Source organism: Enterovibrio baiacu (genome assembly GCF_004120195.1).
Lineage (GTDB): Bacteria > Pseudomonadota > Gammaproteobacteria > Enterobacterales > Vibrionaceae > Enterovibrio > Enterovibrio baiacui.
The window spans coordinates 1-115,343 of record NZ_SCHN01000015.1 but is presented as its reverse complement, the minus strand read 5'-3'; the positions used below and the strand labels follow the sequence as shown (position 1 = coordinate 115,343).

The window sequence follows — 115,343 nt, the reverse complement described above, 5'->3', positions numbered from 1 at the left end:
ATATTGCCTGAAATGGGCTCACCATTGATGAGTACGCGGGCGAAGTCGTAATCAGGTTCCACGTCATAATGCGCATCGAAGGAGAGTGAGATGGCTTCTGCGGTGGGCAGCGCCACTTCTACTGACATGCTGCTGTGCAAATCGTCTCCTTTGCCAGAGTAATACTGGTACTCTCCCGCATAAGGCAGAATTTCTACGACTTCTTTGTTTGGTAGGTTGATGCGCACATGGTTCGTGCCGTCGTTGTTTTCGACGGTTTCAGCAAGTCGTACTGTTTGCGTTTGACCCGCTAAATCATTCAAGGAATAGGTGACAGCCTCTAGCCAGTTCCCACCCATTTGGGCATATAGAAACTCTTTCGCCCACGCACTGAACGCAACAGGTTCCGAGCCTGGGATTTTCCCTGCCCACGATCCAGAAGACATTATCGACCAAGACGACACAGGCTCACCCTCGCCCGAATATTGAGTATCATATTCATCAGGCAAGCCCAAATCATGCGCATATTCATGCGCGGCAACACCCGCTGCGGCGTCAATCGGCTGCATGGTGTAATCGTAAGCGGCGTATTTTCCGTTCCAATGGGATAAACCGCTTTCGGTGCCTTCTAGCTCATAAACGGCAGGGAGATTCCAACGGTGCGACCAAATGGCATCTTGTCCGATCGCACCTCCCCCTGCCTCCTCGCCAACAGACGAATGAAAGATCATTAAGTGGTCGATAACACCGTCAGGTTCAAAAAAGTCACCATCATTATCAACGTCATACCGGTCTTCGTTATCATAGTCAGCAAGGTTAATCGTGCCATCTTGAACCAGCGCATCGAGCGCTTCTTTTACCAACGCTCTGGCGTTGGCATCTTTTGCACCGGAATCAGTGTGTGCGCCGTAATATGCCGCTGGATGCTGCGCGCGATACCAGCCCCCCACCGCCCCCGCAACGCTGTAGCTGCCACCGGATTCTTGCTCGTAGTACTGACGCATTGTGATCAAAGATTCACCGTTTGGCCCTGTGTATTCATCACCAAACAAGAGATCCTGATAATGCGAAGCAGGATAGCTGTCATAGAACATGTCGGTATGTTGCGGCGCGAGCTGATTGTTATCGACAGGCAGATCGGGAAAATCTATCAGAATGGCCAACACGCGGTCGGTACGCGTAGTCGGAGCGGAACGTAGAAATGAAAACCGCTTTGTCGTTTCAGCTGGCGCTTCTAGCTGTGCTTTTCTTTTCAGAATGTGTTGACGATTTTCTAATTTCTTCTTGGCAAACACGCCATCATCTAAAGGCTGAGTACCGCCCAAATAGGCGTCGAGGGCTTTCTGAATCTCCTCTGGTGATGCGTTGTCCGCCAGCACACCCGTTCGCTTTAAGTAGGCGATCACTTTTTCTTCATTGATGATAGAGAGGTCAAACGGCGTATGTGCACTTACCGATGACATGGATGCACTGACTACCACAACAAGTGCGAGGTGTTTGACGGTGTTCATATGCCAGAATGTCCTCTTTTTCGAACGAGTTGTCATGAACAGATCACAGCAACTGCTGCCTGTTCACCTTGCCAACATAGGCATTTCGCTGTTTCAGCAGCAAACATCCAACCTCAATGAAAAGTATTGAAACGATGACACGGTGCCTTAGGCGCTTTTCATTGAGACGTCACATTCACAGTCGGAGGCTTGTGTTTTCTAAGATCAAACTCGTGAGATGGGCTTAGATAGTCTTGGAGAATATGTTGCTTTTCCTGGTCACTCATTTCAGGGGTGATGAGCCCGATGCCTTCTAAATACGTCAGCACCTTTTCTTCATTGGCGGAAGAGAGAATAACCGCTGATTCTTGCTCTTCTTTACTGGATGGATGGTCAGATGTGGTTTCTTGCGTCTCTGCATTCGCCGTCAATTGCGCATTAGAAATATTAAACAGTACTGAGCAGTAACACACACCCACCAGCGCGCATCGAAATAGGAAAGAAGCTGAAAACCAGCAGGAGCGAGCTGACATAGTGACCATATGGATTACTTAACAGGATATATGGAAATATAGTCACAACGCACTGTCAGGGTTGTAGGTCAAAAATGAGAACTGGGATCTTTTACCAAAATATATGCACAGGTAAAACGACCGTGACTGCATGATGAGAATCCCCGCCCTTGCTGACATACCTCGTTTTGGCACACGCTGTTTTTAACCTTCAAAGGCAAAAAAGCCAGCACGAAGCTGGCTTTTACATTGATATGGCGTGCATTCAAACACGCAATAGCACCACGAAGAGGCAAAGAGTAAAAAGCGTTTTACGAAGACACTTTCACCAATGCGTCTGCAAGGTAGTCAATGCGCGATTCAGTCAGACCCGCGACATTAATACGGCTATCACCCACCGCATAGATACCAAACTCATCACGCAGTTTGCCAATTTGCTCAGGCGACAAACCCAGCATAGAGAACATGCCTTGGTGCTGCTTGATGAAATCAAAACGGTTGTCACCACAACGCTCAGCCAGAGACGTACACAGCGTTTCACGTAGAGACACAATACGACCGCGCATCGCGTCGAGTTCTGAGCGCCACTGTTGTGTGAGTGCGTCGCTGGTGAGGATCGTTTCTACAATAGCTGCACCATGATCAGGTGGCATGGTGTATGTTGCACGCGCCAATTGAAGCACGCGCCCTTTCGCGTTCATGGCTTCCTGCGCATTCTTACCAATCACAATGGCGGCACCTGTCCGTTCACGGTACAAACCGAAGTTCTTAGAGCAAGAGGTGGCGATCAGCATTTCTTCCACGGAATCGGCCAGCAAACGCAAACCTTGCGCATCTTCTTCTAATCCCGCACCAAAACCTTGGTACGCGATATCAACGAATGGCGTGAAACCGTTCTTCTGAGCAAGTTCATTGATCGCCTGCCAATGCTCAGGACGAATGTCTGCGCCTGTTGGGTTGTGGCAACAACCATGAAGAAGAACCACATCATCAGAGCCGGCTTTAGACAGCGCATCGAGCATGGCATCCGCATCAACCTGCTTGGTCGCAGCATTAAAGTATGGATAAAACTTCACCGTCAGACCTGCCGCTTCCATGACAGGTTTGTGATTGACGTAACTCGGATCGCTGATCCAAACCGTGGTAACAGGTTTCGCAAGGAACATCAGATCAGCCAGCATGCGCAATGCACCGCTCGCGCCGGGTGTTTGCAATGTCGCGCAGCGCTGATAACCGTCAGTGTCTTTGAGCAACAAATCGGTCATTGCCTGATTGAAGGCTTCGTTGCCAGCAAGACCAACATAACTCTTCGTTGTCTGCTCATTGGCAAGTTGCTGCTGAGCCACCTTCACCGCTTGCATGATCGGGGTATTGCCTTGGCTATCCTTGTATACGCCAATCCCAAGATCCATTTTGTCCGTACGCGTATCTTGTCGGTAAGCAATGGAGAGTGACAAAATCGGATCTTGTTGCGCCGGAGTGAGCAGATCTAGCATGGGTAACTTCCTTATTTAACGGCTATTTAAAACGTGATGCGTCTACATTACTAGAACATGCGCGAAGCGCAAATCAAAAAAGCGCAAAGGTAATCATTACCGTTGCGCTCGCTTTACACGTTTACAGACGTGTTGACATTTTAATCGACAGGTGAGGTTTTACCGCGTCGCGTTAGGTTTGGGTTGAACGAATTTTCGGCTAACATCGACAAGTGCCGTCCCCTTCAAATAGGTACGCCCGAGAAGAACGGGAAAGTTGAGATGATGTCTGTCACGCAAGGTGAACTCCGTCTTCTCTGTCACGTCCCCAATGGTGATTGGTAATGCGACAACGTAGCGACGATCATACCCTTCCGCGCTCGATTGAATGATGCGCACAGTGCGGACAACGCGAGATTCCAGCACATCACTTTCTTTGTTGTCATGCGCCAAGCGAAATTTAACCCATTTCTTCCCATCGCGTTCGAAGGGTTTGATGTCGACGGCGCTGATTGACGAGGTTGTTGCGCCCGTATCTACACGCGCTTTGGCAACCACGCCAATGGTGTCAACTTTCACCCATTCTTTTTCTCCGAGCAACAATTTGCCGTCAGATGCATGTTCATAAACCGGAGAGTCGGTCGCGGCGTGCGAAACAGAAAAGGGGCTAGCGAAAGCCAAGGCAAGCAAAGAGAAGAAGGCAAACTTGCACAGCGCCATTCTGCTTCGTTGCAGGTTATGTCGTTTCATTCGGTGTCCTTAGTGCGAAGACAATGCTGAATCGAGTGAATGTTCAACAGTATATAATATCAAACTCGATGACTAAGGTCTGTTGACCTTATTCGGCTGGCATAAAAAATGCCGCTGAGTGAGCGGCATTAAGCTTATGATATGTATCAATAAGAATTGTTAGACGAGTGTCAAACGATGAATCACTTGGTTAGCACTGCCACGCCAAGGTAACGACGGACTCGCCAATTCTTTTTCATATTTGCCGTCTATCATCACGTCAACGAGATCAATCACAGCCTGCTGTTCTTGCGTTAAATTCGCAAGCTCATACCCAGACCATAACCAGATGTCTTTGCCTTCACATTCAGCACGCACACGCTTCACCAACGCAAGTACCGCTGGCACATTGGCAGGATGAAGGGGATCGCCGCCACTGAGCGACAATCCTCTGCGTTTGATACGTGTATCATTCAAGTCAGCAATCACACGATCTTCCATTTGCTTATCAAATACCTGCCCTGAATTCAGCGACCAAGTAGATTGGTTATAGCAGCCTCGACATTGGTGCTCACACCCTGCAACAAACAAGGTACAACGCGTTCCTTCGCCGTTGACGACGTCAACCGGATAATATTGATGGAAGTTCATGACTCAGCCTTACATGTGTTTAACGCGACGTTTTACTTCTTCTTGCTTGCCGTCGTTAAACGGACGTGCATCTGGGCTACCAAGGTAACCACAAACACGGCGTGTTACAGATACTTTGGTTGAGTCGTGGTTGCCACAACTCGGGCAGACAAAACCTTTGCTCGAACATTCAAACTCACCCATGAAGCCACATTCGTAACATTCATCAATCGGTGTGTTAGTGCCGTAGTAAGGCACACGCTCGTAGCTGTAATCCCACACGTTTTCGAGTGCTTCAACGTTGTGCTGAATATTCGGGTATTCACCGTAACAAATGAAACCACCGTTCGCGATTGGCGGATAAGGCATTTCAAAGTCGATCTTGTCGTACGGGTTAACGCTTTTCTCTACATCGAGGTGGAAGCTGTTGGTGTAGTAACCTTTGTCCGTGACACCATCAACCAAACCAAATTCTTTTGTGTCGATTTTGCAGAAACGGCTGCACAAGTTTTCACTCGGCGTGCTGTAAAGGCTGAACCCATAGCCGGTTTCGTCTTTCCAGCGATCTGTCGCGGCTTTCATGTGCTGAATAATGGCAATGGCTTTCTCGCGCAATTCTGGTGAATCGTACACATGCTGCTCAGTGCCATACAGCGCGTTCATGGTTTCATGCAGGCCGATGTAGCCCATTGAAATCGAAGAACGGCCATTTTTGAAAATCTCGCTGATGTTGTCATCCGCATTCAAGCGAACGCCACACGCGCCTTCCATATAAAGGATCGGTGCAACACGCGCCTTCACACCATCTAAGCGAGCAATGCGTGAATCCAAACCTTCACGCGCAACCGCCATCACTTCATCCAGCAGTTTGTAGAAGGTTTTCTCACAGCCATTTGCACGAATAGCAATGCGCGGCAAGTTCAGGCTGATCACACCAAGGTTGTTACGTCCCTCGTGGATCAGCTCGCCATTTTCCTCATACGCTGACAAGAAGCTACGGCAACCCATTGGGGTTTTGAATGACCCCGTTACTTCCACCACGCGATCGTAATTCAAGATGTCTGGATACATGCGCTTAGACGCACATTCCAATGCCAATTTCTTGATGTCGTAGTTCGGCTCACCGTCTTTCAGGTTCAAGCCCGCTTTTACGCTGAAGACCAATTTCGGGAATACTGCGGTCTTGCGATTTTTGCCCAATCCCGCGATGCGATTTTTCAGAATCGAAGACTGGATCATGCGCGCTGCCCATGATTCTCCCAAACCAAAACCAAATGTAACAAACGGCGTTTGTCCGTTTGCGGTATGCAGGGTGTTTACTTCATATTCGAGCGATTGGAACGCGTCGTAACACTCTTTCTCAGTGCGTGATTCTGCATAGCTTTCTGCATCAGCAATGTTCCACTCACGCGCAACAGCAAGGTGTTTTTCGTAACTGATTTCTACATACGGTGCGAGGGTTTCGTCGATGCGGTTGATCGTTGTGCCGCCATAAATGTGGCTCGCCACTTGTGCGATGATTTGTGCGGTAACCGCCGTTGCCGTTGAAATTGATTTAGGTTGATCAATTTCCGCATTACCCATCTTGAACCCTTTGGTCAACATGCCTTCAAGGTCGATCAGCATGCAGTTAAACATTGGGAAGAACGGGGCATAGTCCAAATCGTGATAGTGGATATCGCCTTGCTCGTGCGCGCGAACAACCGATTTTGGTAACATGTATTGGGTGGCGTAGTGTTTCGCCACGATACCCGCCAACAAATCACGCTGTGTTGGGATAACTTTGCTGTCTTTGTTCGCGTTTTCATTGAGGATGTCTGAGTTAGTCTGCTCAACCAAACCACGGATTTCATGGTTTAGGCGACTTTTGCGCTCGCGAATGCTGTCACGATCATGACGGTATTCAATGTATGCACGCGCGACCGCTTTATGTGGACCTGCCATCAAATGGTTTTCGACTGCATCTTGGATCTGATGGATATCAACTTCGTCTACACGCATAAATTGCGCCAGAACGCCGTCTGCAACAGCCGCTGCATAGGCGCGATCCATGTCTTCGATATTATGTGCAGCACTAATGACCGCATCTTCAATGCGTTGACGTTGGAATGGCACACGACATCCATCACGTTTGATGACAACAGGTTTCACAAAAAACTCCTCAACGAATAGTCCTAATACACCCTGTAACTGAAAAGAGAAAACGGCAATGCCCGCCTGATTAAGGAAAGGCGCGGCATTTACGTACCTAAATCACTCAGTCACTGAGGTTGTCATGCGATACACACAAAATGCCGGCAATTAACAGCATTTTTTCTGCTATTTTTGCGGGAACATGGTGCTTATCACGTTAGTGTCCAACCCGTCAACAAATACCAAATATGGGCAAGTTGATAGTGACAGCTACAATATGTGGTGCATTAGACGATCACGTAGGGACAAATACATTGATTTAGATCATAGCCAAATAGGATGCGTTTTTTATCTATTCGATTAGTGCGGATAAGCTTCAATATTTGAGAAAAGCCTGTAAAAAAGTACAACGTACAGCGCAAAAATGTCAGATTGAAAAAACATCGTATACTGTATGCACTACTATCGCCCCATGACCCCAAGTAACCTAAAGACGCCGGATACAGAATCAAGCGCTAGGTTCGACGAGGTTGTTCAGGGTCAAAGCAATTGAGAAGCTGTGGTTTGCTCTCATCGGAATGAAGAAGATAATAAATAGAGAAACACGACTTTTATGCGTTTTAGTCACACCGAAAGAAGCTGTTTAAGCAACGGCATCTTCCCGTCTGCTATTGCCTGTTCTTGGCAAGCTATAAACGCACCTAAATCGCGATACATGGTCGTACTCGCTTTCGCCCTGTTATCACTCTTTTTCATGCGCCCTGCCCACGCCTCACTCTCTATCGCCACATGGAATATGGAATGGCTTTCCGACAAGAACGACATGATTCAAAGTAAGCGCACTAAAGACGATTACTTGATGTTGAAAACCGTGTCTTCCGTGATAAATGCCGATCTCATTGCGTTCCAAGAAGTTGATTCTGTCGACGTGCTGGCGAAAGTACTGGATATCAACGAGTACAATATCTATTTCTCGGACAGAAAAGCGCGATTTAAGCGCAGCCGCGGCAGTGGTCAATTCACAGGTTGGGCCGTCAGAAAAGGCATCTCTGTGATTGATCACCCGGACTACAAGCCGCTTGGTCTTCCTACCTTCCTTTCTGACGGTGATTTACGCTACGGCGCATACATAGAAGTAGAACGTGAAGGCGAACCGCCACTGCATTTGCTCTCCATTCACCTAAAATCAGGCTGCTTTGAAACCCCCGTCCGCCGTAACAACAGCTGTAAGAAACTCGATCGTCAAATCGAAGCCCTTTCCGTTTGGATTAACACACGCACAAAGTTGAACGAAGAGTTTGTGATTGCGGGTGATTTTAACCACTACTTAAATGAGAAAAACGAATGGGTGTGGAAGGCGCTCATCAAAGAAGTGGGCGAAGAGAACGTCGTAAATCTGACACAGAATACGCAAAGCAAGTGTAAAGCCCGTAAATATAACTATCGGACCAAGCGTTGGGAGCATGTTGTTTATAGAAAACTGATCGACCACATCATTGCCAGCCCAGGGGCTATTACGGTAGAAAACCCGCCTAAAACGAAGCAGTATCAGTACTCCTACCATGCTGTCGCGACCTACAGACTCTCGGATCATTGCCCGATCCTTGTAGAAATGTGAGTTACCCCAAACATTTCAGTGCTGTTCCATAAAAGTCACTTTTTTTACCGCAAAATAAAACGATTCTGACTCACCACTGACATATAGAAAATTTGGTATGGCAAAATTTTGCCAATACTAAGAATGATGGACCATCCAAATGCGTTTTTTTACTTTGCCCCTGCTTGCCGCCACCCTTGTCGCCTCTACTTCTGCGATGGCGAAACCCGAACTTGCTCCTGCTGCGTTACTGGATTACGGACACTATGAAAAAGTCGAAGAACTGACGGTTTATGGTGATATCCAACAAGACATCATTCAACTCGCCGAAAACAACACGGCGGACTCCGATGCTGACTTGTTTGTGATCGACGATATTAATGAAGATATTGAAAAAAATGTGCTGATTGTGTCGCTCTCTCTGTATGTCGACTTAAACAGCGGCATTGTGAAGCGCTAAATCTCAGCGTTAACGCGGCACTCAAACACATGAATTTCTAGACCGGTGAAATGTGCGCACGTTTCATCGGTTTTTTATTGCCCCTTTCTTCGCACTGAACTTCTCCCTCATCGCTCCCTGGCATAACGCTGACCTCTTCAATTTTTTTCCAACATCATTTTCTTCCAACGTCTCAATGATGTCGTTTGCTGTTTTGTTAACCTAAAATTTTCAACCGTTTCTGGTAAACTGCTCCCACGTAAAGGACAACAATAATAAAACCATGATTACTGGTACTTTGAGCAAAATGAAAAGCGCACTTGAAGACACTGTGCGCTACACCCTTCTCGTCGGCGAAAATCAGGTTGAGTTAACACCCCTTATCGGTAAATCACTCACCCTGACGCACACAGGCAATATCTATTGCGATGCTTGCGGCAACAAAACCAATAAGAGTTTTAGCCAAGGGCATTGTTTCACCTGCATGAGGAAACTTGCGCGGTGCGACATGTGCATTATGAAGCCTGAAACCTGTCACTTCGCAGAAGGCACATGCCGAGAGCCAGAATGGGGTGAGCAGTTCTGTATGACAGACCACATCGTTTATCTGTCTAACACCTCTGGGCTAAAAGTCGGCATCACCCGCGCGAGCCAAATACCGACACGCTGGATCGATCAGGGTGCGACGCAAGCACTTCCTATTATTAAGGTGAAGAATCGCCATCTGTCAGGATTGGTAGAAATCGCCCTTGCAGAGTTTGTGGCAGACAAAACCAATTGGCGCGCCCTACTCAAAGGCGACAACGAACCGTTGGATTTGAAAGCGGAAGCGAGACGCTTGCTCCCATTGATCGATGCCAAGCTGTATAGCCTTCGCATTCAATATGGTTTCGATGCCATTGAGCCAATCTTCCATGACATCGTGAATATTAGTTACCCTGTCACTCAGTATCCAACCAAAATCGTCTCCCACAATTTTGATAAAGAACCCGTGGTATCTGGCGTACTTGAAGGTATCAAAGGGCAATACCTGATCTTTGATACTGGCGTCATTAACGTTCGTAAATTCACGAGCTATGAAGTGAATGTCGAATATTGAGTAAATGTCGAATGACGTTCGCTTAGGCTGAAAATAGACAAAGCCACCGAGTTCGGTGGCTTTTTTATTGGGGCTGAAGTCTTTCTAAATATCTCGATAGTAAGCTTGATGACATTCAACATGGTTCAACATCGCTTAATCGCTCTTTACCAATACCTTCATACTGACACCGTCATTATTTGACGGACAAGGTAACTCGCTTACCACCCCAACCATGCACGCTGTCTCTTGCTTCGATATACACTTCATCAATCCCACGAGGGATAACAACCCCGGAGAGACTGCGCGTGAAGGGTTGCTCGTTAACATGGGGATGCGCCAATTCACGCGTGCCAAGCACGGTGCCGTCGGCGGTGACAATGCGCCATGCATCGGCGTAATGATCCCAGCCTTCATCAGCATGTTTTACCGTTGCAGAAACACGGTAGCTATCACCCGACGGCGAAAGCGTTGCATCAATAACATCCGCTTTTCCTGCCAGTAAAAATGGCGACCAACTTAGCAATAAAGCCGCTGCGCATGTTTTGAATATGGTCATTTTCTCTCCTTGAACCCACGAAAATACGTAAACGCTAGATGGATAGTTGTATTTCTACATACTCACGGGTTCAAGAAACAAGGATTGCATCAGCCTTTAATCGCAATGCCTGTGGCATCACTCACTGCTTGCATGTTCTCTTTTGAACCCAGCGAAAGACTCCAATTCACCGTGCCGCCATTGGCGATCAACATACATGGCGCACCCAATAGGCTGATGTCATCCGTATGCGCCTGCAGCGTCATTTGGTTCTCTTGGAGCTTTACCATAATCTCGTGCATGGTCGCCACGACCTTTCCACCAGGGATTGAAATAACCACGCTTATTTCCCTTTGTGTTGCAGAACAGCCATGGTCAAGCGACTTGTGCACACAAGGCGACCACGTTCATCACTGATTTCGATTTGCCAAACCTGCGTCGTTGCACCCAAGTGAGTCGGCGTCGCGATACCCGTGACGAAACCCGAACGCATTGCACGAATATGGTTCGCATTGATATCTAGACCGACACAGTACTTATTTTCTTCCACGCACATATTGGCTGCGAGCGAACCCAGCGTTTCCGCAAGCACCACAGAAGCACCACCATGCAACATTCCCAGAGGTTGATGTGTACGTGAATCGACAGGCATGGTGCCCGTTAAGCTGTTGTCGTCAAAATGGGTGTATTGAATACCAAGGTGCTCAACCAAGGTGTTTTTAGACGTAGCGTTAAGACCGTCGAGAGAAATGGCTTTTTTCCAAATAGACAAATCGAGCTCCTGATAGATTTATTTGCATCATTATCGTTGGCATTATCCGCCGTTCTCAAGGATACGGCTATGGTTTGTAGGTATTTGAGACGTTAAAAACAGAAAAAACTCAGTCGTAATAAAACGTAAAATGAAATCTGTTCGACCTGCTTTCTGCGGCTCATGCCGCTTGCCCCGATAAGCAGAGTGATTAGAATGTACCCAAGGCGAAACAAGGGAATGGAAAGATGAAATTCAAGGCGTTAAAAACAACGGTAGCCACCGCATTGCTTGCATTAATCGTGAGCTGCTCCACGTCTCCGACGGGGAGAAACCAGTTCATTCTCGTCTCGGGCGCTGAAATGGCGCAGCTGGGTGCGTCTTCGTTCTCCGAGCTGAAATCTAACGAGAAAATCAGCAAAGACGCGAAAACAAACCAATATGTGCAGTGTGTTACCGATGCCATTTTGAAAGTCACTCCGCCGCAACCGGATTTTGAAAAGTGGGAAGTGGTCGTTTTTGATAGCCCGCAAGTAAACGCATTCGCACTTCCGGGCGGCAAGATTGGCGTTTACACAGGGTTGCTAAAAGTCGCAAGGACACAAGATCAATTGGCGTCTGTAATTGGGCACGAAATTGGCCATGTCATGGCTAACCACGGCAGTGAGCGTGTTTCTAGTTCGATGGCAGCGAATGGCGCACTGCAAATTACCAGCATTGCGCTAGGAGCAAGCGGTACGGCGAATTCAGACTTGATCATGCAAGGGCTTGGCCTTGGCGTTAATGTCGGGGTTCTGCTGCCGTTTAGCCGAGCGCACGAGTCTGAATCTGATTTGATCGGCGTGCAGTTAATGAATGAAGCCGGGTTCGATCCAAACCAAAGCGTTCAGCTTTGGAGAAACATGGCCACCGCATCGAAAGGCTCACCACCAGAGATTCTTTCTACGCACCCTTCCCATGACACCCGTATTGATGACCTTCAAGCTGCCATTGACGCATTACCCGCCACGAACCGAAAAGCCCCAAACTGTGGCCGCCCGAATGTTTAAGTTCTAACATCGTGCCTCAGGCAAATAGAAAGCAAAAAGCCGATCTTATTGAGATCGGCTTTTTGCTTTTATTTGGTCACCAAACACGCAATATAGAAGACGCGTGTTAGCCACGCTTAATCGTGCGCCAACGCTTCGCCAGTCACATCCGCCACTGAGATAAACATGTGTTGTACTTCGCCCCGCAGGTTAACCATTGGGTTCAGCGTGACATTCTGGTACATGAACTTCGCTCGTCCTGTAATTGGACGCACATTGCGGCAGCGAAACAGGTAAGGACGCTGCTTCCACAGCACAAAGCTGCGGCATTTCAGCTCAAAGACAGGCCTGCATTTTGCGCGGAACCACGCTTCAGAAATTTCAGGAAATACGTCAAACAGCGATTTCCCCTGCACTTTGTTGGGGTGCTTTCCTGTGTGATGAACCATGAACCCGTTCCACATGTGTACCGTGAAATCGCGGTCTACAACGATCAACCCCATGTCGATATTTTGCACCATATCGACCATCCAGTTGAACTGTTCAAATTCTGGCGAGTCAATCATGGTTAATCCTCATCGTCCATCAAGTAAGCCAATTTCGCGTCAAGCAATGGCAAGGATTCGTCCACCAGCAACAACAACAAATCACACTTAATGTTGGTGTCATCGATGGCGTAACTCACTTCTATTGTCACTGTGCGCTTCCATGTGCCACGCATGTTATCGACCAAGCTGTCGACATCCATGTGTTGGCCAAGAATGACAGGATAGCTTTGTGCAAACACCAGCCCTGCTTGTTCGCCAATGCCGGCTAGGAATGCACTAATAAGCACATTGCTGACATCCACGAGCACTTCGAGATCGTTGTCGATGGAACCGTCGTCGGGGTAATCCAAAATCCCGAGCAGATCCTTCATTGAAGAATCAGAGATCAACATCAGTGCTTCGCCTGCTAGCCCTTCGCCGCTGAAGCCTTGACAGATGCCCGACATATTGTCGTTTGCCGCAAGGTGGCGAATGGTCATGTCGAGCTCACTCACCTCAAACACGTTCACTTGCGGTAACGGCATATGAACGAATACGTCAAAATAGCGTGCAAGCGAATCGGCAGCACGCCCCATCGCCACATTCACCACTTCCATGTACATTTCACGGCGTCCCACTTTCACACTCGCGGGCGCAGATTTAGCTTGAACAGGCGCTGCAGGTTGCGGAACAGATTGAACCCTTTCGGCGTCTTTATACGGTTCGAGCATCTCAATCAATTCAGCTTGAGAAACGGGCTTTTTAACAAAGGCTTGCGCACCTAGCGCTAACACACGCTGTTGCGCTTTTGGCTGAATATCTCCTGACACCACAAAAACAGGCACATTAATGTTTTGGTCACGCATGGCTTCCAAGGTTTGGAATCCGTCCATTTCTGGCATCGTGAGATCAAGGAACATCAAATCAAAAGGTTGGGATTGCAGTGCTTCGATAGCAATTTTGCCATTCTCAGCAAAGGTAACATCAGCATTCAGGTGTTCAGGAAGAGAACGCGCAAGTTGCTTTCGCGCTAATGCAGAGTCATCAGTGATCAATATTCGGGTCGTCAACGTGTTTACTCCCACTATCCGATTATTGTCGATGCTGAATGCATCTTATGAAAATTCAGAAACAAACCTGCGAAATATAACGCATTTATCATGCATCTGTCTTACAAGTACGCCGCTTATTCATAAGCATAGTGCGAGTTGCGCGGTTTATCGCCAAGCCAAATGCATTTACTTGAATATGCGCAAATCATATCCAAGTTTTCAGCTCGAAATCACCCGCTTAGCGCCCGCTTTTTCGGTCTCTTCTTCCGAAGACTCTTTACTCACTAAGGGTAAATTGCCAAACGCAGAAAGTTGGCGATTTACACTGTCCAGTTGACTGCTGATCACATCGAATTCTTCGATCATGTCATCAGCCGCTTTCTTCATTTTGGCGTAGGTATCGCAGTCATCTTGTGAAACGCGATTCCACGAATTGCCTTTCTTAAATTCATCACACGCTTTCTGACTTGCTTCTGCCTTGTGGCTCGCTTTCAGAATGTTCTCATTCAATTCACTCACGGCTTTCGTCAAACGAAATCGTTCAGCATACAGACGATCCGTGTTTTGAAGACGTGTGCGCAGGGCTTCCAGCGCTTTTTCACTTTCCAGCAGCTTTTTCGTTTGCTCGCTATTTTGAGATTGAGACTGACGGCTTTTCATCGCAATCTTGTGTTCGAGCTCTGCCAATTCTTTGTCTTTTTCCTGCAGCTGAACAACCAGCTTTTCAACGTTGCTTTGTGTTTTCTCGTGTTGAGATGCGCTCACAGACAACGCTAGATCTTTCGCCTCAATGCCTTTCGACAGTGTGGTGTGATCATTACTCAACGCGGCATATTGTTTTTCTAATTCAACCACCTGATCAAACCACACAGCACTAGCAAGCAACCCACCAGCGGCAGCACCGAGCAATAGTAGCGCTGCGTTCTTTGTTTTGACGCTCGTCATTCATATTCATCCCATAAAAAAGCTGCCGCAATGATACCTCATGCGGCAGCCTTAAATGTTAGCTTATCGAAAAAAAACGTTATTTTTCGGCGTCTTGCTTAAGATCTGTTGGCCTTAGATATTTGCCAACGTCACGTCACCTTTAGGTACACAACAACACGTCAACACCAAGCCTTCTTCTTTTTCACCTGGATAGAGCGCGGGCATATCAGGCTGGTCGACATCGCCATCCAACAAGCGCATCTTGCAACAACCACACACACCCGCACGACAACTGTATTCCAGCGGAATACCCGCTTCTTCAGCTTGAACCAAAATAGGACGCTGATTATCACCACGAATGAATTCGCCTTCGATGGTAATGTTCACCTCCGCTGCGACATCCTCGTTTGCGCCAGCAGGCGCACCAAAGAACTCTTGGTGACGTTGTGGCTCAGGCACACCCAAGACATCAAGCAGGTTCATGGCAGATTCCATAAAGCCTTGCGGGCCACACACAAACACTTCTCGCTGCGCCAGTTTCGGCACAAGCGCCAAGTGGGTTTGATCCAATCTGCCCGTCATGCCAGACCATTGCTCTGAAGGTTGGCTGAGCAAGGTCATCACCGTGAGCCCTTTATGCTGCTCCGCGAGGGTATTGAGTTCGTCAGCAAAAGGAATGTCAGCTTCAGTGCTGCATTGATGCAAGAACACAACGTCTTCGATTTCATTCGTATCCGCAAGCGCTCTTAGCATGGACATCATGGGCGTCACGCCACTGCCGCCAGAAAGAAGCAGTAACGCACTGCGTTTATCAGCGTCTTCGCTGAGGTGGAATTGCCCATCAGGCTGTTGAGCAACGATACGACTGCCCGAGATGACATTATCATGCAGCCAATTCGATACTAAGCCATCCTCTACACGCTTAACCGAAATGGATAAGCGCTCAGGACGCGTTGGTGACGATGACAACGTGTAACGGCGCTGGATGCGTTTGCCGTCGATATCGAGCTCGATAGGTAGATGTTGTCCTGCTTTGTATGTTGGCAGCAAACCTTCTGTACGCTCAAACCAAAAGGTTTGGAAATCGCGAGAAACGGCTTCTGTTTCCGTGCACACAAGTTCTAATTTGGGCGTGGTAAGGTCTTCGTACTCTTCGACGTCACGGTACGCCAACACCTCGATGTCGTCACCCGCTTGGATCATGCCTTCATTCAAAGCAATCAAGTTCATGCCGAAGTTAACATTGCCGTCTCTGTCAGTACGAAACTTCGACAATGTGGTGATCGGTTCGCCATTAGCTCGGAAACGGCCGTTATCGAGATCCAAGGTCGTGAACACGCAGCGGCTGCACGGACAATCCACACTGAACTCCACCGTGCCTATGCGAATTTTCGCCCAACGATCTTCTTCAAAAGCGTCACAGCCCGCAGCAACCAAGTTGGTACGGAACTGATCCATAGAATGAAGATCAGGCGAGCGCGCATTCAACGCTGCCAACGATGCTTCTGAAATGAGCAACAGTGGGAAACCATCTGCAAAGCTCACGTTCACATTGGCTTTTTTACCAAAACGTGGCGACGATGTTTCGCCCGTGAACAACAATTGCATCTGCCCACTCAGCAAATGGCTAAACCACGCGTTAGCTGTGGCGGTTGTCGCATAACCTGCAAACTCATCTTTGAAAACGTTGGTGTTAACTTCAGTCAGAGAAAATTGCGCGTATTTGAGGACTAACGGCGACATGGTGGGATGTGTGAGCGTGATGCCGTTGGCTTGGAGCGATGCCGTGACTTGCGAAAGAATGGGATGTGTTCTGCCAGTAATAAATTTGCCCGTGCTGTCAGCCACCATAAAGCGTCTATCGAAGCTCAACCCTACTTTTTCAACCCAAGCATTGCTGAGCGATGTGCCAGCAATGGATTTTACGGGATAGACATTAATTTGATTAATTTTAACGCTCACACTTGCCCCTCTTATTGTTCTGTTTTTAGTCCTTGAACATCAATACTCAGCAATCTAATCCCGCTGCAACCAGCACGCATCGTTAGTTTGTTTAGGTATTAACGCTAATTAGAACATAAGAGAGGAAATGATCGGTCAAAAAAGTGGTCAAAATACGTGATGCATAACCCAAAGACTATTGAAGTGTTCCCGATTCTAACAGGCAATATCACCCTTGGTTTTGCTGACAATTTTCGCCAATCTATCGGGGTCGCTTACCAGTGTTGGCATCTTCAAATACAGATGGTGCAAACAGGTGAGGCACAAAGAAATACACAACATGGTTTTCTCACGAATTTCTTCCGCATCCCACCAAGCATCGCCTTGTAGTATTTGATTCCAATCATCAGCCAATTCATGCGCAAGCTGCGCGGCTTCATCGGCATCACCTGACACTAAGGCCTCAACCGCTTTTGGCACGTCGTCGGCATTGCTGCCTGCACCAAAAATATTGCGTAGCGCGACCATGGCATCAAGCAATCCATCAAGACGTGAAGGCTGGCGAGCGGCACTAAAAAGACGGCTAAACGCCAAGCGGATCCCTGTCGAATCGGTGTCTTCAAGCAACAGGCTCCAGTTTTCAACGTCGTCCAATACGCGCGTTGTGATTTGAACCGGCTCGTCCGCTTCTTTCACGGTATCGACATTTTCCTTCGCTCCTTCCAGAGAGAAAGGATCTACATGCCACACCCATTCAGGCGCAACAAACGGCGGTGAATCGTTCAGAAAACACATGGCCAAACACAAGGTGATATTGAGTTCGGTCGAGACCTTCTCATTATCCGCTTCAAGCACATCATCTGGCCAATCATCATCTTCAAGCAGATCACCGCTGTTAATGGCGTAGGCATAACCAGATTCGAGCATGAAGCCACTGTCTTTGCGCTTCGCCATCAGACTTGGCAAATGCAGCGTGTATTCGGCGATCGACGGTGTATAGCGGCGGATTGTCCCCCACTTGGTATCGAGTTCATCCAAATCCACCAGCGCCGCATTTCTGAATCCAACGAATAGCGGGATTTGTGCCACCTCGCCGTCGGCAACACTGCGGGCAATCTCTAGCATTTCAAGCACGGTTTCGACAAAAATGCTGTCTGACATGGGCCCACGAATGCGCATCAAATCATAGCTGTTGATCAAAATGGCAGACGGCAGCGAGGAAAGCGTGATCACACCACGCTTCCCTTTGGAATCGACATAGTGCCCCAGCGTTTCACTCGGTTCATTGCTGATGGTTTCAAACACGCGCTCGAAAGAGAGATCTTCAAGGATGTGACGATACAGTGCTTTGTGACCCGGTAACTGAGCAATCGCAGCACTCAGATAACCCGATGCACGATAGAAAAGGTGCGGTTTTGTTCCCGCTTTGACAAGAAACAACGGGTACAGCTCAGTGGCCACGGCCGCCAAGCTCTTAGCCAGTGGATCATTGATGCTGACGCTCGGCTGAAAGCCATCATTCTGGTTTCGCCAAACAGAAAATATGTGTTTGCCGTTCTGCAACACATGTGGAATTCGATGAAAGAAGGATTGCTCAATATCACCCTGTGACAAAGCAACGGCACGCATTTGGCGGCACAATTGAATGTAGGAAACAAAGGTATCTTGCTGCTTTGCAGACAAGCGATATTGATTCTGCAGAACCTGACGCGCTTCAGATTCGGTCACGTTCAAAATGTACGCAACGACGCGATGCCCCATGGCTTTGACGAAATTCGGGATGGGTTCTTTCACTAGCATGACACCCCCAGCGTCAAACAAATCGGAAAAGGAAAACGTGGTGTCGAAGAGCGATTAAGGATGGCTATCTATCGACACGGTATGTATCGGCAGCACGTTCAAAAAATATAGCAGTTTCCTTTATGAGAATTTGTAATCCGCACTGACTTTCTTTTCCACTTCGCGTTAAGCACATGAGTTACATTAGAAAGTTACGCCTCTGTATTCGATAAACTTTTTAATGCCTTCCATACTTTTTCACCCGAGGGATGCAGCCTCGCCTGATAGCGGTACGCAAAGTAAGCAACATTGCGGATCAAGTAGGGTTCGCCAATCACCACCAAGGCCCCTTCTTCTATTTCTTTTTGCACAGAAAAATCAGGTAACCACGCGACACCATTTCCCAACAATGCTTGCGCTTTAAGCATGTCGACCATAGACGACAGGAAAACAGGCTCGACGATCACTTCGTGTCGCACTGATTCTGTTTGTCGCCCCATGTAAGACGTTGGGCTGTAGGCCAGCCAAGGCGTTGGAGGCACATCCTCGTCATTGGAGAGCACAGATCGTCGCGTGAGGGAAAAGCGCGGTGTTCCATCGTCATGCTTACTGCAAACAGGAAGCAGTTCAGCTACGCCAACCGGGATATGTTCGAAGGGAGGAAGCTTCATGTGTTCATTATCAAAAGCGAACAAGATGTCGCACTCGCCCTCTTTGAGCGCATCAACGGCTTCATCAACATTCATGGCTTCCACACTCAGCATAGGCATGTCAGCTTGGTTCGATAGCTGGGTTTGAATTGCCAGCGTCAGATTCAGCGCTAAAGAATGGGCAGACGCCAAGCGCACGATCCGTCCGTCCGAATTATTCAGCGCCGAAATTTGACCAACGCTCTCCGCAATCTGGTTCATCAAGGTTCGCGCTGTTACGCGGAAGACGCGCCCACTTTCGGTCAAGGCAATCGGCGTCTGACCGCGATCAACAAGCTCCGCGCCCACGCTGCGTTCCAACATGCGAATGCGACGACTGAACGCGGGTTGAGTGACATTTCGACGCACTGCAGCCGCAGAAAAGTTTCGCGTTTCCGCCAACTCGAGAAAATCTTCCAGCCATTTTGTCTCTAGGTTCATTGCCACTTGTCCTTGTATATACCCAAACAACCTGAAGATGCTCGATGTCAGAGTGTTCAATTCAAGGCAAATTATTGTAGGAATAGTCGTTCTATTTCACAGGAATTTAACGATGAAGTGGACGCTCTGAGGCCCTCCGAGCGCTTCGAACAACGTCAGTATATCGATAAAGTTGCATTTCATCAGGGTACAAACTTGGGAATGATCACGTTATTGGTCACTTTCCATACCGATTATGCATCACCGTATCGAAAACGGCATTTATCACCAAGCCAATTGAACCCTATAGTGAGTACATCACGTTGAATTATGGACATTCACATCGTTGATCGTGACCCCACTGCGCCATCGCGCATTGCCACATCGACGACGTTAAAGATTGAGGTAGAAAGGAGACCTATGAACATTCCAGCCCCCTACATGCTTATGCTTGGCGACAACAAGGATCCATTGGCCATTAAAACGGCGCGCGGCATTCACTACTGGCGTCCTGAGAAATGCATCGGCCAAATGCGCCTCAATGAAGATGTGCCGTCACTTGGCCTGCCTGACATGGACATCGACACAGCCATAGCGCATGGCGCGAAAACCTTTGTACTCGGCACAGCCAATGCAGGTGGCGTACTGGCAGAAAGCTGGATCCCTTTGATTGTCTCGGCCATTGAAAAAGGCATGCATGTGGCGTCGGGTTTGCACCAGCGCTTAACCGATGTCCCTGCGATTGTCGATGCGGCACAAAAAGCCGGTGTTGAACTGTTCGATTTACGTCATTCAAAACAGAAGCTCGATGTTGGCTCCGGTGTTAAGCGCTCAGGAAAGCGCCTGTTGACCATCGGCACCGATTGCTCTGTCGGCAAAATGTTTACCACCCTTGCGCTTGAAAAAGCCATGAAAGCCCGCGATCTGTCTACCTCGTTCTGCGCAACAGGCCAAACCGGTATTTTGATTGAAGGCAGCGGTATCGCCGTTGACGCTGTGATTTCTGATTTCATTGCTGGTGCTGTGGAATCCATTTCTCCGGATTGTGCCCCTGAACATTGGCAGTTGATTGAAGGGCAAGGTTCGTTGCTAAACCCCGCATTCTCTGGCGTAACCATGGGCTTGTTACATGGCGCACAGCCGGATGCGTTGGTGCTTTGTCATGAAGTTAACCGAGAGCACATCCGCCACATGCCCCATGTGCCTATGCCGAAAATGGAAGACATAATGTCGCTAGCAATGCGTTTGGGCCCTTTGACCAATCCAAACCTTCGCTTTGTGGGCATCGCCATCAATACATCATCACTGAGCGAAGAAGACGCGATCAGCTACCTTAAAGAAGTGACAGAAGAATTTAATCTGCCCGCGACAGATCCGGTGAGATTCGGCGTGGAAAACATTGTTGATAACCTCATCAGCGTGTTTGAGGAAAATGCATGAACATTACTGCAAATGTTGTCGCCTACCAGTTAAAGCGCGCCTTTACGATTTCACGTGGTTCACGAACGGAAGCGGAAGTGTTGCAAATCACGGTCGAAAAAGATGGCAAGACAGGCATTGGGGAATGTTCGCCAACAGGTCGATACGGTGAAAACTTTGACAGCGTGATTGCGCAAATCGAATCACTGCAAGGTACTGATTTTGACCGTACGACGTTAATGCACCTTTTGCCACCCGGTGCGGCGCGCAATGCGCTAGATTGTGCCTTGTGGCAACTTGAGCAACCCACTTTTCCGGCCAACTTCGATTTGCCAGATACCATCACCACTGCGATGACCGTCTCTATTGCATCGCCAGAAGAGATGGCCGAAGAAACACGCCAGTACATTGCGCAAGGTGCAACGCTGATCAAAGTGAAACTGAATGCGGATCTTGTTGTTGAACGCCTTCAAGCGGTGCGTGCCGAAGCACCAGGTGCCATTCTCATTGTCGATGCCAATGAAGCATGGGGACCATTAGACATCCCACAAACCATTAAGCAGATAGCGCCATTGAACATCGCGATGATTGAACAACCGCTTCCAGCTGGACAGGATGACGTACTCACAGAAATCAGCAGCCCCATCCCCCTTTGCGCGGATGAAAGCTGCCATACTGCGGACGACGTGGTCAATCTTGTTGGCAAATACCAGATGGTAAACATCAAGCTCGATAAAACAGGCGGATTAACCAGCGCGTTTGAATTAGAGCGTGTCGCGAGAGAGCATGGCATGCAGGTAATGGTCGGTTGCATGCTAGGAAGTTCCATCGCAATGCGCGCGGGGCTTCCTATCGCCTCTCACGCAGTGCTGGTTGATTTAGATGGTGCCGCATTAATCAAAGACGATGTCGAAAATGGCTTAACGTATGAAAGTGGACAAATCGTCTTACGATAGTTGACGTTGGAATGTGCGAAAAAGAGTGAAATGAGCGTGATTCATTACACTCTTTTTTTTGATGCTTATCGTGTGCTCACAATTCTCTGCGAAATTGAGACAAATTGTTAACAGCCATCTTGACCCCCCATCCAGTGACCACTATTCTAGCGTACATGTGTACGCTGGAATTTTGATATTTAAAATGGAATCAAATCAAAAAGAAAAACCGCCAATCATTTGGCTGAACCTTTCGGTGTTTGTTGTCACATTCGCAGTCGCCGCAATTGGCACGCCTCTATGGGCTTGGTATCACGGATTCGATTGGGCGCAAATCGCCATGTTGCTCGTCGGGTTCACGTTTAGCGGTATGTCTATTACCGCGGGTTATCACCGTCTCTGGTCTCACAAAACTTACGAAGCGCACCCTGCTCTCAAATTTATCTTCGCGCTTGGCGGGGCTTACGCGCTTCAAAACAGCATCCTTCATTGGTCTTCAGACCACCGCGTTCATCACCGTCATGTTGATGATAACGAGGTCGATCCTTATTCAGCAGGCCGTGGCTTTTGGTACTCACACATTGGTTGGATGCTGCGTGAATACCAACAGCACCGTTACTCAGATTACTCAAACTGCCGCGATTTACAGAAAGACAAAATCGTGATGTGGCAGCATAAATACTACCTACCGCTCGTGTTTATCATGAACTTTGGTGTGCCCATTGCCTTTGGCCTTATCCACGGTGATTTATGGGGTGCCATCATCCTGATTGGTTTTACACGCCTCGTGCTAAACCATCACTGCACCTTCTTTATCAATTCGCTGGCGCACATTTGGGGAACACGTCCGTACACAGAAAAGAACTCTGCGCGTGACAACGGATTCCTGGCATTTTTGACCTTTGGTGAGGGCTACCATAACTTCCACCATATTTTTGAAAATGACTACCGCAACGGCATTTACTGGTGGCAGTTCGATCCCACCAAATGGTTGATCAAAGCGGGCAGCTGGTTAGGTCTCACGAAGAAACTTCGCATTACCCCGCCCGACCGCATTGAAAAGGCTCGCGCCACCATGCTGCTAAAAAACATTCAAGCGCGTTTGAGTGTGAGCCCGAATGGCTCATACCGCGTGCAGATCATCGAACAAGAATATGAAGCGCTCGTTGCTCGCATGAGTGACTATTACGAAGCGAAAAAGCGTTTGATTGATATGAAGAAGAAAAATCTTTTGAAGAAATATGAAGCGGCAATCTTGGTTCAACAACTTCAAATTCTAAAATCTGAATTCCATCAGCAAAAACGCAACTGGCAAACCCTCACGGCAAGCTACGCGTAAACTGATTCCACGAAACCAAAAAGGCAGCCCTCGCTGCCTTTTTTCGTTTAAAGCCCAGATGTCATCTCCAGTAAGTATTAGGCGTTAGGTATTTCGCCCTTCAGGGAAAATGGGTAAATCATCGGTGATGTCTTGCCACTGGGCTTTATACTGGGTAAAGATGTGCGCATCCGGTTTCAATGCAATGTCGCTATCCAGCGTGCCAAGTGAAAACTCAACCAAGCTACCGTCACTGTTTGAAGCCTCAAACAATAAACTGGAGCCGCAATCCTCACAAAACGTTCGCTTGGTGCCGTTTTCAGCTTGATAGACCTTTAACTTCTCTTCACCTGACGTGAACCGGAAATTCTCAGCTTTTGCCTCGCCTAAGGTAGCAAATGCAGCACCATGAAATTTTCGGCACATCGTGCAATGGCAATGTCCCATCGCTGGCTCTATCACTGCCACTTCATACCTAATCTGTCCGCACAGGCATTGTCCTTTATAGGGGAATGCTCTCTCTCCCATGTTAATTCTCCTTTTCCTGCATTAAGGCTGTACACTCAATAAACACGTTCAGCTGCAGCACAGACAGAACCTCATCCTGTACACCACCATACAAAACAACCAGGGCAGTTGAAACCATCACTCGACAGTAGATTTTATGTGATGACCGATAGTGGCCAGCTTCACGGTTCACAGTTCACAGTAAGAAGGCATTTGAGACAAAGCGTCCACATAACGCCACAGCAGGAACAGCGCCTTATTTTGCGACCCTATCGACATTTTTTAGGGGCAGGCATAGAATCAACGACTTCTTGTGAGTGAGGCAGAAATGATGGCCAAAAAACCGACTCGCATGGACGCCATGAAACTCATCATTGAGCAGGTAAAACAGGAATTACCCTTGTATGAATCTGATACGTTTGTCTGCGGCCCAGACAATTCTTGTATCGGATGCCCCAAAAAGCTTCTGGAACTCGTAGACAGCGAATTGTCTTACTGGGAATCCGCAATGGATCGTGGTGTCGATCCTAACTTCGATGAGATTCGACGCTTCGGCAAACTCTGCACAAATGTGCGCCGTGGATTGGTGAGAAACAACATTCTTCCCGCGTAATCATCCCTGCTGCAAGTGCGGTGTCGACAGTCCATCAACATTGAGTTGGTGGGCTTCTAGTGGCTCCCCCCAATAGAGAAATACATCACTCACACCCGCATCATGCGCCATGGTTTTGAAGGCTTTCTGCTCAACCGACGTTAAGCCGCCTTCTACGCATTCCATGGGGTGCAAGATCACCTGAATCCGACTGGTAAAGAAGTTTCGCTGAATCAAGCTGGTCATTGCGCAGCGCAGTAAAATTGCGCCCGTGTCGATATCAGCAATCAAGCTACGAGGATGATCAAAAGGGTTTTTGATAAGGTGTCTTTCATCCAACGTTTTTACATCATCACCAAACCCAGCAAAGCGTTTTCGCCAAGGTTTGTCAGCGTGCCAAGCAACCAGTGGTGATTCATCAAACGTATTCCCCGTTTTTCCATCAAGAATACGCAGTCTGTCATTCCAAATTTGTACGTAGAGCGTACTTCCATAGGCATAGCTAAAGCGAGTAAGCATGGTTAACCTTTTCGAGCCAATGTCATAATTATTATGGTTTGAATTATTCCGACACCGACGAATTGGCGCAAAAGAAAAGCCCATAAATATGCCGTAATGCACATTTTATTAGGCATTCAATGCAATATTTGTGGTCTCGACTTACAAACCGAGTAAAGGCTCATGTTTACGTGATTGATAGGTCAGCGCGGCGGCAATACAAATGCGAAGCGGTTCAATAGGAATGGGGGAATGAAGAGGGATGCGTAACTCTCGATTACCTTGATATTCAAAGGCATCAGGCAAGACTTCTTTGAACGTTTCGATCAGTAAGGTTTTGCAGTTAAAGAACATACACAGCGATTCGGGTGAGCATGCTTTCCAATCGACTCGAATAGCGGTTCCCCCTTTCACTGAGTAACTTGCTTCCTCCCACTTCACGCTTTCTTCAACGCACTTGCCTAATGATTCAGCCACGTCAAAAATCAACGCTTCTAACGCAGAAAAGTGGGCTTTGGCATCCTCTGGATATGTCGCTATCTTGCTTTGAATTTCTGGCAACATCCGAGTGTTCTCCACGTCAGCGTGAATGCCCCAATTGGGTATTTGGGGCAAGAAAGTCTATGCGATGAAGGAAAGCAGAATATCTTCGAGTTCATCCCACGGTAATGGGTTTTTATCAATCACTTCAACACGTGATTCAACACCGTCAAGACTCACAGGATTGACCGTGACCATTTGGTTAACGACGTTAAAGGCAAACATCCCATCGTCTGTTTTCATGACCGCTTTAACGCGTTCAGCGTTTAAGTTCGCAAACAATCCATACAAAGCATCAAACGGGAAAACGGTCGTCGGTTCAAAGATCCAACCACAACTGACATACCCTTGCCCTTTGTTTTCTTTGCGTCGGAATGTCTCTCCCGGCTCAAGCTCAAAAGCAGGCATTTCATCATCGTCATGCGAGTGATGGTGACCAAATTGCGCATCACGGTTAACACGCGGCAGCATCAACCAAGCAGGATCAAGTTGGCCTTGTTCCACGTACCCTAATGCCAGTTTTGGAATCTCAGACGCACGTACGTAGTCATCAAATGCTGCGCGATCTTGCTCGGTGCACATGTCGATTTTGTTCGCGACTACCACATCGGCCAAGGCGATCTGATCTTGGAAGTTCTGGTTTGTCGTGTACTTCTCATCAGCAAAGTTACGCGGATCGACCAAGGTAATCGTCGCATTCAGCGCAATGTAGTTTTCGTAATGCTCAGAAAGCAATTTACCGATGATGTCTTTTGGATGACCGAGCCCTGTAGGTTCAATCAATAGGCGGTCAGGGTTTTGCGCCAACAACGCATTAATGCCGATAGCCATAGGTAAGCCAGCCACACAGCACATGCAGCCGCCCGGCACTTCTTTGACCAAGGCGCCTTGTTCACTGAGAAACGCGCCATCAACGCCAACTTCTCCAAACTCATTCACCAATACAGCCCAGTTTTCATCTGCAGGTTTTTGTTTGAGGAGGTTTAAAATCGCGGTGGTTTTCCCAACACCCAGAAAGCCCGTGATGATGTTGGTAGGGACTTGTTTCGTCAGTTTTTCAGCCATTGTCTATTTCCATGTACCGAGTACGCGTCTGAGCGCGCTATCAAAAATGCGGGATGGCAGAAGTGTATCAGGCTGTTGATGGGATAAAAGCGATTTTTGTGGTCTGATTCTTTGTGAAAGGCACAGAACTCGCGAATGTTTTCATTCGCCATCTGTTTACGCACATAACGACGCACTATCACCCATGGCATGTAAATGCTGTAACTCAATTAAATATACCTGTGATTTTTGGTTGTAAAACCATCAAAAAAGCATCGATTGTTTAATCCTATATCACTAAAAGGTAAAGAATATTGGTGCTCGTTTACCGACCTGATACTCTGAAAGTGTTAGGGCTAGAAAAAGAGCCAATTCTGGATACCCAAGCACTGCGAAGGTACTTGGGTATATAAAGGAGGAAGGAATGTTAAATCCGAACACTGCCAAAGCGGTGATTGATCATGCGCTGTTCCTTGGTGCAGATTTTGCGGAGCTCTTTGTAGAGCGTCACCATTCAGGCAGCGTAGAAGTGCTGTCCGGCGACGTCGACAAAGTGAACTCTGGTATTGATTTTGGGATTGGCATCCGCCTGTTTTTTGGTCATAAAGTGCTTTATGGCTACACCAACAGTCAGGATGAAGAAAAACTAAAGCGCGTCACTACCCTGCTCTGCGCGAAAGATAAACGCGACCAAATCGCCAATGCGGGTGCAATAAACCTGATCATGAATGCAGATCGTCACCCAGCGACGATGCCTTTTTCCGTCGATAACCGCGTCGAGGAGAAAATCGCCTTTTTGAAGCGTGTCGATGCAAAAGCGCGCTCAGAAAGCGACAAGATTTCTCAAGTGATTGGACGCATTGCACAACGTGAACAACACATTGAAATTTTCAACTCAACAGGCTTACACATTCAAGACACTCGTCATTACACGCGAATTGCCTCGTCTGTGGTTGCCACCCTGGGGTCTGAGCAATCAACAGGCTACGAAGCACCGGGCATGTTGTCTGGGTGGGAGTTTAACGCTAGCGTCGACCCTGAAGCTCTTGGCGAAATGGCGGCAAAACAAGCACTGATTAAACTCGGCGCGAGCGCGTGTCCATCGGGTGAAATGCCCGTTGTTATCGGTAATGGCTTCGGTGGCGTTATCTTCCATGAAGCCTGTGGCCACTTGCTTGAAACCACATCTGTGGCGAAAAAAGCCTCGGTCTTCCACGACAAAATGGGGGAGATGATCGCCAACCCTGTTGTGAACGCAGTAGACAATGGCCTTCTGACCAACGAATGGGGTTCCATCAACATTGATGATGAAGGCATGGAAACCCAACATACACAGCTGATTAAAGACGGCAAGCTGACGGGCTTTATGGTTGACCACATGGGCGGTTTAAAAACCGGCTATGAGCGCACTGGCTCAGGTCGTCGTGAATCCTACAAATATGCGCCAACCTCACGCATGCGTAACACTTACATCGAAGCTGGCGACGCCGAGTTTGATGACATGATCTCTGGCATTGAACGCGGTATCTACGCGAAGAAAATGGGCGGCGGTTCTGTGCAACCAGGAACAGGCGAATTCAACTTCGCAGTGCAAGAAGCCTATTTGATTGAAGAGGGCAAAGTCACCAAACCACTGAAATCTGCAACGCTTATCAGCACCGGTCCTAAAGTGCTGAAAGAAATCAGCATGGTCGGCAAAGACTTTGCGTTGGCTGCAGGCATGTGTGGTTCAGTCAGTGGTTCTGTGCCGACAACAGTGGGTCAACCCGCACTGAAGGTCGATAACATTCTTGTGGGAGGTGGCAGCTAATGAGTGAACTGAACAACCTAGAAAATGCCCTAGAGCAAGTCCTTGAGCTTGCCACCAAGCAAGGCGCTACAGCAGATGTCATTGCTTCGAGTAGCGAAAGTTTCAGCTTGAAATCAGACCAAGGTGAATTATCTGAATACAAGGTAACAGCCAGCCAAGTGATTGGCGTGCGCGTGATTAAAGACGAGCACGTTGCGATTAGCTACTCGGAGTCTCTAGAGCCAGAAAGCCTTTCGCAAATGGTGAACCAAGCGCTGACGAATGCGAGTTACACCAAGAAAGATGCGTTTCAAAAAATCCGCGCTGAAGGGTTAACTCTGCGTACTGAGCAACCTGAGATTTACCAGCAAGACAACGCCACGCCAGAGCAGAAAATTGAACTGGCCTTGTCGCTTGAAAGCCAGATCCGTGAAAAGCCGTTGGCGAAATCTGCACCTTACAATGGCTACAGCGAAAGCAGTTCCATTCTGTTGTTAGGGAATACACTTGGCACCCGCTGTTCACACCAAGAACGCACCTTGAGTTGTTACACTGCCGCACTGCTTGATCACAACGAAAAGCAAGCCATGCACGTCGCGGCATCGGTCGCACGTACCTTCGATGGTCTAGAAGCCGATCGCGTGATCCGAGATGCCTACAACATGGCAGAAGCCTTGTTGGAAGGTGAACCTATCGCGACAGGCCAGTACTCGGTGATCTTTGAACAAAATGCATTGAATGAAGTGCTTGGCGCGTTTGGCAGCTGCTTCTCTGGTGAATCGGCTAAACGCGGCATTAACCCTTGGCGTGAAAAAGTGGGTGAGCAAGTCGCCAGCCCACTGCTTACGTTCAAAGACGTTGCCTATATGCCGGGTGGTCACGCCATTAAAGCGTGGGATGGTGAAGGTTTTGCCACGGGTGATACGTCTTTGATTGAAGATGGCAAGCTCGTTGGCTTACTCCATAACTCGGCTACAGCGGCACACTTTGGCGTCGCACCGACTGCGAATGCTGGGCGTTCGGCAAAAGGCACGCTCAGCGTTACCTCGCGCCATGATGTGATTGGTGCAGGAAAAAGCAGCGAAGCGGAAGTCACTGCGGGTGAATACCTCGAGCTTGTCGAGCTTCAGGGCGTGCATTCTGGTGCTGACGCGATCAGCGGTGAGTTCTCATTTGGTGCGAGCGGTTTCTTGTGTCGTGATGGTAAGCGCCTCAAACCTGTTCGCGGCATTACCGTTGCAGGTAATTTCTATACCATGATCAAAGAAATCGACGCGGTTGGAAACACAGTTGTTCCGAACTATGACGGCCATTTCTTCTCGCCATTAATTCGCTTTGCGCGACTGAACATTGCTGGCAAATAGACGGCATTCAGCACATAAACAAAAAAGAGCCTTCGGGCTCTTTTATTATGTCAACGATACTCACCAGCAATGGCGCTAGAGCAGCATGTCTTCTTCGATGGGAATGAAGCGATCAACACTGTTCACCAGAGAATTCGCCGTCAGCATTGGCACGCCAAAAACGACAGATTCTTTGCCATAACCTGTCTTCACCTTTTCCATCAACAAGTCGAAATCACCGTCGCCAGAAAGAAGCACAACCATGTCAACGTAAGGTGCTGCATCAAGTACATCGATCGCGATGCCAACATCCCAGTCGCCTTTTGTACTGCCGTCGCTGCGTTGTATGTAAGGCTTCAGCTTCACATCAAATCCAATATGACGCAGTGCATCTTGGAACTTGATTTGCTGATCATCATCGCGACGGATCGCATAAGCAGTCGCTGAAACGACCTCGCCCATGCCTTCCAGCTTTTTCCACAAACCTCGGTAGTTGAATTGACGACCATACGCCTGCCGAGTGGTGTAATACACGTTTTGTACATCGGCAAAAACAGCGATTTTCTTCAAAAGATTCCCCTACCTAACATCAATAAATACGCGCGGAGCATACCACATTCATACACGGTGAAACTAACGCTACACACTCACTATTTTCAATCTCAAAATACGGCGAGAACAAGGTTCCAAAGCGACGCAATCAAGAGTACCAAGAAGGTCAGCACCATCCCCACTTTTCGAAAGTGAAGCACTTCTTTTGGTTGGCTTACGCCGTACGCATGCGCGCAGCGCCCAATAACCAACGCCAGACCAAGCACATGCAAGATCAAAGAAGCGCCGCCCGCCAATTGCAGTTCCAACATCAGAAGCAGTAACAGAATAAGGGGCACATATTCAGCGAAGTTAGCGTGAACACGCATGGCGCGAGATAGCGCTTTGTCGCCCCCGTCACCAATCCCCACCTTTAAGGCGCGACGCACGCCAATGGTGCGAAATGAGAGATAAAGAAACAGCAATGCCAATAGTGCAGCGTAAATCGGTGTAATCATTGTTTTCCTTTCTAGGGTCTATCTTCCTTGATGACGACCCTTCACTGACATTGTCAGTGAAGGGCGGAATGCATCATTAGCGATTGATTAACGCGTTAAATGCTTCTTTTAACGGATCGCTTTTTAATACGCGGCCATGTCCTAATCCTTCGGTAGCGACGAGCGAAACATGGTCAAAACGATTGGCTTCTTCAGACACTGCAAACGGCGCGAAGCGATCCCCTTTATCGTGGACAATCACCACAGGCGCTCCACGGTGTTGTAGCTTGGTAAACGGGTCAATCTCATCCACGGTGAAATTGTACTGACGACCAACATCGTCAATGACTTCACGAAACAACTTCATGGAATAGCCCGATGCTTCAACAGTGCCGAACAGGTTTTCCCAATATTTCAGTACCGGAGCAACCAAAATAATCGGTTTATGTTGCAAGCATGGGTGTTCGCTTTCCAGTAAGGTTGCACCGCCCATCGAGTGCGCAATGACGCCTTCAATCTGTGCTTGTCGGTTTAAGATGCCATCCAATGCAAAAAGGAACGCCGGAATGCTGCCTTCTTTCCCTTCACTTTTACCGTGAGCAGGATGATCATACGCCAGCGCGGTATACCCCGCCGCCGCGATGTGTTCCATCAAAGGAAAAAACTGATTCGCAGAGCCAGACCAGCCATGTGTGAGAACCCAAGTCGGCCCTGAGCCCAGTTGATAAGACATCATTTTACCTTCTTGGGTATCGATAGCTTCAACCACCATGCCTTCTGGCGTTGGGTTGATGTCTTTCATTTTTGCCGGAGTGAGAAACAAGCGACGTGCCGTTTTGAGCGCATGTTTAGGGGCTACGCTATGATGAAACCGCGTTGCAACGCTTAATGCACTGCGGCGAAAGCTAAACCCTTTTTTCTGTCCAAAGTAGATTTTGCTACTCATTGTCTACTCCCTTTTTATCGAACGACCGTGCTATTTCTAAATAAACATAAACGGCTTTTATAAGACGTTTCCGTATTAGTGCGCGCTTTCAGTCAGTTCACTGCCATCAACTTTCGGTATATCGAATCCGAACAAAGAGATCGTCTATGCCCTTCCAAAACTTGAGTGCGCCTTGCGTTTCAAGCGATAAGGTGCGAAACAGATGGCTGCTCAAATACAAACCGTACATCTCGTAAACGGTCTGCCAGCAATCCAGATCTGCGCGAAACTCTTTCGCCTCTATGCCTTTTTCAAACTGAATGTTGAGGTAATCTAACCAACGTTTGGTGATGACTTCTAACATCATTTGCATTGGGTCATCGTCAGCGTGGCCGTCACGCCATGCGTCCAGAAACATACAGCTTCCTTGAAACGAACTGTTCCAGGTCAGCCAATTATCCAGCATATGACGCAGCTTAGCTTCGTAGCTGTTATGTGATGCTTCGCGACACGGAGCAATCACACGCTCAGCAAAGCGTTCACCTGCATAAGAAACCACGGCCGCTTGTAAATTGGTGCGAGAGTTAAAATGCGCAAACAAACCACTCTTTGACATGCCAACGCGCTTTGCAAGTTCGCCAATTGTCAAACTTTCAAGCCCTTCAAGGCTTGCCATCTCAAAGCCAGCCATTAGAATTTGCTCTCGCGTTTGTTTTTTCTTGTTCATCATTTCAACTGCCCATACGACTGAATTAAGTTATAGCACGATCGTACTATTTTTCTCACTGCATAATTATGTGGTCGGAGGTGTATGTTACCCATTTCGGCAAGAATTCCCGTCAAATATCACTAATGAGAACGTGACTCTTTTTCAATACAGCGTATGTATTCTCATGAATTTCGTGAGCTATTTAGTACGCGATTCGTAAACTCAATTTAGTGCAAATGCACCGATTCACACTTAGTCACCAATCACTTAGAAAACACAGCGCATATAAAAAGAAAAACGCCAAGCATTGCTGGCACATAAGGATCGAAACCGCTCGAGGGGGAAAAATTGGACTTCACATTCACATTGGCACCATCAAAGGATGATGTATCAACCATCTATCAAGGATTAGTAGGTTTTAATCGGGAGCACTTTCCTACGCCGAACGAAAACAGTTTTGGCCTATTTATTTACGATGAAGAGCATCGAATCGTGGGCGGCTTAACGGGCCAACAATTTTTCACCTCTATGCACATTCGCTACCTGTGGTTAGATGAGAGCATGAGACGACAGGGCTTTGGCCGCCAACTCATCGAACGCGTTGAAGAAGAAGCAAAACAAAGAGACATTCTGAATCTGTTTATCGACACCTATTCTTTCCAAGCCCCCACCTTTTATGAAAACCTTGGGTTTCGACAAACGGGCAGATACAACGATTACCCCATGCGCGGCATTGATAAAATTTTCTATCAAAAGCGTTTGAAACCTCAAAGGCCGCGCTGAATAACCCCTCGCCCGCCAACATGCTTTACAAAGAAGTGGTAGAGCTTGCGAAGTTTAAAATCTCCCAACATGTCCAAAAACAGCAGATCGATGTCTTTTTTAGGCACGGGCACGGAATCTAAATATTGATAAAGCGCGTCATGAACCAAAGAAGCGTAAAAGCAGAAGGGCTTCATGGTGCGATAATCAATATGCCCATCTGGCGTTCCAATGATCACAAGATTGAGCACACTCCATTTGGGTGTGCATCCATCCCAAGCATATCCCGTTTCGTTCGCTTTGACGGTGATAGTGCCGTCTATAGAGATCGCCAGCCACTGAGAATCAAAAGGTTGGTCGAGCTTCCAACCTGACGCGTATTCAAAGTCTTTATCAATCTTAAACACATACGGAAAATTTCCCGTTCTTACGATGTCTCTTGGTTCTGGCCAGTTTGTCATTCAATACCCTGCCAATGTGAGTTTACCTCTATACCCAAACGACCTGATGGCCTCTGAAATCGAGCATCTTCAGGTTGTTTGGGTATAACTGTATGTTTTGCCGTGGCCGCGTTATGTCTTCACGGTGAGAATTCTCTTTTGTCGTTAAACGCCACGCACATAATGGACAGTTAAGCGGCCCATTGTTGCTCAACAAGAAAGAATGTATTCGCTGAGGGAGTGAAATTTCGCGTGGTTGATTCAGTCAATATTCAGGTAAAGCTCAATGTGTTAGCACTCGCTGAATCACGCCTGAACACAGCTCAACTATCGCTTTTCGCAACCAACCTCCGTTGTTATGGTGATTTCGTTCTCAATAATAATGAAACGTTGGAGATAACAATGAAAAAAACACTAACCGCAGTTTTAGTGATGCTTGCTTCCTCATCTGCTTTTGCACAGGCACCGACAACAGAGTTGAGTGTGACCACAGTACGTGGCGGCGCTTTCGTTCAAGTAACACAAGATGGTGAGCCAATTTCTGGCTATGACGTATCCACTTCCATCAACGCATTGGGCTCGAAAGCCACCGACGAGAATGGCTTTGTGTATTTCTCTTTGTCACCACAACAGACCCAGCGCATTGATTTCTTCGTGATTGATGAAGACGGCCATAAGATCGAAAAAACGCGCACCATCGAACGCTCGTAATCACAGCAATAGCATGAGGAATCGCGAACGAGCGGCCTCGTGAAGACAACAAAAAACGCAGCCTCTTTGGCTGCGTTTTTGTTAATCACCTAAGCAATGTTTAACGGCGAAAAAAGACAATTACTCATCCTCACCCAAACATTGCGTTGGCACATCAGGCTTTGCATACGCCAGTCGCCCTAATCGCTGCGTCACGTGATAAGCATCTAGCCCTGATATCGCAACAGTATTGAGCTTTTCAATATCAATGTATCCGTCTTCCATCACGGCGTCGTCTTCAACAAAAATATCCGTGACTTCGCCAATGACCATGACGGTGTCATTCACTGCTAAGGTAGTAATCTCAACCACCTTCAATGCATAGGACAGCGCACTTTCTTTAACAAATGGCGCAGCGATGTTCTCGCGAAAATGTTCGCTCAATCCAGTGACATCAAACTCCGAGATGTCCGCATCATAGCGCGCAGACGTTTGATGAGCCTGTTTCCAAAAAGAGGACGAGACTTGGTTGAGCGTGTAAACACCCGTGGCCTCAATGTTTTCTAGCGTGTCACGCGTGACAGAGTGCGGGCGGATGATCATGCCCACCAGCGGCGGATTCGCGCCGAGGTGGAACACTGAACTCACGATCGCTAAATTCGTTATCCCTTGGGCTTGCGCATTCGCACTGATGGTGCCAACAAGATTCGCACTTTTAAAGCCAGATAAACTGTTAATCAGCCGAGCTTTGTAGCGACTTTCTAATGCGCTTAAACGATTTTCATTGAAATGCATGGTGACGGATTCTCTAAGAGTAATGATGCGTATGCTGTACGAGTAATACCCTGAAAAACCGGGATTCGATCACTCTATTGACCCCAAACGTGCCATCACACCACATAATTCGACAGCGAAAAGCGCTTTCCATTTTTAGAGCAAAAAAAAGGGATGCGCATTGCATCCCGAAAATCGACTGAAACACGAGAACACTGACACTTAAACAACGTGAAGAAATACCAAATCAGCACTTCTCCGCTTAATGTGTGACTACAGGTCTTCTAGAAAGCTTGGGAATGAGTTGATGGCATACTCAACCTGCCATGCGAGAAGATCCAAGGTGTCATCCGTCCAATCGATGTAAAACAGAGAACGGAACGCATCGATGTCGTTATCTACACTCACGAGATCGGCGGTATTAACGCGGAAAATGGGTTGCGACAAGAATCTAAGTTCTTCTTTTAGCGGCGTCGTGAAATGGCGTGAAAGTCCTGTATCAAGGAAGAAAAGCGGGGTAAAACGTTTTGCGGAAAGGTAGTACACATCACCATAGAGTTTCGAATCCACACCCAAGGTATCTGCGTCTTGTTGGTAATCAAGGTCTGACACCATCTCGCCTTCAAGGTTGAAGTTATCAATATTCAGCGCGTTGCTGTACCAGACACTGTCATCTTGCCCTGATGTGCGAATCGCGGCTTTCACTTCTTCGAGCACCGCATCACCGAGGCCTGCAGCGTCAAACACGGTTGCGTGTTCGCCAGTAAGAATTGCCGCTGCAGTTGCAAGTCCACCACCGAGACTGTGGCCAGTGAAATGGATATCGTATTGGTCGTATTTGTTCACTAACCAACCTGCATCTTCAATCGCTCGACGGTACTGATCAGGAACTTGTCCTTCCACCATAATGCCGTTGTTCACCCAATCAGTGGTACCAAGCTCACTGCCTCTGAAGGCGATAATTGCGTCACTGCCCTTAGTGTAAACAACAGCATGGTAGCCAATGGATGAATCGTGGATGGTTTCTGTTGCTGTCCAGCCGCTCGGCGCACCAAACGCTTTGTAAACGTATTCGGAAAAATCGAGATAATGGAGCGCTTCCCCTGCTTGGTTCACGGAAGGCGGTTGATGGGTTTTGTAAAGGGTGCCAGCGGGACTTGGCGTCACCGTCATATTCGGGTTAAATACCGACTGAACGTACGAACCAATATTTCCTAACTCTTCTGCCGTCGTTGCCATCACATTCGTGGTCGCAAGACTCATCGAAAGTACAAGACCACAAGCCAATAATTTACTCATTATTTTCCCCTTCCTCATTTTCCCTGCCTGTATAGTGATACGATATGTATCGTTATTTACACTATGTACTGTATTAGCCCAGCGAGAAGAAAGCGTGACTCAGGGATGAGAATTACGTATATAACCTTAATAAAATAAAGGCCTTTTGTTTAACTGGCGTTGCTTTAACGTTTTATTTCAATCAATTATAAGCAACATCTCATTTATAAATTGCGCCAAATCTGAAAAACGCAATTCCTTCAGAATGTGATGCGATGTGATGTGATGTGATGTGAAAATAATTCTCTAATAAAGAGACTTATCAATGACAAAATCTGATAACGTCGCCAAAAGGGGAAAAATCAAACACAGGGAGTACCAAATGAACAAGGTGGTCGCGTTTTTTAAACGTACCTTTGTCGACAGTGTCGGCGTTTCAATGACCCTCTACAAAGTCATGATCCCAACCATTATCGTCGTGAAGATATTCCAAGAATTCGGCGGTGTTATTTGGTTCTCTTCACTCATATCGCCACTCATGGATGCCGTCGGTTTACCGAGTGAAATGGGCATCGTTTGGGCGACGGCGATGTTGATTAATATTTATTCCAGCTTGGTGGTACTGATCAACCTTGATGTCCCGATGACCGTTGCGCAAGCCTCCATTTTAAGCACCCTTATTTTGCTTGCGCATTCCATGCCGATTGAGACAGGACTCGCGAAAAAATCGGGTATCTCAATTTGGTGGACATTGTTGGTTCGCGTGGGCGGTGCTTACCTTTTAGGGTGGATACTCCACCAAATCTACATGGCGACAGACGCGCTTCAACAGCAAGCCCACATGATTTGGCAGCCAGGCGTGACGGAAGATTCTTCCTTGCTAAGTTGGGCGCTTAACCAAGTTCAAAACTTAGTGTTGGTTTTCGTTATCATCAATGTCCTGATCTTCACCCTGAATATTCTCAAAGTGATTGGCTTGGAAAAGTTGATTGGTAAGGCGCTGAGTCCTTTTCTTCGCTTACTGGGTATCAGCAGAGAAGCGACAAACCTGACGTTGATAGGCATAACATTGGGCTTGTCCTATGGCGGAGGGCTATTGATCAGCGAAGCGCAGAAAGGCCACATTGCGCCACGCGATATTTTCACCGCTATAACCTTACTCGGCCTGCTCCACAGCTTGATCGAAGACACCTTGTTAATGCTGGTGATTGGCGCAGATTTCAACACTATTTTCTGGGGAAGGCTGCTGTTTGCGCTGGTGCTTGTTGGCATTATCTCGCGCGCGGCAAGGCTGCTTGATGGCGGCAGTTATGAGAAATACTTCTATCGTTCTGTTGCAAACTAGTTTTTCACAATCACACAGTGAAGCAGAAAAAAAACCGCCTTATGGGCGGTTTTTTTGGCGCTCGGCATCAGAACATGCCCCACGCTAACGAATCTCCATGCCTTCCCTGCCCACTTCAAGCCAATCTGGCGTGCCATGCCTCATAAACCACGCATCGAGCTCGTGGCCTATGTGTGTGGCAATCATTTCTTTAGGCTGAAGCTTTTTATAGATCTCATTCGCAGTTGATAAACCACCGTGATTGGCTTCGTCTTCTGCAGTGACATAACTGCAATCCAACACCACGGCGTGAAGCTGTTCCTGACTGAGCAGAATGTCCATGCTACTTGCAGGCAAACCGTTGGTGTCCGTTAAGTACGCGTATCGCTTATTCGCAAACTCGAAGATAAACCCGAAAGTGATACGAGAATGGTGCATACGTAACGGTGTGATACGAAGGCCATTGATCGTAAACAATTCACCGTGTCGAAGTATGGGTTTGTACTGCAAACAACCGGGGTGTTTAAGTAAGTCTGCACAGCCGGACGGGTCGTCAGGGCACCACACTGGGATGGGGGGAGGATTTCCCCATCTTAGGTGAAAGAAGCCCTGAACGTGATCTACATGAAAGTGGGTCAACAAAAATCCGTGGTAGGTGCCTGCTGGAAATCGTGCGTGCAGATCCATCAGCCCCGCATCAATGAGCAGCCGTTCTTTGCTGCTTCCCCTTCCCCATTCAATCATTGCACTGCTGGGTTTTCTTTCAAACGCGGGTTGTCGCCTTGCACGATCACATGCACAGCAATCACAGCCATAGAGCGGAACGCCACCCGCGGCTCCGGTTCCAAGCAGAGTCAACTTGAGCATTACATTGTTTTCCCTAACCTAAATTAACTAACTGAATGACAGCGAATTTCCATGAATCGCCGTCCTATTCTTATGTTTTCTATGAAACGTTTATACCCAAACACGCAACGTTCGAATTTGCTAATAAACTAATTAAGACATAACACCACAAATGACATGCGAAACCTGTTGCAAAAACGAGCGTCGCGAAAAATAGCGTTTCTCAGGCAATTTTTTATGATTTTCTAGGCAGGAGTTTGTGACTATTGCAATATCACAGAATGATATGTCCTAAATACACACAAGTTATACGTAATTAGGTAAGAAGAATATTAAGCAAATCGTGCCGAATCAAGGGATCATTAATACTCAACCTTGATAACCACGTCGTAAGGTGTTTCAAGCGTCACTATGTCGCCAAATCTAACGATGGTTTCAAGCGCCAATACTACCCCTGAAAACTGTGTTCTTTTATTTTCAATCATGTCCTTCCAGATATTATCCAAACGTAAACGTCGAGTATCATTAAACCCCTCGAGTTCAACCGTAAGGCAATAGCGCCAAGCATCGCCGTGCCCAGTCGCTTGATAATCTGTCCCCGGATTCCCAATTGAGCGCTTCGAAATCACCTCGAGATCAAAGTTCGTTAGGTTTTGCGTTTCCCAGTCTGACATGTGTTTCCCCTTGTTTACTCAAAAGTGTAGACAAGGCATTGGAAAATAACGAATTGATAAAGTCATCATGAAGGCTCACAAGGATTGTAAACACGCCCATGTGTGTAGCGTGAGATGCCTAAAAGAAACGGGAGCAATGCTCCCGTTTTTTCATTCACACGTTTTCATTCGCATGTCATCGTGATGATCAGTGCAGATTACTGGCTAGCGTTCATGGCATCCAGCTTGTCACCCACTGGGCCTGAGAAATTGTAGCCGTCGTGCTGATCCCAGTTGATTGACCACGTCATGACGCCGCCATAGTTCGGGTAATTAAACGCAGGAACAACCGTGCCGCACGATGTGCCTTTGGTTAAGCAATCCAAGGCATCCAGAATGTTCTGGGTAGGTGCTTGTCCTGAGTTTGCAGAACTTGGGCCCGATGGCAAACCAATCGCAACTTGGTCGTCATGTAATGGCTCAAACATTTGACCGTTCGCCAGTTCAAAGCCTTCAATCAACATTTTGGATTGCGCGACCATCATGTCGACCGAGCCTTCTGGCGCTGCACCCGGCAGATACGGGTTAGGCATACCGCCGTTGTTGTAGAGCTGAACATGAAGAAGATCCAAGGTATCGCGCAGTTCATTGATCAATGGAATGTAGGCACCCCAAATACCACTGTACGCCACCATACCACCTTGAACATATGGGTGTTCTGGCGCCATGGTCAGGTACATGTCACCGCCCATGTTTGCTTCAATTTGCTTCAAAGCACCCGGCAAACGCGCTTGAATTTGCGAGCCGTGAAGCAGGTTAGACCCACTTTCTAAGTCGATATCTAAGCCATCAAAGCCCCACTCTTTCACGATGTCGGTCAGACTCGCAACAAAGTTCGCTTCATCCACATCATTGTTCAACGTGATGGTGCCTTCTGCGCCACCCAAAGAAAGCACAAACACTTTACCTTGAGCTTGCAACGCCGCCATGTCTTGCTTAAAGCGCTGTGGATCCAACGCTGGGCAATCGCTGTAGATGTCACCGCTGTAGAGGTTGAAGTGGACGGTGCCATCGCTGTTGCGATCGTTTTCAGCAAACGCGATGTCGATGATGTCCCACGCCTCTGACATTTCGCTAAGGTTCATCGGACAACCCGCACCATTAACGAAATTATGCCAGTAACCGATCAACTTGTGCTTCACCGCTGATTGCTCAAACACTTTGACGGTCACACCGTCAGTCGTGGCGGTAAGACCATTGCTGTCTGTTGCTTGTGCTGACACGGAATAGCTGCCAATTGCGCCAGGCGTCCAAACTGCGTCATACGGCGACGTTGTGTCTGTCGCAACAACCGAACCGTTAACCATGAAGTCGACTTTAGACACTGCACCGTTCAATGAACTGGCTTCTGCCGCCAGTGTGACTGCTTTGCCTAAGCCAACGGTTGTCCCTGCAGAAGGCGACGTTAAACTCGCCACCAAAGGTTGATCGCTGACGTTGACCAACACACCCGCTTCGCCAGTGTTGCCTTCATTGTCGGTCGCCAGCGCCGTCAAGCTCACATTGCCGTTGCCTGACGCGAGCCAATCCACGCTGTATGGCGCGACGGTATCAACACCCAAGCTCTGACCGGCGGCAAAGAATTCAACACCGTCAACACTGCCATCAGCGTCGGTTGCATCAACCAAAACTTTCACCGTTTCGCCCGCGAGCACGGTGGCATTGTCTGCAGGTGATGTGAACGTCACGGTGGGTACGATGGCGCAAATGCCCAATTCAGTCCAAGCATCTTGCCAGTGCGCGCCCACATTCGGCTCATACGCCCATGCAGCATCCGACGAGCACCAACCCGCCACATCGCACTGATATTTGAAATTCGCGTTCTGAACGATATCGCCCGCTGAATACGCAGTGCCTGCTTTGTAGGTCGGCACGCCCGCACAACCACCACCCACGGCATTGCCAGAAACTGCGACAGTAACCTCACCAGACCATGAAGAGATGTTGTCTTGATCCGTTGCTTTGGCTTTGAAGGTATGCGCGCCTTCAACAGCATCCCATCGTGCTTCATACGGCGCTGTGGTATCTGTGCTGATAACGGCGTTGTCGACATAGAAATCAACACGTGCAACGGAGCCATCTGCATCAGATGCATCCGCCGTCACGAGGACTTGATCACCCACTTTGATTTGAGAACCCGAGGTTGGGTTAGTCAAATCAACAAACGGCGGCAAATCCGTTGTAGGTGTCGCCACAGAAACACTGACTTCATCTGAACGGCTTGCGCCTTCGTTGTCCGTCACCACGGCTGTGACAATGAAATTGCCTTGCTCTGCCGTCCAAGTCAGTTGATAAGGCTCTTTTGATACCACGCCTAAGCTGACATCATTAAGAAGGAACTCAACATCAGACACAGACCCGTCGCTGTCTGAAGCAGATGCCGAAACAGTGATGACATCACCTTCGGTAAATTGGGCATTATTCAGCGGAGAGTTAACAGACACAGAAGGCGGTTGATTTCCGCCCGTTGAATCACATTGGCCAAGCGCTTCCCACTCTTGCCAAGGGCCTGAATGATCAGCGGGGTTATTGCCTGTCGTCCACCAGTTTGCCTTATACGCGTCGCCTTGATGCGCGACTTCTGTACCGCTGGTATAGATTGCGCTGCTTTCCCATGAAGGTAGGGAGTTACAGTCCACAGCCCACGCAGGGAATGCAGCAGCAATACCTAACGTGACCGCGGAGTAGAGTAACGGTTTGTGCATGATGAGTATCCTTATCAATGTAGGGTTGAGGGATTTCCACTTTATTTACATCTTGAAATATCCCTTACTCATCATCAGTAAGTTCCTTCGCTTGTGCCAATTTAACTCAATGATATTTATCGACAATTACTGGAGCCTCGCAAAAAGGGACTCAGCCACTTGAAAGCCTCATTGTGAAATCTGAGACAACATCACCTTTTTCTTTTCTCATTCTCAAACGCAGCACTGATGAAACCTCTCTTATTGAATTATCTATTTAAAAGCGAAGAATTTTCGTGGCTGATAAGTGAGTACTTCATGGTGAAAAAACAGTACATGCAGAATGGAAAACGTATATTGGTCACGATATTGCTGGCGACTGCTGCAGTCTTCACCTCGACCAGCGTGCTCTCTGCATCCACATCCCCCACGTCCCCCAAGGAAGAGAGCAAAACCGAACCCAGTGTCTGGCGTTTCGGATTGGAAGAAATCGAAGGGTCGCTGCAACACATCTACGCCAAAGCATTTAAAAAACGTATCGAAGAGAAAACCCAAGGCGCCATTGAGGTGGATATCTACTCGTACGGCACACTCGGGGAATCAGAAGACCTGACTAACTTAACCGCGCAAGGCACAGTGCAACTCGCCCACGCCTCTACCGGTATCTTGGGGAAACGCATTCCTGAAATGCAGGTGTTCACCTTGCCTTACTTGTTGTCTCATGACAGCCAACGCAACAAACACGTACTCAGCTCAAACACTACGCTTTACGGCATTTTGGGTAATGTCCTGATAGACCAAAACCTGCGACTTCTGACTTTATACAGTGAAGGCGACATGGTTTGGACGACCAATGAACCGATTCGTCATCCTCGTGATTTTGACGCGTTCAAAATGCGTGTCATGAGTGCCCCGCTAAACATAGATACCTTTCGGTTATATGGCGCTGACCCTGTTTCACTGCCCTACTCTGAGATATACAGCGCCCTGCAATCCTACCGTGTCGATGGGCAGAGCAACCCGATATTCGCGATTGAAGAAATGCGGTTTTACGAAGTCACCGACTACATGATTTGGTCTGGTCAGCAGAAATTCATTACCTCAATCATCGCCAATCAAAGCTGGTATCTACACTTATCCGCGAGCCATAAAAAGGCGCTGCGAAGCACCATTTCCGAAATGACAGACATCATCCATGAACGTCAAGAAGCGCTCAATCGTGCGCAACTCGCCACCATTAAACGCGAAAAGCCAGACATGGTGATGTTTACTCTCAGTAGCCGACAAAAAAGGGCGTTTATGCAACGGGCGCAGCCAGTGCGAGAGAAATACATTGAGATAACAGGGAAGCAAGGAAAGCGATTACTTGAAGCGCTAGAAGAAGCGTTTGATACAGGGCGATAACGGAAAACGGGCAGAAAAAATCCCCCTCTTTTCAGAGGAGGACATGTGATGTTTAACGAATCATCGAGACGTTCTGAGATTCAATCTACAAGAGTTATGCTGCCGTTACTGGCAAACTCCCAGCACATTTCCCAAGTGCAATCCGCTGAAGGCTGTAGTTCTTGAATTCGCTGGCAGAAACGGAACGGCTAAAGTACCAACCTTGAATAATGGTGTCTTTTTCATTCGCGACAATGTCATATTGCTCTTGTGTTTCAACGCCCTCGACCACCACCATCAAACCCAATTGGTTCGCGATGCCTGTCAGGCTATAGAACACCTGCTTGCCGCGTTCTGTGTCCAACGCCAACACGAAACTGCGATCGATTTTAATCACATCAACATCAAAGCGGTTCAAATAACTGAGCGAACTATATCCCGTACCAAAGTCGTCAATATTGACCATCGAACCTGCCGAATGAAGACGCTCAATCGACGTTTCAACCATCCATTCTTTTTCGATGAAGGTGTCTTCCGTGATTTCAAAATGAATACAGCGTGGGGTCGCTGAAATCAGGGTAACAATCTCTTCCATCGCTGCACGATTGGTCAGAGTATGGCTAGAAATGTTCACGCAAATCGGCATTTCAAACCCTTCAGCGCGCCATTTCTTACTTTGGTTTAACGCTTGTTTCAGCACCCAGAGATCGATGTCTGTCATTAGATTTGCTTTTTCGAACACCGACAGGAAGGTCGCTGGCGAGGTCACATTCCCCATGCTGTCGCGCAAGCGGATAAGCGCCTCTGCACCCACAACCTGACCTGTCGTGCTGCTCACTTGAGGTTGATATTCCAAGTAAAACTCACGTGTTGCGAAGTCTTCGAGCTGCTTTTGTACGCCTTCAATCTCACGCACTTTGCTGAGCGATTCAGTGACCGGATCAACCGCCAGCACATACGCTTCTTCTTCACGACGGGTAAAGGTCGTATCCAGCGACGGGATGTAGAGGTCGCGGGTTTTGGCGTGTGAATCCAATATGCGGACAAACGGCCAATACACCAAGGTGCTCAAGCCCACCAGCGCGACTTGCAAGATTACCGCACCGTAATCACCCCCTGTCGAAATAAACGCATTCAATATAAGCGGGCTGGTGATAGGTGCCATGACAACAGGAACAGCAACCAAACCGAGCTGTAACACTGCCAATGCCACAAACAAGTTTGCCATTGGCGCGATGAAAAATGGGAGCAACAAACGAAGGTTAAAGATGATGGGCAAACCAAACATCAGAATTTCGTTAATGTTAAACAAACCAAGAGGGATGCTTGCAAGCGCGATAACACGGAACACTTTGTCCCGTGAAAACGCCAAGATCGCAATCGCCAAGCCCAAGGTTGCACCCGAACCGCCAATAAACACAAAAGACGACAAGGTCGACAAATTCATGATGCTTTCTGGCACGCCACCTGACAGGAACAAGGCGCGGTTGACGTCCAAGGTATCAATGAGCGGCTGCACCAAAGGCGTCAGCGCATAGTAGCCATGAATACCTAAGAACCAGAGCAATGAATTCAGGGCTGCGAATATCGCCCCCACACTGAACGGCTCGGCACTTGGGTCAAAATTCTGCATAAGCAGTTCAACATCTACATGCAGATTCGCCAAGGTAAGCGCTTTGGTGACCAGAACAACCACACCCGTGACGATAACGCCCGGTATGATAAGGTTCATGGAATCCTTCACCAGTTTTCCAGCCACTTCATCTTCTACCAATCGCGCCCAACGCATTTTTTTAAGTTTGGATATGAGCGGAACGGTATAAAGCGGCAATGTCAGACCAACAAAGGTCAGCAATATTGATGACGCTTGGGGTTCGTAACCCAGTACTTTCTCAGCCACCGCCACATAAGAGATGCACAGCACCGCTATCGGCGGCCTTGGTAGGCGCCACTGGATCGCGAGCATCATACTGATGGATGCTGAAAACAGGTACGGATAGAGCGCAGTTAAAGAGAGCCGTAACAAATTCAGTTCATTGATAAATCCAGGCATATCTACGCCTAGAAATTCAAGCATGCTAGCAATAAAGCCAAGAATACTCGACACAATCAAACACGGCACGAGCCAAAGCATACCATCACGCATCGCACGTAATGATCGCGTCACTGCATCCAGTTTGTATGGATTGAGCAGCGACAACAGTGGCTTGCTTATTTTCGGTTTCATGACGTTCACTTATAAAGCGCCAGGATCTCTCCCAGCCAAAAAAATTCGCAAAAATATAAAGGCGAACAAAATAAATTTAATATGCGCTTTTGTCTCAAGCGGGGGGTATTGTAGTGCCTCGCATAATGAAAGCAACAGGCAGCATTGTTTCAATCGAGATTTTCTTTCGCTCCCATTTATTCAATGAATGTAATGTGAAATTACATATCTCGAGACTCTCAATTTGAGATTAATATCACGAAATTCGCCTTTTAAACGTGCTACAAACCCAGCTCGATTTTATGCGCTATACCACGTTGAAACCACAGCCTATAAGGGCTAACACAAAGCAAACACAAGGGGGGGATACAAATCTGTCGTTGAGCAAACATTGAACACACACTAAGCAACAACATTCCAAAAACATTATTCCTATATTTATGAATGGAATATTTTTAGTTGTTAACAGATGTTAATTTCACGCAAACGTTTACCTGCACTTTCTCTAATTGAGAGCGTGATGATAAAACGTCCATTATTTATCATGGTAATTAACTAAAAAACACGCGCCGTTTTCTGCTAAATTATAGATCTAATAATTAATTATATAAGTGGTCTTTGATTTGCGTACCTGGGGATTTTTTCTACTTTTATTGAGCGTTTTTCTGTCGACTGACGCCATAAGCAAAACCAAACCCACCTTCGTCGATACCCTAAAACTTCACGGCTATGTGGATTCCTATGGCAACCTCAGACTGCGTAACTCGAACATCAACGAGTTGCCAGAAAACTATATAGTGAAGGGTTTTCTAGACATAGAAGGCAGTGAGATCATTCGCTTACCGAAAACGCTCGCTATCACGGGTCATTTGAACGCTGCGCACTCTAAACTCACCACCCTCCCAAAAATTGACGTTGGTGGGTACATCAACCTCACAGGCTCCAAACTTACCGCGCTTCCCGCTGGGTTAACCGTGAAAGGCGACCTCAGCTTGGTGGACACCCCCATCCGCGCCCTTCCAAGACGGCTCAACGTTGAAGGCAATTTGTTTCTCACCAATACAAAGGTGGAACAGCTCCCGCCCGATCTGAAAGTGGGCGGCAATATCTACATGCGAAACACCAATATTACGACAGTGCCAGAGACCATCCGAGTCGGAGGTCAGCTTTATCGTTAGTCAGCAGGGGTAACGAAAGGTAAGCAACAAAGTGCTGGTTATAAACGACGCGTCACTGAGGGCAGTAACAAGGGTGCTTTCAGCCAAGGGGAATGGAAACAAAACGTGCTGGGGGAGAAGTGTTGGCGCGTTCTAGCTGTGCGAGTTAGGCAGCCTTCTTCGCGTCTTTCAGGTGCCACATTTGAACAGAATGCAGTTTCCTGCGCAGTGATAAACCGTAGCGATACCAAGTACGCCCGCCACGCTTAATGGTTGCTTTGTGTTTTATCGTGACGTGTAGCGTTGGGAGTGACGTAATTTTAAGCTCACATTCCCCCTCTTCCAGTTTCCATTCAGAGATGAACCCAATCCCTTTTTCAGAGACGTCAGTGATCGCAATACTCACGCGCGGCAAGTATTTGTGGGCCCAGTAAAGTTGGCCTTTCACTCTTGGATTGAGTCGGAAACGTTTCCAACGGCGAATGTCAGTCATTTTTACACCTATCTTCATACTGAATCGCCATATTAAGTCAGACGCATAACGCCATGGTGAAACAAAAGTGAGACAGATAGAAATTAAACGGTCGTTTGAAAATAAACACCGTATTCAGACGCGCGTCAGCCCAGCGTCTTTACGGTGTTTACAGAGAAGCAAGCTCATAGAGTTCAAGCGGTAACCCATCAGGGTCATTAAAAAAGGTAAAGCGCGCGCCGGTGTAAGGGTCAACACGAATGGCTTCAACGCTCACACCATGCCCTTCAAGCGCGTGCACCGAAGCATCAATATTCTCGGTCACAAAGGCAAGGTGCCTTAATCCTCTCGCTTCGGGATAAGACGGTCGCTCAGGGCTGTTAGGGAATGAAAATATCTCTAATTGCTTCCCATCCGCTAAGGCGACGTCCAGTTTCCAGGAGTCACGTTCTTCGCGGTAATGTTCCGCCAACACCGAAAAACCCATCACTTCGGTATAGAAGCGTTTTGATTCCTCATAATCACTTACAATCAGCGCCACATGGTGAACACCCGATACGACAGACATGTTTTCTCCTCATTGCGCATAAATTTTTCACCAACTCTTGGTAATTTTCGCCAACTTCATACGGTCTGTCTAGGGAAGAGATCGCGGTCAGCACATTGAATGCACATATTTTCAATGCGTTACCAAGTTGGCACTGTACTTGCCTTTTGTATTTGATAGAGACAAGGAATTGGCATCACCGCCAAGAATGAGGATGACATAATGACTCACTCAAAACGAAAGCAACAAAGTCTATTAGGACTCACCATATTCACGATTGGCGCAGGTATCGGCGCTGCAGGCAGCATCGCGATCGCCATGGGCGTCATCGGCTAACGGCCTTCAGGGCTCGCCCTCCATTCAACGTTAATCAACGCCTTCTTGTGGACACTTCTCCACAGCAAAGCGCATCATCCAATGATTGCCTAACGCATTGCGCTTTGCTCTCTTTTTTCTGTCGTTCAATGCCTTAGATGATTCCCTTCGGTTCTCCCTTTTTCCTTTTTTATTCATGCCGCTACAACATGCGAATAACGCATATCTACGTCGAACCAGTGTACAATTTTTCAACGCAGCGCTAAGGTAATGAATATATACCCAAACAAGCTGCAGAGGCTCGCTGAATCCGGCATCTTCACGTTGTTTGGGTATACGTTAAAAACACGTTTTCATTCAAGGAAGCATGCATGACACAGGCAGATCATCGCCCTCAAGGTTCCCATCTTATCGACTTCAAAAAGAAAATCAGCCTTGAGCGCCCTCTTCCCTATGGACGAGATTTGCAGCGCGCGTTAGAAAGCGATCGCGGTCGAATCATCAACTCCGCACCGATCCGTCGCTTGCAGCAAAAAACGCAGGTTTTCCCCCTTGAGCGAAACTCAGCGGTTCGAAGTCGCCTCACTCACTCGTTGGAAGTTCAACAAGTCGGCCGCTTCATTGTTCAAACCATCTTTGATCGCCTGACAGCACAGCAAAAATCCGCATACGGTTTAGACGGCCTTGAACGCGCGGTGGAATCCTTAGTAGAAATCTCCTGCTTGATGCATGACATGGGTAACCCGCCATTTGGTCATAGCGGCGAAGATGCCATTAACCGTTGGTTTACCCAGAACCTGACGACACTTGCTCCTATGAAAGCGCTGGCTCAAGTATGCTCGGAGGATGAACTCGCCCCCATTCACCATGAACTCTGTCATTTTGATGGCAATGCGCAGGCCATTCGCCTCGTGCAATCGCTTCACCGTTTTAACCTCACCTACAGCCAAGCCGCGTCAGTATTGAAATACACGCGCCCCGCAACCGAATCCGCCGAGCAAGTGCCGAAAGATAAAAACTACCTCACGAAAAAGGTCGGGTATTACGTCACGGAAAAACCGTATGTTGAGGCCATGATGGCAGCGTTGGACATGGCACCGTATTGCCGCCATCCGCTCAGCTACATCATGGAAGCGGCTGATGACATTTCATACTGCCTGGCAGATCTTGAAGACGCGGTTGAAAAACGGATTCTCTCTCTCGAAACCCTCACGAAGCATTTATCCGACACCTTTAAAGAACTCGAACCCGCAAACCGTCCCATCAAAAAAGACAAAACGTTTGAGGCGCTTCTTCAGGAGGTGTTTAAAGATGCGTCACAAGATGAGATCAGCAAAACCCACAAATTCTTCATTAAGCTGCGTGTCGAAATGGTTCACCCTTTGGTGGCGCATGCTTCTAAGCAATTTATCGACAACCTAGAACAGGTGTATCACGGCGATTTCAACCGCGCACTGATTGAAGACAACAGCCAATTCCACGCACTGGCGAAAACCTTTAAACAAGTCGCCCTCAAACATGTGTTTAACGATCCGGAAGTCGAAACCTTGGAGCTTCAAGGGTATAAGATCATTGGCGGGTTACTCACAGAATACCGTCCGTTGCTTGAGCTTTCTCAAGACGCATTCAGCGATATCGTTAATGGCGGAGGCAGCAGAAGCTACCCTGTGGAGAAGCGCTTGTTTAACAAGCTGTCACGCAAACACGTTGGCGCTTATGAAGTGGCATTGAACGAGCGCGATAGCGACAAAGAAAACAAAAGCGGCATTCCAATGAACACCAGCATCGAAAACAGCGCACTTTGGGAGTTCTATTTACGCTGCCGTTTACTGCAGGACTATGTCAGTGGCATGACTGACCAATTTGCGTTCGATGAATACAAATCTCTCGTGGTGAGTAATTAGTGAGCTCAGTAACGAATGGTGCTGAGTAATTATTGGAAATCAAAAAGCGTTAAAAAAGGATTGAGGCGGCGCGACATCACGCGCCGTTAAACTTTGCTTCCGCGTAACCATAGCCTCTCAGGAACACGTCAATGCTACGATCAATGTAGGCACGACGTGTGACTTCATCTTCATCCGCATCAAACCCAAAAAATCCCCAATACACAGGGCGACCGTGCAGCATCAGCAACATTTGCATTGCGGCGGATTCGACATCGTCGCAAAACGGCATGTCCCCTTGCGTAACCAACTTTTGCAAGTAACGGCCAAGTTGAGACACGTTTCGCTTCGGGCCTTGTTCGAGAAAAATCTTGGCAAGCTCAGGATGCGAATCTGATTGTCGCACCGTGTTTTGAAACGTACTTCGGGCTTCTCGTCCCAGTAACATAGATTGAAACAGCCAACCGTATTCACGTAACACCACGTGCGGTGGACGATCATCTTGTTCCAAATCCCAGTCCAATCCCGAGTTTTTACACTTCTCGATGATGCAGGTTTCAAAGAGTTGATCTTTATTGCTGAAATGCGCATACACAGTTTGCTTAGACACATTCGCTTGTTGAGCAATTGCATCCATTGATATGCCATATCCCTGTTGGCAGAAAAGTTCAGAAGCCGCTTTTAAGATCTGCTGACGCTTTTGCTCTTTTCGATCAGTACCCTGCACGCTCATGCGCTATCTCCGTGTAAATCTTGTAACAAATATAGAACGAATCAAACTGGACAGTCTAGTTTGATTCCACTACTTTTTATACATATTGGACTGGACAGTCTAGTCCATATGTTAATCGGACAACGAGAACTTCGCCATGGAAAGACGCTACCCTCTGTTCATTATGTTACTTTCAACCCTGTTCTTGTCAGCGTGTAACTCGCAAGCAGAAAGCAAGGTTGACGCTTTGCCTGATGCCGCACCAACGGTCAATGTCATGACAGTAAACATGGCACCCACCTACGCGGTTGATCGGGAATATGTGGGCACGGTTCAAGCTGGACAGAACGCCAATTTAGGTTTTGAGCTTGGTGGCAAGGTCAATGAACTTCTCGTAGATGTTGGCGACCGAGTAGAAAAAGGCGCAGCATTAATCAGCTTAGACACACAACTGCTCGACACAGAAGCACAGCAGCTAGCGGCGCAATTAGAGCAACTCGACGCGCAACTCGAACTCACTCAAACGAATCTCCAACGCCAACGTCAGCTCAAGAAAAAGGGATTCAGCGCCGACTCAGAAATCGACTCGCTGATCAGTCAACGCGACGCCTTACGGGCGAACGTGCGCCAACTTCAAGCATCACTCTCTTCAACCCAACTTCGCAAAGAAAAATCGACCATCTACGCGCCATATAGCGGCCTGATCAGCGAACGTTTTGTCTCTCATGGCGATGTGGTGAATGTAGGCGCGCCTACCCTTACCTTGCTAGCAGACACGCAAAAAGAAGCGCACATTGGCGTTCCAGTGAAACAGCTCCTCGAACTCAGCCAACGCGAACGTCCGCAGGTTCGCATTGGTGATTCGCTGTATGACGTCACGTTGCTCAACCCTGGCGCGGTCATCGACATGCGTTCACGCACTGTGATGCTGCGCTATCTGCTCTCCGACGAAGCGGACGTCATAAATGGTCAGCTCGCTTACCTTCAATTTGAAACCCAAAACCCCGGCGAAGGATTTTGGGTGCCGTTAACAGGCCTAACAGATGGACTTCGCGGTACGTGGAATGTCTACGCCGCTGTTCCCAACGAAGACGGCGTTTATCAAATCGCACGCCGCTCTGTGCAAGTTCTCCATGCTGACAGCGATAAAGCGTATGTGTCCGGCGCAGTGAAAGACGGCGAAAAAGTCGTGTCTGACGGCATTCATCGCATCGTGTCAGGGCAACGTGTGAAGCTGGCTGCGGAGTAAAAGCACATGGAAAAACTGCTTACAAATACGCGCCTATTGGTGTTGTTCACCGTGCTACTGCTGGTGTCAGGTTTCTCCGCGCTTTCTACCCTTCCTCGCGCGGAAGATCCGGCGTTAATCAACCGATGGGCAACCATTACCACCGCCTACCCCGGCGCGAGTGCTGAACGCGTAGAAGCCCTTGTCAGTGAACAACTCGAAATCTCATTGCGCACCTTGGATGAAATCAAACTGATTGAATCCTCCTCAAAACCCGGTATTTCTGTCGTCACGATTGAGCTTAATGACGAACTCACCGACACAGAAACCGTTTGGTCGAAAGTCAGAGACAAACTCGGGGACGCAGTACCATTGCTACCAGAAGGCGCTTTTGAACCAAACTTCGACAATGACCACTCCAACGCCTTTACCTATATCACCGCCCTTCAGTGGCAAGGGGATTCCCAAGTCGATCCCCTGATCCTCGGTCGCTATGCCAAAGAACTAGCAAAACGCTGGCGAAACCTTGGCAGTACTGAATTTGTTGATACACACGGCGTGCCCGACGAAGAAATTCTGGTGACGCTCGACGTGGCTGCATCCAGCGCATTAGGAAAGTCTGCACTTTCCCTGTCCAATGCGATTTCAGGCGCGGATGCAAAAAATTCTGCGGGGGAATTGCACAGCAAAGACAACCGTTTTCAGCTCGAAGTGGCTGGCGCTCTCGACTCAGTGGATCGCATCAAACAGGTTCCTGTGGCGATTGATAACAGCGGCTTCTTAGTGCGCTTGGAAGACATCGCGACCGTGACACGCGCAGCTGCCTCGCCTTCCGAACAAATTGCGCTGATTGATGGCAAACCGTCGGTACTCATCTCCGCGCGTATGCAAAGTGATATCCGCGTTGATCGCTGGACAGCATCCGCCGATAGAATGCTCGACGCATTCCGCGCAGAACTGCCAGACAACATTGTCTTAACGCCAATCTTTGCGCAAAACCGTTATACAGAATCTCGACTGTCCGATCTGATGGACAGCCTCGCCATGGGTTTCGGCTTGGTGTTGGTCGTGTTGTTTGTCACCTTGGGGATGCGCTCTGCGCTGCTCGTGGCCTTGTCATTGCCCATTGCAGCGGCCTTTACGCTTGGCATGATGAGCTTTACAGGCCTTCCGATTCACCAAATGTCGGTGACGGGTTTGATCGTTTCCCTCGGCATCATGGTGGATAACGCCATTGTGATGGTCGACACCATTCAGCATTACCGCCAGCAAGGCGTGAAACGGCTCGATGCTGCGATGCGCGCCATTCGTCATTTGTGGCTGCCGTTGCTCGGCTCGACGCTAACAACCATCCTCGCGTTCGCCCCGATCTTCTTGATGCCCGGGCCGGCGGGGGAATTTGTCGGTGCCATTGCGATCACCGTGAGTTTCTCTCTGATTGGCTCTTACATGGTTTCCATGTTGTTGGTCTCGGGTTTTGCGGCGCGTTGGTTGCCTTCTGGCGAATCGAGCACGCGTTGGTATCACGCAGGTATCAGCTTACCCGCGTTAAGCAAAGCGTTCCGTACCACGATTTATGGTGCGATTCGCTACCCATTGCTCACCATTCCCCTTGTGTTTGCCGTGCCCTTCACCGGCTTCTGGGCGGCAGGTCAATTAACCGAGCAATTCTTCCCGCCATCAGACAGAGACATGTTCGAGATCCAAGTGTTTCTCGCCCCACAAGCCAGTATCCATGCGTCACTGGAAACCACGCGGGAAATTGAAGCGATCATCTTGCAGAACGACGACATTGAACAAGTCGGCTGGGTTGTTGGTGGGAATTTCCCTTCGTTTTATTACAACCAACAAGCTCGCCAACGTGGCGCACCAAACTTTGCCCAAGCCATGGTGAAAGCCAAGGACTTTGCCGCCGCCAATACGCGCATTCCTCAACTGCAGAAAACGCTGTCAGAAGCTTTTCCCCATGCACAAATATTGGTGAGAAAACTGGAACAAGGCCCACCGTTTAACGCCCCGCTGGAAGTGCGTGTGTTCGGCCCGAATCTTGACATGCTCCGCGCAATTGGCGAAGACATTCGCCTGTTGATGGCTGAAACCCCGGATGTGATTAATACCCGTGAAACCTTGCAGCCGGGTCTACCGAAGATCTCAGTCAACGTGAACGAGGAGGCCAGCCAGTTAACCGGGCTGACATTGCGCGAAATCGCCACGCTATTGAATGCCTCTATGTCGGGCAGCGTGCAGGGCAGCTTGATTGAAGAAACGGAATCCATTCCGGTGCGAGTGCGCGTCAACGACGAAGCGCGAACCAGTTTGGATCAGCTCAACCGGTTGCGCTTACCCATTGCAGGGAGCGAAGGGCAAGTTGATTTACCGATTTCAGCCATTGTCGATTTAACCGTAGAGCCAAGTCGCGGCGCCATTCCACGCCGCAACGGTGAACGTGTGAATGTAATTGAAGGTTACATTACCGCGGGCGTGTTACCTCAAACAGCCTTGAACCATTTCACCGATAAACTAGAAGCGGCGGATCTACAGTTGCCGCCCGGTTATCGCATGGAATTTGGGGGAGAATCCGCCGAGCGAAACGATTCTGTGAATCAGCTTTTGGCGAACTTAACCATCGTCATCACCCTACTGGTGGCAGTCGTCGTGGTCTCTTTCAATTCCTTTAGATTGAGCGGCATCATCTTCATGGTTGGCATGCAAGCAGCTGGTTTAGGTTTGCTCTCTGTTTGGGTTTTCGGTTACCCCTTCGGGTTCACCGTGATCATCGGCTTGCTGGGATTGGTGGGGCTGGCAATCAACGCGTCTATCGTTATTTTGGCTGAACTCAAATCAAGCCCAGAAGCGTTGCAAGGCGATCGTGCAGCCATTGTTGAGGCCGTGAGCAGTTGTGGTCGACACATCACATCAACCACAATCACGACCATAGGGGGTTTCTTACCACTGATTCTGGCTGGCGGTGGATTTTGGCCCCCTTTCGCGATTGCGATTGCTGGCGGTACCTTGTTAACCACCCTGCTTTCTTTCTACTTTGTGCCAGCGGCATTCAAACTGGCCGTTGCGTTTTGGCCTCTGGGGAAGCCCAACGCCATGGAAAGCCAAGAAGCCTGATGCTGCCATACTGATCGTGTTATACGAAAAATCGCGAAGAAAAGCGTTAAGGCAGGTTGCGGACATAAAAAAACAGCCACTAGAGAGTGGCTGTTTTTCTTTATCAATCGGTTCAATTTGTTAAATGTTTGTCGTCAAAATGCAGAAAGTACTGGGCTTGCCATAAAGCCCATCAGCAGCATAATTGGCAATAAAATTTTAATAAAAAAAGGTACCCGCATCATCTTTCCCTTCTTATTCAGTGGGTGGAGGCGTTGACCTTGTCTCTACTACCCGACTAAGACGCGTTCCCTACCTCACAGGTGTTACTCGTCGCTCCAGCGGGATAATTATAGGCACAAATTATTAACAATGCATACAGAATTGCATGCGAAAATAGACACTTTCTATGATTTCAATCCTACTTATTTGAAACTCAGTCAAAAATGTCATGCACGCGAAGTGAATAGTGTCGATATTTTAAGCGGAAAAATGGCGAAACCCACGCACAGTGACTAGATAGCTAGCCATAAATCGACATAATGCCTTTCATACAGGCTCATCGATGTCGTCCGTTAACCCACCCTTCACAGTGAAACTGGCGATGCTTTAGATCAATAGGGATTATAACCAGCGACGAACTCGGGCTTTGTATGCGGGGTAGCTGTCTGGGAAAAGCTCCGTGAGGTAGTCTTCTTCGGGTAAAATTTGAAAGGCGTTCATGTAAAGCACAAAGAAGACGCAGCCAAGAAGCGCATACACGCTGTTCCAGAGCAGTGCCGCCGCCATTAAGATGCAAAGCATCCCGAGATACATGGGATTACGCGTAAAGCGGTACACGCCACCAGATACCAGCGCGGAAGATGCCGTTTTCAACATCGGATTCACCGTCGTTTTCTTACGACGGAACTCAAACACGCCCGCCACCATCACAGCACCACCAATCCCCACCAACACGATGGGCAAAAGCAAAGGCAAATTCGCCAGCGTTGGGCTTGTGGGTAACAGGGTCGAAATGGCTTTCATCATCACTAACGTGATCACGACCAACACCAAAGGGGGGATTTTTAGCTTCAAACTGTCCATATTTTTCCTTACATGTCTCACGTTAGCTTATTGAAACATAACATCATTGTTGACGAAGAAACGCAATCATAGAAAACCATTTTAGACCCGTTCGCGTTTCACACGCATCCCCCTTTTCAACAAACAAAAAAACGGCCGCTTTCGCGGCCGTTTTTCGTTGTTTTGCATCTCTTATTTCGCACGTTTTTGTTCTTAATGCGAAACAAGGATATCAGTGAGTCAAGCCAATACACCGTGACGATGTGCGCTTTCGCGCTGCTGTGCTAACGCCATCAAGCGTTTCACTGAATCTTTAATCATTTTTACAGGTACGGTAGCAAAGTATACCGATGCGAGAATCACCATCATTGGGTCTGCATACACGGCATATTCACCGTTGCCTGTCATCATCAAACCCCAAGCGACCAAGAAGCCAACCAGAACCGCGGCACTGATAACGGTATCCATCAACCATTGGCTTGATTCCGCCTTCAAAATGGTTGAAGCGCCCTTGTTTGAGTGTTTCTTAATGGCGAGGTACGTGGCTAAACAACCCGCAACGTTTACCACACCAAACACGAGTGCAAATCCCGCGTTAACGTCTCGCCCACCCGTAAACATGGCATCCAATGCAGAGGCAAAAGACACCACACACACGATCGCGACAGCGAGACCTTTGATTAATACAACCAGTGATTCGATTACCGCCGCTTTCTGCGCAGAGACCGCCTTACCTGAAGTGTTGTTCTTCGATGCTGGTTTGCTGATGTAAATGGTTGCTGCTAACGCCATTAAAGAGAGTAATAAACTGACTAGCGAGTAAGCACCGTCGAAGACGATCACCATAGATCCAGCCCAAATACCGAGGCCGATTCCGAGTGCTGCAAAGCAAAAACAAGCAAAGGTAGAAAATTTCAGTAAGTTACGTTCTTTCGCATATTCATTCGACATAAATCCCCACAAGGTGACAAGTTTTTTGACTGTAGCGCTATCTTCGAGCGCTTGAAATACACCATAACGCTAACTTTTCCATTCACAGAGTTACTGAGCGACAACTTTTTTGTCGCTAGTGCTTCCATCTTAAATATTTAGAGCTAGAATCATTTAGCGTTTGTCGTGAGCGAAATTGGGAAATTCTTATGAGAAGCAGTCAGATAGAAATGTTTTTGAGTGCCGTCGAAACAGGCTCCATTGCCGGCGCCGCCAGAGCACTCGAAAAAAGCCGAACCACTGTCAGTGCCGCCATTGGCGCACTGGAAGATAATCTGGGGGTGGAGTTGCTTTCACGCTCGGGCAACAGTGTCACCCTGACCGATGCAGGCAGAATGATCCACGATGACTGCGAGCGATTACTGCAAGCGGCCTTCGATATCGAGGCCAAATGCCGACAATTCGAAAACGGCATCGAGTCTGCTCTGCGCATTGGCCGTGATGACGCCTTGCCGGAAGCATTCTGGCGCGCGACGATGCGCGAAATTCGCCAACGCTTTCCCGATTCAAGCGTCTCTTTGTATGTCGCCCCGCCGCCTGAGCTTTATGAAATGGTGGATGAGAACATGGTGGATGTTGCGTTTGGCTTGCTGCCAGAAACCCGCGCCTTTGGCCGCATTTCTTCCAAGAAGCTCGGCCAAGTACGAATGATGTCTGTGGTGCATAAAGATCACCCTCTCGCCGCCCTCAAACGCGTGTCTCGTGCCGATTTGGAATTGCACACCGAGGTAACCCTAGCCTACGTCGATGATGAAGGCTTGAAAGCCCTCGACCCAATTTCACCCCATTACATCGCACTGCCCTTTTATGAGCATTTACGTGATGCGGTATTGGACGGTTCAGGCTGGTCAAACGTGCCGTCTATGTTGCTGCGCAAATATCTACGAAGCGGCACCGTTCAAGTGCTTCGCCATTCCAGTGCGATGCAATGGCAGCCTTATGGCGAAATCACCGCCAGCGATGCCCGTCGCGGCGCGTTAACAGCGTGGCTATCAGACCGACTCGAAGCCTTTTTGATAGAAGAAGCTGAGTAAAGTCTCACCACTTGAGCAAGCCCACCTTGAATTCTGGTTGCTACCATCAATACGGGTGGTAACCTCGCTGACATAACAGCAACATATGAAGGACATTTCATGAGCACATCAAACAGCTTCCCAATTGGCACACCGGGTCAACCTTGGGGCGACGAAGAAAAAGCACAGTGGCTAGCATCAACAAGCATCAAACGCAGCTATAAAGACGATGTTCTCAGCAAAATCGACGCACTTCGCGACCGCTTTGACGTGACGCAATACGGTGCATTGTCCATCGACCCAGAACGATACCCGCAATTTGGTATCCAAAGCCGCAACTTTGACGCAAGCAAACCAACCATGTTGATCACCGGCGGTGTGCACGGTTACGAAACCAGCGGTGTTCATGGCGCATTGAAGTTTTTAGAAAATGAAGCCGATGCCTTTGCCGAGCACTTTAACTTTATTGTTGCGCCGTGTGTCAGCCCTTGGGGCTATGAAACCATCAACCGTTGGAACCCGATTGCAGTCGATCCAAATCGCTCGTTTGTGGAGAACAGCCCATCAGAAGAAGCCGCCAATGTGATGGCATTTGTGAAGGGCTTGGGCGTTAACATTTTCGCGCACATCGATCTTCACGAAACCACTGACACGGACGAATCTGAATTCCGCCCAGCCCTTGCTGCACGTGATGGCAAAGAGTACGAAGAAGACATCGTGCCTGATGGTTTTTACACCGTGGGCGACACGGAAAACCCAAACCCTGATTTCCAAAAGGCCATTATTGATGAAGTGCGCACGGTTACGCACATTGCGCCAGCAGATGCTGACGGCAACATCATCGGTTCTCCGGTTCAGCAAGACGGTGTGATTAACTATCCCCTGGCGTCGCTTGGCCTGTGTAACGGCTTCACGGCCTGCAAGTTCGGCACCACGACCGAAGTGTACCCAGACAGCCCGAAAGTGACTGACGAAGAGTGTAACGACGCGCAAGTCGCAGCCATTCGAGGGGCATTGAAGTATTTGATCGCCGCGAAGTAGAACGTCGCATGATTGCCGCCTCACTGTCGGCGGCAATCATGCTCAATTAAACCCTGCTTCTTTCAAACCTAACGGTTTGGCATTTCATAAACTATGGCTTCCCCGCCAAATATTGATTCGCCACTTCCAACGTCGACTCACTCACCCCTTCCATTTCTATCACACGACGCGCCAACGCCGCGTTCATGGCTGATTCATCGGTATGGCCGACGAGAAATTCAAACAAGAGATCACGAGTGGGCGCCAAAACATCAGCATCTTCAATTCGGTGGCGCAACTTCGCCTGATAGCTTTCAGTTAATGCAACGGACGCCCCCTCTAGCCCTGTTGCAATAGCTCGGACGACGCTTGGGTGCGAGTCATTCAACATTTGCGTCATGAGTTGAGGACGCATAACAGGGTTCTTGCTCAACAGTTTGGCGGCCAATTGACGTTCATCCGAAAAGGTACTCGAAAGATACGGCGTCACCTTTGCATCTAAGGCATTACTTCCTAGGTTGTTGGCGGCCAAAAGTGAAATGTATGCGTCTTTTCTAGACGATAAGGCCTCAGACAAGAATGCCGTCACTTGAGGGGTTAAACGTTCGTTCTGCTTGCCGAGAATACCGATATTCAACATTGCTGTTTGCGCCAGCACCGGATTACCATCCGTCACCATCGATTCCAGGGTTGTTAAAGCGCGAGTGCTGTTTACATCGCCCATTTTCACCATCGACATCATGGCGCGAATGCGGTCCGTTTCTTCGAGACTTTCATCTTCTATCAATGCAGAAAGAATAAACTCGCCTTCCGCTAATCCAGATCGTTCCAACGAAAAAATGATGTTTGAGCGCATACTGTCGGTCACGTCTTCCGCAAACATCAATTCACGCACGAAGCCTAGCCCTTGCTCTGCGGCATACACGCCCAATATTTCAGCGGTGTCCAAGGTTGGATTACGATCAAACACCACCAGCGTCGACATAAAGTCTTCAGGTGTTTGAATAACAACGTCGCTCTCTTGACGGTTGAATGAGACGGCATAACCTGTGTTTGCATTCACGCTATAGTTCGCCAACAACAAAACATCATTCTTAGTCCCAATAGGCGTTACCGTAATGCTCTGCTCAAGCTTGAGCGGCTGATTGTCCATCACCACGTTTTTAGAAACTCGGTTATCCAATTGCACAGGGAAGCCCGATACATCAATGTTGAGCAACCAACTATCGCTTTGAGACAAGGTACTGTAACTCGTTGATGTTGGTTGCTCTCGGATTAGTGAACGAAACACCTTATCGTCCTTCACCGTGTAGGCATACGTGCGCTTTCCATCAGGCAAATCTATCGTGTGCGCTTCTGGGTAATAAGAGAGTTGCTGTAACAATACGGACACGATATTTAATGGATGCTCAGGCTGTAACCCAAGCAAGGAGACATTGTGAAACGCCCCGTTGTTGTATGAGTAGGTAAACCCCATGACCGCGGGTAAATCCGTTTCCGGATTTTCAGACTCAAACTTCGCATTATAAACAGCCCCTTTTAAAGGCATGTCTTCTTGATCCGTGTGCTTTTTATCTTGGTGAAGCACAAATTTAAGCGTGTTAGTGAAGTGCGCCAGTTCTTTGTTCTCACTCGACAAGGTTGATACAATAACCGCCTGATATGCATGCGTTTTACTGTCACCTTTCAATACCGATGCGTCTGTCGTGTCCAATGAATTCTGGCGTTCTTGATTGTTATCGCTTTGGTACTTAGGGGAAACGACAATCACTTCTTTCTTTAAGGGTGCTTCAAGCGCCGCGTCGTTATCACCAAAAACATAAAACTCTAAAAGCAATACTGCAGATAACGGCAGCATTAAAAGTCCAAGCGTCTTTCTCATTATTACCTGTCCCTTTAGATGGGTATTCAATGCCTGCACTCAAACAATACAAAGCATTCAACATACATTGAGCTTTGTATTGTTCGGGTATTGATTATTTAGAAATAAACGGATTTTTCATAAATGGTATGATCAAATTCATAGGTCGGGGACCAACTGACCAAATCAGTTTGCGCATAAAATATTCTGGCTAAGCCAAATGCTTTAACATCACAATACAATCCGATACTGCCATTCCCTCCCTGTGCATTCGCATTCCATTTAAGCTTGGTGTAATACTGATAATTCTTTTTCCCATTGCAATTTCCACAATCACTATCAGGCTCATAGGTAATTCCTGCCTCAGCGATGACCTTCGTTCCTGCGCTAATGAGAGTGAGCGATCCTTTTACGCCTTTTTCAATGGTTTTAAATATAAGGTTAATACTGGCGTAACCTTTCGCGGTAGCATCACCGGAAATAAAGGGACGAACACTTGCATAAATAAAGTCAGGCTGTCGGTTACCTGCAACATAAATAGGTGTGTTAGGCTTATCATAACCCCCCACCTCCAAACCCGCTGCAAAATCTGCCCCAACCTTTAGCGCTGCGCCAATTTTGACACCAAGACGGAAAATGCCAGCAGGATCGATAGGCACTTCGGGGATTGGCACTTCAGCTTCAGCAACCGTATGGCTAAGTGTGCGTTTCACATCAGCACGCAACAGCGCACCGCAAGTAGGACTCAACGAAAACGGGACATCAGAGCCAACACTCAATGAAAGATGGAGCCCTCTAACACATTGTATTTCCTCAGGATTGAAGTTTAAATCGACAGCACCTAATACTGAACCAATCTGCGTGTTATGAGGACCGACTGTCACTGAGAATTTATTTTCGGTATTCCCAATGACTTTGCCACCACTAAAGGTGACATAACCATAGCCTTTGCGTGTCTCGATGAAGTTTTTAACAATATTGTGCGTTTTCGCTTTGTGCGTTTTGTTCAGTACGGTTCCGGGAGATAAACCTACAGCGTTTGCTGTAAAAGAGGATAATGATATTGCAAGTGTTGCAAATATTATTGATAGTTTCTTCTGATTCATTAGAATTTCCTAATTACATATTAAAGTTAACACTTAACTACGTAAACGTCGCCAATGACAGGCAAGGAAATACTAGATAAAAAAATAAAACCAACACAAATAACAATAAGAATTAATTTAAATTGATGACAACTATGAGATGTTAAGCCAACGAAAAGCAATTAATAAATTAGAATATATTAATAAAAATAAAAAACGGAGTAATTGAATAAAGATCGATTTCCACTATAAATATTTTACACAGCCATGACATAAATCACCCTGCACAATTAAACAAGGCTAAATAGATATTCCCCCTTCAATATATTGAGATACCCATTCAAAAATAGATGTAACTGTTGCAATAAGGAATTATTGGGCGTCTTACGGTGTATACCCAAACAATGTGCTCACTCTCACTGAGAGTGAGCATCACCTTCAACGTCGGCCAAACGTGCACACCTTCGAACCACCTAAAACGTATACGCAGCACCAATGCTGAATTGCCATCCCAGATCGCGCTGAACCAAAGCGCTCTCACTGTCATGGTGCTCAAATTCGAGCTTACTCAAGCCAATGACATCATCAGAAAAATCATAGATGCCAATCAGACCCGATTTGTACACCCAAGTGCTGTCAGCATTAAAGGCGGCAAGGCCAGACGCGCTGCTTTCTCCCACTGAAATACCATAGAGGTGATTCGACAACTTTTCATCGCGGTAAGCGACTTCCACGTAAGGCGACAGAGTGAACTGTTCAAACGGCGTCTCAAATACTCGCCCTAAGTGAAGCTGCACTTCATAGCCATCATGTTCGCCAGTCACATCGTGCAAATAGGTCAAACGCGCGCCAACAGTACCTAGCGTAATGCCTAGCTCTCCATTGCCATCACGGTCATTTATGCCGTTCGGGATATCATCGAAATCATCCGACACTTCTGCAAATCGCCACTGACCGGAAATACCAAGCCACGGCAGCAACGAATAATTCACTAAACTACCGTCAATAAAGCCGTATTCGCCGTTGTAGAACAGGTTTGGCTCCACACCGGCCTTGGTGCCGTCGCTGGAAAACACTGACTCGCCCACGGTGACGCCACCGCCAATAAACCCAAAATCCTGATACTTTTCTTGTGCTGATACGTTCATTGAAAGCGCCAACAGCGTCAACCCAGACAAGGGGCCCCAACCTACTCTCATCATGATCTGCTTCCTTTCGTTTTATTTGCGTTAGATAGAAACAGAACCGCTAACAAGCCAAAATCTTCCGCCGATTGAAAGATGTGCGAATTCAGAGAGAGCTTTGTGAGAAATTGCGCAAAGGCGCTTCTTGGGTGAAAAGAGTATGGTGGGTGAAAGAAGTCAGGTGGGAGGAAAGAATGTGGTGGGTAATGGTATTAACGAAGGCCATTGGGCATCATTGCCGCCCTCTAAGAACAAAAAACAAGCGCTAAACCTCGCCTAGCGCTTGCGACACATAACACGGAATAACATCACATCATCTGCACGATTTGTGTCTCAAATTGATGGGCAGGGAAAAAAGGATTCAATCGTCATTGAGCGGTAGAGAAAATACACCGCAAAGGGCGATGAATTAAAAAGTGACCACCGCACCAATAGCAAACGTGTTGTTTTCTTCCGTTCTACCCTCATTCACTTCGGTACGGTTGTATTCACCTACCAAGCTCAGATTTGCATTCACAGTATGAAACCATGCCACCGCATAGTTTTCGTACTCCAATGAAGTCGTTCCTTGGGTTTCAACTTCTGTCTTTCCGTATGAAAGTACAAAACGTTCTGCATCAAAAGAGTATGACCCTTGTAGTAAATACCCTTCCGATTCGGTTTGCTCATTCGAAATCAATGTATCTAAACCCGCAACATCCCCTAAACCTTCCGTGTTAAAGCCTGAAGCATTAAACGCAACACCCGCATAGCCTAAGCGAATACCACCGCCGACGCCGTTTGAATCGGTTTTGCCAGCACTGTCTTCAGAGCTTTGTGTCACACCATTGATATAGGCCTTAAAGTCCACAGCATCGAACGTATTGTTGTACGTTATTTCACTTTCAAAACGCGGATTATCTTCAGAACTGGTCGCACTCTTCTTGTTCGGGTCAATGACACCCACTGCGATCTGAACACCCGAGATGTCAGGGCTACGATAGGTAATCTGTGCTTTTGGGAACGGATATGTGTAACCCGACCCAATGTTTCCAAACGAGACGTTACCGCCATCAATCAACCCATAAAAATCACTCGTTTGACCATGACCCAATAACAGTTCATCCGTCAGAATGTTACTGCGCGAAAACAAACCAAAATCCTTGCCGAGCAAGACCTGCCCCCAGTCTGCATCGACCGTTGCATAGAACTGACGAATGTCGACACCCGAGCGTGTGCCCAAACCTTCTGCGCCACGTTGAGTGTCTGTGTCATTCAATGTCACCCAGAACGATGAACGCGCGCCGATTTTCAAGCCATCATCGGTTTCGGTGTTGTAATTAAACCCAATGTAATTAGGCAGAAAGCCAACCCTAACACGCGATTGATCTCGGCTTATCATCCCGCTGTTGGCATCGTTAAAATCTGTTAAACGGTCAACACTCGAGTTGGTATAAAAGACATTCACCAGTAAGTCCGTGCTGACCGAATGTGTGTCGTCTTCGTACAAAGTGACTGCCGCCGTCGCGTTTGCACTCATTGCCGCTAAGCTAAGCATCAATAATCGATTTGCATGAGTCTTCATCGTGCTAATACTCCCTGTATTTATTGTTAAGATTCACTGCTCATCACTGTCACAACCCATGTTTAAGGGTCAGTTGTGCAGCGATTTCTCATGCTAGCGTTCGAGGTTTTTGGGGAATATGGCAAATTAGAACGAAAAGAACTCGTTCTAACGACGGGGGACTAATGGGGGTAAATTGCAGCCTTAAATAGGGAGATGATTCATCGATAAATCGGCATGTTATGCAAAATTAAAGAGCCAACACACATTGACCCTTCAACGATAACGAGGTAAACCACTCGGTTCAGTGCGCGTGAGAAAGATTAATCATGCCAATACCAATGGCAACAAACACCATGCCTATCCAAACGGTTGCATCGACGTGCTGTCGATACACAATCGCAGACAACAGAGTGACAGACAAAACAGCCAGTCCCGCCCATAGCGCATGAGCAATACCCACTGGGATCCCTTTCATTGCATGACTCAGAAACAGAAATGCCGCCAAGTGTCCCATCACAACAATGAACAGTGGCAGAGGTTTATTGAAGCCATCCGTCGATTTGAGGGCAACGTGAGATAGGGTTTCCGCCCCTACCCCCATCAATAAAAAGAACCAGCTCATTTATGCTCTTCCGTTGTAGTAAGGGTTCATCAGACACTTAATGCGTTTCAGCACCATCAATCGCGTTACCCTTCCCCAACCAAATAGCACTTGTTGATGTAAACGGAAAATGGTGTCGTACAGTTTGCGCACTTGTCGACCACGGAGCACCACGCGATCATTCATCACGGCACCAACTGCATAGTCATGTCCCAGCGCCACGAGCATTCCGCCATCATTGAAGACAAACGGTTGGAGAGCTTTCCCTTTACGCTGACGTTTAAATTGCTTAGCCAAATGCGTTGCTGCCTGATTGGCTGCTTGGGCACGTGGCGGCACAAAACCACCGCCAGGTTGCGGGCACTCTGCGCTATCGCCTATCACGAAAATGTTCTCGTCTAAGGTCGACTGCAAAGTAGGTTGCACTTTCAATTGATGAATACGGTTGGTTTCCAACCCATCAAGCTGTGTCAGCCAATCAGCACATTTGATACCCGCAGCCCACACTTGAACATCAGATTCGACAACCTCACCTGTAGCCGTGATCAATGCACCTGCTTTTGCTTGCTGGATACGTGTATTCGTCAGTACTCGAATTCCTTGTTTTTCTAACATGGACTGCACTTTCTCAGACATACACTCAGGGCTCATTGGCAACACACGGTCAGCGGCTTCTATCAAGGTGATCTGAAGCTCGCTACCCGTATTGTATCGGCTCAGCTTTTGGCTCACTTTGGCGAGTTCAGCGACTAACTCAACCCCCGTCGCGCCTGCGCCAACAATGGAGATACGGTGCTCTCCTGGGGCGCGTAACAATGGATTAATGCGTTGCCACACGTTGTGCGCTTGCTCTGCGGAATCAAGGAACATGCAATGCGACGCCACACCAGGCGTTTTAAAGTCATTGCTTACCGCGCCAACAGCAATGACAAGACGGTCATAGTGTTCCGTCACCAAACGCCCCTCCGCCGTTTTGATTTCCAGCGTCTTTGCTGCACGGTCAACACCAGTCATTCGGCCTTGTAGATAGCGGTATTTATTACACAACGCATGCTTCAAGTAGCTGACTGCATCCAACTCTTCATCGAAAGTGCCCGCCGCGATTTCATGCAATCGCGGTTTCCAAAAGTGGTGAGAAGACGGCTCGACCAAAACCACTTCATCGTGCTTGTCACGCCCAAGACGCGTAACCAACTCTAGCCCAGCAGCACCGCCACCAATCACAATTGTTTTTTTCTTTTGTTTTGACATTGTCTTTCCAAACTTAGGTTTGATGGCGCGCTGAATACACCGCATCATCTGACATCGGCAGTTGAAGCACACGCAGATGTGTGTCCTCGAACGTAATGGCGGGCATTATAGTGATTACAGGAAAATTAATAATCCATGAATATTGAAACTGATTTTTACCAAGCGGTAATAATCAGTTTCAATGCTAGTGGGGGAACGGTATGGAAAAGCCATGCGTTTTTGTCTCGCACATTGCCTCGCTTGGCACGCCGTGAAATAATCCACGCACAGAAATTTTGAAGCACAGAAAGAGTGTTGAACACATGAACAACGAAACCGATATCATCGACAACCTGCAAGATCTTGAGACCTTTCTTATCGCTGTTGAAAATGGTGGCTTAGGGCTTAAGAACGTCGCTGGCGTAGCGCTCGCTACCAATAACTCAGACGGCCGCCCTTTTGTTGCGGTTTTAGATGATAACCATCAACTGCTTTTGGCTCGTTGGGTAACGCAAGACGTGTTCGATAACGGCAAAGACCTTGTTCGCAACGGCCCTAAAAAGCACTGATCGACGAACAATAAAAACAAAAAATAGCGCCAAGTTTCCTTGGCGCTTTAACACTAAGATCAGAATAACCTCACATCATCTGCACGAATCGTGTCGAATAAGGGATCTACTTTTAAACGGAGTTTCATGTGTTCGCTAAGATCGCGTGTCTAAGCCTTAGTCGTCAGCTTGAACTCAACGAACCGCCACATCTTATCGTCCCTCTCTGTTCTTCAACATCACGCATTAGTAGGATCTAGAATCCTTCTTTTAGGTGATAGCCATAAGACTTACAGATTGCCTTTCACCGTGCTTTTTAACTTCAACATGAAGGCTTTGAAATGCGGCATGAAGTCGGCAAAGAGTGGATGTTTACGGTTTTCCATCATAGTGGGTCCTATCAGGCGCAATGCGACCGCCATCTTGATTGCTATCGGCGCTTCTAGGCCGCTTCCCTTCTGGAGCTTTTCAACCACATTGAACAGGTCTTCTCTGTCAGCATGTTCAAATTCAAGCGTTTGGCCAACCGCCTTATCGCTGCCTAGCTCTTCAATGGTGATGCGGTAGCGTCTGTCTTTTCTCATTGTCGTCATGTTACTGCTCTCTTAGATTCTGAAATGCTCTTGGATTTTTGAACCGCTTGGTTGCATCGTGTCTGGGCTTAACTTTTTAGAAAACGTTCAATCTTGGGTTTCACGGTAGTAGAAATGATGAGCATCAAGGTCAGCGCGACTGGCAATGCCGCCAAAACGGCGTCTAGCCATGCCTGATAGAACACGCTCTGTTGTTCAAAGCCAACGTTGTTGATCGCGGTGGTGAATGCCATGCCGGATTCCATGATCAACGCCATGCTCACGCCCACCAGCAAGTTACGCTTTACGTCATGTGTATTGGGAAGCAACACATGGGACAGTTTTGTCAGTAACGCCATCAACAAAAAGCCAAGAGGCATCACTGTAGTTGCAGCCAGAAGAAATGAACTGCTCCAGTCTGCGAAAAAGGTTTCGGTATAGCCGAGGTTTATATAAGTCATCACACCCGTTAACGTGCCGCCCATCAACGTCATCATACAAAGCACAACGAGCACTTTTTGATACAGCGGGGTCTTTGCTTGATGTTGATCTGACGATGGCTGTGGGGGTGACATCACATCTTGTGTGTTCATGGCTTTCTCCTAACTTGCAGCGGCACTCAATTAAGTTGATAATATCAACCATACTAAATTTTAGTTGACTTTATCAACCTTTTATTTGAGGGCTATGCTCGTGTCAGATCAAAAATCGCTCGACAGTCTGTTTCAACTGGCGCACGCGCTAAAACGCAAGATGATTGAAAACATTGAGGAATTGGAATTGGGTATTGCGCCCATGAACGTTCGCGTGCTGAAAATCATTCGGGTGAAAAAAAACACCACAGCCATTGATATCGCCCACCTATTGAGCCGAGATAAAGCCCAAGTCACCCGTTTATTGAACGCACTGATCGCGCAAGGCTTGATCAAAAAAGAGCCCAATCCGGAAGACAAACGCAGCCAACGCTTAACATTGACGAAAAGTGGAGACGCGATCTTGGAACAGATTTCGGGTATCGACACCAAGGTTTTTGAGCAGTTGTCACACGGCGTTTCGGAGGAAGAGTGGGACATGTTTACGCGCATTGCAGATAAAATGACACGGAATCTCACCAGTAAGTAAAGGCGTGATTCAACGCGGACTTTCTCATTCAAGTTTGCCTGAAAGTAAGAAGTCAGAGCCAGATGTAACCTTGCGAGAACCCTCTCATAACCTCTAACGATTTGAATCACTTTCTTGTAGACTAAGCGCCGATTGTTTTACCGCTACTATGGATTTTCATTTTGCATTCTCTTTCTCAGCTACGTGCCGGCGAACTTGTGGGCGTGACGCGCCTTACACTGTCAGAAAACCTTACCGAGTTTCCCCTCGAGATCTTGTCTCTTGCCGACAGTTTGGAAATACTGGATCTGTCCAATAACCAGTTGTCCTCGCTTCCCGATGACATTGCACAGCTGCATAGACTGAAAATCTTCTTTGCATCAAACAACCGCTTTGACACCATGCCTGAAGTACTTGGCAACTGCCCTGAACTGGAAATGATTGGCTTTAAGGCCAACCAGATTGTGCATGTTCCTGAGAATGCATTACCCCCCAAACTGCGTTGGCTTATCCTGACAGATAACCGTATTGAAACCTTACCGGATTCACTCGGCCTTCGTCCTCGCATGCAAAAGCTGGCGCTGGCGGGCAACCGCTTAACATCGTTGCCGCAGACAATGCGCCACCTTGAGAATCTAGAGCTTCTGCGCATTTCCGCGAATCAACTGACCGAATGCCCAAATCAACTGTTAGATTTGCCAAAACTGGCGTGGTTTGCGTTTGCTGGAAACCCTTTCTGCCGCACAGACATCAGCATTGACTCAGTTCCCCATGTGGCATCTTCTCGCTTCTCGCTACAGAACGTATTAGGCCAAGGGGCATCAGGGGTAATCTCTAAAGCGGTGTGGAACGAAGCCCAGCAAGACTTCCAAAATGACATTGCGGTGAAAGTGTTCAAAGGTGAAGTCACCAGCGACGGCTACCCACAGGATGAACTCAACGCCTGCTTGAAAGTGGGGAATCACCCGAACCTGGTTCAATCACTGGCACAAGTTAACGAGCCAGGTTTCCTTGCGCTAATCATGAACCTGATCCCGTCGCATTATAAGAACCTCGGTTTGCCACCGAATTTTGACACCTGCACTCGCGACACCTTCCCTGCAGGCTTCACGCTGACGATTGAACACATCAATACCATCGTTAAACAAATGCGCGACGTGTTTGAGCACCTGCATGCCAACCAAGTGTGTCACGGTGATTTGTATGCCCATAACACCCTGTATGACGAAGACGCCAACATCATCTTTGGCGACTTTGGTGCGGCCAGCATGTACCACATGCTAAGCGATGAGCAACAAGCGAAAATCAAGCAGATCGAGCAACGCGCGTTAGACTTCTTTATTGATGATTTGCTAAGCGTATGTGCGGAAGAGGATCGCGATAGCGCCCGTTTTCACGCGCTTAAACAGGCAATTGGACAAGGATAAACACAGGTATTGCCCGTCTAAGCAATAGATTCCGTTTATTAGATGGGCGTTTTGCTGTATAACCTCACTCCGCATTTAACTAACCCGGAAAAAAACCATGTCTAAGTTTTTCTATAAAGGCAGAATTGAAAAGAAACCAAAATACGAAAGTTTTGGTTACAACACCAAGCGCAGCGCAAAACCGGGTTCAGAAGATCACCCTCTTTCGCTAAACGTTCAAACAGAAGAACGTAAAGCCGAACTTGAAGCGATCGCGCTTGAAAACAAGCTATTTGCCAACATTGTTGTTGATGCTGAAAAAGCAGAAGACATCACTGAGCTTGAAACCTACATGGCGAAACCGCAAACCACCACGTTTGAGAAAACGCCAAACCGTAACGACCCATGTTCGTGCGGAAGCGAGAAGAAATACAAGAAATGTTGCGGTAAGTAACGGCTGAAAAAGGCATCGAGAAGGTGCCTTTTTTGTATCTGCTTCAAAAAGACAGTATCTGTAGTCACGCGTTCAGTGACATCATGAACACTCAATCAACCACAAACAGCGTTGCGCCAACGTTGGTAGAAGAACGGTGCGCTTCAGCATTGTCCGCCACTTGGTAGCTCATACCTTTTGTGAGGGTATAGGTGCGACCATCATCCAACTCTGTGTCTAGTTCACCCTCTAAGCAAAACAGAATGTGCCCTTTGGAACACCAATGGTCTGCCAAGTACCCAGCGGAGTATTCCACCATGCGAACGCGCATGTTTCCGAAGTGCTGCGTGCGCCAGTAAGCCATGCCCGTTTCACCTTTGTGTTCAGTGGGCGTAATTGCTTTCCAATCCGTTGTACCAAAAGGCAGATCATTGATATCCATAGTGCGGTGTTGTCCTTGACGTATCAGTGTGAGTAGAAATCATCACCTCCCACACTAATCATAAGTCACAACATATTCAATTTCGCATAGAGTACAAAGCTTGAAAGTAACAAGGTAGAGACGGCAGGGATACCGTCTTTCCACGTATCGAAACGCACGTGGAAGCAAATTGCGCCCGCTGAAGTGACAAGTAAACTCGCCGCCCCAATAACCCCGATCATTTCCGAAGAAAAAATGCTCACCGCACCAAACAGCTCAACGCACCCTACTAAGAACATGATCTGACGGTTCAGTCCGTACTTTTCAAAAAACGCCAATTGCGTATCAAAAATCATCTTCTGCCAACCGAGTATTTTGATTGAGCTTGCGAAGATAAAGAACACACTGAGAAGAAGTGAAACAATGAATACGGCGGTCATCAGGGCTACCTCAAAAATAAACGTCGACAGAATGCATTTATGTTAACAAACCCTAATATAAGAAAGGTTTACTTCCTATATGCAAAGGTGATTCTTTCACGCAAAAGATGTTCGATAGATCGACCCTGTTCCACTTTCAACAGACGGTGGGCAAACTAAAAAAGATGAGGTACAGACATCTTTATGGCTGTACCTCATGCTTATATCGATGGGATAGTGCGTTTGGCGAAGTTAAGCCGCAGAGGAGAAATGCTTTCCAAGCAATGCGTGATAAAAGTCGTTGTCACACAGTACACCGATGACCTTCTCATTTTCACTCAGGAGTACAGGTTGACCCGTTTGATAGCGAATTTCGAGCGCATGACGCATCGAGATATCCGCTGAGACAATCACCACCGAATCCACTGCTAAAGCCTCGATGCTGTCGCCTTTGCTCCACTTCACCATCGGCAATGCTTGCTCTTGGCGCTGGGCACGAACCACCAGTCCTTGCTCATCTGTGATCAACACCGTCTGTTCATGACGCTTTAGCACCAAGGTGTCACCAACGCGGGTAAGGTCGCTGAGCGATGTCATGAGTGAGCGACCACGAAGTACGTTTAGTGGATTGGTGTGTGCGACGAAATCTTCCACATACTGATTTTCAGGACGAAGTACGATGTCTTCTGGCTTGCCATGTTGGATGATCTTGCCCGATTCCATGATGGCAATGTTAGTCCCGATTTTCAGCGCTTCATCTAAATCATGGCTGACGAAAACAATGGTTTTATTGAGCTTGCGTTGAAGCTCGATCAATTCATCTTGAAGCTGATTTCGAATCAACGGATCCAGCGCCGAAAACGGTTCATCCATCAGCAAAATATCGCTGTCCATGGTGAAAGCTCGCGCTAAACCCACTCGCTGCTGCATACCGCCCGACAACTCGTGCGGAAATTTGTCTTTCCACTCACTCAGTCCAACCAGTTCCAGCTTGTCTTCTGCGTGTTTGCGTCGTTCAGCTTTGCCCATGCCTTGCATTTCAAGACCAAAAGCAACGTTGTCGACCACGCTTAACCAAGGCATTAAGGCGAACTTCTGAAACACCATCGAAATACGGTGCGACCGCAAATCACGCAACGATTTCTCATCAATGCCTGCAAGGTTCACAACATCATCACCGAGGTTCACCTCAAGCGAACCGCGCGTCACGGGGTTAAGGCCATTCACGGCACGTAACAAGCTCGATTTCCCCGAACCGGACAAGCCCATCAATACGCAGATCTCACCCTTTTCAACGGTGAGCGAGGCATTGTGAACGCCGACAACATCGCCCGTGGCTTCTTGAATTTCCTGACGGGTTTTCCCGTCATCCAGCAAGGCGAGGCTTTTCTCCAAAGATTGCCCGAAAACCACATCGAGGTTTTTAATCGTAAGTGCATTCATGGTTAGCCCTCCTTGTTTTGAGATGCCGGCGCTTTACACAAACGGTCGAGGATAATCGCCACCAAGACAATCGCCAGACCCGCTTCAAAACCTTGTGAAATGTTCACCGTGTTAAGCGCGCGAATCACGGGCTTACCTAAACCATCGGCCCCCACAAGTGCGGCGATAACCACCATGGACAGTGACAACATGATGCACTGGGTGATCCCCGCCATGATGCTTGGCATGGCGGCAGGAAGTTCCACTTTATAAAGCAATTTTGATGGGGTTGCGCCGAACGCTTTCCCAGCTTCAATCAATTCTTCAGGTACGCTGCGAATGCCTAAGTACGTCAAACGAATCGGTGCGGCAATCGCAAAGATGATCGTGGAAATCAACCCCGGCACGACGCCAAGACCGAACAACACCAAGGTCGGGATCAAATACACAAACGTTGGAATAGTCTGCATCAAATCCAGCACGGGCCGCATAAAGGTGTAAAGCCAAGGACGGTGCGCGGCCAATATGCCCAGCGGCACGCCAACAGCAACAGACAGTGACGTGGCGGTCAGCACCAACACGAAGGTTTCTATCATTTCCTGCCAATAGCCGAGATTCAAAATCAACAGGAGTGCAACCACAACGAAAGCGACCAATGGCACGCTGCGGTGAAGTAACCACGCAATTGCAGCGGTCAGTGCAATCGGCACATAAGGCGGAAACCACTGCATGACGTCAACAAGGGAGAGAATCAACCACTCTAGCGACACAGAGAGTGCGTCGAAAAAGCCAGAAGCGTTGTAAGTTAGCCAATCCACACCGGTTTCCATGTAATCGCCGAGTGGAATTTTATTATCTGTAATCCAGTTCATGTGTACTCCAAAATCCATCATGGTGTGGGAGACGACGCAACCAAAGGCCAATGCGCCGCCTACCCTAGGTTCCCGTCACTCACTGCGGACGGGACACACAACGATGATTACTGGATATCTAAATGCGCTTTAACGGCAACTAGCGCGTCTTTGCCATCGGCAGTTTTAACACCGTCTAGCCATGCATTTAACACGTCTGGGTTCGCTTGTAGCCATTCTTGTGCAGCGACTTCAGGCTTATCCCCATCGTTCAAAATGCCGTTCATGATGTCGTTTTCCATCGCCAGCGAGAACTTTTGGTTGGTGAGCAGTTTGCCAACGTTCGGACATTCACTGAGGTAATTTTTACGCACATTGGTAAAGACATTGGCACCGCCATAGTTCGGGCCAAAGTAATCATCACCACCCGCCAGATATTCCAACTCGAAATTACTGTTCATTGGATGCGGTGCCCAACCAAGGAATACAATCCATTGATCACGACGCACAGCACGTTTCACTTGCGATAACATGCCCGCTTCACTCGACTCAACCAGATCGAACCCTTTCAAGCCAAAAGCATCAGAATCGATCATGTCTTGGATCAGACGGTTACCGTCGTTACCCGGCTCAATGCCATAAACACGGCCTTTGAATTTGTCTTCATGCTTGGCGATATCTTCAAAACTTTGCACGCCCCCTTCAAACGCATACTTAGGAACCGCAAGGGTGTATTTTGCGCCTTCAAGGTTCATGTTCACGGTTTCTACCGTGCCTGCATCGCGGTATTTCGCAATGTCGCCTTCCATGGTTGGCATCCAGTTGCCAAGGAAAACATCGATGTCACCGTTTGCCAGCGAGGTATAGGTAACAGGGACTGATAGCAACTGAATGTCGGTCTTGTATCCCATACCTTGCAGTACAAGCGTTGTCGCCGCTGTGGTAGCAGTAATGTCAGTCCAACCTACATCAGAAAAACGCACAACATCGCATTGGCTCGCCATTGCAGGTGCCGCAGCCATGGTGGCGGCGAGTGCAAGGCTCAGCCCTGTGAGTCGTTTGGTCTGTTTGTTATCCATCATTACGTTCCTTTTCCTTTTTTGAGTGTGAGGATGCAGCATCATTGCCGCATCCACTCCTTTTACTGACGTTTACAGGTGTTCTCTTATTCTTATGTTTCCTTCATCGAGGCTTACGTCGACTCAGTGAGTCATGCCGTCAATCAGGCTTGCTTCTCTTCTCGCTCATCAAGCGGAAAGAGACGCTGCTTGGTTTGCCAATTCGGGTCTTGCCACACCGACACATCGGCTGGAGATAAGGTGTCATCGTTCAAAATGATGTCTGATGCACGTTCTGCCACCATAATGGTTGGGCCATTCAAGTTGCCGTTCGTGATGGTCGGGAAGATCGAAGAATCCACCACGCGAAGGTTTTCAATACCACGCACGCGGAGTTTCTCGTCCAGCACGGCAAGCGGATCGTTATCTGCCCCCATCTTGCAGGTGCAGGATGGGTGATAAGCACTTTCCACGTTCGCTTTCACCCAGGTATCAATTTCGTCATCGGTGTTTACGTTCATTCCCGGCTGAATCTCGCCGTCACCAAACGCATCAAAGGCTTGCTGTGAAAGAATTTCGCGGGTGAGGCGAATGCAATCACGCCAATCTTGTTTGTCTTGTTCTGTGCTGATGTAGTTGAAAACGATCTCTGGCTTATCCGCAGGGTTCGCGCTGGTGATGCGGACATGCCCACGACTTTCGGGTTTGTTTGGCCCCACGTGCACTTGGAAACCATGCCCTTCAACGGCGGATTTACCGTCATAACGAATTGCTGCTGGCAAGAAGTGGTATTGAATGTTCGGCCATTTGATGCCTGCACGGCTGCGGATAAACGCGCAAGATTCAAAGTGATTGGTTGCGCCTAAACCGTCTTTGAACAAGATCCAACGCGTGCCGATCAAACCTTTGCTGATAAGTCCCAACTTGCCGTTTAACGTGATCGGCTGCTTGCAGTGATATTGGAAATACACTTCAAGGTGGTCTTGCAGGTTTTCCCCCACCCCCGGTAAATCGTGTTTTACCTCGACGCCCGCGTTTTCAAGCACCGCTTTTGGACCGATACCCGACAATTGCAGCAATTGTGGAGAACCGATCGAGCCTGCTGCACTGATGATTTCTTTGTTGGCATGCACCTCAACCGTCTGGCCACCTTTGCTGTAGCTCACACCGACGGCAGTTTTTCCCGCCAGAATAATTTTGTTGACCGTCACGCCTTTAATCAGTGTCAGGTTAGAACGCTTCAAAGCTGGGCGAAGATAGGCGTTCGACGTTGACGCGCGCACCCCGTTATCGACCGTCATGTGCATCGGGCCAAAACCTTCTTGCTGATAACCGTTGTAATCATCCGTGACAGGGTAACCGGCTTGTTCTCCTGCATCGATGAAAGCGCGGTAAAGCGGGTTCAATGCCATGTCATTGCCGTTACAGGTGCCGACCGGCCCTTCTCCGCCACGGTAGTCATTCGCGCCACCCGACCAATGCTCTGCACGCTTGAAATACGGCAGGCAAGATTGATAGTTCCACCCTTTCGCGCCTTCCGACTCCCATTGATCGAAGTCGTAAGCGTGGCCGCGCACATACACCATGCCATTGATGGACGAGCTGCCGCCCAACACTTTGCCGCGCGGACAATGGAGCTTACGCCCATCCAAGCCTTCTTCGGCCTGCGACTCAAACTGCCAGGCGTATCTCTCTGTGTTCATGGGGTACGACAGTGCCGTCGGCATTTGAATAAAAATGCTTCTGTCCGTGCCGCCCGCTTCTAACAAGAGAACTTTGTGGTAGCCAGACGCGGTCAGGCGGTCTGCCAACACGCAGCCCGCAGAGCCTGCGCCAACAACAATGTAATCAAATTCAGTATTACTCATGAATCGTTCAATTCCTTTACTGACTCGGGCTACGCGTAAGGGCTGTCCACATCCCCAAGCTCGACATACACACTCTTGGTTTGGGTGTAACTGCTCAGTGTTTGGACGCCATTTTCACGACCAATCCCTGACTGCTTATAACCGCCCACCGGCATTTCTGCAGGAGATGCACCCCAGTTATTGATCCAGCAGATACCGGCTTGAAGCTTGGCAATCACACGGTGGGCGCGAGAGAAATTCGTCGTGAACACGCCTGCAGCGAGGCCGTAGTGCGTGTCATTGGCGCGCGCAATCACGTCCTGCTCATCGCTGAATCGTAAAACAGACATCACAGGACCAAAGATTTCACTTTCAACGTGCGACATGTCATCGTCACATTCAGCAAAAATGGTGGGCGCAACAAAGTTACCGTTTGCCAATTCACCGTCCGTGATTTGGTAGCCCCCCGTTAACAGGCGGGCGTTGGTTTGTTTCCCTTGTTCGATGAAGCCGAGCACTTTTTTGAGGTGATCTTTTGAGATCAATGCGCCAATTTGTGTATCAGGATGGCTAGGATCACCAACGATCAGTTTTTCAGTGCGCGTTTTAAGCTGCTGAATGAAAGCATCATAAATATCGTCATGCACAAACACGCGTGTGCCATTGGTGCACACTTCACCTTGGGTATAGAAATTCGCGAGCATGGCGCCTGAAACGGCGTTATCGAGATCGGCATCGTTAAACACGATCAGAGGTGATTTGCCCCCCAGTTCCATGGTCACAGGTTTGAGCGTACCCGACGCATCCGCCATGACTTTTTTACCCGTACCACACTCTCCCGTGAACGAGACTTTCACGATGTCCGAGTGTCGTGACAACATTTGACCTACACGGTAATCACCTTGTACCACATTGAAAACGCCATCTGGCATGCCCGCTTCGGTGAAAATCTCCGCCAATTTCAACGCCGTTAAAGGCGTTTCTTCCGACGGTTTGAACACCATGGTGTTACCTGCAGCCAGTGCCGGCCCTGCTTTCCACATCGCAATTTGAATCGGATAGTTCCACGCGCCAATGCCGGCACACACACCCAACGGCTCTTTGCGCGTGTAGAAGAATTGGTTTTCCCCCAAGCTTTGCTGCTCACCTTGAATGGACACCGCGAGACCGGCGTAATACTCAATCACGTCAGCGCCTGTGACAATGTCGACGTACAAAGCTTCTTGAATGGGCTTGCCCGTGTCCAAGACTTCCAAGGCGGCCAGTTCATCATTGCGCTCACGCAGAATCGCAACAGCACGGTTCAAAATGGTGCGACGTTCAGGCGCACTCATTGCTGACCACACTTGAAAACCTTCCCATGCGGATTGAACGGCTTTGTCCACATCGGCTTGGCTGGCTTGTTGCACATCTGCCAACGGCTGATTAGTTGCTGGGTTGAGCGTTTTGAATGTTTCACCAGAGGTCGCGTCTACGTAACCGCCGTGGATATAGAGTTGTTGAGTATCCATTTAATTTTTACCTTGTTGGTCTGGATAAGAAGGTGACGCGTTAGACGCGTGTTGTAGCTGAAGTTCGAGATAATCTTCGATGGCAGCAACGGCAGATTTTGGGGCAATCCCTTCAGGATTTAGCGCGCCGCGAAGCCAGATACCGTCAATCATTGCTGCGATGCCTTGCGCGACAAACGCAGCGCGTTCGGCTGGCATCAGCATTTTGAGTTCGAGAGTCAGGTGTGAGAGAAGACGTTGAGCATTGACGCGTTGAAGACGAAATAACGCAGGCTCATGCATGGCATGGGCCCAGAACGCGAGCCATGTTTTGGTGACCTTACCGTTCACTTGGTTGCCATCGAAGTTCCCTTCAACAATCGCCAAAATCCGTGCTTTGGGATCGTTTCGGTCAACCAACCTTAAACGTTGTTGCACACCACTGGAGAGTTGGCGAAGCACGGAGCGCATAGTTTCTTCCATCAAACCATGCTTGCCGCCAAAATAGTGGTTAATGATCCCCGCCGACACACCGGCTTTTTTGCTGATGAGCGAGACACTTGCGCCTGCAAGACCCACGTCATCAATGACAGCCATGGTGGCTTCCACTAACTGGGGACGGCGTATTGCCGGCATTCCTACTTTTGGCATTCAAACCCTCCTTGGTTTTCGTCCTCAAGCGATCGACATTCCACGTTGAAATCGACGAACCATCGACAGTAAATGTAGTGGAATTATTTTTGATTGATCGTTCAATTAAAAATAGACTTACAAATAAGACACAATTTGTCAAAATCAAGTTAGGGTCATAACGGTTTGCAAATATGGATAAACGGATTTAACTGGATAATTTTCAGTTATTTATAATTAGGAAAGAGATTGTAAGGAAATTTACAACTGCATATCATTTAGCCCACTAAGCATTCTCTTTTGACTGGGCATCGCTTTGAGTGGATGTAGCTTTGAATGGATGTAGCTTTGAATGGACATAGATTGAAAATTCGCCAGAAGCGAAAAAGGCAAACACAGAGAAGGTGTTTGCCTTTGGTTTTTAAAGCGGTTCCTGTTCGATGAATCAACGCGTCATTTTCGACAGTATTCTTACCGTCACGAGCGGGTAAACAAGCAGAGAGAACAAAATCATGACAAACGCCAGCGACAAGAACAGCGATTGATACTCAAAATCTGCAGGTAACAACAGAATGAGTGCAACCGAGACAGCGCCGCGTGCCCCAGAGAAATTCAATAGCCAAAACTCGTTCATCGAAAGGCGCATGCCCTCCACGCGCATCACTGGCTTCAACACAGAAAGCGCGACAAAACGACCTGCGAATAATAGCCCGACCGCTAACAGCGTATAGCTGATGGGTAAGTTTGTCTCTGCAGTAAGCGCAAAGAAGCTGGTGCCGAGCAAAAAGAACAGCAAGGCATTTGCCGCATAGTCGAGGTATTCCCACACTCTTTCTTCCGCGAGGCGGTTGGCTCTGTCTTTGTCTGGTTTATAGCCATAAGCGAGCGCAGCGGCGAACACCGCCAGAATGCCAGAGAAGTGCATGGTTTCAGCCACCACAAAACTGCCGTAAGCAAGAGCAAGGGTGATATTGGTGGTGAGTATATAGTGCGATGTGTGCATTAATCGAAGAATAAAACGGGCTAATCGGCCTAGTAGCGCCCCGCTGATCAGCGCTCCCGCAATGTGTGTTACAAAGCTCACGCTGGTATCAACCACACTGAAACTGGTCATGCTGAAAATCAGCAATGCGAGTATGCCAGCCACGGTAACAACAAAACCGTCATTGAGGATCGATTCACCTTCTATCAGCAATTTTTGGTTTTCAGTGATGCTTTCGTTGCCTTTGAACAAAGCACTGACGGCAAGCGGGTCGGTCGCTGAAATGATCACGCCAAACAGCAATGCGGGCAGTAAGGCAACATCCAACAACCAGTGAATGGTCAATCCGATGGTCAACATGCTCACCACGATGCCGAGCGTACCTGCGATTACAGCAGGCACGATGATGGGCCTGAAATGAAACAGGCACATTTTCTTGGTCGATGCGAAGATCAACAGCGGCACAAAGACATACAAGACAACATCTGGATCCATCACCAATTCTGGCAAACCCGATTCTGGATTGGTCGACACCCAGCCATAGGCGATGCCCGCCAGGAGAATCCAAATGATGTCGGAAAATACCATCCATTTTTCCGACACGTAAAAAATAACATTAAGCGCCATCCACCCTAAAACCGCGTATGTCACCAGCGTAGGCACAGATTCAGTCATCATCACCCCATGTGATTGTTATTAGGAGATTCTAGAACTCGCTATCCTTCTCTCTAAGCGTGTTTGAAGTTAAGAACAAACCAGTATGAAGATAACCTCCAGTCTGCAGGCAAACACCTCAAACGCAATACTCCCCGTCTGACAAGCAAGGAGTTTGGTTCTATAGGTATAAGAATTGGTTCACAGGGATGTGTGCAGGGAGGATCAGGTTGCTACGTGATGCGTAAACCTCGGCTTCTTCTTACTCTAAGTGCCGACTTACACTATAATCTCCCGCCACGCAGAATAGATGACGCACCATGAGCATTTCAAAGCAACCCTCAACGTTGAGCTTGCCGCAAACCAATCCAGGTGTCGCCACTGTATTGGAATACCTCATCATCAAGTTCCCCTTCATTGATGCGCAGGTTTGGCGTCAACGTGTCCGTGACGGAAAAGTACACGACTACGACGGCACACTGGTTACCGAACAATCCTTATTCAAGCCTCAGCAACGCATCTACTATTACCGCGAAGTGGTTTGCCAGTCAGCATCATTTCCACCTCGTCTATACGCATCAGCATTTCTATCCGAAGAAGCTCAGAGAGTTTATTGATACCATGATGGAGTAGCGTAAACATAAACATCACTGGTTTACTGACTGAGTGTACTAATAGCGAGATCAAAAAAGGCACTGATTACTCAGTGCCAATGATGGAGGACAAAAGAAATTATATTTAAGATTTTGATCCCTGCGGTTAATGCTTAACTTGGTGTTGCACCAAAAACACTTGCAAAGCGCAATACAAGATCACTTGCTCCAATATTTCCGATGCTGCTTGGGTTAGCAACACGAAGACGAAGGTTACCAGAATGCGCCTTGTCGAAGGTCATCAGCACTTCCACTGTTTGTCCACCACGCACATCAACAGTCCTATTTGCCAGTACTTCGCCAGTTTCAAGATCGATAATTTCTGCTGTGCCGGTATGAGTTGGGCTACCTGAGCTATGAGCCCAGAAAGTAAGGGTTACATTATATGTTTCTCCGCTCACAGCAGAAAAATCTTGCCATGCTACACCACCAGGTTGAGTGCCCCCACGGTTATAGCCCAACCCACCAATTGTTGACTGAAAGACAGTTCCTTGTGTCTGCCACCTTGAGAAAATTGGCTGTCCCGCTTGTGGAAGACGCTCGCTCCTAACAATATCTTCATCAACAATAGTGATTTTTGCTGAAGACAAATCACTATTATCTTCTTGCAATGATGCATCGAGGAAAAAGGCTTTATCTGCTTCATCAAACTCATTGTCAATCGTAGGAATATTAACAGTTATCGAACTGTTACCAGCAGGGATTGTTAACGTCGTTGCCGAATCACTTAAAGTAACATTTTGGCTGGAACCATCCTCGAAACTCACCACTACCGAGCCGTCAAAATCTGCACCCAATAACGCCGTTTCATTTCGCAATGTCAATGTCAAATCTGCTTCTGCTACAGACTTTTTATCGAATGAGATAGTTACAGCTGCAGTATTGCCCTCTTCTATTGAAACATCACTCACTTCTGTTACTGATAGGTTCAGATCCGATTTAAATAATGTTTCTGGATAGCAATTGTAAGTTTCAGAAGTGTTTGTCGCCATTGCGCTCAGACGAGCAGGAACAAGGCCGACAGTAACTCTCTCACCTGTCTCAGGGTTAAATCGATACAGGTGAGTACTATTAACATTACCTGTTACATTCTGATTTTTCGCTGCGATGAGAACTTGACCATTCTGGTCTAATGTAGCCGAAGTAATAAAGTCTGTAAAATGGAATGCTTTTAATGAAACAGCACCCGTTTCTTTATTTACAATAAAGGTTCTACCATTCGTAATAAATAAGAGCTCGCCTTTGTGAAATAAAAAATCCCCCCAGGAACTGAACCCCCCCTGCCTTATTCCCGAACTAAATTCAGCGATATCAGTAGATTCACCCGTCACAGGGTCAATCGTGAATATCTTCTGGTTATCTGAAGCATAAATCAGATTATCATTTGGGTCGAAAGCCATCCTGAATGTAGCAGGAACATCTGCAACGATGATATTTCCCCCTGTTTTAGGATCATAATATGCGAGCTGGTTTTTCTGAGTGAAGGCATGAAAATCTAAATTATTAAATTCATCTTCCGACACAAGGTTTTCTAAGCCTTGAACATGATATTTGCTTGGGCGTGGAGAACTCACATAATAGATGCGATCGTTATTACGATCATATGTCATTGCAGAAGCACTAAAAGCTGTTCTTGATACTGCAAGTGCTCTATCACCACTATAATTCCCAGTAAATACATCCGATTCCTGAATATCAACCAAAATACCAACGTGACCACGACCAGCATTCAATGAATATACATTACCAAAACAAGAAGCAAGGCTTTGTTGTGCAACTAAGCTTGAAAGCATAATCGTTGCTATTGCCGTTTTCTTTAACATATTTTATTCCTGTAAATTATTAGCAATTAAAAAAAGCACCAATCACTTGGTGCCAAAGAGGGAGGTTAATAAAAAATCATTACTTATGTGAAATCAAAGATGTCCGCACTTACCTGATCGATTGAGAAATCGTGAAGGACAATTGAAGAGTTTGAATTACCGAAATGGAACGCCGTGGTATTGGCATCATGCGCCCAATACGTCACATCATTCATGCCCGTTGAATACGAGCCGTGGATTTCAATAACATCGACACCTTTTTCAAAATCAAAGATATTGTCGCTACCGCCATTCGCTGAAGTATCAAAGTAAAAAACATCACTCCCTTCGCCACCCCAGAGATAGTCGTTACCTTGTCCGCCAACAATGAGGTCATCGCCCTCTTCGCCGCGAATGACGTCATAATCGCCACCACCGTGAAGTTCATCGTTACCCGTGCCGCCAAAGAGACGGTCTTGCCCCCACTCGCCACGAATAAGATCATTCCCGCCGTCGCCTTTCAGGGTGTCATCACCCCAACGACCGATAATGCGATCATCACCATCACCACCAAACGCTCTATCGTTGCCTTCACCAGCGTTAATCACGTCGCTTCCCGCACCGCCATGGATCTCGTCCTGTCCTTCATCACCGTAAAGTTTGTCGTTACCCTCATTACCTAAGAGTAAATCATCCCCTTCATCGCCATGAACAACATCATTTCCATAGCCGCCCTCGATGGTGTCATTATCAGCACCACCATTCAGAACATCATTACCCGAACCACCGTCGATAACGTCATCACCAGCTTGACCATAGATCGTGTCGTTTCCATCTGCAGGGACGACTGGCGTGGTATCAACATAGATTTCATAACTGATACCACCCGCATTACCTGAAGACATGACATCGAGTGTGGTAAAAGGCATGTCTATATCGATTGTGGTGTAGTCGCGAGTGTCAACATCGCGCGATTGGAGGTGACCAGCTTCATTGATGAAATCATCGTTATCGCCACTCAAGTTACTGATGCTGATCGTACCGTTGGCAATACCATCCGCCAGGCTGATTTCAACACCATCCAGTTTGAACCAAATCTGTTCTGAGTAGGTCATGTAACCCACTTTAATGCGTAAGCCATTTGCTTCTTCTGACAATACGTGCGTATGGCTATCTGTCCACGTACCTGGGTTAGTCCCCATGTAGTACCCTTCAAAGACACCTTGAACCGTTTGATAGTGGTTACCATTGATTCCATTTAGACCACCATTGTCGACAGACGTCATGGTGATAGTGTCACCCGTCGTTGTGGTGAACTCACTGGATGAACCAGGTGTAGATTTTTGATAGACAGGCTCAGACGGCGCTGGTACTTGAGCTTCGCCCTCGTCGCCACCAAATAAGCGGTCATTTCCTTCTCCGCCCCAAATCACGTCATCGCCAGTATTACCCTCAATGAAGTCATCGCCCTTGTCACCCCAAAGCTCATCAGTGCCCGCCCCGCCTGATACGATATCATCGTTGTCACCGGCATAAACTGTGTCATTGCCTGCATCACCAGAGATGATATCCACGCCTTCGCGCCCTAGCAGGGTATCGGAGCCCTCACCACCGATGAGAGTATCGTTATCAATACCACCATCGATATAGTCGTCGCCGGTACCGCCATCGATATAGTCAGTGCCTTCTGCACCGTATAGAGAATCGTTGCCGTCCGAATGAGGGACGGTTTTAGGTTCTGTGTTAAGGTAGATTTCGTAGCTGATACCACCAGAATGACCAGAAGAAAGCACTTCAAGTGTGGTAAATGACATGTCTATTTCAATCGTGGTGTAATCCGTTCCATCAATTTCACCGGATTGCAGGTGCCCTGCATCGTTGATGAAATCATCATTATCACCACTCACATTGCTAAGTCTGATTGTGCCGTTTTCAATACCGTCAGCAAGGCTGATTTCTACACCATCCAATTTGAACCAAATCTGCTCAGTTCGCGCCATGTAGCCAACCGTTACACGTAAACCATGCACCTCATCTGACAAAATATGAGTATGACTGTCACTCCATGTACCTGAAGATTGCCCTAAGTAATACCCTTCAAACACACCTTGAACAGTTTGGTAATGAATACCATTAATCCCATTCAGACCACCATTGTCAGCAGAGGTCATGGTGATTATGTCACCGTCGCTTGTGGTAAAAGTACTGGAGGATCCAGGCGTAGATTTTTGATAGATGGGTTCAGCATCTGACGAGTCCGGCGTTTGTCCGTCACCAGACTCGCCGTTTTCGCTGCCGCCAAATAGACGGTCATTACCTTCACCACCCCAAACGACATCGTTATCGTCATTGCCTTCGATAACATCATTACCGTTTTCACCAAACAACACATCATTGCCCGTTCCGCCAGACACGACATCATCATCATCTCCCGCACGGACAATATCTCGGCCTTCACCGCCAGAAATGGTGTCATTGCCTTCATTACCAAAAAGCCTATCGTCACCTTCGCCGCCGCTGACGAGGTCATTGCCCAGGCCACCTTCTACACGATCATCCCCAGTACCACCGTAAACTTTATCATCCTGTAGACCACCACGAACCCAATCATCACCCGCATCGCCATGAACTTCGTCCGTGTGATCTCCACCAATAACAGTGTCGTTGCCGTCACCGCCGTAAATAAAGTCAACGTCGCCGTCACCTTGGATAAAATCATCGCCGCCATTGCCATAAATAAAATCAACGCCTTCTGTGCCGCGAAGCGTGTCGTCGTTTTCGGTACCTTGAATGATCGTTGTCATGTTCCCTTCCAATGAATACGTGGTTTACAACCTATATATTGTTGGGTTCGAGCCCTGATCGAAAGGTGGTGAGTGTCTCACATATGAAACCGATGCATTGGGTTTGCCTTCCACTCGACTTAAGCATGACTAAAGACTGAGTCTCAATATAGTCATGCATTCCTAAACTAACGCCTTTTTTACAAAGAGTTACTAGTCTTTCGCAGATTCCCCTTTTTCATTTGTTACATTAAAAATACATCTTAAATTTAAAAATGTACCAATTAGAGCATTAACGCTAAAACCCCACAATTTGTATGAACTTTATTGAATGACGGTTAGAGTAAAACACCCCACTAAATTGTCCATTTATTGATACATATTGATAATTTTAAATCAGTGCGATTCACACAAGCACATAATTATCATCACTTTGTAGAAGCTTTCCCAACACACAGAAAACCAAGACAAAACGCACTAAATCACAAAATATTAGGCATTAAAACTTGGCGTCAATGTTTCAGTGACGGAAAAGTGGATAGCCCTTATCCACCCGGATTCTCATCATCCAAAGCAATTTGGCTGCGCACAACACTTGAATTTGAACTGATCCGATACGATTAGGCGCAGAGTTGGCAACGATGGAATTGGCGTTTGTTGTTGCGATGATTGTTGTTGCGAAGCTGAAGACGAAGGAGGTAGAAGTGCTTTATACCCCTTTGCACAAGAGCAAAGGGGGACAATTCGAACGTCGATATCGTTAACGCTTAGGTATCAACGCTGAATAGTCTGTACCTGCTGGGTGTTCCACGAACCAAAGTAGCCACCAAAAAGATCGCTCGTGTTCTCGTGGCTAGCCAGCAATCATAGGCACAGAGGGTTGAGAAAAGGGCCATGAACATACCCTTTCGTCGTGATTATTCTGGCAATCGATGGGTTGCGCAAATTTTGTTACCGGATGGATCGCGTAAATACCCCAAGTAAAGCTTCATTACTGCAGACTCTCTGACGCCCGGAGGTTCTTCACAGGTTGTACCGCCGTTTGCCAAACCCGCATCATGAAACGCATCAACCAATTCAGGACTCGCCGCAGCAAAGCCGATGGTGCTGCCATTCCCATGACTCGCAGGCTCACCGTTAATGGGCTTGGTGATCGCGAAAACGCCTGTAGGGGCGAAGTAGAAGCATCGGCCTTTTGGATCGAATACCCCTTCGCTGTATCCCAATTTTCCTAAAATCGCATCATAAAAAGTCTTGGACTTTTCCATGTCGTCCACACCTAACATCACGTGACTAAACATTCGTATTTCCTTTGTTATTTTTGGTTATGTAGAAGGAATACCGTACCACCAATGGTTAGCGCTCTGACATGATTTCCTGCTTTTTCTGAATTATCGGTTCAGTTTTAAGATGGCGTTAGAAATCAGTCAACATTCATAGCCTTACAACGATGAGATTCGATAGCTCAACGCGCCAGCCGAATGACACCGCTTTTTGCTAGATTGATCGTCGTCAATCAGACATCAATCAGTGTTTGGTTTCGATGTTCAAATGACATCAGATTGCTACTATTCCCTCGTGTTTCCTTTTCTCGGTTCTTCTCATGTCTTCGAATATGGACCATGTGCTACTCAATATTGCATTGAACCTCAGCTCCAACCTTGCCAGCGAAAAACAGTATCAACGCTTGATAGACGGAATGAGTGACGTCTTTCCCTGTGATGCCAGCGCCTTGTTTATTTTCGACAAAGATGGCTTCCTCTCGCCTGTCGCCGTAAAAGGGCTTTCCAGCACTGTGCTTGGGCGACGATTCTTCCCAAAATCCCACCCGCGCCTTGAGGCCATCGTCGCCACAAAAGGCCCTGTTCGCTTTGATGCTGACTGCCCGCTCCCCGACCCTTTTGACGGCGTGCTCCTCACCGATGATGCATCCATTGACGTGCATGATTGCATGGGGTGCAGCTTGCATGTTGACGGGCACTTGGTTGGCGCACTGACCATGGATTCATTAACCGTGGGCGCGTTCGATCATATCGAACCTGTCGCCATAGAAACCTTTGCAGCGTTAGCCGCAGCCACGCTACGAAACATTGGCTTGGTCAACGCGCTAAAAGCGCAAAATCATAAACAAAAATCGGTTACCGAAACCCTGATCCAACAAGCACGTTCGCTGCAAGGCGAAATGATTGGACTCAGTCCGCAGATACAGCAGCTTCGACACAATATCGCCACCGTGGCCGCATCAGACTATGCCGTGTTAATCACGGGAGAAACGGGCACAGGAAAAGAGTTGGTTGCGCACAGCGTCCATGCGCAATCAAACCGCAGCGACAAACCCATGATCTATGTGAACTGTGCAGCATTGCCAGAAGGCTTGGCTGAAAGCGAACTGTTCGGCCATGTAAAAGGGGCATTTACCGGCGCCACCAGCAACCGTGCGGGGAAATTTGAACTGGCTGATGGCGGAACCCTGTTTCTCGATGAAGTGGGCGAATTGCCCTTGGTACTGCAAGCTAAGCTGCTTCGCGTGATCCAGCAAGGTGAGTTACAACGTGTCGGTAGCGATAAACACTTGTTGGTGAATGTCCGCATCGTCGCGGCCACTAACCGCATACTCGAAAAGGAAGTGGATGCTGGCCATTTTCGCGCCGATCTTTACCATCGCCTTAATGTCTTCCCCATCGCCGTGCCTGCCCTTCGCAAGCGCGACGGGGATATTCCTGTGTTAGCAGGGTATTTGCTAGAAAAAGTGCGTCATCAATTCAACGTGCCAAACCTTCACATTCACGCAAAAGCCCTCGCCATGCTGGAAGACCAAGCATGGCCGGGAAACGTGCGTGAATTAGAACACACGATTACGCGTGCCGCGTTACGGGCCATTCAAGCTCAATGCCACACCATTGAAATGGGACATTTTGATGTCGTTTCCGCGAAGAGTGATGTCAAAAACACATCGCACTATTTCCCACCCGATCATCACGGCATGCGTGAGTTAGTAGAAACCTATCAGCGCGATCTAATTTCTCATGCACTTGAAAAAACGGGGGGAATTTGGGCAAAAGCTGCAGAGTTTTTGCACATGGACAGAGGCAATCTCTACCGTATGGGCAAGAAGCTCGGCATTCATCGCTGAGGTGTTGTTCACCACACGCCAAGCACCGATGTAAAAAAGACAACAACCACGTTGTCTTTTTTACACTTACACCGTTGCAAAATGTCAAATATATCATTATTAATCAACTGGATAACTATTGGCACAAACCCTGCAATTCCAGTGCATCAATTGAATTACATCAATAAACACTGGAGACCCACTTATGTTCTGTATTCAATGTGAGCAGACAATTCAAACCCCAACCATCAAAGGCTGTGCATTCGCAAAAGGAATGTGTGGCAAAACAGCTCAGGTATCAGACCTGCAAGATGTGTTGGTGTATGCATTACAAGGGGTATCTTTCTGGGCGGATCTCGCCCGTGAATTCGACATCATCAACGATGAAATCAATCAATGGGCGCCGAAGGCTTTCTTCTCCACACTCACCAACGTTAACTTCGACCCAGAGCGAATTCTTGAGCTAACACACACTGCATCGGTTTTCAAAGCACACCTAGAGCAACACGTTCGCGCCGCTTACCAAATGGCAGACAAGGCACTGCCTGCATTGCCAGACGTTGCTACGTTTGAATTACCCGATACCGCAGAAGCGATCCTTGCTTTCGCGCCGCACGTGGCCGTTAACCGCGGTAAAGATTGCGTGCATGAAGATGTGATTGGTTTGCGCCTGTTGTGCCTGTATGGCTTAAAAGGTGCGGCAGCCTATATGGAGCATGCTCTGGTATTGGGTCAAACCAACAACGCAATTTATGGCGAATACCACGAGATCATGGCGTGGCTCGGCACGGACCCAGAAGATTTGGGGGCGCTACTCGACTGTTCAATGAAGATTGGTTTGATGAATTACAGCGTCATGGAAATGCTGGATTCTGGCGAAACACAAACGTTTGGTCATCCGGCGCCCACTGACGTCAACGTGAAGCCAGTGAAAGGCAAGTGCATTTTGGTATCAGGCCATGATTTACATGATCTTGAGAAAATCCTGCAACAAACCGAAGGCAAAGGCATTAACGTATACACCAATGGCGAAATGCTGCCCGCCCACGGTTATCCGGAATTGAACAAATACCCTCACCTTGTCGGCAACTACGGCGGCGCGTGGCAACACCAGCAAAAAGAATTCGCCAACTTCCCCGGCGCGATTGTGATGACTTCAAACTGCCTACTGAACCCGAATGTGGGTCAATATGCAGACCGTCTGTTCACACGTAGCATTGTGGGCTGGCCAGGTGTTGCACACATTGAAGGGGACGATTTTAGTGACGTGATCGACGTGGCGCTTGCGCAACCGGGTTTCCAGTACGACGAGATCGAACACATGATCACCGTTGGTTTTGGTCGCAATGCACTCATGAACGCGGCACCGGCGGTGATTGATGAAGTGAAGAAAGGCAACATCAGCCACTTCTTCTTGGTGGGCGGGTGTGACGGCGACAAATCTGAGCGCAGTTACTACACCGATTTCACCGCCCAAGCACCCGCAGATTCCGTGATCCTGACATTGGCTTGCGGCAAATACCGATTCAACAAAAACCAGTTCGGCGACATTAACGGCATTCCGCGTTTGTTAGACGTGGGCCAATGTAATGATGCTTACTCCGCGATCCAACTTGCTTTGGCGTTAGCGAAGGAATTCGAATGTGACATCAACGAATTGCCGTTGACCTTGGTATTGTCATGGTTCGAACAAAAAGCCATCGTGATTTTGCTGACCTTGTTTGCGCTGGGTGTAAAAGGCATTTATACCGGCCCAACCGCCCCCGCATTCCTAACAGATAACTTGATTGCCATCATTCAAGAGAAATTCGACATGCGTTCGATCTCAACCGTTGAAGCCGATCTGAAAACAATCCTCGCGGCATAATTTCACGCGATAATGACAACAGCCCTCCTCGTTTACCTGTATGGCGAGTAGGGCTTTGCCTCCACCATCAGAATCCTTTATAGAAGAAGAGATTGCGCAAGGATTTTGTGTTCGTCTCTTCTTCGATTTATCGGGAAACATTGATATCGATCTATAAAATCCAGTGTGATTGGGCGCACAATTTCTTGTGCGGTTTCCCTCTGAGTCACGTGCATTCAACAAGATGAAGAGCGAAACATTCATCAACCAGAAATTAGGCCACGGGATATGAATCAACACAATTGCCCTAGCTTGCCACTCTTCGATACAACCAAAGCGCACAAACACCGCGTCTCTGATTACCACTCCCCACCTTACGTGCGATAAGTGCGACATACGCTTTCGAGCAACACACGTCGCCAACCTTCTCATGGTCGCTTATACCCAAACAACCTGAAGATGCTCGATTTCAGAGGCCATCAGTGCGTTCAGTTCAAGGCAAATTCTTGTAGGAATAGCTATTCTATTTCACAGGAATTTAACGATGAAGTGGACGCACTGAGGGCCTCCCTTCGGGCGAGTTTACTGACGCCATGCTCGGTGTTATCCCTTTTTGATGGAGAGCACTACATCGGCAAAGGGACGCCTAGATCATAACGTCAGGAAACCTCGCTGAATCCTGCATCTTCAGGTTGTTTGGGTATATTCAGGTATTTTGCTCTGGCTTAATGCCCTGATTTTACTTTGTATCATTTCCTGCAACCGCCTTTGCGGCGAATTCTTCTACGCTGGGAAAAGAGAGATCGCTTTGGACACGCGCAATGACTTCAAACTCAGACAATAAACAACCTGTCAGCACACAAGAAACCTACATCGAAACAGTGCAGGCCGAACCGACGCATTCTGAGGCCACAAACGCTCAGGTCACAGAACAGCCCACCAAGGTTGTTCGTCGATTTGTTTCTCGTCATCGAAGCCCACTGTCAGTGCTTTTGCTTTCCGCCATTGTTGGCGTGTTGGCAGGTTTGCTGTGTACCGCGTTCGACATGGCGATTGATTGGGTGGTTACCGAACGCTCCCATTGGGTGCAAACCGATGGCGGCGTGGATTTTCTCACTGTCACTGCCGTGGCGCTCACCAGTGCATTGCTTTCCGCATTCGGGTTTTTCTTGGTTAACCGTGTTGCACCTGAAGCTGCAGGGTCTGGCATTCCTGAAATTGAAGGTGCGCTGGATAACCTCAGGCCCGTGCGTTGGTGGCGCGTTATTCCTGTAAAATTCTTTGGTGGTGTCGGTACCATTGGTGCGGGGCTTGTGTTGGGTCGCGAAGGGCCTTCAGTGCAGATGGGGGCGAGCGTTGGGCGTATGCTCACGGATATTTTCCGCATAAAGGACGACGAGGGACGCCACACCTTGCTGGCTTCAGGTGCAGCAGCAGGGCTTGCGGCTGCCTTCAATGCGCCGCTGGCGGGGATCATGTTTGTGGTTGAGGAAATGCGGCCGCAATTTAAGTACAACCTCATCTCCATCAAAGCCGTGATGATTGCTGCCATTACTGCCACCGTGGTGTATCGCAGCTTGCAAGGGCAAGGAGCGATGATCCCTTTGCCCGCTCATGCCGACGTGCCACTGGCCGCTTTAGCGCTGTTTCTGGTGTTAGGGCTGATATTTGGTTTTATTGGCGTGATGTTTAACCGCATGGTGGTGATCACCATGGACAGCTTTGAGCGCTTCCACCAGCACGACACCAAACGGTTCGTTGCTGTGGGGGCAGGGCTTGGGGCGATGTTCGGTTTGATGCTCTTCCTGCTACCCAAGCTCACCGGAGAAGGCGTCGAACTCATCCCTGATGCCGTGCATGGCGATTTTGCCCTTTCCATGTTAGCGCTGCTTTTCGTTGCGCGTTTGATCACCACCCTCGCCTGTTTTGGTTCAGGTGCGCCCGGTGGCGTATTTGCACCGATGTTGGCACTGGGTACCTTGTTTGGCACTGGGTTTGGGCTGTTCTGCATGCACCTTTTCCCGCACATGGACATCACTGCGGGCATGTTTGCCGTAGCAGGCATGGGGGCGCTTTTTGCTGCCACAGTGCGCGCCCCCATCACTGGCATTCTCTTGGTGATGGAACTCACGCATAACTACGAGTTGATATTGCCACTGCTCATTACAACGTTAGGCGCAACCATGACAGCGCAAGTAATGGGCGGTAAACCGCTTTACAGTCAGTTATTACAACGCACCTTGGCAAAACAAAAAGCCACTCAAAGTGATGCTGAAAACGACGTAGAAAACGAGGAAAGACCAGAAAATTCGGGTGACGACACACAACCTCGCCACACACAACCGACGGGTGCGAAACCTAAGTCATAAACGAAACCGCCGCGCGAATCACAAAGGAGAAGTGCGGCGGAATTGAAGAAGAGAAACACGCTTTACGGCGAGGCGTGTTTTTCTTTTCGACGCTGCAGGATCACCATGGTCATGTATGCCACTACTACAAGGTTCACAACCAACGCCAGCACTGGGAGCATTTTCCCTTCTGTCGCCACGGCATACACTTCAAAAGGCAGGTAAATACCGCCACTCGCTAACGCGAACCATTCTGTCCACGCGTACCCTCGCCAAAGCCCAAACGCTTCCACCAGCCTGATCGTCGCATATAACACAGAGCCTAATGCGAACAAGGTAAGGTTTTGGTCGTTGATCTTGTAGGCCGAATGCATGATCACACTGGGTATTTCGCTGGCGGGATTTAAGTGCAAATGCTGGAGTAAGGCTTCACAAAGGTGTTGGATTTCTTTGCCACCCAATTCATGCAACGCAAAACCCACTGCCAAAGAGAGCACACCTTTCAATGCTTCCAGCGCTGCGATCGCTTTTAACCCTTTGGGAGATTGTCTTGCTGCACTCATGCTATTTTCCGTCCCATTGGTTACTTCTTATTCTTTCATTTTGGTAACGTTATAGATTGGTCAACTTAATACGCCGCCGTCGTAGCAAGGGCAAGAAAAAAGGCCCTTTCGGGCCTTTTTGGTTTTGTTGCAGTGTTCGGTTTTCGTTACACCGAGTGTACGAAGTAGAGCTGGGCTTTCATGCGGATAATGATGCCACGAACCACATCAAGGAAGCTCATAAAGGCGATAGGCTTTTCACCAGAAATCCATGCCAACCCGACGGCACCCACGGGAATGTCATACCCTTCAGGCTCGTCGAGCTTCAAACGAACAAAGTGGTGTTTGTTTTTCAGGTTTGATCCTGTCGTCACGCGCACACCTTCTTCGAGCGCCAGCAATTTACCTTGTGATTCACCGGTTGCTTCTACAATGCCTTCCACTTCGGCTTTGAAGATTTTTCCCGGATACACAGGGCTTGCAAACTCGGCGTACTGACCGACTTTCACATTTCGGATTGCTTGGTGATTCACGCGCATCAACACGTACTTTTCATCGGTATACATGTGTAAGCGCGGCAACACGCCTACATACTGGCCTTCACGCATGATGAAGTTGGTCACGTACCCATCAGACGGTGCGATGACCTGGGTTTGTTCCAAATTCCATTGCGCTTGAGAAACAGCTTCAACGGCATTGTCGAGTTCTGCACGTTTGGCAGCGACAGCAAGCACAGATTTCTCTTGGCTTAATCGTGCGTGCTCCACGCCGATCTTCGCTTTTTCAATCTGTGTTTCTAACGTCGTGACTTGCGATGTTGCCAACTGCACTTTATTACGTTGTTCATCCAGTACCGAGGTCGCGACCGTGTTGGGTGCTTTTCGGTTCTGTTGTAGGTAGCGATTTAACTGACTCTCTTTCCACTTCGCGTCTTCTTGTGCCGCATTCAATTGGCTTTCAAGTACATTCAGATCCGCTTTCGTTGCTTGGTATTGTTGCTCTGTCAAAGTGACATCTTGCTTAGAAACATCCAACGCGACCTGCGCAGAATTCTCAGCAACAATGGCGCGATTTAACGCGATTTGATAAGGCTCATCTTCAATGGAGTACACCAACTGGCCTTTCTTCACTTCTTCGTTTGGCGAAACAAAAATCTCGTCAACGTTGCCTCGCACTTGGCTTGAACCCGGACGAAGCTGAATGTGTGGAGATTGAACGACAGAGCCACCAGAGAGATCCATTGGCGTGTAATTCAACAAACCAATCCAAACGAACAACAACCACGCGCCACCACCAATGTAGGCGAACAGCTTACTATATAAATTCCAAGGCATTCCCACCATGCGAAGGAGGTAGATAAACAACGCCCATACCGCTAAACCTTCAAGCATTGGTTTTCTCCTCTTTTTTCACATCTTGATCGCCTTGTTCCGCTGCGGTGTTTTGCATGACTGCAACCCCCTCGGAGACGGATTCTATGTCTTCATCGTTCGATGTTCTTGCTGGCTCACGCCAAATATCGCGAATGCGTCGAAGGGCTTGGTCGCTATCAACAAACGCCACGATAACGGCCACGACCCATACCCAGTGCCACAAAAAGCCAATCCAAGTGAGTGCTGTGATCAGCCCCATCTGCTGATGTTTCTTTTTCTTTGCCTTGCTGACAGGCAGTTCGTGAATTTTCCAGAACCCGAACGCAATGGCGCAAACGGAACCCACTAAAACCACGGCTGCAATAACATGCAGCACAGTATCCGTTGTTGCATCAACAAAAGGTGTCGCCAATAGGCTCATCACTGTCTCCAAGAGTTAACAAGAAAACAGATAGTTACATCAATGTCTCTTTTGTGCAACATTTAGGAACGATTGATTCACTAAATCGTGTATATTGATCGAATCTATCCAATTTAATGGCAGAGCATGATCGACATTACTTTTTGCCGTATGGCGTATATCAAACCGCTTCTCAAAGGCGTCATGCAGGTCTATCGACTCGACATTGCGCAGATCGGTATTCCTCGCGCGTTATATGCCGACGATATGGCACTGATACCCCATTCAGAAATTAACCGTTGGTTACGCAATATCGTCACGCTAACGGGGGACCGACATTTCCCCTTTCATATCGCCGACTTCCTTGATGTAGCGAACATCGATGTATGCGCGAATTGGCTAACCGCCGCGCCCGATCTGTCGATCACCTTCCGTCGCATCAATTACGGCATGAGTTGTTTTCATTCCAGTGGCCACTACGTTGGTCGCCAGTCAGGCAATATCCTCAAGTGGTGCTACCACAATGCGTTTACCGACGATGTCAGTGACGTTGACTCGTTGCGCGTGGCCATCATGTTCACGCAAGTCCTGCGACATTTCTCATCATCCAACTCAGAGACAACAAGCAAAAAAACAAGCCGCGCGTTGCTGCAACAACGAGATGGCTCTTTGCCCTATTCGCCCTTAATGGTTCGCCTTGCGGGTACAAGCATCGATATGAAAGAAGCAGAAGTGTGGTTTGGTTGTCAGGTCATTACTGGGTGCGAGCAGACCGAAGTGTGGTTTGATACCAAGTTGTTGCTGCTTGAGCACACAGCATCAGTGGAAAAAAACCGAGAAGCCGTATTGTCACTCAACGAGCTGGACGAGTTAGTTAACATGCCGCAACGGGATGACCCCACCAAGGCACTTTACGAAGTCGTCAATTATGCGCGCTATTACGGCATGCCAACGGTAGAACAAGTCGCCAACCTGCTTGCGCTGTCACCACAACAACTGCAACGTCGCCTGCAAAAGCTCGGGTTCTCGTTTACCAGTATTCTGGCGTATGTGCTGAACAACATCGCTGTGCGTTACTTGCTTAAAGGCTATGCGCCAAACGACATCGCACAGTTACTCGGCTACACCCATCCGCAAAGCTTCATCAAGGCCTTCAAACGCGTTCGGGGGTGCACACCGAATGAGTACCTCCGTCATTTAAATATCTAAGCGAGCGCGCCATTTGGCTTTATCAACGAGGCGGGCAACCCAGAGCGACTGATACAAAGAGGGAAAATACGATAAAGCGTGATCATTCTTTAAGCACTCGCGCCAAGCCCCCTTCCCTTTTTAATGAGAAACACAGTAAACTCAATCTGTTCTGAAAAATCAGAACATCACAATGAATTATTCTCAGGGCGGGGCGAAATTCCCCACCGGCGGTATGTCAGTGAATACCATTGACGAGCCCGCGAGCGCCCGAACCTAGTTCGGGGTCAGCAGACTTGGTGAGATGCCAAGGCCGACGGTTAGAGTCCGGATGAAAGAGGATGATATGTTTACCCATTCAGCGGCTGTTTTCTGGCATCTGCTGATCGGTAAATTGTGCGTATTCGAATTCTCGAATGCCGCTCATCTATGCCCTGATTCTGGTACGTAATATAGGAGTTACCATGAATCAGACACACACTTCACTACTTGCTCCACTAGGCACCCCATTTGAACGCGTTGAAGCTGCGCTAGACGCACTTCGTCAAGGTAAAGGCGTATTGCTGCTTGATGACGAAGACCGCGAGAATGAAGGTGACATCATCTATTCAGTCGACCACCTGACAAATCAACAAATGGCACTCATGATCCGCGAATGTAGCGGCATCGTTTGTTTGTGCCTGCCGGAAGCTCAGGCTGACAAACTTGAGCTGAATCCGATGGTGGCAGACAACAACAGCGCCAACCAAACCGCATTCACTGTTTCAATCGAAGCAAAGATCGGTGTGACAACAGGTGTTTCTGCGGCTGATCGCGTTACCACGATCAAAACGGCAGCTAACCCTGATGCACAGCCTTCTGATTTGGCGCGCCCAGGTCACGTATTCCCACTTCGCGCACGCAATGGCGGTGTACTCTCCCGTCGCGGACACACCGAAGGCACGATCGATCTGATGCAAATGGCAGGATTGTCGCCAGCAGGCGTATTGTGTGAAGTGCAAAACGAAGACGGCTCAATGGCAAAAACGCCCGAGATCATCGCATTCGGTGAGAAGCACGACATGCCAGTATTGACCATTGAAGACATGGTGCAATACCGCTTGATGCAGGCAGAAAAAATCGCATGATTTTCAGGCGATCATTCACACGACGGCTAACGAGCTAACGAGCTAACGAGCTAACGAGCTAACGAGCTAACGACAGTGTGAAACATCGAGCGCGCGTTTTCGGAAACGAAGACCGCGCTCTTTTTTGTGCTCACGAGCCCTCGACGCACAAGAATCACAGTGCCTCCCGCATTCAAATTCGCCTCCTCAGTTTAATGATTCATCGAACTCTTGTTCACTTGTTAGGCAAACAGCACGCCCTTCACAATAATCATTACACGACGAAACGTCTGAATCTAATTATTTACGCTGGCGTACAAAACACATCCAGATCGTAAAAAATCCTTATTAATTCACTCACTTTCGTTAACTCTTCCGTTCAAAGTTATCAGCATTTACATTCACGCGTCGCAACTGCACTCACGCAACACATTCACACCGTGATTACGATGAATATCTTTGCTCATTAACATAAGCAGTGCGAATTGATGCTTAGCGTCATAAACATCACAATTCCTATGGTTTACATATCAATGGAGAGATACACAGATGGGACGCCACTTTCAGCTTATTGACAAGCCAACCTTCTTTGGCGCGTTAGGGCTCCTCTTTTCCGTGATCATCCCACTTCTTGTTTGGCCTACACAGGGCGCAGAGTGGATAGCAATCGCGAAAACCTTTATGACCGACAAACTCGGTTTCCTTTACCTTGGTCTGGGTATTGCCGCTTTCTTTTTTATGGCTTACATCGTGTTCAGCGATATTGGTCAAATCAAACTTGGCGATGCTGACGAAAAGCCTGAATTCGCAACAGGATCATGGGCTGCCATGCTGTTCTGTGGCGGTATCGGTGCAAGTATCCTTTACTGGGGTACCATCGAATGGGCTTACTACTACCAGAATCCACCTTTCCAACTGGAAGCAGGCAGTGAAGAAGCCGTTCGCTGGGCAGCGACTTACGGTATTTTCCACTGGGGTCCAATTGCATGGTCAATCTACCTGATCCCTGCTATTCCAATTGCATACTTCTTCTATGTACGTAAGCAACCCGTATTGAAAGTGTCTGCTGCATTGATGCCAGTGATTGGCGAAGCGCGCAGCCACGGTAAAACGGGCAAGTTGGTCGATGTACTGTTCATCTTTGGTTTGTTAGGCGGCGCTGCAACGACTTTGGGTCTTGCTGCACCGTTGATCAACGAAGGTATCAGCTACCTGTTCGGTGTGCCGTCTTCAACCATGTCACAAATCGGCGTGTTGTTGCTGTGTACTGCACTGTTTGCCTACTCGTCTTACAAAGGCATGGATGAAGGCATCAAGGTACTGAGTAACATCAACTTCTGGGGTGCACTTGGTCTACTTGCGTTCGTACTGTTCGCTGGCCCGACCCTGTTCATGCTGGAAACTGGCCTAGATTCCATCGGTCGCATGCTGTCCAACTTCTTTGTAATGGCAACATGGGCAGAACCGTTTGGCGGTTACGGCACGTTTGAAGACACCCACTTCCCACAAGATTGGACCATTTTCTACTGGGCATGGTGGCTAGTGTTTGCACCAAGCATGGGCTTGTTCGTTGCGCGTATTTCACGCGGCCGTACTATCAAGCAAATGGTGTCAGGCTCTATCTTCTTCGGGTCACTGGGCTGTGCACTGTACTTCATGATCTTGGGTAACTATGGTCTGTCGCTACAACTGTCTGGTCAGCTTGATGTGGTAAGCATTCTGAATAGCGATGGCCCAACGCGTGCGATTTTCGCCATCCTAGAACAGCTACCAATGAGCACCGTGGTGATCGCTGTCTTCACCGTATTGTGCATCATCTTTACCGCTACAACGTTTGACTCCATCTCGTTCATTCTGGCGTCTGTCGTGCAGAACAACGTGACCGAAGATCCAATGCGTTGGAACCGTTTGTTCTGGGCATTCACACTGTCATTCATGCCATCGGTATTGATGTTCATGGGCGGCCTAGCAACGCTTCAAACAGCAGCGATTGTGGGTGGCTTGCCGCTTCTCGTTATCGCGGTCATGTTGATGATTTCGGGCGTGAAAGCAGCGACCCTCGACCTGTCGCATCAAGAAGGTTATGTCGATCCTGTTATCAACATTGAAGAATTCCCAGATGTTGACCCATGGTCAAAAGAAGGCATGGCGATGGCACAGTTCGAACGCCTGAAAGACGAAGCAGTGGCCGCAGCAGAAGAAGAGCGTGAAAAACTGAACGCGATTTGGAACCTGAAAAAAGACATTCGCGCCACCGCCCTTTCACAAGGCGAATCTGGCATGGAGCTTGGTGACGCGCCACAAGAGCAATTGGATGAAATCCAACGTCTGACTGACGAAGCTATGGCCGCTAAAGAGCACAAGCTTCAAGCGTCTGAAGCCGCGCAACAAGCACGTATGGCATTCAATGAGTTGATGCGTGAGCGCAAACGTCTGGAAGAAGAAAACCAAGACGATTTGAAACCAGCATAACTCAGTAACACCTCCCCCATTGAAAAGGCCGAGCAATCGGCCTTTTTTTTGTTTGAAGCGCGTTGAAAGCGCCATGCGCCAAGTTTCGATTGGAAAAATGCAGGTCAGATGGAAAAGTAAAACTGGAGGTTGTCACTGCCCACCATGCAGCCAGTGGCAATCAAATCACTTCGCCACTAACATGTGATTGACCTTAGTAACATCACGACCGCGCTCACAGCGCTTGTTGCTAATTCTCGCAATGACGGGATAATGCGACACCTCCTGTCACTGAAAAATGTTCTCTTCATGCGCCTTGATAAGTTTGTTTGTAAAAGCACCTCACTGACCCGCTCTGACGCCATTCAGTGCATTCAACACGGCAAAGTGTCAGTTAACGGCGAAACCGTAAAAGACGAAAGATCGCAGGTTCATGAAAACAACTCAGTGACACTTAATGGCACAGCACTTACTCCTCGCCCTTTCCGCTATATTCTGATGCACAAACCCGCTGGCACGATTTGCTCGAATGTCGATGAAGCCTATCCATCTTTATTTAACGGCACCCGTATCGAGCACACGGAAGAACTGCATATCGCAGGACGATTAGATGCCGACACAACAGGTTTGGTGCTGATCACTGACGATGGGCATTGGTCGTTCAATATCACCACACCCACTAAGCACTGTGAAAAAGTCTATCGTGTTGGGCTTTCTCGCCCCATTCGAGACGACGCTGCAGCACTTTTTCACGCTGGTATTCTGCTACAAGGTGAAAGCAAACCGACCTTACCCGCCGAGCTCTACATCGTTACGCCGAAAGAAGTGATACTCACCATCACAGAAGGTAAATTTCATCAGGTTAAGCGCATGTTTTCTGCCATAGGGAACCGCGTTACTTCATTACACCGCGAGCGCATTGGTGAGGTGTTGCTTGATGTGGAAGAAGGGAAATGGCGTTATCTTTCAGAAAATGAGGTCGCGTCGTTCAAGGCCGCATAGAAGACACAACAAAGCACAGAAACAAAAAAACGCAGAGACAAATGCCTCTGCGCGTAAAATCTGGGTGCGGTATTTGAATATTGGCAGAGTACGAATTAACGCTCGCCTTGCACTTCAAATTCATCAAATACCAAACGGGCTTTGCCGTCTTCTTGAATTTTCCAGTGTTCGCGGTGAACAACCCCAAATGCTTTGTTCATTGTCCAATCCGCACTGAGGATGTACCCCTCATCACCTTCTACGGGTTCCCACTTCACATTGGTGTAATCCACATCTGCGAAGCCCTGATCCATGATTTGCTGCCAAAACGCTTGGATTTCTTCACGCCCAGTAAACTCGCCAAAAGGACGTGCAATCATGAGCGTCGTATTATCCGCATATTGCGCTGCACAGCCCGCTGCGTCTTGATTGTTGAACGCATCTTGCCATGCTTTGATGCCTGCTTCGTAGGTAGAAAGCGCTTCTTTACCATTCATTAATTTAGCCTTGTCTTAAATATGTGAAAGGACTTAGTGTAGAAACATGATTAGATAAGATAAATAAAGTAAAACAAACGCATTGTTCTCCCATACAAAACAATATGAATAAACTTAGAAAGATGACCTTGTTCATGAACGTGGTCGAAGCAGGCTCCATCACAAAGGCAGCGGACAAACTCGATATTTCGAAGTCCGTCGTTAGCCAATCCTTAAAACAACTCGAAGCAGAGTTGGCAACCACCCTGCTCAAAAGAACAACGCGCCGCCAATCACTGACTCAAACCGGTGAGCAGTTCTACAAGTACTGTTGTGAAATGCACAGGCTGGCGGAACAAGCATGGGAAGACATGAAGATTCAGCAGACCGTGCCAAAAGGGAAGCTCACCCTTACCGCACCCAATGCACTGATGTCTTCATTGGTTGTTCCTGCACTGCTGGACGCGTTTGCAGCATTTCCCGATGTTGAGCTCGATCTGATCAACGATGACAGCCAGCTCGATTTGATGGAGAACAATATCGATCTCGCCATTCGGGCGGGTAATTCGGCACACAGCAACTACAAACAGCGCCGCATTGGGGAATTTCGCGATGTCCTGTGTTGTGCCGTAGGCAATGATTTGTCGGTGGATGAAGCGCCCTATGTTGTCCATCAGTGGCAACCACGTCCCGTGGTGCATGAACTCCATAATCCCCTGACCGATGAAGCGCTGTCGTTAACGTTTTCGCCGCAACACAGAACGAACGCGATGCAAACAACGCTGGCGCTGATTGAGTCAGGCTATGGCATGGGCATTTTGCCCGACTTCATTGTGGCCGCAAACCCAACACTGAAACCCATGCTGCCAGATTTTCAGATGCCACGGGTGAACGTGTATGCCATCCATCCGTTTCATGGCAACGTGCCTATCGGCGTTAAAATGGCCATTGCCGCCATTGAGAATGCCCTTATGGATTACACCAAACCAGTCAAGAACGTTAGCTAAACGCCGCCTCAATGACTGACGTGTTAATAGATACCCAAACACCCCCTGCCGCTCATGGTTGTTTGGGTATAAAATAGGGACGAATTTCAGTTCAGCGCACGCATTCTTCATCGCGCTACCCCGTCAGAGAACACACCATCGTGGCAAATTATTTTGAAAGCCCTTTTGCGGGCAAATCCCTGCAAGAGCAAGTGACGAACCCAAACATCATCGTGGGAAAACACAGCTATTATTCAGGCTACTACCACCAGCACAGTTTTGACGACTGCGCACGCTACCTCGCGCGAGATAGGGATGATGTCGATAAACTGATCATCGGCAGTTACTGCTCCATTGGTTCAGGCGCGGTGTTTATGATGGCGGGAAACCAAGGACATCGCTTGGATTGGGCCAGTACTTTCCCATTTTTCTATTCGGGTAATGACGCATTTTCAGGTGCTCATGATGGGTTCAAACGCGCGGGTAACACTGTGGTAGGTCATGACGTTTGGATAGGTACAGAAGCCATGATCATGGCAGGTGTGACCATTGGCGACGGTGCAGTCATCGCAAGCCGCGCTGTGGTAACCAAAGATGTGAAACCTTATGAGATTGTGGGATCTAACCCCGCGAAACACATTCGTTTTCGCTTCGAGCAAGATGAAATCGACATGCTGCTTGAGATGACATGGTGGCACTGGCCCGAAGAAGCAATCAAAGCATGTATGCCTTTGATATGTTCAAAAGACATCAAAGGTCTCTACCTGTATTGGCAAACAAACATGCAAAATACGGCTGGCAGTGCCCATGTTGAAAATACATAACCACTGAGGCGTTAGTTGCGCAGAGGGGATACATTTAGCCTGCGTGAATGTCGGCAAATTCATCACTTTATTGTTAACTTTCTGGTGTTTTTAGAGTATTAGCTCTAAACTGTTTCAATCACTCCCAATGTGGACACTTTGATGTTTGCCAGAATCCCTTTTTCTCTGCGCGCGCTTGCCCTCGTGACAATGCTTATCCCCGTCACTTTTGTATCGCAAAGCGCCCATGCAGAATCCATGTCATTTGCCGAAGCATGGCAAGCCGTTCTGACCCGCAATGATGCAATCGCCGCAGAACGTGCAAATGTACAACGCGCCGAACACATGGCAAATGCCTCTTCTGCGCACCACTTACCGAGCATCTCTATTGGCGGTAACTACACACGGCTCGATCAGAGTGTTGAAGTGTCGCCCTCTCAACTCGCTCATCATATGAACGGGGGTGAGGCGATTGGCAACCTTGCGGGACTACTGCCACCTGGCTTGGGCAACCTTGATAACTTGTTGACGACAACCTTAGCTGACCGCGATGTATACACAAGTTCCATTCGCGCAGTGTGGCCTATTTTCACAGGGGGTCGCATTCTGGCTGCGGGTGACATTGCCAATGCACAGAAAGACGAAGCGACCTATTTGATGCAAATGGCCCAGCAAGCCAAATTCGAAGATCTCGCCAAAGTCTACTTCTCTACCGTGTTAGCGGAACAAGTGGTAGAAACACGCTTAGAGGTTGAGCAAGGTCTTGCCAAACACCTCGACCACGCAAAAAAAATGGAAGCGCAAGGGCAAATAGCCCGCGTTGAACGCCTGCAAGCAGAAGTGTCTTACGACAAAGCAAAAACGGAACGTAAGAAAGCGCAACGTGATTTAGATATCGCCCATGCAGCACTACAAACCTTGGTGAAAAGCAACGCGCCTGTGACACCGTCAAACGGCCTATTTACCCAAGATGCCGTGCCTGCCATGTCACCGTTTCTTAACAAAACCCTCGCGACGTACCCCGGTTTAAAAGTGTTGGATGCAAAGCGCCAACAAGCTGATGGCCTGGTCGACCTCGAAAAAGGCAAGTACTACCCGCAAGTCTTCCTTTACGGAAACTACAACCTGTACGAAGACGATTCATTAACCGCAGAACTGACACCAGATTGGGCTGTTGGTGTAGGTGTAAGCATCCCACTTGTTGACAACAGTGGCCGCTCAGATCAACTCAAAGCCGCTCACAGCACTGCACTACAAGTGAACCACCTTCGCGCTCAAGCCGAACAAGATTTATCGCTGCTGGTTGAAAAAACATGGCGTGAAGCAGGGCAAGCGCTCGAAGAATACCAAGGCTTGTCGTCCAGCATTTCACTGGCGGATGAAAACCTACGCCTTCGTGAAAAAGCCTTCGCGCAAGGTTTATCAACGTCGCTGGATGTAGTAGATGCCGAGCTTTATCTCGCCAGCATCAAAACCCAACAACTCGCAGCGGCGTACCAATACGTCTTATCGCTGTCTCGCCTTCTTGCAATCAGTGGTGATATGAACGATTTCGCCAACTACCAAGCTGCCGCACTGCAACTTTCAACGTCGCCAACCCTTACTCTCCACACATTGCAACAGGGATAAACATCATGTCTAAAGTCAAATCTGCCATTCTCGTTATTCCTGCAATCGCGCTAGTCAGTTGGGTTGGTTACAGCTTCTATCAAGCCTACCAACCCGCGCCTGAACGTTTTCAGGGACAAATCGAAGCGCAGCAATACAGTGTGTCATCAAAAGTGCCAGGGCGCATTGATGAAGTGCTTGTGCGCAAGGGTCAGCAAGTCGATAAAGGCGACTTGATCTTTACGTTATACAGCCCAGAGCTTGATGCCAAACTCGAGCAAGCGAAAGCAGGTGAACAAGCCGCAGACGCGATGGCCGAGCAAGCAGAAAGTGGCGCACGTTCGCAAGAGATCAACGCTGCCCGCGACCAGTGGCAAAAAGCCAAAGCGGCATCTGCGCTTTATGAAAAAACCTACCGCCGGGTAGATGCTTTGTATCGTGAAGGCGTGACCGCCGAGCAAAAACGCGACGAAGCCTTCACCCAATGGAAAGCATCGGAATACACAGAAAACGCCGCTCGCCAAATGTACGACATGGCCAAAGAAGGGGCACGTACGGAAACCAAACGCGCTGCACAAGAGAAAGTGCGTATGGCGGCAGGTGCCGTTGCAGAAGTGGAAGCGTACACGCAAGACACCAAGATCCACAGTTGGTATCAAGGCGAAGTGAGCCAAGTGCTGCTGCACCCGGGTGAACTCGCGCCGCAAGGCTTCCCTGTCGTCACGGTCATCGACATGAACGACGCATGGGCCGTGTTCAACATTCGTGAAGACAAACTGCACCAGTTCCAAAAAGGTGCGCAATTTGATGCCAGCATTCCAGCCTTGGGGGATAACGCTTACCGCTTTGAAGTCACGCACGTGGCCCCAATGGGTGATTTCGCCACATGGCGCGCGACCAACAGCCAACAAGGCTATGACATGCGCACCTTTGAAGTAGAAGCGCGCCCTGTTGAGTCAATCAGCGAACTGCGCGCAGGCATGAGCGTGCTCGTCACAGAAAGCGCTACCCAAGGGTAAGTGGAATGAAAAATACCCCCTTCATTTCCCTACTTTGGCAAGAGTGGCGACTCATCGCTTCTGACCGTTGGCTCGCTGCCCTTTTGGGCGGTTTGCCATTGGTGATGTTCTTGCTGGTGTGGGCGATTTTCTCCTCGGGAACAGGGCGCGATCTACCCATTGGGGTTGTCGACTTAGACAACAGCGCATTGTCCCGCGCATTGGTGCGGTATTACGATGCCACGCCAACGCTCGCGATCCGCACCTTTGACGACGTAGACAGTGCATCTGCTTCGTTAAACAGCGCCCAAACCTATGCCACCGTCGTGATCCCCCATGATTTTGAAAAAGCGACAAAGCGCGGTGAAAACCCCAATGTCACGGCGTTCTACAACAGCCAGTACATATTGATCGGTAAACTGGTGAATTCGGCGATCAACCAAGCGCAAAGTACCTTTTCCGCTCTGGTTGCCACGCAAAGCGAAATGCTTCATGGCACCACGGTCGCCACCCAAGCAGCAGGGTTATCTGTCCCCTTGCGGTTTCAGCTCGTTCCCCTGTTTAATGCTGGCACCAACTACGCGCAGTTCTTGGTATCAGCCATTATTCCTGCGCTATGGCAAATCACCCTTGTCGCCAGTGGCATGCTTTCTATGGCGCTGACGGACAAACGCATTGGGCTCGAAACCTACTTCCGGGGGGCTGTAGCGAAAAAGCTCACCGTGAAAGTGTTGGGGTCGGCACTCCCCCTTTGGTTGTTGGGTGTGGGCTTTGCTACCGGCATGCACTGGGGATTAGGTTGGCCAATGAACGGCGATTGGACCATCTTGTTCACCGCGCAATGGTTCATGGTGTTAGCGGGATTGGCCGTCGGCGCATTACTGTACGTTGCGTCACGGGATGCTGTGCGCGCCATGAGCTTGGTTGCTGGCTTTACCGCCCCCGCATTTGCGTTCATGGGCGTGAGCTTTCCTGCGAGCGAGATGCCTTTCTTCGCGCAGTGTTGGCGTGCCATGCTGCCTGTCAGCCACTACATCACGCTGCAAATAGGACAATTCAACTACGGCGCGACACTGCAACAAGCCATGCCTGCCCTGCTTGCTTTGGCGTCGTTTAGTCTGCTTTGGTTATTGATTGGGCTTAAAGTGAAACGTCTTTCAACCCGCCCTGCCAATTGTCAATCCGCGGACGCATCGTCGGAGGTGGCCTCATGAGTTGGCGCGATGTTTTCATCGGTGAGCTTCGTCGATTATTCTCAAACCCTGCCGTGGTCTTTACCGTGTTCGGCGGCATCATTATCTACTCATTGCTCTACCCGCTGCCGTATGCCAATCAATTACCGCGCGAGCTGCATATCGCGATCGTTGATCATGACCAGAGCCAAAAAAGCCGCACTTTCATTCGTATGTTGGATGCGACACCGCAAGTACAAGTCGTGAAACAACTCGGAAGCGAAACCGAATCCAGCCCCTATTTTGCCTCTGCAGAGATTGAAGGCGTGGTGACGATTCCGCAGCACTTCTATCGCGATCTTTTGCTCGGTAAAAGCCCTGTGGTGTCTGTTGGTGGGGATGCGTCATTCTTCCTCACCTACGGCACCATCGTAGAAGGGGTGGTGGCAACCGGCAGCACCTTGGGTGCGCAAGTCAAAGTGCAACGCGCACTCATGAACGATACGCCGATGCCTCTCGCGACAACACAATATGCGCCGTTTTCGCTCAACGCCGTGCCTGTGTTTAACCCCACCACGGGGTATGGCGACTATGTGGTGCCGGGTGTGTTTATGCTGATTTTGCAGCAAACCTTGTTGATTGCGTCAGGCATGTTGGGTATTTCAACGGGCAGCGCTCACGCAACGCAAGAAACCGCTCGGAACAGCAAAAGCCTGTGGGCCAGAACCGCGATTCTGACGGGCATTTACTGCATCATGGCGATGTATTACCTAGGCGCGAGTTTATCGCTAAATGGCGTAAACCGAATGGCAGAGCCTCTGCAATTGGCGGCAGTGATGTTGCCCTTCTTGCTCGCCACGATTGGCCTTGGTTCTTTGATCGGCATTGCCATCAAGCGTGCTGAGATCATCACGCTAATCGTACTGTTAAGCTCGATGCCTTTGCTGTTCATTGCAGGGTTTGTGTGGCCAAGTAGCGCATTGCCGACATGGTTGAATGTGATCGCGCAATTTGCACCGTCGACGGTGGTGATTCAAGCGACCTTGCAACTCAACCAAATGGGGGCGGATTTCCATAGCCAGCTTGGGCATCTCACCCAGCTTTGGCTTCAAGCTGCCGCCTATTTGGGCTTGGCGTTTTACCTTAAAGGAAAAGCCAATCGCGCCGCCTAGGCAATCTGCTCAACCCTCATCATGCAAAAAGCCAGAAAAGCACCACCTCGGGGTTTTCTGGCTTTTTACGTACAGTCACCTTCCACGCATTTCTCAATGCAGTTCAAATTATTGTGTAACCCCCTGATTATTTTCGAGGTAAGTGATTGAGACGTTGAGATTTGCGATGCGGATTACAACCTTGAATTGAAAGGCTTGAAGCGGCTTATTAACACTATTCACATTGTTAGCCACGCCACAGAAATACCGCTTTTAAACGGTGTTTTTCATCCGTCAAACACGGGCCAATCATACCGCCTTCTCACTATGAGAATTTGTTAAAAAACCGCCTTAAATCCGCCTCAGCAAATCTAAAAAAATCCCAATCTGAATGCTTTTTTTACGTTCTTGCATTCCACACAATGGGCACACTTCGGTCACTCAACTTTTGAACCCATTTGTACCGAAACAGGAGCGTAAAACATGAAAAAGCTAGCGTTAGCCGCGGCATTGATCAGCGTGTCTGGTGCCAGTGCAGCAGCACAAAGCGTGGATGAGATGTCTCAACTGACCATCATCCCAAATCACAATGCGACCTTGATTCGAAACTTTAATCCCTACTTACCGGGTCGCCTTCATACCGCGCGTGATTTCATTTATGAACAGTTGGTCATTTTCAACGAGCTAAAAGCCAACCGCCCTGAGTTTCGTTTGGCGACAGACTACTATTTCAGTGACGACCTAAAACGCATCACCTTTGACATTCGCGATGGCGTGAAATGGTCTGATGGTGCGCCGTTCAGCGCAGAAGATGTTGCCTTCACCTTCAACTTGGTGAAAGACACGCCGGCATTAGACGATCGTGGCGTGAACAAGATGGTGACCAAAGTTGAAGTTGAGGCGGGCAATAAAGTGACCTTCCACCTCAACGAAATCAACACGAACGCCGCTTACGAAATTTCATTGATTCCTATCGTGGCACAACACGTGTGGAAAGATGTAAAAGACCCAACCAGCTTCGTGAACACCAACCCGGTGGGCACTGGCCCATTTACCGAAATCCCAACCTTTACGCCTAGCCTGTTCTTGCAGTGCCGAAACCCAAATTATTGGGACAATGCAAACCTCGACGTGGATTGCTTGCGTGTACCGCAGTTCAACCACAATGACCAAGTGCTTGCCGCGCTCATTGACTCTCAAGTCGATTGGGGTGGCTCGTTTGTGCCAGACATTGATGCGACTTACGTAAAAGCCTCTCAGCACCACGGTTACTGGTATACCGCCGCAGGCACACAATCGTTCGTGTTTAACTTCAACAATGGCGATCCGGTAAAACAAGAAGCACTGAACAATGTCGACTTCCGTCGAGCATTCTCTATGGCACTTGATCGTCAATCTGTGATTGATATTGCCAACTATGGCAACGGCACAGTGAACGACTTCGCATCCGGTTTAGGGTACGCCTTTGAAGCATGGTCAAACGAAGAAACGCACAACAAATACCGCCCTTACATGTCTTTCAACACTGATGGCGCGAAAGCACTTCTGAAAAAAGCAGGCTTTGTGGATCGTGATGGCGATGGCTTTGTTGAAACCCCATCCGGCAAGCAATTGACGTTAGATATTCAATCACCAGGCGGTTGGACAGACTTCAACAACGTGGTGACGCTTTCTACCGAACAGTTGGCGGATGTGGGTATTCGTGTACGTGCAAGAACGCCAGATTTTGCCGTGTATAACCAATCCATGCTGAATGCCAGCTATGACATCGCGTTCACCAACTACTTCCACGGTCCAACACCGCACAAGTACTGGAGCAGCGGTTACCACTCTAAATTGCAAAAAGGCGAAAGCATGCCGCGCTTCGCCATGCACTTCTGGAACGATAAGAAACTCGATACCTTGTTGGATGATTTCTACAAAACCGACAAACGCGAGAAGCAAATCAAAATCGCTCATGAAATCCAAAACATGATTGCAGAAAACCAAGTCACGGTGCCTGTTATCTCTGGTTCAAACTTCTACCAATACAACACCCAACGTTTTACGGGTTGGTGGAATGCTGACAACCCGAAAGGCCGCCCAATGCCATGGGAAGGCACGCCTGAGCGTGTTCTTCACGTGTTGGATTTGAAACCGGTTATTTAAGTTAACAATGTAAGACAAAGCCAGAGCAAGACGACGTGCTCTGGCTTTTTTGTTGACGCTTTTCAGTGTTGCGGAGGTTGTCAATCCTGACTAATAAAAGGTATTAACATTAATACGTTAGTATCAGCGCATTTGGCTTACGTTATAGATTGCAGCGTAGGAGGGTCTGAATGAGCAAATTACACACATTTAGTGGATCGTGTCACTGCAATGCAGTGCGATTTGAAATTGATACGGATTTACACGAATTAACCACGTGTGATTGTTCAATATGCATAAGGAAAAATGCGTTAATGGTAAAAGTGCATGAGAGCGCGATGCGTATTCTCTCAGGCACTGAACAGCTAACTACATACCAATTTCATACACATACCGCTGAACACTATTTCTGCAAAATCTGCGGTATCTATCCCTTTCATCGTAAGCGCGTCACACCCGATTATTATGGCGTAAATGTTTATTGTCTTGAGGGCTTCGACCCGACTGATATACCCGTGCGTGCGACGGTCGGGAAAGGCATGAGTTAACTTCATATGGCTCAGAGATAGCATTTGCCCAGCACGTTACCGGTTCGTCTTGCAACGCTGCTGTCAATTCGCATCCACAACAAGGTGTTCGTCGTCTGACATAACGAGGCAAGCTTTGTTCTGCTCAATCATCTGCGCGGCATATGACGGTGTCACCGCCTGAATCTCGCCGCTCGCCTTAAAGGTGGGCGCTTCCCAAGCTTGGTCACGATATTTCCCTGTCTGCGTATATTGAATCAATACTTTCATCGTTTTGTACTCAGTGCATTTAACGTGCTACTAACACTAATTGGTTTTTTTGATTCCCGCACCCGCTAAAAATGAAACATAAGTTTAACGAAATGAACTGTTTGCTGATCAGATACATCATCAACTTCCCCTCCAATTGAAAGAAAGCGCCACTCAACACACCACAGTCCGTCTCATTAAGAATCATTAATGAGACATGTGAATTCTTTCCTATACTCAGAGGTAACCCAGTGACTAAACGAGGCGTTACGAATGAAAGGCTTGCATTGCACCATCATGTTGCTTTGGTTGTTTTCAACCACGGCTGCCGCCGAAGTCGGCGTGACTGAAAATACAATCACATTTGGTATGAGCAATGCCCTTTCGGGGCCAGCGTCAGGGCTCGGTAGCGGCGTGAAAGACGGAACACTCGCTTACTTTGAGAAAGTGAACCAACAAGGCGGCATTCATGGTCGCAAGATAAAAGTCATTTCACTCGATGACGGCTATGAGCCTGATCGTGCAGCAAAAAATGCCAAAAGACTGATATATACAGACAAGGTGTTTGCACTGGTAAGTTTTGTCGGCACGCCCACCTCAAAAGCTGTGGTGCCTGAAGTGAATCGCGCAAAAATCCCTTATATCGGTCCATTTACGGGTGCTGAATTTTTGCGTAACCCTGCCAATAAAAATATTTTCAATATCCGCGCAAGCTACTTCAACGAAACGAAGAAACTGGTTGATCATTTCATCGACGATCTTGGTTACAAGAAAATCGCAGTGTTCATTCAAGATGACGGATACGGCGCAGCCGGAAAAGCGGGCGTTCAAAGGGCCCTGAGAATGCGAGGCCTTAAAATTCACGCTGAAGGCAGATACAAACGCAACACGCTCGACGTAGAGCAAGGCTTGAACAGCATCATTGCGAAGAAACCTGATGCCGTCATCATGGTGGGCGCGTACAAAGCGTGTGGCGAGTTTATCAAGATGTCACAGAGTAAAGGCTTCTCTCCAAAATTCGCCAACATTTCCTTTGTTGGCACCAAAAAGCTCATCGCTGAATTGGGCAATGCCGGCGACGGAAGCTACATCTCTCAAGTCATGCCTAATCCGGATGAAAGCTCGCTCGACATCATCAAAGACTTCAAAGCAGACATGCTGAACTACGGCGTGGATAACCCTTATTACACACAATTAGAGGGCTACTTGAATGCGATGGTCATCGTTGATGCGCTTGAGCAATCTGGTGAGTACCTGACAAGAGACCGTTTTATCGGCGCGATGGAAGGCATGAAAAACAAAGACTTTGGCGGGTTGAAAATCAACTTTGGCAAATCTGACAGACAAGGCTTGGATGACGTTTATCTCACGCAAATTCAAGACGGAAAAGCCTTACCCATTCAAACGATGAAGTGAATGTATGACTATGTGGTTAAAGATCTTTTCGGGGTTGTCACTGCGCTACCGTATCTTGCTGCCATTGATTGGCAGCATCACGGTATTTCTGATCATCGCCGCCCTCTTCTTCCATCAGATGACATCAAATGAGCTTTCCAAAATCCAAAAAGGAAAGGTTGAAGCGCTCGCAAGCTTTCTCAAGCAATCGAGTCAATCGTACATTCTGAATTACGACTTATCAGCGTTAGAAGATTTCGTCAGTGTAGGGATGCAAGATGAGGACATCGACCACATAGAATTCGTTGACGCAAACGGCTTGCCGTACACAGAAACAAAGCCAAAAACGGCGAACCATGAGGTAAAAACCTATTCTGGCGACATTCTAGGGCAAGATGGTTCGGTGCTAGGCGTACTGAACATTACCTACAACGAGAAGAATTCGACCGTAGCGTTGCAACAAAACCTGCAGGTTATTCTGGTCTGCTTTTTTACGATTATCGCGTTGCTTTGCGTCATTATTTACATTGTTGCGCTTCGCCTTTCCAAGCCACTCATCGCGATAACACAAGACCTCACCGCCGTCTCAGATGACGCCCTAGACAACTCACGCCTTGTGCTCAAAGGCGCGGAAAGCTTGGCAGACGGTGTGGAAAAGCAACGCGCAGCCTTGGATTCCAACGTGTCTGCCATTTCTGAAATAACCGAAATGGTGAAGCAAACCAATCAAAATGTATTGGGGTGTTTGGACGTATCAAAAGGCACACTTGCGCTAAGCAACGAAGGCAGCAAGAACATGGACAAATTGGCGCACTCGGTTGTACTTATTGAAAACTCCAATAAGCACCTTCAGGAGATTAACGACATCATCCAGAAGATCTCGGATTACACCAAAGTCATCCACGACATCGTCTTCCAAACCAAGCTTCTTTCTCTTAATGCCTCTATCGAAGCGGAACGCGCCGGTGAACACGGGCGCGGCTTTGCGGTTGTCGCACAGGAAGTCGGACAACTCGCACTCACATCAGGCCAAGCCTCACAGGACATCGACAAACTGCTCAAAGATTCCATGGTGACGGTGGGTGAAATCGTAAAAGAAACCGAGCTTCGCGTGAAAGAAAGCAAAGCGTTGTCAGAACAAACCCAAGTCAGCTTTTCGGGTATTTCCGATCAAATTCAGGGGCTTTCGCGTGAAATAGATTCTTTCAGTGAAGCCTTTAACCAGCAAATGAAAGGCATCGTTCAGGTCAACTCCGCCATGGAGTCTATGGCGGGGATAGTGAACAGCAACCATCACATTGCCAATGAAACCTCACAAGTCTCGATGAGTTACAAAGAGCAGAGCCTAAAGCTCAAGCAAGTGACGGATACGATGAAAGGTCTGATTAAAGGCAAGAAAGCAGCGGGTTAAATTTGGCGAGCATTAACATGGCGTGATGTCGCTGATTTGAGGGGTTGCGCGCATTTAATACATCCATTGAACTGTCGGTTGCCTTGCAATTGTCCACTTCCCCTTTAGCGAGACAACGCATAGCTAGAGGTTTCCAATTTCCTCCGGTATTCGGTCGGAGGAATGTTTCCTAAGCTTTCGTGGGTACGTTCTTCGTTATAATCACACATCCACACCCATGCCATATCTCGAACCTGTTCTATGGATTCAAACAAATAGGCATTGAGGAACTCCCGACGGAATGAGCCATTAAAGCGCTCTACAAATCCGTTTTGTTGAGGTTTGCCAGGCTGGATATATATAAGCTCGATATCATGAGCTTTACACCAGTTGGTTAATTGTTCAGATATAAGCTCGGGCCCGTTATCCATACGAAGCTGCTTTGGTAGGCCGCGTTCTTGTTCTAACTGTTCGAGGACACGTACCACACGTCCCGCAGGCAAGCTCGTATCGACTTCTATTGCTAAACATTCGCGTGTTGCCTCATCGAGAATATTGAGCGTCCGAAAGCGTTTACCGCAATACAGAGAGTCATGGACAAAGTCGAGTGCCCATTGGTGGTTTGGTGTATCCACCACATCCAGCGGCATAGCAATTCGTTGCGGTAGTACGCGCTTTTGACGCCGATTTAGGTTTAATCCCATACGGCAGTAAACTCGGTATACCCGCTTATGATTGAAACCTTTATGTTTTCGCTTTATTCGCCAGAAACACTTCCAGAACCCTGCATTGGGGGCTTTTTCAAGTACAGTATTAATGGCATCAATTACTTCAATATCGGCAATACGCCAATCCTTCGGTTTTCGATAGTAACTCGCGCGCCCCAGTGCTGTGAGCCGGCATGCACGAAGAACACTCAAGCCAGCGGCAACTAACGTGCGTGTGCAATCTCGCTTCTCACACACTACCAACCCTTTTTTGCGAACAGCTCCTTCATGGCATGGTTTTCCAAGCTGACGTCGGCAAACATTTTTTTGAGCTTAGTATTTTCTGCCTCTAGCTCCTTGATGCGCTTCAGTTCAGACGCGTCAAGCCCACCATACTTGGCTTTCCAATTGTAATAAGTTGCGCTACTGATGCCGTGTTGGCGACAAATATCGTCAACTTTCATGCCTGCGTCGGCTTCTTTGAGGATCGTGACTATCTGTGATTCAGTAAACCGTGACTTCTTCATGATGATCTCCTGCTTTTTCTGTGGCAGAAAACTCCAGTTTAGACTGTCTCAGCATAGGGGAAGTGGACACAACGTCATACCCGTACCAGTAAGAAGCATACGGCGTCTCGCCTCTTTGCTAAAAGCGCTAATGAACCGTGGTTACTGGTGACTAATATCCCGAATGACACACTAAACGCGATTCAGATAACACGACTATATGCAAAGAGAATGCAGATAGAAGAAGCATTCCGCGACTTGAAAAGCCCCGCGTATGGACTCGCTCTGCGGCATAACCGAACGCGTTGTATCAAGCGCCTCAACGTCTTGTTATTGATTGCGCTGCTGGCAGAGCTACTC

At 48.2% G+C, this 115,343-nt stretch carries 105 protein-coding genes, 1 pseudogene and 1 riboswitch (1 of these 107 running past the window's edge); of the genes and pseudogenes, 45 read left to right on the top strand and 61 right to left on the bottom strand.

Annotated elements, in window-relative coordinates:
- The 6 genes from EQP46_RS17110 to nrdD all read right to left on the bottom strand — a co-directional run.
- Positions 1-1,490, bottom strand: partial view of an immune inhibitor A domain-containing protein gene (locus tag EQP46_RS17110; RefSeq protein ID WP_129494790.1) — the 5' portion only. The gene continues 1,291 nt to the left of window position 1, outside the view; only the first 1,490 of its 2,781 coding nucleotides appear in the window; it begins with the start codon at positions 1,488-1,490; its stop codon lies beyond the left edge, outside the window.
- Between the two features lie 158 nt (positions 1,491-1,648).
- Positions 1,649-2,002, bottom strand: a complete 354-nt coding sequence (locus EQP46_RS17105) for a hypothetical protein (RefSeq protein ID WP_194956835.1) — start codon at positions 2,000-2,002, stop codon at positions 1,649-1,651.
- Between the two features lie 290 nt (positions 2,003-2,292).
- A complete protein-coding gene (locus EQP46_RS17100; RefSeq protein ID WP_129494789.1) occupies positions 2,293-3,477 on the bottom strand; it encodes an amino acid aminotransferase in 1,185 nt (394 codons plus the stop codon).
- A gap of 159 nt (positions 3,478-3,636) precedes the next feature.
- Positions 3,637-4,176 carry an ATP-dependent zinc protease family protein gene (locus tag EQP46_RS17095; RefSeq protein ID WP_129494837.1) on the bottom strand — a complete coding sequence of 180 codons (540 nt, stop codon included), beginning with the start codon at positions 4,174-4,176 and terminating at the stop codon, positions 3,637-3,639.
- A gap of 189 nt (positions 4,177-4,365) precedes the next feature.
- Positions 4,366-4,836, bottom strand: coding sequence for an anaerobic ribonucleoside-triphosphate reductase-activating protein (nrdG, locus tag EQP46_RS17090; RefSeq protein ID WP_129494788.1), 471 nt, complete (start codon positions 4,834-4,836; stop codon positions 4,366-4,368).
- A gap of 9 nt (positions 4,837-4,845) precedes the next feature.
- Entirely contained in the window at positions 4,846-6,966 is a 2,121-nt protein-coding gene (gene nrdD, locus EQP46_RS17085) for an anaerobic ribonucleoside-triphosphate reductase (RefSeq protein ID WP_129494787.1), read from the bottom strand.
- A gap of 595 nt (positions 6,967-7,561) precedes the next feature.
- On the opposite strand from nrdD, the gene EQP46_RS17075 reads away from it, so the two are divergent.
- From EQP46_RS17075 to EQP46_RS17065, 3 genes are all read left to right on the top strand, one after another.
- The gene (locus tag EQP46_RS17075; protein WP_240671759.1) at positions 7,562-8,566 is read left to right on the top strand and encodes an endonuclease/exonuclease/phosphatase family protein; all 1,005 of its coding nucleotides are present in this window, start codon (positions 7,562-7,564) and stop codon (positions 8,564-8,566) included.
- Positions 8,567-8,705: 139 nt separating this feature from the next.
- Positions 8,706-9,005, top strand: a complete 300-nt coding sequence (locus EQP46_RS17070; RefSeq protein ID WP_129494785.1) for a hypothetical protein — start codon at positions 8,706-8,708, stop codon at positions 9,003-9,005.
- A gap of 262 nt (positions 9,006-9,267) precedes the next feature.
- Positions 9,268-10,083, top strand: coding sequence for a DUF2797 domain-containing protein (locus EQP46_RS17065; protein ID WP_129494784.1), 816 nt, complete (start codon positions 9,268-9,270; stop codon positions 10,081-10,083).
- A 175-nt stretch (positions 10,084-10,258) separates the two neighbouring features.
- On the opposite strand, the gene EQP46_RS17060 is transcribed toward EQP46_RS17065, so the two are convergent.
- The 3 genes from EQP46_RS17060 to EQP46_RS17050 form a co-directional block, all read right to left on the bottom strand.
- Positions 10,259-10,621 carry a hypothetical protein gene (locus tag EQP46_RS17060; protein WP_129494783.1) on the bottom strand — a complete coding sequence of 121 codons (363 nt, stop codon included), beginning with the start codon at positions 10,619-10,621 and terminating at the stop codon, positions 10,259-10,261.
- 89 nt (positions 10,622-10,710) lie between these two features.
- Positions 10,711-10,941: a DUF3389 family protein gene (locus EQP46_RS17055; RefSeq protein WP_129494782.1), complete on the bottom strand. Its 231-nt coding sequence runs from the start codon at positions 10,939-10,941 to the stop codon at positions 10,711-10,713.
- A 2-nt stretch (positions 10,942-10,943) separates the two neighbouring features.
- Complete coding sequence (locus tag EQP46_RS17050) at positions 10,944-11,372, bottom strand: hotdog fold thioesterase (protein WP_129494781.1); 429 nt, start codon at positions 11,370-11,372, stop codon at positions 10,944-10,946.
- Between the two features lie 227 nt (positions 11,373-11,599).
- On the opposite strand from EQP46_RS17050, the gene EQP46_RS17045 reads away from it, so the two are divergent.
- Positions 11,600-12,400: a M48 family metallopeptidase gene (locus EQP46_RS17045; RefSeq protein WP_129494780.1), complete on the top strand. Its 801-nt coding sequence runs from the start codon at positions 11,600-11,602 to the stop codon at positions 12,398-12,400.
- Between the two features lie 116 nt (positions 12,401-12,516).
- On the opposite strand, the gene EQP46_RS17040 is transcribed toward EQP46_RS17045, so the two are convergent.
- The 6 genes from EQP46_RS17040 to EQP46_RS17015 form a co-directional block, all read right to left on the bottom strand.
- The gene (locus EQP46_RS17040) at positions 12,517-12,945 is read right to left on the bottom strand and encodes a PAS domain-containing protein (protein ID WP_129494779.1); all 429 of its coding nucleotides are present in this window, start codon (positions 12,943-12,945) and stop codon (positions 12,517-12,519) included.
- A 2-nt stretch (positions 12,946-12,947) separates the two neighbouring features.
- Positions 12,948-13,976, bottom strand: coding sequence for a response regulator (locus tag EQP46_RS17035; RefSeq protein ID WP_167482777.1), 1,029 nt, complete (start codon positions 13,974-13,976; stop codon positions 12,948-12,950).
- A 201-nt stretch (positions 13,977-14,177) separates the two neighbouring features.
- Positions 14,178-14,903, bottom strand: a complete 726-nt coding sequence (locus tag EQP46_RS17030; protein ID WP_129494778.1) for a hypothetical protein — start codon at positions 14,901-14,903, stop codon at positions 14,178-14,180.
- Positions 14,904-15,017: 114 nt separating this feature from the next.
- Positions 15,018-16,847, bottom strand: a complete 1,830-nt coding sequence (locus EQP46_RS17025) for a hybrid-cluster NAD(P)-dependent oxidoreductase (protein WP_129494777.1) — start codon at positions 16,845-16,847, stop codon at positions 15,018-15,020.
- Positions 16,848-17,042: 195 nt separating this feature from the next.
- The gene (locus tag EQP46_RS17020; RefSeq protein ID WP_129494776.1) at positions 17,043-18,626 is read right to left on the bottom strand and encodes a hypothetical protein; all 1,584 of its coding nucleotides are present in this window, start codon (positions 18,624-18,626) and stop codon (positions 17,043-17,045) included.
- Positions 18,627-18,817: 191 nt separating this feature from the next.
- Entirely contained in the window at positions 18,818-19,735 is a 918-nt protein-coding gene (locus EQP46_RS17015; protein ID WP_129494775.1) for a LysR substrate-binding domain-containing protein, read from the bottom strand.
- A gap of 399 nt (positions 19,736-20,134) precedes the next feature.
- Between EQP46_RS17015 and dgcN the strand changes: the two genes are divergently transcribed.
- The 3 genes from dgcN to EQP46_RS17000 all read left to right on the top strand — a co-directional run bounded on the left by dgcN (position 20,135) and on the right by EQP46_RS17000 (position 23,407).
- Entirely contained in the window at positions 20,135-21,154 is a 1,020-nt protein-coding gene (gene dgcN / locus EQP46_RS17010; RefSeq protein ID WP_129494774.1) for an N-acetyltransferase DgcN, read from the top strand.
- The gene (locus EQP46_RS17005; RefSeq protein WP_129494773.1) at positions 21,151-22,089 is read left to right on the top strand and encodes an enolase C-terminal domain-like protein; all 939 of its coding nucleotides are present in this window, start codon (positions 21,151-21,153) and stop codon (positions 22,087-22,089) included. Before dgcN ends, EQP46_RS17005 begins: the two co-directional genes overlap by 4 nt.
- 184 nt (positions 22,090-22,273) lie before the next feature.
- Complete coding sequence (locus tag EQP46_RS17000; RefSeq protein ID WP_129494772.1) at positions 22,274-23,407, top strand: acyl-CoA desaturase; 1,134 nt, start codon at positions 22,274-22,276, stop codon at positions 23,405-23,407.
- A gap of 84 nt (positions 23,408-23,491) precedes the next feature.
- Here the strand turns inward: EQP46_RS17000 and EQP46_RS16995 are convergent, their stop codons facing one another.
- On the bottom strand, positions 23,492-23,914 hold the full coding sequence (locus EQP46_RS16995; protein WP_129494771.1) for a GFA family protein: 423 nt from the start codon (positions 23,912-23,914) through the stop codon (positions 23,492-23,494).
- A gap of 310 nt (positions 23,915-24,224) precedes the next feature.
- Between EQP46_RS16995 and EQP46_RS16990 the strand changes: the two genes are divergently transcribed.
- Positions 24,225-24,506 (top strand): hypothetical protein, encoded by a 282-nt coding sequence (locus EQP46_RS16990; RefSeq protein ID WP_129494835.1) that lies wholly within the window; start codon positions 24,225-24,227, stop codon positions 24,504-24,506.
- Here EQP46_RS16990 and EQP46_RS16985 read toward each other — a convergent pair whose 3' ends face one another.
- The 3 genes from EQP46_RS16985 to EQP46_RS16975 all read right to left on the bottom strand — a co-directional run bounded on the left by EQP46_RS16985 (position 24,507) and on the right by EQP46_RS16975 (position 26,588).
- Positions 24,507-25,004 (bottom strand): hypothetical protein, encoded by a 498-nt coding sequence (locus tag EQP46_RS16985; protein WP_129494770.1) that lies wholly within the window; start codon positions 25,002-25,004, stop codon positions 24,507-24,509.
- A 141-nt stretch (positions 25,005-25,145) separates the two neighbouring features.
- Entirely contained in the window at positions 25,146-25,547 is a 402-nt protein-coding gene (locus tag EQP46_RS16980) for a DUF1801 domain-containing protein (protein WP_129494769.1), read from the bottom strand.
- Positions 25,548-25,604: 57 nt separating this feature from the next.
- Positions 25,605-26,588: a CobW family GTP-binding protein gene (locus tag EQP46_RS16975; protein WP_129494768.1), complete on the bottom strand. Its 984-nt coding sequence runs from the start codon at positions 26,586-26,588 to the stop codon at positions 25,605-25,607.
- A 403-nt stretch (positions 26,589-26,991) separates the two neighbouring features.
- Here EQP46_RS16975 and EQP46_RS16970 point away from each other — a divergent pair, with 403 nt between their 5' ends.
- Together EQP46_RS16970 and EQP46_RS16965 are read left to right on the top strand one after the other, a co-directional pair.
- Entirely contained in the window at positions 26,992-28,377 is a 1,386-nt protein-coding gene (locus tag EQP46_RS16970) for a TldD/PmbA family protein (RefSeq protein ID WP_129494767.1), read from the top strand.
- Positions 28,377-29,720, top strand: a complete 1,344-nt coding sequence (locus EQP46_RS16965; protein WP_129494766.1) for a TldD/PmbA family protein — start codon at positions 28,377-28,379, stop codon at positions 29,718-29,720. Before EQP46_RS16970 ends, EQP46_RS16965 begins: the two co-directional genes overlap by 1 nt.
- Before the next feature lie 75 nt (positions 29,721-29,795).
- Here EQP46_RS16965 and EQP46_RS16960 read toward each other — a convergent pair whose 3' ends face one another.
- The 4 genes from EQP46_RS16960 to EQP46_RS16945 all read right to left on the bottom strand — a co-directional run bounded on the left by EQP46_RS16960 (position 29,796) and on the right by EQP46_RS16945 (position 32,379).
- Entirely contained in the window at positions 29,796-30,269 is a 474-nt protein-coding gene (locus tag EQP46_RS16960) for an NYN domain-containing protein (RefSeq protein ID WP_017010730.1), read from the bottom strand.
- 92 nt (positions 30,270-30,361) lie between these two features.
- Positions 30,362-30,748, bottom strand: coding sequence for an MAPEG family protein (locus EQP46_RS16955; RefSeq protein WP_129494765.1), 387 nt, complete (start codon positions 30,746-30,748; stop codon positions 30,362-30,364).
- Positions 30,749-30,824: 76 nt separating this feature from the next.
- On the bottom strand, positions 30,825-31,673 hold the full coding sequence (locus EQP46_RS16950) for an alpha/beta hydrolase (RefSeq protein ID WP_129494764.1): 849 nt from the start codon (positions 31,671-31,673) through the stop codon (positions 30,825-30,827).
- A 106-nt stretch (positions 31,674-31,779) separates the two neighbouring features.
- Positions 31,780-32,379 (bottom strand): TetR/AcrR family transcriptional regulator, encoded by a 600-nt coding sequence (locus tag EQP46_RS16945; protein ID WP_129494834.1) that lies wholly within the window; start codon positions 32,377-32,379, stop codon positions 31,780-31,782.
- A gap of 330 nt (positions 32,380-32,709) precedes the next feature.
- On the opposite strand from EQP46_RS16945, the gene EQP46_RS16940 reads away from it, so the two are divergent.
- Positions 32,710-33,144, top strand: coding sequence for a GNAT family N-acetyltransferase (locus tag EQP46_RS16940; protein WP_129494763.1), 435 nt, complete (start codon positions 32,710-32,712; stop codon positions 33,142-33,144).
- Here the strand turns inward: EQP46_RS16940 and EQP46_RS16935 are convergent.
- Entirely contained in the window at positions 33,129-33,584 is a 456-nt protein-coding gene (locus tag EQP46_RS16935; RefSeq protein WP_129494762.1) for a hypothetical protein, read from the bottom strand. The two genes, EQP46_RS16940 and EQP46_RS16935, sit on opposite strands and share 16 nt — an antisense overlap.
- Before the next feature lie 381 nt (positions 33,585-33,965).
- Here EQP46_RS16935 and EQP46_RS24485 point away from each other — a divergent pair, with 381 nt between their 5' ends.
- On the top strand, positions 33,966-34,274 hold the full coding sequence (locus EQP46_RS24485) for a hypothetical protein (RefSeq protein WP_240671758.1): 309 nt from the start codon (positions 33,966-33,968) through the stop codon (positions 34,272-34,274).
- Between the two features lie 120 nt (positions 34,275-34,394).
- On the opposite strand, the gene EQP46_RS16925 is transcribed toward EQP46_RS24485, so the two are convergent.
- Positions 34,395-35,048: a flavin reductase family protein gene (locus EQP46_RS16925; protein WP_129494761.1), complete on the bottom strand. Its 654-nt coding sequence runs from the start codon at positions 35,046-35,048 to the stop codon at positions 34,395-34,397.
- A gap of 252 nt (positions 35,049-35,300) precedes the next feature.
- A complete protein-coding gene (locus EQP46_RS16920) occupies positions 35,301-36,326 on the bottom strand; it encodes a Tle-like phospholipase domain-containing protein (RefSeq protein WP_194956834.1) in 1,026 nt (341 codons plus the stop codon).
- A gap of 361 nt (positions 36,327-36,687) precedes the next feature.
- Between EQP46_RS16920 and EQP46_RS16915 the strand changes: the two genes are divergently transcribed.
- Entirely contained in the window at positions 36,688-37,650 is a 963-nt protein-coding gene (locus tag EQP46_RS16915) for a hypothetical protein (RefSeq protein ID WP_129494760.1), read from the top strand.
- Positions 37,651-37,734: 84 nt separating this feature from the next.
- Here the strand turns inward: EQP46_RS16915 and phnP are convergent, their stop codons facing one another.
- The 3 genes from phnP to EQP46_RS16900 form a co-directional block, all read right to left on the bottom strand.
- The gene (gene phnP / locus EQP46_RS16910) at positions 37,735-38,496 is read right to left on the bottom strand and encodes a phosphonate metabolism protein PhnP (RefSeq protein WP_129494759.1); all 762 of its coding nucleotides are present in this window, start codon (positions 38,494-38,496) and stop codon (positions 37,735-37,737) included.
- Positions 38,497-38,837: 341 nt separating this feature from the next.
- On the bottom strand, positions 38,838-39,149 hold the full coding sequence (locus tag EQP46_RS16905; protein ID WP_129494758.1) for a hypothetical protein: 312 nt from the start codon (positions 39,147-39,149) through the stop codon (positions 38,838-38,840).
- A gap of 197 nt (positions 39,150-39,346) precedes the next feature.
- Positions 39,347-41,893 (bottom strand): Ig-like domain-containing protein, encoded by a 2,547-nt coding sequence (locus EQP46_RS16900; RefSeq protein ID WP_129494757.1) that lies wholly within the window; start codon positions 41,891-41,893, stop codon positions 39,347-39,349.
- 297 nt (positions 41,894-42,190) lie between these two features.
- Here EQP46_RS16900 and dctP point away from each other — a divergent pair, with 297 nt between their 5' ends.
- Positions 42,191-43,276: a TRAP transporter substrate-binding protein DctP gene (dctP, locus tag EQP46_RS16895; RefSeq protein WP_129494756.1), complete on the top strand. Its 1,086-nt coding sequence runs from the start codon at positions 42,191-42,193 to the stop codon at positions 43,274-43,276.
- Between the two features lie 94 nt (positions 43,277-43,370).
- On the opposite strand, the gene EQP46_RS16890 is transcribed toward dctP, so the two are convergent.
- Complete coding sequence (locus EQP46_RS16890) at positions 43,371-45,482, bottom strand: EAL domain-containing protein (protein WP_129494755.1); 2,112 nt, start codon at positions 45,480-45,482, stop codon at positions 43,371-43,373.
- Positions 45,483-46,114: 632 nt separating this feature from the next.
- Between EQP46_RS16890 and EQP46_RS16885 the strand changes: the two genes are divergently transcribed.
- Positions 46,115-46,639 carry a hypothetical protein gene (locus EQP46_RS16885; RefSeq protein WP_240671757.1) on the top strand — a complete coding sequence of 175 codons (525 nt, stop codon included), beginning with the start codon at positions 46,115-46,117 and terminating at the stop codon, positions 46,637-46,639.
- A gap of 145 nt (positions 46,640-46,784) precedes the next feature.
- Here EQP46_RS16885 and EQP46_RS16880 read toward each other — a convergent pair whose 3' ends face one another.
- Together EQP46_RS16880 and gloA2 are read right to left on the bottom strand one after the other, a co-directional pair.
- On the bottom strand, positions 46,785-47,111 hold the full coding sequence (locus EQP46_RS16880) for a hypothetical protein (RefSeq protein ID WP_129494754.1): 327 nt from the start codon (positions 47,109-47,111) through the stop codon (positions 46,785-46,787).
- Between the two features lie 148 nt (positions 47,112-47,259).
- Positions 47,260-47,658 carry an SMU1112c/YaeR family gloxylase I-like metalloprotein gene (gene gloA2 / locus EQP46_RS16875; RefSeq protein WP_129494753.1) on the bottom strand — a complete coding sequence of 133 codons (399 nt, stop codon included), beginning with the start codon at positions 47,656-47,658 and terminating at the stop codon, positions 47,260-47,262.
- A gap of 665 nt (positions 47,659-48,323) precedes the next feature.
- Here gloA2 and dgt point away from each other — a divergent pair.
- On the top strand, positions 48,324-49,856 hold the full coding sequence (gene dgt / locus EQP46_RS16870; protein ID WP_129494752.1) for a dGTPase: 1,533 nt from the start codon (positions 48,324-48,326) through the stop codon (positions 49,854-49,856).
- A 76-nt stretch (positions 49,857-49,932) separates the two neighbouring features.
- Here the strand turns inward: dgt and EQP46_RS16865 are convergent, their stop codons facing one another.
- Positions 49,933-50,568, bottom strand: a complete 636-nt coding sequence (locus EQP46_RS16865) for a TetR/AcrR family transcriptional regulator (protein WP_129494751.1) — start codon at positions 50,566-50,568, stop codon at positions 49,933-49,935.
- Positions 50,569-50,704: 136 nt separating this feature from the next.
- Here EQP46_RS16865 and EQP46_RS16860 point away from each other — a divergent pair, with 136 nt between their 5' ends.
- Positions 50,705-51,796, top strand: a complete 1,092-nt coding sequence (locus EQP46_RS16860; protein ID WP_129494750.1) for an efflux RND transporter periplasmic adaptor subunit — start codon at positions 50,705-50,707, stop codon at positions 51,794-51,796.
- A 6-nt stretch (positions 51,797-51,802) separates the two neighbouring features.
- Entirely contained in the window at positions 51,803-54,895 is a 3,093-nt protein-coding gene (locus EQP46_RS16855; protein WP_129494749.1) for an efflux RND transporter permease subunit, read from the top strand.
- A gap of 603 nt (positions 54,896-55,498) precedes the next feature.
- On the opposite strand, the gene EQP46_RS16850 is transcribed toward EQP46_RS16855, so the two are convergent.
- Both EQP46_RS16850 and EQP46_RS16845 read right to left on the bottom strand, forming a co-directional pair.
- On the bottom strand, positions 55,499-55,960 hold the full coding sequence (locus EQP46_RS16850; RefSeq protein WP_129494748.1) for a methyltransferase family protein: 462 nt from the start codon (positions 55,958-55,960) through the stop codon (positions 55,499-55,501).
- Between the two features lie 219 nt (positions 55,961-56,179).
- Positions 56,180-56,890 (bottom strand): cation efflux transmembrane domain-containing protein, encoded by a 711-nt coding sequence (locus tag EQP46_RS16845; protein ID WP_129494747.1) that lies wholly within the window; start codon positions 56,888-56,890, stop codon positions 56,180-56,182.
- A gap of 188 nt (positions 56,891-57,078) precedes the next feature.
- On the opposite strand from EQP46_RS16845, the gene EQP46_RS16840 reads away from it, so the two are divergent.
- The gene (locus EQP46_RS16840; protein WP_129494746.1) at positions 57,079-57,963 is read left to right on the top strand and encodes a LysR family transcriptional regulator; all 885 of its coding nucleotides are present in this window, start codon (positions 57,079-57,081) and stop codon (positions 57,961-57,963) included.
- A gap of 99 nt (positions 57,964-58,062) precedes the next feature.
- Entirely contained in the window at positions 58,063-58,983 is a 921-nt protein-coding gene (locus EQP46_RS16835; protein ID WP_129494745.1) for a M14 family metallopeptidase, read from the top strand.
- Positions 58,984-59,074: 91 nt separating this feature from the next.
- On the opposite strand, the gene EQP46_RS16830 is transcribed toward EQP46_RS16835, so the two are convergent.
- The 3 genes from EQP46_RS16830 to EQP46_RS16820 all read right to left on the bottom strand — a co-directional run bounded on the left by EQP46_RS16830 (position 59,075) and on the right by EQP46_RS16820 (position 63,110).
- A complete protein-coding gene (locus EQP46_RS16830; protein WP_129494744.1) occupies positions 59,075-60,844 on the bottom strand; it encodes a HEAT repeat domain-containing protein in 1,770 nt (589 codons plus the stop codon).
- A 98-nt stretch (positions 60,845-60,942) separates the two neighbouring features.
- Complete coding sequence (locus EQP46_RS16825; RefSeq protein WP_129494743.1) at positions 60,943-61,929, bottom strand: hypothetical protein; 987 nt, start codon at positions 61,927-61,929, stop codon at positions 60,943-60,945.
- A 452-nt stretch (positions 61,930-62,381) separates the two neighbouring features.
- A complete protein-coding gene (locus EQP46_RS16820) occupies positions 62,382-63,110 on the bottom strand; it encodes a MipA/OmpV family protein (protein WP_129494742.1) in 729 nt (242 codons plus the stop codon).
- 127 nt (positions 63,111-63,237) lie between these two features.
- Here EQP46_RS16820 and EQP46_RS24555 point away from each other — a divergent pair, with 127 nt between their 5' ends.
- Positions 63,238-63,372 (top strand): hypothetical protein, encoded by a 135-nt coding sequence (locus EQP46_RS24555; protein WP_276320905.1) that lies wholly within the window; start codon positions 63,238-63,240, stop codon positions 63,370-63,372.
- A 129-nt stretch (positions 63,373-63,501) separates the two neighbouring features.
- On the opposite strand, the gene EQP46_RS16815 is transcribed toward EQP46_RS24555, so the two are convergent.
- The 3 genes from EQP46_RS16815 to EQP46_RS16805 form a co-directional block, all read right to left on the bottom strand.
- Positions 63,502-64,656 (bottom strand): porin family protein, encoded by a 1,155-nt coding sequence (locus tag EQP46_RS16815; protein WP_129494741.1) that lies wholly within the window; start codon positions 64,654-64,656, stop codon positions 63,502-63,504.
- Between the two features lie 283 nt (positions 64,657-64,939).
- Complete coding sequence (locus EQP46_RS16810; RefSeq protein WP_129494740.1) at positions 64,940-65,260, bottom strand: DMT family transporter; 321 nt, start codon at positions 65,258-65,260, stop codon at positions 64,940-64,942.
- Complete coding sequence (locus tag EQP46_RS16805) at positions 65,261-66,490, bottom strand: NAD(P)/FAD-dependent oxidoreductase (RefSeq protein ID WP_129494739.1); 1,230 nt, start codon at positions 66,488-66,490, stop codon at positions 65,261-65,263.
- Positions 66,491-66,792: 302 nt separating this feature from the next.
- Between EQP46_RS16805 and EQP46_RS16800 the strand changes: the two genes are divergently transcribed.
- The gene (locus tag EQP46_RS16800; RefSeq protein WP_129494738.1) at positions 66,793-67,038 is read left to right on the top strand and encodes a hypothetical protein; all 246 of its coding nucleotides are present in this window, start codon (positions 66,793-66,795) and stop codon (positions 67,036-67,038) included.
- A gap of 269 nt (positions 67,039-67,307) precedes the next feature.
- On the opposite strand, the gene EQP46_RS16795 is transcribed toward EQP46_RS16800, so the two are convergent.
- Together EQP46_RS16795 and EQP46_RS16790 are read right to left on the bottom strand one after the other, a co-directional pair.
- Positions 67,308-67,601, bottom strand: coding sequence for a DUF3861 domain-containing protein (locus tag EQP46_RS16795; RefSeq protein WP_129494831.1), 294 nt, complete (start codon positions 67,599-67,601; stop codon positions 67,308-67,310).
- A gap of 77 nt (positions 67,602-67,678) precedes the next feature.
- Positions 67,679-68,182, bottom strand: a complete 504-nt coding sequence (locus EQP46_RS16790) for a DUF2798 domain-containing protein (RefSeq protein ID WP_129494737.1) — start codon at positions 68,180-68,182, stop codon at positions 67,679-67,681.
- Between the two features lie 100 nt (positions 68,183-68,282).
- Between EQP46_RS16790 and EQP46_RS16785 the strand changes: the two genes are divergently transcribed.
- The 3 genes from EQP46_RS16785 to EQP46_RS16775 all read left to right on the top strand — a co-directional run bounded on the left by EQP46_RS16785 (position 68,283) and on the right by EQP46_RS16775 (position 70,550).
- Positions 68,283-68,711 carry a MarR family winged helix-turn-helix transcriptional regulator gene (locus EQP46_RS16785; protein WP_129494736.1) on the top strand — a complete coding sequence of 143 codons (429 nt, stop codon included), beginning with the start codon at positions 68,283-68,285 and terminating at the stop codon, positions 68,709-68,711.
- Positions 68,712-68,872: 161 nt separating this feature from the next.
- Complete coding sequence (locus EQP46_RS16780) at positions 68,873-70,117, top strand: leucine-rich repeat-containing protein kinase family protein (RefSeq protein ID WP_129494735.1); 1,245 nt, start codon at positions 68,873-68,875, stop codon at positions 70,115-70,117.
- 97 nt (positions 70,118-70,214) lie between these two features.
- Complete coding sequence (locus EQP46_RS16775; protein WP_129494734.1) at positions 70,215-70,550, top strand: PBPRA1643 family SWIM/SEC-C metal-binding motif protein; 336 nt, start codon at positions 70,215-70,217, stop codon at positions 70,548-70,550.
- Between the two features lie 91 nt (positions 70,551-70,641).
- On the opposite strand, the gene EQP46_RS16770 is transcribed toward EQP46_RS16775, so the two are convergent.
- From EQP46_RS16770 to EQP46_RS16730, 9 genes are all read right to left on the bottom strand, one after another.
- A complete protein-coding gene (locus tag EQP46_RS16770) occupies positions 70,642-70,971 on the bottom strand; it encodes a DHCW motif cupin fold protein (RefSeq protein ID WP_102392033.1) in 330 nt (109 codons plus the stop codon).
- A gap of 65 nt (positions 70,972-71,036) precedes the next feature.
- Positions 71,037-71,390: a DoxX family protein gene (locus EQP46_RS16765; protein WP_192545523.1), complete on the bottom strand. Its 354-nt coding sequence runs from the start codon at positions 71,388-71,390 to the stop codon at positions 71,037-71,039.
- Positions 71,391-71,621: 231 nt separating this feature from the next.
- Complete coding sequence (gene choV / locus EQP46_RS16760) at positions 71,622-72,812, bottom strand: choline ABC transporter ATP-binding protein (protein ID WP_129494732.1); 1,191 nt, start codon at positions 72,810-72,812, stop codon at positions 71,622-71,624.
- A 2-nt stretch (positions 72,813-72,814) separates the two neighbouring features.
- Positions 72,815-73,663: a choline ABC transporter permease subunit gene (gene choW / locus EQP46_RS16755; RefSeq protein WP_129494731.1), complete on the bottom strand. Its 849-nt coding sequence runs from the start codon at positions 73,661-73,663 to the stop codon at positions 72,815-72,817.
- Positions 73,664-73,770: 107 nt separating this feature from the next.
- Positions 73,771-74,664, bottom strand: a complete 894-nt coding sequence (locus tag EQP46_RS16750) for a choline ABC transporter substrate-binding protein (protein ID WP_420841382.1) — start codon at positions 74,662-74,664, stop codon at positions 73,771-73,773.
- Positions 74,665-74,864: 200 nt separating this feature from the next.
- Entirely contained in the window at positions 74,865-76,568 is a 1,704-nt protein-coding gene (gene betA, locus EQP46_RS16745; protein ID WP_129494730.1) for a choline dehydrogenase, read from the bottom strand.
- A gap of 29 nt (positions 76,569-76,597) precedes the next feature.
- On the bottom strand, positions 76,598-78,058 hold the full coding sequence (gene betB, locus EQP46_RS16740; RefSeq protein WP_129494729.1) for a betaine-aldehyde dehydrogenase: 1,461 nt from the start codon (positions 78,056-78,058) through the stop codon (positions 76,598-76,600).
- The gene (betI, locus tag EQP46_RS16735) at positions 78,059-78,688 is read right to left on the bottom strand and encodes a transcriptional regulator BetI (protein WP_129494728.1); all 630 of its coding nucleotides are present in this window, start codon (positions 78,686-78,688) and stop codon (positions 78,059-78,061) included. It lies immediately after the preceding gene.
- Positions 78,689-79,112: 424 nt separating this feature from the next.
- Complete coding sequence (locus EQP46_RS16730) at positions 79,113-80,324, bottom strand: cation:proton antiporter (RefSeq protein WP_129494727.1); 1,212 nt, start codon at positions 80,322-80,324, stop codon at positions 79,113-79,115.
- Between the two features lie 299 nt (positions 80,325-80,623).
- Here EQP46_RS16730 and EQP46_RS16725 point away from each other — a divergent pair, with 299 nt between their 5' ends.
- Positions 80,624-80,920, top strand: a complete 297-nt coding sequence (locus tag EQP46_RS16725; RefSeq protein ID WP_240671756.1) for a hypothetical protein — start codon at positions 80,624-80,626, stop codon at positions 80,918-80,920.
- A 149-nt stretch (positions 80,921-81,069) separates the two neighbouring features.
- Here EQP46_RS16725 and EQP46_RS16715 read toward each other — a convergent pair whose 3' ends face one another.
- Both EQP46_RS16715 and EQP46_RS16710 read right to left on the bottom strand, forming a co-directional pair.
- Positions 81,070-82,779, bottom strand: coding sequence for a hypothetical protein (locus tag EQP46_RS16715; protein ID WP_129494726.1), 1,710 nt, complete (start codon positions 82,777-82,779; stop codon positions 81,070-81,072).
- Between the two features lie 83 nt (positions 82,780-82,862).
- Positions 82,863-85,562 carry a calcium-binding protein gene (locus tag EQP46_RS16710; RefSeq protein ID WP_129494725.1) on the bottom strand — a complete coding sequence of 900 codons (2,700 nt, stop codon included), beginning with the start codon at positions 85,560-85,562 and terminating at the stop codon, positions 82,863-82,865.
- Positions 85,563-86,173: 611 nt separating this feature from the next.
- Here EQP46_RS16710 and EQP46_RS24550 point away from each other — a divergent pair.
- The gene (locus EQP46_RS24550) at positions 86,174-86,305 is read left to right on the top strand and encodes a hypothetical protein (RefSeq protein WP_276320904.1); all 132 of its coding nucleotides are present in this window, start codon (positions 86,174-86,176) and stop codon (positions 86,303-86,305) included.
- 153 nt (positions 86,306-86,458) lie between these two features.
- Here the strand turns inward: EQP46_RS24550 and EQP46_RS16705 are convergent, their stop codons facing one another.
- Complete coding sequence (locus EQP46_RS16705) at positions 86,459-86,842, bottom strand: VOC family protein (protein ID WP_129494724.1); 384 nt, start codon at positions 86,840-86,842, stop codon at positions 86,459-86,461.
- Between the two features lie 302 nt (positions 86,843-87,144).
- On the opposite strand from EQP46_RS16705, the gene norR reads away from it, so the two are divergent.
- The 3 genes from norR to clcA all read left to right on the top strand — a co-directional run bounded on the left by norR (position 87,145) and on the right by clcA (position 92,868).
- Entirely contained in the window at positions 87,145-88,674 is a 1,530-nt protein-coding gene (gene norR, locus EQP46_RS16700) for a nitric oxide reductase transcriptional regulator NorR (protein WP_129494723.1), read from the top strand.
- Positions 88,675-88,858: 184 nt separating this feature from the next.
- A complete protein-coding gene (gene hcp, locus EQP46_RS16695) occupies positions 88,859-90,520 on the top strand; it encodes a hydroxylamine reductase (RefSeq protein WP_129494722.1) in 1,662 nt (553 codons plus the stop codon).
- Positions 90,521-91,320: 800 nt separating this feature from the next.
- Positions 91,321-92,868, top strand: a complete 1,548-nt coding sequence (gene clcA, locus EQP46_RS16690; RefSeq protein WP_129494721.1) for a H(+)/Cl(-) exchange transporter ClcA — start codon at positions 91,321-91,323, stop codon at positions 92,866-92,868.
- Between the two features lie 62 nt (positions 92,869-92,930).
- Here the strand turns inward: clcA and EQP46_RS16685 are convergent, their stop codons facing one another.
- From EQP46_RS16685 to EQP46_RS16675, 3 genes are all read right to left on the bottom strand, one after another.
- Positions 92,931-93,410 (bottom strand): DUF2127 domain-containing protein, encoded by a 480-nt coding sequence (locus EQP46_RS16685; protein WP_129494720.1) that lies wholly within the window; start codon positions 93,408-93,410, stop codon positions 92,931-92,933.
- A gap of 146 nt (positions 93,411-93,556) precedes the next feature.
- On the bottom strand, positions 93,557-94,780 hold the full coding sequence (locus EQP46_RS16680) for an HlyD family secretion protein (RefSeq protein WP_129494719.1): 1,224 nt from the start codon (positions 94,778-94,780) through the stop codon (positions 93,557-93,559).
- Positions 94,773-95,183, bottom strand: a complete 411-nt coding sequence (locus EQP46_RS16675; RefSeq protein WP_129494718.1) for an MFS transporter — start codon at positions 95,181-95,183, stop codon at positions 94,773-94,775. Before EQP46_RS16675 ends, EQP46_RS16680 begins: the two co-directional genes overlap by 8 nt.
- A gap of 126 nt (positions 95,184-95,309) precedes the next feature.
- Here EQP46_RS16675 and EQP46_RS16670 point away from each other — a divergent pair, with 126 nt between their 5' ends.
- The 4 genes from EQP46_RS16670 (at position 95,310) to EQP46_RS16655 (ending at position 100,909) form a co-directional block, all read left to right on the top strand.
- A complete protein-coding gene (locus EQP46_RS16670; protein WP_129494717.1) occupies positions 95,310-96,371 on the top strand; it encodes an AraC family transcriptional regulator in 1,062 nt (353 codons plus the stop codon).
- A 175-nt stretch (positions 96,372-96,546) separates the two neighbouring features.
- Positions 96,547-96,697, top strand: a riboswitch (FMN riboswitch).
- A gap of 117 nt (positions 96,698-96,814) precedes the next feature.
- The gene (ribB, locus tag EQP46_RS16665; RefSeq protein WP_129494716.1) at positions 96,815-97,477 is read left to right on the top strand and encodes a 3,4-dihydroxy-2-butanone-4-phosphate synthase; all 663 of its coding nucleotides are present in this window, start codon (positions 96,815-96,817) and stop codon (positions 97,475-97,477) included.
- A gap of 528 nt (positions 97,478-98,005) precedes the next feature.
- Positions 98,006-99,928 carry a BCCT family transporter gene (locus EQP46_RS16660; protein WP_129494715.1) on the top strand — a complete coding sequence of 641 codons (1,923 nt, stop codon included), beginning with the start codon at positions 98,006-98,008 and terminating at the stop codon, positions 99,926-99,928.
- A gap of 288 nt (positions 99,929-100,216) precedes the next feature.
- A complete protein-coding gene (locus EQP46_RS16655) occupies positions 100,217-100,909 on the top strand; it encodes a pseudouridine synthase (protein ID WP_129494829.1) in 693 nt (230 codons plus the stop codon).
- Positions 100,910-101,004: 95 nt separating this feature from the next.
- Here EQP46_RS16655 and EQP46_RS16650 read toward each other — a convergent pair whose 3' ends face one another.
- Positions 101,005-101,385, bottom strand: a complete 381-nt coding sequence (locus tag EQP46_RS16650; RefSeq protein WP_129494714.1) for a nuclear transport factor 2 family protein — start codon at positions 101,383-101,385, stop codon at positions 101,005-101,007.
- 122 nt (positions 101,386-101,507) lie between these two features.
- Between EQP46_RS16650 and EQP46_RS16645 the strand changes: the two genes are divergently transcribed.
- From EQP46_RS16645 to EQP46_RS16610, 8 genes are all read left to right on the top strand, one after another.
- Positions 101,508-102,371, top strand: coding sequence for a LysR family transcriptional regulator (locus EQP46_RS16645; protein WP_129494828.1), 864 nt, complete (start codon positions 101,508-101,510; stop codon positions 102,369-102,371).
- A 140-nt stretch (positions 102,372-102,511) separates the two neighbouring features.
- Positions 102,512-103,174 (top strand): type B chloramphenicol O-acetyltransferase, encoded by a 663-nt coding sequence (gene catB, locus EQP46_RS16640; protein WP_129494713.1) that lies wholly within the window; start codon positions 102,512-102,514, stop codon positions 103,172-103,174.
- Between the two features lie 141 nt (positions 103,175-103,315).
- A complete protein-coding gene (locus EQP46_RS16635; RefSeq protein WP_129494712.1) occupies positions 103,316-104,782 on the top strand; it encodes a TolC family protein in 1,467 nt (488 codons plus the stop codon).
- A gap of 5 nt (positions 104,783-104,787) precedes the next feature.
- Positions 104,788-105,780: an HlyD family secretion protein gene (locus tag EQP46_RS16630; RefSeq protein ID WP_129494711.1), complete on the top strand. Its 993-nt coding sequence runs from the start codon at positions 104,788-104,790 to the stop codon at positions 105,778-105,780.
- A 5-nt stretch (positions 105,781-105,785) separates the two neighbouring features.
- Positions 105,786-106,973, top strand: a complete 1,188-nt coding sequence (locus EQP46_RS16625) for an ABC transporter permease (RefSeq protein ID WP_129494710.1) — start codon at positions 105,786-105,788, stop codon at positions 106,971-106,973.
- Entirely contained in the window at positions 106,970-108,103 is a 1,134-nt protein-coding gene (locus EQP46_RS16620; RefSeq protein ID WP_129494709.1) for an ABC transporter permease, read from the top strand. Before EQP46_RS16625 ends, EQP46_RS16620 begins: the two co-directional genes overlap by 4 nt.
- Before the next feature lie 462 nt (positions 108,104-108,565).
- Entirely contained in the window at positions 108,566-110,230 is a 1,665-nt protein-coding gene (locus EQP46_RS16615) for an ABC transporter substrate-binding protein (RefSeq protein ID WP_129494708.1), read from the top strand.
- 170 nt (positions 110,231-110,400) lie between these two features.
- Positions 110,401-110,757: a GFA family protein gene (locus EQP46_RS16610; RefSeq protein WP_129494707.1), complete on the top strand. Its 357-nt coding sequence runs from the start codon at positions 110,401-110,403 to the stop codon at positions 110,755-110,757.
- 63 nt (positions 110,758-110,820) lie between these two features.
- On the opposite strand, the gene EQP46_RS16605 is transcribed toward EQP46_RS16610, so the two are convergent.
- Positions 110,821-111,006, bottom strand: a complete 186-nt coding sequence (locus tag EQP46_RS16605) for a hypothetical protein (RefSeq protein WP_129494706.1) — start codon at positions 111,004-111,006, stop codon at positions 110,821-110,823.
- Between the two features lie 252 nt (positions 111,007-111,258).
- On the opposite strand from EQP46_RS16605, the gene EQP46_RS16600 reads away from it, so the two are divergent.
- Both EQP46_RS16600 and EQP46_RS16595 read left to right on the top strand, forming a co-directional pair.
- Positions 111,259-112,401 carry an ABC transporter substrate-binding protein gene (locus EQP46_RS16600; RefSeq protein ID WP_129494705.1) on the top strand — a complete coding sequence of 381 codons (1,143 nt, stop codon included), beginning with the start codon at positions 111,259-111,261 and terminating at the stop codon, positions 112,399-112,401.
- A 4-nt stretch (positions 112,402-112,405) separates the two neighbouring features.
- Entirely contained in the window at positions 112,406-113,791 is a 1,386-nt protein-coding gene (locus tag EQP46_RS16595; protein ID WP_129494704.1) for a methyl-accepting chemotaxis protein, read from the top strand.
- A 104-nt stretch (positions 113,792-113,895) separates the two neighbouring features.
- On the opposite strand, the gene EQP46_RS16590 is transcribed toward EQP46_RS16595, so the two are convergent.
- Positions 113,896-115,004, bottom strand: a protein-coding gene (locus tag EQP46_RS16590) for an IS3 family transposase (RefSeq protein WP_129494703.1) whose coding sequence is annotated in 2 segments (ribosomal slippage) — positions 113,896-114,752 and positions 114,752-115,004 — 1,110 coding nt in all. Because the reading frame shifts where the segments join, the coding sequence is not laid out codon by codon here.
- Between the two features lie 93 nt (positions 115,005-115,097).
- On the opposite strand from EQP46_RS16590, the pseudogene EQP46_RS16585 reads away from it, so the two are divergent.
- Positions 115,098-115,343 (top strand): annotated as a pseudogene (locus EQP46_RS16585) (transposase); the annotation flags it as partial.

Excerpts from the sequence above, each read along its gene's own strand:
- EQP46_RS16935 (WP_129494762.1), bottom strand. The coding sequence starts at position 33,584 with ATGACAAACTGGCCAGAACCAAGAGACATCGTAAGAACGGGAAATTTT.
- EQP46_RS17015 (WP_129494775.1), bottom strand. The coding sequence starts at position 19,735 with ATGAACCTAGAGACAAAATGGCTGGAAGATTTTCTCGAGTTGGCGGAA.
- betI (WP_129494728.1), bottom strand. The coding sequence starts at position 78,688 with ATGCCAAAAGTAGGAATGCCGGCAATACGCCGTCCCCAGTTAGTGGAA.
- choV (WP_129494732.1), bottom strand. The coding sequence starts at position 72,812 with ATGAATGCACTTACGATTAAAAACCTCGATGTGGTTTTCGGGCAATCT.
- gloA2 (WP_129494753.1), bottom strand. The coding sequence starts at position 47,658 with ATGTCTGTCGTATCGGGTGTTCACCATGTGGCGCTGATTGTAAGTGAT.
- EQP46_RS24485 (WP_240671758.1), top strand. The coding sequence starts at position 33,966 with ATGAAAAAAACACTAACCGCAGTTTTAGTGATGCTTGCTTCCTCATCT.
- norR (WP_129494723.1), top strand. The coding sequence starts at position 87,145 with ATGTCTTCGAATATGGACCATGTGCTACTCAATATTGCATTGAACCTC.
- EQP46_RS16925 (WP_129494761.1), bottom strand. The coding sequence starts at position 35,048 with ATGCATTTCAATGAAAATCGTTTAAGCGCATTAGAAAGTCGCTACAAA.
- EQP46_RS17095 (WP_129494837.1), bottom strand. The coding sequence starts at position 4,176 with ATGGCGCTGTGCAAGTTTGCCTTCTTCTCTTTGCTTGCCTTGGCTTTC.
- EQP46_RS16750 (WP_420841382.1), bottom strand. The coding sequence starts at position 74,664 with ATGGCTGCGGCACCTGCAATGGCGAGCCAATGCGATGTTGTGCGTTTT.
- EQP46_RS16840 (WP_129494746.1), top strand. The coding sequence starts at position 57,079 with ATGAGAAGCAGTCAGATAGAAATGTTTTTGAGTGCCGTCGAAACAGGC.
- EQP46_RS16985 (WP_129494770.1), bottom strand. The coding sequence starts at position 25,004 with ATGCTTACTCGCTTTAGCTATGCCTATGGAAGTACGCTCTACGTACAA.
- nrdG (WP_129494788.1), bottom strand. The coding sequence starts at position 4,836 with ATGAACTTCCATCAATATTATCCGGTTGACGTCGTCAACGGCGAAGGA.
- EQP46_RS16725 (WP_240671756.1), top strand. The coding sequence starts at position 80,624 with ATGAGCATTTCAAAGCAACCCTCAACGTTGAGCTTGCCGCAAACCAAT.
- EQP46_RS16670 (WP_129494717.1), top strand. The coding sequence starts at position 95,310 with ATGATCGACATTACTTTTTGCCGTATGGCGTATATCAAACCGCTTCTC.
- dgt (WP_129494752.1), top strand. The coding sequence starts at position 48,324 with ATGACACAGGCAGATCATCGCCCTCAAGGTTCCCATCTTATCGACTTC.
- EQP46_RS16975 (WP_129494768.1), bottom strand. The coding sequence starts at position 26,588 with ATGGCTGAAAAACTGACGAAACAAGTCCCTACCAACATCATCACGGGC.
- EQP46_RS16765 (WP_192545523.1), bottom strand. The coding sequence starts at position 71,390 with ATGACCGCCGTATTCATTGTTTCACTTCTTCTCAGTGTGTTCTTTATC.
- EQP46_RS16865 (WP_129494751.1), bottom strand. The coding sequence starts at position 50,568 with ATGAGCGTGCAGGGTACTGATCGAAAAGAGCAAAAGCGTCAGCAGATC.
- EQP46_RS16900 (WP_129494757.1), bottom strand. The coding sequence starts at position 41,893 with ATGCACAAACCGTTACTCTACTCCGCGGTCACGTTAGGTATTGCTGCT.
- EQP46_RS16850 (WP_129494748.1), bottom strand. The coding sequence starts at position 55,960 with ATGGACAGTTTGAAGCTAAAAATCCCCCCTTTGGTGTTGGTCGTGATC.
- EQP46_RS17020 (WP_129494776.1), bottom strand. The coding sequence starts at position 18,626 with ATGCTAGTGAAAGAACCCATCCCGAATTTCGTCAAAGCCATGGGGCAT.
- betB (WP_129494729.1), bottom strand. The coding sequence starts at position 78,058 with ATGGATACTCAACAACTCTATATCCACGGCGGTTACGTAGACGCGACC.
- EQP46_RS16835 (WP_129494745.1), top strand. The coding sequence starts at position 58,063 with ATGAGCACATCAAACAGCTTCCCAATTGGCACACCGGGTCAACCTTGG.
- EQP46_RS16990 (WP_129494835.1), top strand. The coding sequence starts at position 24,225 with ATGGCCAAAAAACCGACTCGCATGGACGCCATGAAACTCATCATTGAG.
- EQP46_RS16800 (WP_129494738.1), top strand. The coding sequence starts at position 66,793 with ATGAACAACGAAACCGATATCATCGACAACCTGCAAGATCTTGAGACC.
- EQP46_RS16630 (WP_129494711.1), top strand. The coding sequence starts at position 104,788 with ATGTCTAAAGTCAAATCTGCCATTCTCGTTATTCCTGCAATCGCGCTA.
- EQP46_RS16620 (WP_129494709.1), top strand. The coding sequence starts at position 106,970 with ATGAGTTGGCGCGATGTTTTCATCGGTGAGCTTCGTCGATTATTCTCA.
- EQP46_RS16730 (WP_129494727.1), bottom strand. The coding sequence starts at position 80,324 with ATGACTGAATCTGTGCCTACGCTGGTGACATACGCGGTTTTAGGGTGG.
- EQP46_RS16710 (WP_129494725.1), bottom strand. The coding sequence starts at position 85,562 with ATGACAACGATCATTCAAGGTACCGAAAACGACGACACGCTTCGCGGC.
- EQP46_RS16675 (WP_129494718.1), bottom strand. The coding sequence starts at position 95,183 with ATGAGCCTATTGGCGACACCTTTTGTTGATGCAACAACGGATACTGTG.
- EQP46_RS17065 (WP_129494784.1), top strand. The coding sequence starts at position 9,268 with ATGATTACTGGTACTTTGAGCAAAATGAAAAGCGCACTTGAAGACACT.
- EQP46_RS16770 (WP_102392033.1), bottom strand. The coding sequence starts at position 70,971 with ATGGATATCAATGATCTGCCTTTTGGTACAACGGATTGGAAAGCAATT.
- EQP46_RS16625 (WP_129494710.1), top strand. The coding sequence starts at position 105,786 with ATGAAAAATACCCCCTTCATTTCCCTACTTTGGCAAGAGTGGCGACTC.
- EQP46_RS17045 (WP_129494780.1), top strand. The coding sequence starts at position 11,600 with ATGAAATTCAAGGCGTTAAAAACAACGGTAGCCACCGCATTGCTTGCA.
- EQP46_RS16890 (WP_129494755.1), bottom strand. The coding sequence starts at position 45,482 with ATGAAACCGAAAATAAGCAAGCCACTGTTGTCGCTGCTCAATCCATAC.
- hcp (WP_129494722.1), top strand. The coding sequence starts at position 88,859 with ATGTTCTGTATTCAATGTGAGCAGACAATTCAAACCCCAACCATCAAA.
- EQP46_RS16955 (WP_129494765.1), bottom strand. The coding sequence starts at position 30,748 with ATGATTACACCGATTTACGCTGCACTATTGGCATTGCTGTTTCTTTAT.
- EQP46_RS16820 (WP_129494742.1), bottom strand. The coding sequence starts at position 63,110 with ATGATGAGAGTAGGTTGGGGCCCCTTGTCTGGGTTGACGCTGTTGGCG.
- EQP46_RS17105 (WP_194956835.1), bottom strand. The coding sequence starts at position 2,002 with ATGTCAGCTCGCTCCTGCTGGTTTTCAGCTTCTTTCCTATTTCGATGC.
- clcA (WP_129494721.1), top strand. The coding sequence starts at position 91,321 with ATGACTTCAAACTCAGACAATAAACAACCTGTCAGCACACAAGAAACC.
- dgcN (WP_129494774.1), top strand. The coding sequence starts at position 20,135 with ATGAACATTCCAGCCCCCTACATGCTTATGCTTGGCGACAACAAGGAT.
- EQP46_RS16655 (WP_129494829.1), top strand. The coding sequence starts at position 100,217 with ATGCGCCTTGATAAGTTTGTTTGTAAAAGCACCTCACTGACCCGCTCT.
- EQP46_RS16880 (WP_129494754.1), bottom strand. The coding sequence starts at position 47,111 with ATGACTGACATTCGCCGTTGGAAACGTTTCCGACTCAATCCAAGAGTG.
- EQP46_RS17040 (WP_129494779.1), bottom strand. The coding sequence starts at position 12,945 with ATGATTGACTCGCCAGAATTTGAACAGTTCAACTGGATGGTCGATATG.
- dctP (WP_129494756.1), top strand. The coding sequence starts at position 42,191 with ATGGTGAAAAAACAGTACATGCAGAATGGAAAACGTATATTGGTCACG.
- EQP46_RS16660 (WP_129494715.1), top strand. The coding sequence starts at position 98,006 with ATGGGACGCCACTTTCAGCTTATTGACAAGCCAACCTTCTTTGGCGCG.
- choW (WP_129494731.1), bottom strand. The coding sequence starts at position 73,663 with ATGAACTGGATTACAGATAATAAAATTCCACTCGGCGATTACATGGAA.
- EQP46_RS16705 (WP_129494724.1), bottom strand. The coding sequence starts at position 86,842 with ATGTTTAGTCACGTGATGTTAGGTGTGGACGACATGGAAAAGTCCAAG.
- betA (WP_129494730.1), bottom strand. The coding sequence starts at position 76,568 with ATGAGTAATACTGAATTTGATTACATTGTTGTTGGCGCAGGCTCTGCG.
- EQP46_RS16970 (WP_129494767.1), top strand. The coding sequence starts at position 26,992 with ATGTTAAATCCGAACACTGCCAAAGCGGTGATTGATCATGCGCTGTTC.
- EQP46_RS16680 (WP_129494719.1), bottom strand. The coding sequence starts at position 94,780 with ATGCTTGAAGGTTTAGCGGTATGGGCGTTGTTTATCTACCTCCTTCGC.
- EQP46_RS16965 (WP_129494766.1), top strand. The coding sequence starts at position 28,377 with ATGAGTGAACTGAACAACCTAGAAAATGCCCTAGAGCAAGTCCTTGAG.
- EQP46_RS17070 (WP_129494785.1), top strand. The coding sequence starts at position 8,706 with ATGCGTTTTTTTACTTTGCCCCTGCTTGCCGCCACCCTTGTCGCCTCT.
- EQP46_RS16920 (WP_194956834.1), bottom strand. The coding sequence starts at position 36,326 with ATGAGTAAATTATTGGCTTGTGGTCTTGTACTTTCGATGAGTCTTGCG.
- EQP46_RS17060 (WP_129494783.1), bottom strand. The coding sequence starts at position 10,621 with ATGACCATATTCAAAACATGCGCAGCGGCTTTATTGCTAAGTTGGTCG.
- EQP46_RS16595 (WP_129494704.1), top strand. The coding sequence starts at position 112,406 with ATGACTATGTGGTTAAAGATCTTTTCGGGGTTGTCACTGCGCTACCGT.
- EQP46_RS16635 (WP_129494712.1), top strand. The coding sequence starts at position 103,316 with ATGTTTGCCAGAATCCCTTTTTCTCTGCGCGCGCTTGCCCTCGTGACA.
- phnP (WP_129494759.1), bottom strand. The coding sequence starts at position 38,496 with ATGCTCAAGTTGACTCTGCTTGGAACCGGAGCCGCGGGTGGCGTTCCG.
- EQP46_RS16775 (WP_129494734.1), top strand. The coding sequence starts at position 70,215 with ATGTCTAAGTTTTTCTATAAAGGCAGAATTGAAAAGAAACCAAAATAC.
- EQP46_RS16715 (WP_129494726.1), bottom strand. The coding sequence starts at position 82,779 with ATGTTAAAGAAAACGGCAATAGCAACGATTATGCTTTCAAGCTTAGTT.
- EQP46_RS16610 (WP_129494707.1), top strand. The coding sequence starts at position 110,401 with ATGAGCAAATTACACACATTTAGTGGATCGTGTCACTGCAATGCAGTG.
- EQP46_RS16830 (WP_129494744.1), bottom strand. The coding sequence starts at position 60,844 with ATGAGAAAGACGCTTGGACTTTTAATGCTGCCGTTATCTGCAGTATTG.
- EQP46_RS16980 (WP_129494769.1), bottom strand. The coding sequence starts at position 25,547 with ATGTTGCCAGAAATTCAAAGCAAGATAGCGACATATCCAGAGGATGCC.
- EQP46_RS16845 (WP_129494747.1), bottom strand. The coding sequence starts at position 56,890 with ATGTCGAATGAATATGCGAAAGAACGTAACTTACTGAAATTTTCTACC.
- EQP46_RS16915 (WP_129494760.1), top strand. The coding sequence starts at position 36,688 with ATGAACAAGGTGGTCGCGTTTTTTAAACGTACCTTTGTCGACAGTGTC.
- EQP46_RS16860 (WP_129494750.1), top strand. The coding sequence starts at position 50,705 with ATGGAAAGACGCTACCCTCTGTTCATTATGTTACTTTCAACCCTGTTC.
- EQP46_RS16855 (WP_129494749.1), top strand. The coding sequence starts at position 51,803 with ATGGAAAAACTGCTTACAAATACGCGCCTATTGGTGTTGTTCACCGTG.
- EQP46_RS16905 (WP_129494758.1), bottom strand. The coding sequence starts at position 39,149 with ATGTCAGACTGGGAAACGCAAAACCTAACGAACTTTGATCTCGAGGTG.
- EQP46_RS16790 (WP_129494737.1), bottom strand. The coding sequence starts at position 68,182 with ATGAACACACAAGATGTGATGTCACCCCCACAGCCATCGTCAGATCAA.
- EQP46_RS16950 (WP_129494764.1), bottom strand. The coding sequence starts at position 31,673 with ATGAGTAGCAAAATCTACTTTGGACAGAAAAAAGGGTTTAGCTTTCGC.
- EQP46_RS16945 (WP_129494834.1), bottom strand. The coding sequence starts at position 32,379 with ATGAACAAGAAAAAACAAACGCGAGAGCAAATTCTAATGGCTGGCTTT.
- ribB (WP_129494716.1), top strand. The coding sequence starts at position 96,815 with ATGAATCAGACACACACTTCACTACTTGCTCCACTAGGCACCCCATTT.
- EQP46_RS16995 (WP_129494771.1), bottom strand. The coding sequence starts at position 23,914 with ATGGGAGAGAGAGCATTCCCCTATAAAGGACAATGCCTGTGCGGACAG.
- EQP46_RS16795 (WP_129494831.1), bottom strand. The coding sequence starts at position 67,601 with ATGAGAAAAGACAGACGCTACCGCATCACCATTGAAGAGCTAGGCAGC.
- EQP46_RS16605 (WP_129494706.1), bottom strand. The coding sequence starts at position 111,006 with ATGAAAGTATTGATTCAATATACGCAGACAGGGAAATATCGTGACCAA.
- EQP46_RS17005 (WP_129494773.1), top strand. The coding sequence starts at position 21,151 with ATGAACATTACTGCAAATGTTGTCGCCTACCAGTTAAAGCGCGCCTTT.
- EQP46_RS16600 (WP_129494705.1), top strand. The coding sequence starts at position 111,259 with ATGAAAGGCTTGCATTGCACCATCATGTTGCTTTGGTTGTTTTCAACC.
- EQP46_RS16615 (WP_129494708.1), top strand. The coding sequence starts at position 108,566 with ATGAAAAAGCTAGCGTTAGCCGCGGCATTGATCAGCGTGTCTGGTGCC.
- EQP46_RS16810 (WP_129494740.1), bottom strand. The coding sequence starts at position 65,260 with ATGAGCTGGTTCTTTTTATTGATGGGGGTAGGGGCGGAAACCCTATCT.
- EQP46_RS17100 (WP_129494789.1), bottom strand. The coding sequence starts at position 3,477 with ATGCTAGATCTGCTCACTCCGGCGCAACAAGATCCGATTTTGTCACTC.
- EQP46_RS16805 (WP_129494739.1), bottom strand. The coding sequence starts at position 66,490 with ATGTCAAAACAAAAGAAAAAAACAATTGTGATTGGTGGCGGTGCTGCT.
- EQP46_RS17075 (WP_240671759.1), top strand. The coding sequence starts at position 7,562 with ATGCGTTTTAGTCACACCGAAAGAAGCTGTTTAAGCAACGGCATCTTC.
- EQP46_RS16815 (WP_129494741.1), bottom strand. The coding sequence starts at position 64,656 with ATGAAGACTCATGCAAATCGATTATTGATGCTTAGCTTAGCGGCAATG.
- EQP46_RS17030 (WP_129494778.1), bottom strand. The coding sequence starts at position 14,903 with ATGACGAGCGTCAAAACAAAGAACGCAGCGCTACTATTGCTCGGTGCT.
- EQP46_RS16685 (WP_129494720.1), bottom strand. The coding sequence starts at position 93,410 with ATGAGTGCAGCAAGACAATCTCCCAAAGGGTTAAAAGCGATCGCAGCG.
- EQP46_RS16650 (WP_129494714.1), bottom strand. The coding sequence starts at position 101,385 with ATGAATGGTAAAGAAGCGCTTTCTACCTACGAAGCAGGCATCAAAGCA.
- EQP46_RS16825 (WP_129494743.1), bottom strand. The coding sequence starts at position 61,929 with ATGAATCAGAAGAAACTATCAATAATATTTGCAACACTTGCAATATCA.
- EQP46_RS16645 (WP_129494828.1), top strand. The coding sequence starts at position 101,508 with ATGACCTTGTTCATGAACGTGGTCGAAGCAGGCTCCATCACAAAGGCA.
- EQP46_RS17000 (WP_129494772.1), top strand. The coding sequence starts at position 22,274 with ATGGAATCAAATCAAAAAGAAAAACCGCCAATCATTTGGCTGAACCTT.